The organism is Halobacteriovoraceae bacterium (assembly GCA_020635115.1).
Taxonomy (GTDB): Bacteria; Bdellovibrionota; Bacteriovoracia; order Bacteriovoracales; family Bacteriovoracaceae; genus JACKAK01.
Genome location: JACKAK010000002.1, coordinates 1 through 115,343 on the forward strand (window position 1 = coordinate 1; position 115,343 = coordinate 115,343).

Annotated in this window: 103 protein-coding genes (1 of these 103 running past the window's edge); 38 read left to right on the forward strand and 65 right to left on the reverse strand. The window is 32.6% G+C overall.

The window, feature by feature from the left end:
• Positions 1–197 precede the first annotated feature (197 nt).
• Both H6622_02330 and H6622_02335 read right to left on the reverse strand, forming a co-directional pair.
• Positions 198–497 carry a hypothetical protein gene (locus tag H6622_02330; protein ID MCB9060341.1) on the reverse strand — a complete coding sequence of 100 codons (300 nt, stop codon included), beginning with the start codon at positions 495–497 and terminating at the stop codon, positions 198–200.
• 10 nt (positions 498–507) lie between these two features.
• Positions 508–876, reverse strand: a complete 369-nt coding sequence (locus tag H6622_02335) for a hypothetical protein (GenBank protein MCB9060342.1) — start codon at positions 874–876, stop codon at positions 508–510.
• Between the two features lie 433 nt (positions 877–1,309).
• Between H6622_02335 and H6622_02340 the strand changes: the two genes are divergently transcribed.
• Positions 1,310–1,738 (forward strand): hypothetical protein, encoded by a 429-nt coding sequence (locus tag H6622_02340; protein ID MCB9060343.1) that lies wholly within the window; start codon positions 1,310–1,312, stop codon positions 1,736–1,738.
• Positions 1,739–2,168: 430 nt separating this feature from the next.
• A complete protein-coding gene (locus H6622_02345) occupies positions 2,169–3,479 on the forward strand; it encodes a hypothetical protein (GenBank protein MCB9060344.1) in 1,311 nt (436 codons plus the stop codon).
• A 72-nt stretch (positions 3,480–3,551) separates the two neighbouring features.
• Here H6622_02345 and H6622_02350 read toward each other — a convergent pair whose 3' ends face one another.
• Both H6622_02350 and H6622_02355 read right to left on the reverse strand, forming a co-directional pair.
• Positions 3,552–4,388, reverse strand: coding sequence for a flagellin FliC (locus tag H6622_02350; GenBank protein ID MCB9060345.1), 837 nt, complete (start codon positions 4,386–4,388; stop codon positions 3,552–3,554).
• Between the two features lie 200 nt (positions 4,389–4,588).
• Positions 4,589–5,437, reverse strand: a complete 849-nt coding sequence (locus H6622_02355; protein MCB9060346.1) for a flagellin FliC — start codon at positions 5,435–5,437, stop codon at positions 4,589–4,591.
• Between the two features lie 251 nt (positions 5,438–5,688).
• On the opposite strand from H6622_02355, the gene H6622_02360 reads away from it, so the two are divergent.
• A complete protein-coding gene (locus H6622_02360; GenBank protein MCB9060347.1) occupies positions 5,689–6,699 on the forward strand; it encodes a GNAT family N-acetyltransferase in 1,011 nt (336 codons plus the stop codon).
• On the opposite strand, the gene H6622_02365 is transcribed toward H6622_02360, so the two are convergent.
• Complete coding sequence (locus tag H6622_02365; protein ID MCB9060348.1) at positions 6,696–8,426, reverse strand: AarF/ABC1/UbiB kinase family protein; 1,731 nt, start codon at positions 8,424–8,426, stop codon at positions 6,696–6,698. The genes H6622_02360 and H6622_02365 overlap by 4 nt on opposite strands.
• A 64-nt stretch (positions 8,427–8,490) precedes the next feature.
• Here H6622_02365 and H6622_02370 point away from each other — a divergent pair, with 64 nt between their 5' ends.
• Genes H6622_02370 through H6622_02395 form a run of 6 tightly spaced genes read left to right on the forward strand, consistent with a single transcriptional unit; the run spans position 8,491 to position 13,222 of the window.
• Positions 8,491–8,997: a hypothetical protein gene (locus tag H6622_02370; GenBank protein ID MCB9060349.1), complete on the forward strand. Its 507-nt coding sequence runs from the start codon at positions 8,491–8,493 to the stop codon at positions 8,995–8,997.
• Positions 8,998–9,004: 7 nt separating this feature from the next.
• The gene (locus H6622_02375; protein ID MCB9060350.1) at positions 9,005–9,304 is read left to right on the forward strand and encodes a hypothetical protein; all 300 of its coding nucleotides are present in this window, start codon (positions 9,005–9,007) and stop codon (positions 9,302–9,304) included.
• Between the two features lie 16 nt (positions 9,305–9,320).
• Positions 9,321–9,794 (forward strand): transcription elongation factor GreA, encoded by a 474-nt coding sequence (gene greA, locus H6622_02380; protein MCB9060351.1) that lies wholly within the window; start codon positions 9,321–9,323, stop codon positions 9,792–9,794.
• Positions 9,727–11,871: an ATP-dependent DNA helicase RecG gene (locus H6622_02385; protein MCB9060352.1), complete on the forward strand. Its 2,145-nt coding sequence runs from the start codon at positions 9,727–9,729 to the stop codon at positions 11,869–11,871. The genes greA and H6622_02385 overlap by 68 nt, the downstream gene beginning before the upstream one ends.
• Positions 11,872–11,879: 8 nt before the next feature.
• The gene (locus tag H6622_02390; GenBank protein ID MCB9060353.1) at positions 11,880–12,335 is read left to right on the forward strand and encodes a hypothetical protein; all 456 of its coding nucleotides are present in this window, start codon (positions 11,880–11,882) and stop codon (positions 12,333–12,335) included.
• Positions 12,332–13,222, forward strand: coding sequence for an alpha/beta hydrolase (locus tag H6622_02395; protein ID MCB9060354.1), 891 nt, complete (start codon positions 12,332–12,334; stop codon positions 13,220–13,222). Before H6622_02390 ends, H6622_02395 begins: the two co-directional genes overlap by 4 nt.
• Here the strand turns inward: H6622_02395 and H6622_02400 are convergent.
• Entirely contained in the window at positions 13,219–14,451 is a 1,233-nt protein-coding gene (locus H6622_02400; GenBank protein MCB9060355.1) for a TIGR04552 family protein, read from the reverse strand. The two genes, H6622_02395 and H6622_02400, sit on opposite strands and share 4 nt — an antisense overlap.
• A gap of 84 nt (positions 14,452–14,535) precedes the next feature.
• On the opposite strand from H6622_02400, the gene H6622_02405 reads away from it, so the two are divergent.
• Positions 14,536–15,036 carry a phosphatidylglycerophosphatase A gene (locus H6622_02405; GenBank protein MCB9060356.1) on the forward strand — a complete coding sequence of 167 codons (501 nt, stop codon included), beginning with the start codon at positions 14,536–14,538 and terminating at the stop codon, positions 15,034–15,036.
• 5 nt (positions 15,037–15,041) lie between these two features.
• Here the strand turns inward: H6622_02405 and H6622_02410 are convergent, their stop codons facing one another.
• Entirely contained in the window at positions 15,042–15,725 is a 684-nt protein-coding gene (locus H6622_02410) for a hypothetical protein (GenBank protein ID MCB9060357.1), read from the reverse strand.
• Positions 15,726–15,973: 248 nt separating this feature from the next.
• Between H6622_02410 and recA the strand changes: the two genes are divergently transcribed.
• From recA to H6622_02435, 5 genes are all read left to right on the forward strand, one after another.
• The gene (gene recA / locus H6622_02415) at positions 15,974–17,095 is read left to right on the forward strand and encodes a recombinase RecA (protein MCB9060358.1); all 1,122 of its coding nucleotides are present in this window, start codon (positions 15,974–15,976) and stop codon (positions 17,093–17,095) included.
• Between the two features lie 58 nt (positions 17,096–17,153).
• Positions 17,154–17,612 (forward strand): regulatory protein RecX, encoded by a 459-nt coding sequence (locus H6622_02420; protein MCB9060359.1) that lies wholly within the window; start codon positions 17,154–17,156, stop codon positions 17,610–17,612.
• A 178-nt stretch (positions 17,613–17,790) separates the two neighbouring features.
• Positions 17,791–20,400 carry an alanine--tRNA ligase gene (alaS, locus tag H6622_02425; protein ID MCB9060360.1) on the forward strand — a complete coding sequence of 870 codons (2,610 nt, stop codon included), beginning with the start codon at positions 17,791–17,793 and terminating at the stop codon, positions 20,398–20,400.
• Positions 20,401–20,441: 41 nt separating this feature from the next.
• The gene (locus H6622_02430; protein MCB9060361.1) at positions 20,442–22,142 is read left to right on the forward strand and encodes a hypothetical protein; all 1,701 of its coding nucleotides are present in this window, start codon (positions 20,442–20,444) and stop codon (positions 22,140–22,142) included.
• Positions 22,143–22,297: 155 nt separating this feature from the next.
• Positions 22,298–22,699 (forward strand): hypothetical protein, encoded by a 402-nt coding sequence (locus tag H6622_02435; protein MCB9060362.1) that lies wholly within the window; start codon positions 22,298–22,300, stop codon positions 22,697–22,699.
• On the opposite strand, the gene H6622_02440 is transcribed toward H6622_02435, so the two are convergent.
• On the reverse strand, positions 22,700–22,930 hold the full coding sequence (locus H6622_02440; protein ID MCB9060363.1) for a hypothetical protein: 231 nt from the start codon (positions 22,928–22,930) through the stop codon (positions 22,700–22,702).
• Between the two features lie 538 nt (positions 22,931–23,468).
• Here H6622_02440 and H6622_02445 point away from each other — a divergent pair.
• Positions 23,469–23,642, forward strand: coding sequence for a hypothetical protein (locus H6622_02445; protein MCB9060364.1), 174 nt, complete (start codon positions 23,469–23,471; stop codon positions 23,640–23,642).
• Between the two features lie 13 nt (positions 23,643–23,655).
• On the opposite strand, the gene H6622_02450 is transcribed toward H6622_02445, so the two are convergent.
• Complete coding sequence (locus H6622_02450) at positions 23,656–23,817, reverse strand: hypothetical protein (GenBank protein ID MCB9060365.1); 162 nt, start codon at positions 23,815–23,817, stop codon at positions 23,656–23,658.
• Positions 23,810–24,031, reverse strand: coding sequence for a hypothetical protein (locus H6622_02455; protein MCB9060366.1), 222 nt, complete (start codon positions 24,029–24,031; stop codon positions 23,810–23,812). Before H6622_02455 ends, H6622_02450 begins: the two co-directional genes overlap by 8 nt.
• A 160-nt stretch (positions 24,032–24,191) precedes the next feature.
• Here H6622_02455 and H6622_02460 point away from each other — a divergent pair, with 160 nt between their 5' ends.
• Positions 24,192–26,015: a long-chain fatty acid--CoA ligase gene (locus tag H6622_02460; protein ID MCB9060367.1), complete on the forward strand. Its 1,824-nt coding sequence runs from the start codon at positions 24,192–24,194 to the stop codon at positions 26,013–26,015.
• 81 nt (positions 26,016–26,096) lie between these two features.
• Entirely contained in the window at positions 26,097–26,309 is a 213-nt protein-coding gene (locus H6622_02465) for a DNA-directed RNA polymerase subunit omega (protein ID MCB9060368.1), read from the forward strand.
• Between the two features lie 54 nt (positions 26,310–26,363).
• Here the strand turns inward: H6622_02465 and lon are convergent, their stop codons facing one another.
• From lon to H6622_02570, 21 genes are all read right to left on the reverse strand, one after another.
• Entirely contained in the window at positions 26,364–28,844 is a 2,481-nt protein-coding gene (lon, locus tag H6622_02470) for an endopeptidase La (protein MCB9060369.1), read from the reverse strand.
• 98 nt (positions 28,845–28,942) lie between these two features.
• The gene (locus H6622_02475; GenBank protein ID MCB9060370.1) at positions 28,943–29,413 is read right to left on the reverse strand and encodes a hypothetical protein; all 471 of its coding nucleotides are present in this window, start codon (positions 29,411–29,413) and stop codon (positions 28,943–28,945) included.
• A 65-nt stretch (positions 29,414–29,478) separates the two neighbouring features.
• Positions 29,479–31,299 carry a matrixin family metalloprotease gene (locus tag H6622_02480; GenBank protein MCB9060371.1) on the reverse strand — a complete coding sequence of 607 codons (1,821 nt, stop codon included), beginning with the start codon at positions 31,297–31,299 and terminating at the stop codon, positions 29,479–29,481.
• A gap of 9 nt (positions 31,300–31,308) precedes the next feature.
• Positions 31,309–32,040: a hypothetical protein gene (locus H6622_02485; GenBank protein ID MCB9060372.1), complete on the reverse strand. Its 732-nt coding sequence runs from the start codon at positions 32,038–32,040 to the stop codon at positions 31,309–31,311.
• Positions 32,041–32,140: 100 nt separating this feature from the next.
• Positions 32,141–34,735 (reverse strand): hypothetical protein, encoded by a 2,595-nt coding sequence (locus H6622_02490; GenBank protein ID MCB9060373.1) that lies wholly within the window; start codon positions 34,733–34,735, stop codon positions 32,141–32,143.
• 63 nt (positions 34,736–34,798) lie between these two features.
• Positions 34,799–35,209: a 30S ribosomal protein S9 gene (rpsI, locus tag H6622_02495; GenBank protein MCB9060374.1), complete on the reverse strand. Its 411-nt coding sequence runs from the start codon at positions 35,207–35,209 to the stop codon at positions 34,799–34,801.
• A gap of 17 nt (positions 35,210–35,226) precedes the next feature.
• Positions 35,227–35,664: a 50S ribosomal protein L13 gene (gene rplM, locus H6622_02500; protein ID MCB9060375.1), complete on the reverse strand. Its 438-nt coding sequence runs from the start codon at positions 35,662–35,664 to the stop codon at positions 35,227–35,229.
• Positions 35,665–35,790: 126 nt separating this feature from the next.
• Positions 35,791–38,625 (reverse strand): BamA/TamA family outer membrane protein, encoded by a 2,835-nt coding sequence (locus tag H6622_02505; protein MCB9060376.1) that lies wholly within the window; start codon positions 38,623–38,625, stop codon positions 35,791–35,793.
• Positions 38,622–42,536, reverse strand: coding sequence for a translocation/assembly module TamB domain-containing protein (locus H6622_02510; protein MCB9060377.1), 3,915 nt, complete (start codon positions 42,534–42,536; stop codon positions 38,622–38,624). The genes H6622_02505 and H6622_02510 overlap by 4 nt, the downstream gene beginning before the upstream one ends.
• 52 nt (positions 42,537–42,588) lie before the next feature.
• Positions 42,589–43,725 carry a hypothetical protein gene (locus H6622_02515; protein ID MCB9060378.1) on the reverse strand — a complete coding sequence of 379 codons (1,137 nt, stop codon included), beginning with the start codon at positions 43,723–43,725 and terminating at the stop codon, positions 42,589–42,591.
• 173 nt (positions 43,726–43,898) lie between these two features.
• Positions 43,899–44,468: an elongation factor P gene (gene efp, locus H6622_02520; GenBank protein ID MCB9060379.1), complete on the reverse strand. Its 570-nt coding sequence runs from the start codon at positions 44,466–44,468 to the stop codon at positions 43,899–43,901.
• Positions 44,469–44,918 (reverse strand): 3-dehydroquinate dehydratase, encoded by a 450-nt coding sequence (locus tag H6622_02525; protein MCB9060380.1) that lies wholly within the window; start codon positions 44,916–44,918, stop codon positions 44,469–44,471. It lies immediately after the preceding gene.
• A 50-nt stretch (positions 44,919–44,968) separates the two neighbouring features.
• Positions 44,969–45,970: a tetratricopeptide repeat protein gene (locus tag H6622_02530; protein ID MCB9060381.1), complete on the reverse strand. Its 1,002-nt coding sequence runs from the start codon at positions 45,968–45,970 to the stop codon at positions 44,969–44,971.
• 61 nt (positions 45,971–46,031) lie between these two features.
• Complete coding sequence (gene pilQ / locus H6622_02535) at positions 46,032–47,852, reverse strand: type IV pilus secretin PilQ (GenBank protein MCB9060382.1); 1,821 nt, start codon at positions 47,850–47,852, stop codon at positions 46,032–46,034.
• Between the two features lie 86 nt (positions 47,853–47,938).
• Entirely contained in the window at positions 47,939–48,406 is a 468-nt protein-coding gene (locus tag H6622_02540) for a hypothetical protein (protein MCB9060383.1), read from the reverse strand.
• Between the two features lie 19 nt (positions 48,407–48,425).
• A complete protein-coding gene (gene pilO, locus H6622_02545) occupies positions 48,426–49,046 on the reverse strand; it encodes a type 4a pilus biogenesis protein PilO (GenBank protein MCB9060384.1) in 621 nt (206 codons plus the stop codon).
• A gap of 2 nt (positions 49,047–49,048) precedes the next feature.
• The gene (locus H6622_02550) at positions 49,049–49,654 is read right to left on the reverse strand and encodes a PilN domain-containing protein (GenBank protein ID MCB9060385.1); all 606 of its coding nucleotides are present in this window, start codon (positions 49,652–49,654) and stop codon (positions 49,049–49,051) included.
• On the reverse strand, positions 49,647–50,756 hold the full coding sequence (pilM, locus tag H6622_02555) for a type IV pilus assembly protein PilM (GenBank protein ID MCB9060386.1): 1,110 nt from the start codon (positions 50,754–50,756) through the stop codon (positions 49,647–49,649). The genes H6622_02550 and pilM overlap by 8 nt, the downstream gene beginning before the upstream one ends.
• 108 nt (positions 50,757–50,864) lie before the next feature.
• Positions 50,865–51,641: a prepilin peptidase gene (locus H6622_02560; protein ID MCB9060387.1), complete on the reverse strand. Its 777-nt coding sequence runs from the start codon at positions 51,639–51,641 to the stop codon at positions 50,865–50,867.
• Positions 51,634–52,401: an ABC transporter permease subunit gene (locus H6622_02565; protein ID MCB9060388.1), complete on the reverse strand. Its 768-nt coding sequence runs from the start codon at positions 52,399–52,401 to the stop codon at positions 51,634–51,636. Before H6622_02565 ends, H6622_02560 begins: the two co-directional genes overlap by 8 nt.
• The gene (locus tag H6622_02570; protein MCB9060389.1) at positions 52,398–53,276 is read right to left on the reverse strand and encodes an ABC transporter ATP-binding protein; all 879 of its coding nucleotides are present in this window, start codon (positions 53,274–53,276) and stop codon (positions 52,398–52,400) included. Before H6622_02570 ends, H6622_02565 begins: the two co-directional genes overlap by 4 nt.
• A 36-nt stretch (positions 53,277–53,312) precedes the next feature.
• On the opposite strand from H6622_02570, the gene H6622_02575 reads away from it, so the two are divergent.
• On the forward strand, positions 53,313–54,110 hold the full coding sequence (locus H6622_02575) for a hypothetical protein (protein MCB9060390.1): 798 nt from the start codon (positions 53,313–53,315) through the stop codon (positions 54,108–54,110).
• Positions 54,111–54,112: 2 nt separating this feature from the next.
• Here the strand turns inward: H6622_02575 and H6622_02580 are convergent, their stop codons facing one another.
• The 15 genes from H6622_02580 to H6622_02650 form a co-directional block, all read right to left on the reverse strand.
• Positions 54,113–54,619, reverse strand: coding sequence for a prepilin-type N-terminal cleavage/methylation domain-containing protein (locus H6622_02580; protein MCB9060391.1), 507 nt, complete (start codon positions 54,617–54,619; stop codon positions 54,113–54,115).
• A gap of 197 nt (positions 54,620–54,816) precedes the next feature.
• Positions 54,817–56,040 (reverse strand): type II secretion system F family protein, encoded by a 1,224-nt coding sequence (locus H6622_02585; GenBank protein MCB9060392.1) that lies wholly within the window; start codon positions 56,038–56,040, stop codon positions 54,817–54,819.
• Positions 56,041–56,043: 3 nt separating this feature from the next.
• Positions 56,044–57,144, reverse strand: coding sequence for a type IV pilus twitching motility protein PilT (locus H6622_02590; protein ID MCB9060393.1), 1,101 nt, complete (start codon positions 57,142–57,144; stop codon positions 56,044–56,046).
• A gap of 130 nt (positions 57,145–57,274) precedes the next feature.
• The gene (gene tadA, locus H6622_02595; protein ID MCB9060394.1) at positions 57,275–58,945 is read right to left on the reverse strand and encodes a Flp pilus assembly complex ATPase component TadA; all 1,671 of its coding nucleotides are present in this window, start codon (positions 58,943–58,945) and stop codon (positions 57,275–57,277) included.
• A gap of 152 nt (positions 58,946–59,097) precedes the next feature.
• On the reverse strand, positions 59,098–59,787 hold the full coding sequence (locus H6622_02600) for a hypothetical protein (GenBank protein ID MCB9060395.1): 690 nt from the start codon (positions 59,785–59,787) through the stop codon (positions 59,098–59,100).
• The gene (locus H6622_02605) at positions 59,780–60,700 is read right to left on the reverse strand and encodes a bifunctional riboflavin kinase/FAD synthetase (GenBank protein MCB9060396.1); all 921 of its coding nucleotides are present in this window, start codon (positions 60,698–60,700) and stop codon (positions 59,780–59,782) included. The genes H6622_02600 and H6622_02605 overlap by 8 nt, the downstream gene beginning before the upstream one ends.
• Positions 60,636–62,390 carry a BatD family protein gene (locus H6622_02610; GenBank protein ID MCB9060397.1) on the reverse strand — a complete coding sequence of 585 codons (1,755 nt, stop codon included), beginning with the start codon at positions 62,388–62,390 and terminating at the stop codon, positions 60,636–60,638. Before H6622_02610 ends, H6622_02605 begins: the two co-directional genes overlap by 65 nt.
• Positions 62,368–64,233 (reverse strand): VWA domain-containing protein, encoded by a 1,866-nt coding sequence (locus H6622_02615; protein MCB9060398.1) that lies wholly within the window; start codon positions 64,231–64,233, stop codon positions 62,368–62,370. The genes H6622_02610 and H6622_02615 overlap by 23 nt, the downstream gene beginning before the upstream one ends.
• Entirely contained in the window at positions 64,230–65,207 is a 978-nt protein-coding gene (locus H6622_02620) for a VWA domain-containing protein (protein MCB9060399.1), read from the reverse strand. The genes H6622_02615 and H6622_02620 overlap by 4 nt, the downstream gene beginning before the upstream one ends.
• On the reverse strand, positions 65,194–65,982 hold the full coding sequence (locus H6622_02625) for a hypothetical protein (protein MCB9060400.1): 789 nt from the start codon (positions 65,980–65,982) through the stop codon (positions 65,194–65,196). Before H6622_02625 ends, H6622_02620 begins: the two co-directional genes overlap by 14 nt.
• Positions 65,983–66,825, reverse strand: coding sequence for a DUF58 domain-containing protein (locus H6622_02630; GenBank protein MCB9060401.1), 843 nt, complete (start codon positions 66,823–66,825; stop codon positions 65,983–65,985).
• Between the two features lie 2 nt (positions 66,826–66,827).
• Complete coding sequence (locus tag H6622_02635) at positions 66,828–67,778, reverse strand: AAA family ATPase (protein MCB9060402.1); 951 nt, start codon at positions 67,776–67,778, stop codon at positions 66,828–66,830.
• A 15-nt stretch (positions 67,779–67,793) separates the two neighbouring features.
• Positions 67,794–68,969 (reverse strand): class I SAM-dependent rRNA methyltransferase, encoded by a 1,176-nt coding sequence (locus H6622_02640; protein ID MCB9060403.1) that lies wholly within the window; start codon positions 68,967–68,969, stop codon positions 67,794–67,796.
• 67 nt (positions 68,970–69,036) lie between these two features.
• Positions 69,037–69,828, reverse strand: a complete 792-nt coding sequence (locus H6622_02645; protein MCB9060404.1) for a hypothetical protein — start codon at positions 69,826–69,828, stop codon at positions 69,037–69,039.
• A 56-nt stretch (positions 69,829–69,884) separates the two neighbouring features.
• Positions 69,885–71,243, reverse strand: a complete 1,359-nt coding sequence (locus H6622_02650; protein MCB9060405.1) for a DUF814 domain-containing protein — start codon at positions 71,241–71,243, stop codon at positions 69,885–69,887.
• Between the two features lie 139 nt (positions 71,244–71,382).
• On the opposite strand from H6622_02650, the gene H6622_02655 reads away from it, so the two are divergent.
• From H6622_02655 to H6622_02665, 3 genes are all read left to right on the forward strand, one after another.
• A complete protein-coding gene (locus H6622_02655) occupies positions 71,383–73,725 on the forward strand; it encodes a hypothetical protein (GenBank protein MCB9060406.1) in 2,343 nt (780 codons plus the stop codon).
• 322 nt (positions 73,726–74,047) lie between these two features.
• Positions 74,048–75,370 (forward strand): hypothetical protein, encoded by a 1,323-nt coding sequence (locus H6622_02660; GenBank protein ID MCB9060407.1) that lies wholly within the window; start codon positions 74,048–74,050, stop codon positions 75,368–75,370.
• 166 nt (positions 75,371–75,536) lie between these two features.
• Positions 75,537–76,226, forward strand: coding sequence for a hypothetical protein (locus tag H6622_02665; GenBank protein ID MCB9060408.1), 690 nt, complete (start codon positions 75,537–75,539; stop codon positions 76,224–76,226).
• Between the two features lie 4 nt (positions 76,227–76,230).
• Here H6622_02665 and H6622_02670 read toward each other — a convergent pair whose 3' ends face one another.
• The 5 genes from H6622_02670 to H6622_02690 are packed head-to-tail and all read right to left on the reverse strand — an operon-like array spanning position 76,231 to position 81,222.
• A complete protein-coding gene (locus H6622_02670) occupies positions 76,231–77,415 on the reverse strand; it encodes a hypothetical protein (protein MCB9060409.1) in 1,185 nt (394 codons plus the stop codon).
• Positions 77,416–77,422: 7 nt separating this feature from the next.
• Positions 77,423–78,013 (reverse strand): RlmE family RNA methyltransferase, encoded by a 591-nt coding sequence (locus H6622_02675; GenBank protein ID MCB9060410.1) that lies wholly within the window; start codon positions 78,011–78,013, stop codon positions 77,423–77,425.
• Positions 78,006–78,905 carry a sigma-54-dependent Fis family transcriptional regulator gene (locus tag H6622_02680; protein ID MCB9060411.1) on the reverse strand — a complete coding sequence of 300 codons (900 nt, stop codon included), beginning with the start codon at positions 78,903–78,905 and terminating at the stop codon, positions 78,006–78,008. The genes H6622_02675 and H6622_02680 overlap by 8 nt, the downstream gene beginning before the upstream one ends.
• A 60-nt stretch (positions 78,906–78,965) precedes the next feature.
• Positions 78,966–79,709, reverse strand: coding sequence for a hypothetical protein (locus H6622_02685; GenBank protein MCB9060412.1), 744 nt, complete (start codon positions 79,707–79,709; stop codon positions 78,966–78,968).
• A 13-nt stretch (positions 79,710–79,722) separates the two neighbouring features.
• The gene (locus tag H6622_02690; GenBank protein MCB9060413.1) at positions 79,723–81,222 is read right to left on the reverse strand and encodes a hypothetical protein; all 1,500 of its coding nucleotides are present in this window, start codon (positions 81,220–81,222) and stop codon (positions 79,723–79,725) included.
• A 220-nt stretch (positions 81,223–81,442) separates the two neighbouring features.
• Between H6622_02690 and fliD the strand changes: the two genes are divergently transcribed.
• The 12 genes from fliD to H6622_02750 all read left to right on the forward strand — a co-directional run bounded on the left by fliD (position 81,443) and on the right by H6622_02750 (position 92,739).
• On the forward strand, positions 81,443–82,834 hold the full coding sequence (gene fliD / locus H6622_02695) for a flagellar filament capping protein FliD (protein MCB9060414.1): 1,392 nt from the start codon (positions 81,443–81,445) through the stop codon (positions 82,832–82,834).
• Between the two features lie 16 nt (positions 82,835–82,850).
• A complete protein-coding gene (fliS, locus tag H6622_02700; GenBank protein MCB9060415.1) occupies positions 82,851–83,261 on the forward strand; it encodes a flagellar export chaperone FliS in 411 nt (136 codons plus the stop codon).
• Position 83,262: 1 nt separating this feature from the next.
• Complete coding sequence (locus H6622_02705) at positions 83,263–83,658, forward strand: hypothetical protein (GenBank protein MCB9060416.1); 396 nt, start codon at positions 83,263–83,265, stop codon at positions 83,656–83,658.
• Positions 83,659–83,772: 114 nt separating this feature from the next.
• Positions 83,773–84,480 (forward strand): hypothetical protein, encoded by a 708-nt coding sequence (locus tag H6622_02710; GenBank protein ID MCB9060417.1) that lies wholly within the window; start codon positions 83,773–83,775, stop codon positions 84,478–84,480.
• The gene (locus H6622_02715) at positions 84,473–86,107 is read left to right on the forward strand and encodes a glycosyltransferase family 9 protein (protein ID MCB9060418.1); all 1,635 of its coding nucleotides are present in this window, start codon (positions 84,473–84,475) and stop codon (positions 86,105–86,107) included. The genes H6622_02710 and H6622_02715 overlap by 8 nt, the downstream gene beginning before the upstream one ends.
• Positions 86,067–86,213, forward strand: a complete 147-nt coding sequence (locus tag H6622_02720; GenBank protein ID MCB9060419.1) for a hypothetical protein — start codon at positions 86,067–86,069, stop codon at positions 86,211–86,213. Before H6622_02715 ends, H6622_02720 begins: the two co-directional genes overlap by 41 nt.
• Positions 86,200–87,858, forward strand: coding sequence for a glycosyltransferase family 9 protein (locus tag H6622_02725; GenBank protein ID MCB9060420.1), 1,659 nt, complete (start codon positions 86,200–86,202; stop codon positions 87,856–87,858). The genes H6622_02720 and H6622_02725 overlap by 14 nt, the downstream gene beginning before the upstream one ends.
• Position 87,859: 1 nt before the next feature.
• The gene (locus H6622_02730) at positions 87,860–88,303 is read left to right on the forward strand and encodes a hypothetical protein (protein MCB9060421.1); all 444 of its coding nucleotides are present in this window, start codon (positions 87,860–87,862) and stop codon (positions 88,301–88,303) included.
• Positions 88,243–89,601, forward strand: a complete 1,359-nt coding sequence (locus H6622_02735) for a HAMP domain-containing histidine kinase (protein ID MCB9060422.1) — start codon at positions 88,243–88,245, stop codon at positions 89,599–89,601. The genes H6622_02730 and H6622_02735 overlap by 61 nt, the downstream gene beginning before the upstream one ends.
• A gap of 240 nt (positions 89,602–89,841) precedes the next feature.
• On the forward strand, positions 89,842–90,231 hold the full coding sequence (locus tag H6622_02740; protein ID MCB9060423.1) for a response regulator: 390 nt from the start codon (positions 89,842–89,844) through the stop codon (positions 90,229–90,231).
• Positions 90,209–91,120: an NAD(+)/NADH kinase gene (locus H6622_02745; GenBank protein MCB9060424.1), complete on the forward strand. Its 912-nt coding sequence runs from the start codon at positions 90,209–90,211 to the stop codon at positions 91,118–91,120. Before H6622_02740 ends, H6622_02745 begins: the two co-directional genes overlap by 23 nt.
• Complete coding sequence (locus H6622_02750) at positions 91,120–92,739, forward strand: AAA family ATPase (protein MCB9060425.1); 1,620 nt, start codon at positions 91,120–91,122, stop codon at positions 92,737–92,739. The genes H6622_02745 and H6622_02750 overlap by 1 nt, the downstream gene beginning before the upstream one ends.
• Positions 92,740–92,743: 4 nt before the next feature.
• Here H6622_02750 and H6622_02755 read toward each other — a convergent pair whose 3' ends face one another.
• From H6622_02755 to H6622_02765, 3 genes are all read right to left on the reverse strand, one after another.
• Positions 92,744–93,472 carry a metallophosphoesterase gene (locus H6622_02755; GenBank protein MCB9060426.1) on the reverse strand — a complete coding sequence of 243 codons (729 nt, stop codon included), beginning with the start codon at positions 93,470–93,472 and terminating at the stop codon, positions 92,744–92,746.
• A gap of 51 nt (positions 93,473–93,523) precedes the next feature.
• Positions 93,524–94,228 (reverse strand): PilZ domain-containing protein, encoded by a 705-nt coding sequence (locus H6622_02760; protein ID MCB9060427.1) that lies wholly within the window; start codon positions 94,226–94,228, stop codon positions 93,524–93,526.
• Between the two features lie 144 nt (positions 94,229–94,372).
• Positions 94,373–95,206, reverse strand: a complete 834-nt coding sequence (locus H6622_02765; GenBank protein MCB9060428.1) for a flagellin FliC — start codon at positions 95,204–95,206, stop codon at positions 94,373–94,375.
• Positions 95,207–95,728: 522 nt separating this feature from the next.
• On the opposite strand from H6622_02765, the gene H6622_02770 reads away from it, so the two are divergent.
• The gene (locus H6622_02770; GenBank protein MCB9060429.1) at positions 95,729–99,109 is read left to right on the forward strand and encodes a hypothetical protein; all 3,381 of its coding nucleotides are present in this window, start codon (positions 95,729–95,731) and stop codon (positions 99,107–99,109) included.
• A 136-nt stretch (positions 99,110–99,245) separates the two neighbouring features.
• Here H6622_02770 and H6622_02775 read toward each other — a convergent pair whose 3' ends face one another.
• The 5 genes from H6622_02775 to H6622_02795 all read right to left on the reverse strand — a co-directional run bounded on the left by H6622_02775 (position 99,246) and on the right by H6622_02795 (position 103,236).
• On the reverse strand, positions 99,246–100,079 hold the full coding sequence (locus H6622_02775) for a flagellin FliC (GenBank protein ID MCB9060430.1): 834 nt from the start codon (positions 100,077–100,079) through the stop codon (positions 99,246–99,248).
• Between the two features lie 251 nt (positions 100,080–100,330).
• The gene (rfaE2, locus tag H6622_02780) at positions 100,331–100,774 is read right to left on the reverse strand and encodes a D-glycero-beta-D-manno-heptose 1-phosphate adenylyltransferase (GenBank protein ID MCB9060431.1); all 444 of its coding nucleotides are present in this window, start codon (positions 100,772–100,774) and stop codon (positions 100,331–100,333) included.
• Positions 100,775–100,777: 3 nt separating this feature from the next.
• Positions 100,778–101,527, reverse strand: coding sequence for an RDD family protein (locus tag H6622_02785; protein ID MCB9060432.1), 750 nt, complete (start codon positions 101,525–101,527; stop codon positions 100,778–100,780).
• Positions 101,528–101,584: 57 nt separating this feature from the next.
• Positions 101,585–102,286, reverse strand: a complete 702-nt coding sequence (locus H6622_02790) for a 16S rRNA (uracil(1498)-N(3))-methyltransferase (protein ID MCB9060433.1) — start codon at positions 102,284–102,286, stop codon at positions 101,585–101,587.
• A complete protein-coding gene (locus tag H6622_02795; GenBank protein MCB9060434.1) occupies positions 102,283–103,236 on the reverse strand; it encodes a 50S ribosomal protein L11 methyltransferase in 954 nt (317 codons plus the stop codon). Before H6622_02795 ends, H6622_02790 begins: the two co-directional genes overlap by 4 nt.
• A gap of 80 nt (positions 103,237–103,316) precedes the next feature.
• Here H6622_02795 and H6622_02800 point away from each other — a divergent pair, with 80 nt between their 5' ends.
• From H6622_02800 to H6622_02810, 3 genes are all read left to right on the forward strand, one after another.
• On the forward strand, positions 103,317–104,942 hold the full coding sequence (locus H6622_02800) for a ribonuclease J (protein MCB9060435.1): 1,626 nt from the start codon (positions 103,317–103,319) through the stop codon (positions 104,940–104,942).
• Positions 104,943–105,047: 105 nt separating this feature from the next.
• Positions 105,048–108,893 (forward strand): hypothetical protein, encoded by a 3,846-nt coding sequence (locus H6622_02805; protein ID MCB9060436.1) that lies wholly within the window; start codon positions 105,048–105,050, stop codon positions 108,891–108,893.
• A gap of 5 nt (positions 108,894–108,898) precedes the next feature.
• Positions 108,899–109,309 carry a hypothetical protein gene (locus H6622_02810; GenBank protein ID MCB9060437.1) on the forward strand — a complete coding sequence of 137 codons (411 nt, stop codon included), beginning with the start codon at positions 108,899–108,901 and terminating at the stop codon, positions 109,307–109,309.
• A gap of 7 nt (positions 109,310–109,316) precedes the next feature.
• On the opposite strand, the gene H6622_02815 is transcribed toward H6622_02810, so the two are convergent.
• The 6 genes in view from H6622_02815 to ftsA are tightly spaced (at most 35 nt apart) and all read right to left on the reverse strand, a layout consistent with a single transcriptional unit that may run on beyond the window.
• The gene (locus tag H6622_02815; protein ID MCB9060438.1) at positions 109,317–111,206 is read right to left on the reverse strand and encodes a hypothetical protein; all 1,890 of its coding nucleotides are present in this window, start codon (positions 111,204–111,206) and stop codon (positions 109,317–109,319) included.
• Positions 111,193–111,336: a hypothetical protein gene (locus H6622_02820; GenBank protein MCB9060439.1), complete on the reverse strand. Its 144-nt coding sequence runs from the start codon at positions 111,334–111,336 to the stop codon at positions 111,193–111,195. Before H6622_02820 ends, H6622_02815 begins: the two co-directional genes overlap by 14 nt.
• The gene (locus H6622_02825) at positions 111,337–112,227 is read right to left on the reverse strand and encodes a hypothetical protein (protein ID MCB9060440.1); all 891 of its coding nucleotides are present in this window, start codon (positions 112,225–112,227) and stop codon (positions 111,337–111,339) included.
• Positions 112,228–112,243: 16 nt separating this feature from the next.
• The gene (locus tag H6622_02830) at positions 112,244–113,746 is read right to left on the reverse strand and encodes a hypothetical protein (GenBank protein ID MCB9060441.1); all 1,503 of its coding nucleotides are present in this window, start codon (positions 113,744–113,746) and stop codon (positions 112,244–112,246) included.
• Positions 113,747–113,748: 2 nt separating this feature from the next.
• Positions 113,749–115,188, reverse strand: a complete 1,440-nt coding sequence (gene ftsZ, locus H6622_02835) for a cell division protein FtsZ (protein MCB9060442.1) — start codon at positions 115,186–115,188, stop codon at positions 113,749–113,751.
• 35 nt (positions 115,189–115,223) lie between these two features.
• Positions 115,224–115,343 carry the end of a cell division protein FtsA gene (gene ftsA / locus H6622_02840; GenBank protein ID MCB9060443.1) on the reverse strand. Its footprint extends 1,119 nt past the window's final position, so the window shows 120 of its 1,239 coding nt (coding positions 1,120–1,239); the start codon falls outside the window, past its right edge — the gene reads right to left on this strand; the stop codon is at positions 115,224–115,226.

Here is a 115,343-nt window from a genome sequence, read left to right on the forward strand (position 1 = left end):
GTTTCTAACAATTACCCACAAGTTTTACATACTCAATTTGACACGATCAAATGTAAGAAATCTCACGTAAATGAATGTCAATTTTAATTGAAAATTCCCCATTTATTTCATTTGTGTGTTTTACAACGGTTTCCTCTAATTGATGCGCAAAGAGCAGGGTCTCTTCAATGGCAAAAAACTTGTTTGTAAATTCTTCTCTAGTCATTATTTATATCGTCGTAAATTCTCTCTATCGCACCAAAGAATACGTTAAGAGAAACGTTCTCGTGAGCAAACATTCTGTAAAGAGTTTGCCTGGTTGTTCCTATTGACTCTGCAAACTCGTCTTGATTCTCATACTTCGGACTATTTGATATATAGGCTGAAATTAAGTCTGTAGAAGCAGCAATATCCCCTTCTTTGGTTAATTCAGAAATTTGCTCAATGATAAAACGGGGGTCAGCAAAACGCTCTTTTAAGCTTGCTCGCCTTGATTTAATATTTCTTACAACACTCATAAGTGCTCTCCTATTTTTCGTTCTTATATCTAATATTTGTTTTAGATATTTTATCATTTTTCATTTCTTTAAAACATTTTGCTATGGCCTTATCTTGTTCTTTTCCTTTTCCACTACCTAGTACTAGTAATGTTTTATTTTCTTCATCATCTTCAATAATCGTAAAGTACAATCTGTCTCCAGAGTTCCACTTTTTTTCATAGAGCCCGTCACCTAGACTTTTCGCATTTGTTACCAGTCCTTGGTTTTCGATTTTTTCAATGGCAGCTTCTACTTTGGTAAGTTTTGTTCCATCTATTTTATTGGCCCATTTCGTGTAGGTTTCAGGCTCAACATCTTCCTTTGGAACAACTGCTGTAAAAGTATCTTTGCTGGCCATTGGCTTCTCCTTGAAATGTAACATATTTACAACTAATGTTATACATGTATTACAGCAACAAGGGCATTTATCCATAATATCAAGGTCTTAAATACAGGTAATTTCTACAATTTTAGAGGGGGAAAGACAGCTTCTATGTTACATTTTTCTCAAGATTTAATTCTGTTGAGAAAATGGTAACTTGGTAAGTAAACACCTTCTTTCGGATGCCTAGTTTCCTCCTAGGTCAAATAACTTTAATTATTTGACCTAAAAATGCGCAAGACATACACCCACTTTTTGCAAGACATTAGTCAGGGACTTTTTGGGGAGATTTCGAAAATGTTCCTATTGTACTTTTTTTTGTACAGCACTTGAACTTTTTACATCTACCCATTATTTTTAACCTTTCAAAGTTATAATGTTCTTAACTCATTTGTTTGCAGGAGAGATTGTGAGATTATTTTATATAAGTTTATCAATGACGATTAATTTTTGTTCATTTGCAAAATCTGATTGTCCACAATATGAGTTAAAAAATGTTGTTTGTACTTACTCTGATGGCGAGAAGTTAAATATAGGAGATGTTAAGTTTTCGGGAAACACAGAATCAAGTTATGATGGAGACTTGATAGAGACTTACCCTAATGTTGAGTTTGTTGACTCTCTCAAAATTAATTCTTATTGCAAAGATGGGAAGCTCTATACAGTTCAAAATTTAGGTTTGCAGCAAGCAATAACTGTAATAGAGTTTAAGGATGGTAAAATAAAAGAAGCAGGGCAGGTTTTTGATTATGAATGTTTAGACCTGTGGTGCTCAGAGGGGCGCCATACATCTAAAGTTATAGATTTCGAAGGTTTTTGCATTGGATCTCGTCCATAAATTTTCAGAAAAATATCTCGGTAAACGAATCGTTATAGAAATTGCTTTTTCTTCGTGTAGACAACCTGTACCTAGAACAGGTGTTTTTTTGCAAATTTGCACCGAGAAAAATCTAATTTACATGATTCTGTACATAACTCCAATTATGTACAGAACAAATCTGCTCATTTAGGTAGTACTTTAGGTGTTACCTAAAACGTCCTTTTCATTTTCACTCAAATTTTCTACTCACGAAATTACGGATTTTCGCCATCGATTAAGTGCAATCTCTTGAAAGAGATCCGTTTTAGCATATTTTTTCGTCAACTTTGTAGACAATTTTCAAACCGACCGTGTAAATGTGGGTAAAAGAAAGTAAATGTTTATTTAATTTACTATAATGTCTCATTAATGTTTCTTCCCGCAAGGGAGCTTATATACGGATTTGGTAATGAATAATACAAAATATATTTTAACTCTTTTTTTCCTGCTCCAAACTCATCTCTTTGCAATTGGTACTTTTAAAAGTCTTTCTAATGTTTCACAAAGACTTAAATCAAGTGAAAATTTTGATTTCGAGAGCTTATTACAATCTGTAAAAATTGCAAAATCAGAAGAAGCAACAGTCGGACAAAAGTTGAGAGGAAAAAATGCTTTTTCGATACTGACTCAGGCCTTTAGAAAAAACTATGGAATCAATAAGGGCAGCGATCTTGAACTACATTTAATAGAGTTAAATACAACTATTCACGGACAAATTGAAGAAGCAAATTCGAATATTTTCAATATGGGACTTAAAGATCAGAGATCGCAAGTTATTAAAAGTTTTTTTGATACAGCACAAAGACCTGCTCAAGAATATAATCTAAATGTTTATTCCTCATATAGAAAACAGGGTTCTATTCCTTCAAAAAGGTTGGGACTATTAAGTTCCAAATTTAAAACTCAAAGAGATATAGTCAAAGGGAATATTTCAAAAAATATTAAAGAATTAAATTCATTATTTTCATTTAATTTAAGACTTAAAGAAATAGTGTATGACGTCGACATTTACAAATATCACGAGCTCACTCCAGACAAATCATTTCAAAGTGAGACATACTTTAGGGCCGATTTGAATAAAAATATTCCCAGACAAAAATTAATAAAACCCTGGATTGACACTATGGCCATCAAACTTACTGAGTCTTTTGAACCTCTAGAGACTTATTTTACTTTTTTTAATGCTGTCCGAGAATATAAGGTTATATATCCTCATTCAATTTCTCAAAAATCATTAGAAATGATTAGAGAGTTATTTCTTTTGAGACTTAGAATGGATCCAAGTTCACTATCAACTCCAATGTTATCTAAATACCTTATAGAAATTATTGATGATGGCCAAGATTCTTATGAAAGCTATCTGAGACAAATCTTTATTGGTTTGTCTCATCATGACAACACCTACGAATTGGTTTTGTTTGAATTATTAGAAAATCCAACAAAATATAAAATGCCAAATTCTATAATAAGTGAGCTTTTAGAAAATTCAATTAATATGGCCTTTGGAGTTTCCAAAGATAATCCAGAGATTGCTTTTAATTTCTTAAATAAATTATTAAGTAAAAATTTACTTGAAGGAGCTTCTTTGGAATTGTTTTTTGCAAATATTAAAAAACTTGCTCATGAAGATCCTACTCTTTTAGATCATCCTAAAATTGAAGATATCTTTAAAAACAATATTCAGTTATCAACATGGCTTGATAAAGTTTCAGATTTCTAATCAACATAAAAAAAGAACCCCCGCTTCATTCGAAGCGAGGGGGTCCTCTTTAATTGAGTTCTTATCGGTTCATTATCCGTTAATCAATTTCAAAGCAACGTTTGGAAATTGATTAGCTTGAGAAAGAACTGCCGCACCAGATTGAACAAGTATATTGTTTCTGGCCATATCAGCAGTTTCTGAAGCGACATCAACATCTCTAATTCGCGATTTTGCTGAACTAAGGTTTTCATCACTGATACCCAAAGTATTAATTGCTGAACTAAGTCTGTTTTGAGTCGCTCCAAGTTCAGATCTAACGCCGTTGATCTGTACAAGTGAGTCGTCAAGTTTTTTAAGCGCTGACTGAGCACCTTGCTTAGTCGCCACACTCTCGGCAGTAAGCCCGAGTGAGGCAAGTGTTGCGTCGGCCTCTGTTCCATCGTAACGAATTCTATCCAACACTGGATCATTTTTCGTTCCGATTTGAAATTCAAGCTGACCTCCAGTTCCATCAAGTAGCTTGGTTCCGTTAAAAGATGCACTTCTAGAAATTCTATCGATTTCATCTTTAAGCTGTTGGAACTCGATGTCTGAAAATCCACGCTCTGTATCTCCAACTGTGTCCGAAGCTGACTGAACAGCAAGTTCTCTAAGTCTAATAACGATGTTAGAAACTTCATTCAACCCACCTTCCGCAGTTTGGATTAACGAGATTGCATCCCCTGCATTTCTCGTTGCCTGTCTCACACTTCTAATTTCTGCACGCAAGTTTTCACTAATAGCTAAACCAGCTGCATCGTCACCCGCTCTCGTAATACGCTCACCTGATGACATTTTTCTTAAGTTGTCGTTAAGTCTTCCAGTAGTTACTGAAAGTGATCTTTGTGCCGTTAACGACGGTACGTTTGTGTTAATTCTTAAACCCATGGTTAATCTCCTTTAAACATGTAAAACCTCCTGTTTTATGCCCGAACTTCCTGTCCGAGTAGTTATTGTTAATTGTTATGATAAGAACTCTTGTTATGTAATCCAAGACTCTCACATTTGCAGAGTGCGAGGGCCTTAGCATAATCAAGTGTTAAAATTTAAAACACCCAAATAAACCTTCATATCAAATCCTTTTATGCTTAACCTTGAGAGGCAGCATTAATAAGTTGAATAGCATTTTTAGTGTACGAATTCGCTTGTGAAAGTACCGAAGTTCCGGCCTGCACAAGTATGCTGTTCTTAGTAAGTTCAGCAGTTTCTTTTGCTACATCTGCATCCCTCACCCGAGAGTTCGCGGCCGATAGGTTTTCTACACTAACGTTAATATTGTTTATCGTAGACTGCAGTCTGTTCTGAAGAGCACCAAAATCTGCTCGAATACCAGATACAGAAATAATCGCTTGGTCGATTGCCGATAATGAATTCTGTGAAGAAATTTTATCAGCGACAGATGCCAAATTTAAACCTAATGCAGCGATATTAACATCAGCACTAGATGCATCAAATGTAAGTCTGTCAGTAATCGGATCATTTCTGGTTCCAATTTGAATGTCGAAGACTGCTCCTGTACCATTTAATAATGGTACTCGGTTGAATTCTGTCGAGTTTGCAATACGATCAACTTCAGAAGTAAGTTGTTCGAACTCAACATTCAGAAATTTTCTTTCTGTACCACCGATCGTATCAGATGCAGCTTGAACAGAGAGTTCTCTAAGTCTAATAAGGATGTTTGAGACCTCGGCGAGAGCTCCTTCAGCGATTTGAACTAATGAAATACCGTCCTCGGCGTTTCTACCAGCTTGTCCCAAACCACGTATTTGAGCTTTGAGGTTCTCAGAGATTGCTAAACCAGCAGCGTCATCCCCGGCCCTATTGATCCGTTGTCCTGAAGACAACTTCTCAAGTGTCTTGTCCATTGCCAGACGCGTATTTCCCAAGTTTCTTTGGGCATTCAGCGAGGCAACGTTCGTATTAATTCGAAGTCCCATTTCAATCCTCCTTGATTACGGGTCTGGTAAAACTCCTTTTCACCAGCGAACTTAAAAGTTATAAAAAACTTTTTGTTCCTTCTTATGCCTTGTCGATTCAGCAAATGATTTCTTTATGAATTTGTATATTTTTTTTAATGTAGGCAAAAAGTATCTCTAGCAGTAGATGTAATTTCTTAAAATATTGAAACTAGGAGTTATTTTTCTTCTACATATTGTCATTTTCTTTGATTTTAGGGAAAATATTACCTATGAGAGAAGTTAAAAGTTTAAATCAGCATCCAGAATATTATGATCATTTGCTTATTTCACTAGAAGAATCTTTTAAGTATTCCAAAGAAAATCAATTCAAAATTGATTTTTATCCTCTAATGAGAAAAGAAAACTGGTCTAATTGTTTTATACTTCTTGAAGATGGTAAATTTGCAGGACATATAGGTGTTTTAGAAAAAAAAATGCTTGGACAGACTGTGGCCTTACTTGGTGGAATATTTATTTCAAGTGAATTTCAAGGTAAAGGTTTATTTTCTGACTTTATATTAAATGTTATTGATAATTTTCAAGATGCAGCGCTTTTTATACTCCATAGTGATCTTAGTGAGCTTTATAAAAAATTTGGATTCTACCTCTGTGGAGGTCAACTTCAAACAGGGACTGATGATATCAATATCAAAGCTCCACATGACTTTTTGAAAACAAAATTAAATAAACTCAGTTCATTTGAAATTGATCAGCTTGCAAATATTTATGATCAATCTATTGCGAAAAATTTTTTGACACTCGAAAGATCAAGAGCTGATTGGGAATTGTTAAAAAATATCACAAGTTCAGACCTATTCATAAAAAAAGATAGCGACGTTATCAAATCTTATTTTTTTGCAAACAAGGGATTTGATCTTCCTTCGATTATTCATGAAATCGGTCATATTTCAGGAGATATTTTACATATATTAAAAGACATCCATCAATACAAAGTCTGGGTTCCAGAACACTATACAGAGTTCTCAAACTCACAAGATTTAATGTATCTAGGTCTAATTAAAATTGGTAATATCAATAGTTTGAATCATATTCTCAAACAATTAACCCATAACGAAATTGAAATTCTAGATATTAGTTTTAGTAAAATAACAATTCGTCATTTAGATGAAAATCACGAACTTCCTATAGAAACTTTACTTGGAGGTTTGTTTGGACCTAACAGATATGAAGATTTAAAAAAATATCCACCTCTATATATCTCAGGTTTAGACTCGGTTTAATTTTTTTTATTTCTTAATTTTAATCTTTCAAAAATAATATTCAGAAAAACAAAAATAAATATAACAAAAGTTAATACTGCACCTGAGGGCCATTGTCCTAAATTTGATAAGGGTATAGGACCTATTTGATAGAGTGTTGCAACCAAAAGACCAAGTGAAGTTAGACAGTAACCAACGATAAGTACACTTGTTGCAATATTTTGATAAGCTTGAATCTGTCCCTTAACTTCAATTGGAACAGAATAATTATTTTTTGAAATATCTTTTAAAAACCATTTTAAATGCCTCGGAAATATTCTGTAGATTGATGTCAGATCTCTTGCGGCCCAGATCGATTCTTCAATGACATCTTCCTTAGTAAAAGAATTCTTTATTAATACTTTTATATCTTTTTCTAGTGCTGAAAATATATCGAAATCAATCCCTAGTGATTTCCCTACCCCATCAAGTGTGATAAAGGCCCTAAAAACAACAAACCACTCCCGGGGTAGAAAGATTTCATGTTCACTCAATGTTTTGACAACGGCCCTTAAGGCCTGGGAAAAATTAGTTTGGGCGATTGTTAAACCTACAAAAGGAGAAAGTGCCTCTCTCACATCTCCAATCAGAACATCAACTTCGGGAGTCCTATCGTACTCTGCTACATCGAGAAATTCATAGACTAAATTTTCATAATTGTAAGAAATCAATGCAAAAATGATAGCGACAAAATTCAATCGATTCTTTTTGCTAAGATTTCCCATAAGTCCAAAATCAATAAGTGCTATTTTTCCATCTTTCTGGTAGAAGAAATTACCACCATGCAAATCTGCATGGAAAAATCCATCATTTAAAAATGTTCTTAGAAATAAATCTACACCCTTCTCTAATTTAGGAGTGATTTCTTCTATTAACGGAGAAATCTTCTGTTGATCACTAAATGGTATTCCATCAACATATTCCATAATTAAAACGTTTTCCCTACTAAGTTCCTTATATACTTTTGGAATATAGAAAACATTTTCAGTATCATGCTCGGCCAAATTATTTTTTAGCCTTGTCCCGTTTAAGGCCTCAATATGAAAATTAAGCTCATTTTGTATACTAAAAGAAAAATCTCTTATAATTCTAGTTACTCCCAAATATTTTATCTCAGGGCCAAGCTTTTCAAGTTGAGAGGCCAAAAAATGTAAAATTGCAATGTCGGTTTGAATAACTTTACTAATTCCTGGACGTCTAATTTTTATAACAACGTTTTCACCTGTTTTAAGTTTCCCCTTAAAAACGACACCTATAGAAGCTGTGCCAATTGCCTCTTCGTGAATAGATTCAAAAATATCATCCAGATTTCCAAACTCTTGAACTAAAAGAGGTTTTAAAGTAGAATAAGGAACTCCTTTGACTTTATCCCTAAGATCTTTCATCTCATTGATAAATCCTTGATCAAAAATGTCTTCTCGTGAACTTAGAATTTGTCCGAGTTTTATAAATGTTGGGCCTAATTCTTCAAAACAATCTTTTAAGCGCTTACCCACAATTTCAGGCCACTCTTTTTGGGACCTTTCTGCCAGTTCATCTCTTAATCCTCGTTTGGACTTTGGAATAACAAAGTCTGGTAACCCTGATTGAATACCAAGTCCAATAAACTCACTAAAGCCATGTTTTGCAAATACGGAAAGAATTTCTTTTAAACGGGTAACATTCTTAAAGGTCTTACTGATATCAATTCCTGTTTGAATAATTCCCATTTAAAAATCCTTTGGTTTATTGATTTTGATATTAAGATAATATCTCTTTTGATAAGTTATGGGTATGTTTCAGAAAATCCTCATTCTTTTATTATTTGTATCTTTGACACTTAAGGGATGGTGCGTTGAAATCTGTAGCCGTACAGCAGTTATCAATGGACAAAAAATATTAGTTGATCTCAATAGTGGCCAAAAAGGCGAAGGCCTACGCTTTTATATAGAAAAAGATGAAAAAGCTTTAAGCTATCTAAACCTCTATCAAAAAGAAAACCAAAAAAAATGGCCTTACATTACCCTTGGCAGCATCACTTTAGGTTCTTTTTTAGCACTGGCCGTCAATGATTTCGATCGATCTGAAAAAAATATTTTGATCGGGGCCGGAATACTATCACTTGTGTTTAATATTTCGCTCAATAGATTTTCTTCGCGTCAAAATGAAAAAAACCTGATTCGGGCCATTGAGGAATATAATCGCAGAAATCTTCCAAAAATAGACTTCAAATCAGACACAAATGTAGGTAGAGTCCACTCTCAGGGTGGATTCTCACTTGGAACGCAGTGGAGTTTTTAGAGGTTTTATGAGCGACAAAGTTAATTGTTATAAATGTGGAAATGAGTTAAGGGCATTTACACCGGGGATGCGGGTAAGTCGTTCAGATGAATGTGAACATTGTTATGCTTCATTGAGATGTTGTAAGATGTGTGAATTTTTTGACGAGTCGTCTTACAATGAGTGCAGAGAGCCTGTGGCCCAAAGAATTGTGGATAAGGAAAAGGTAAACTTTTGCGACTATTATAAATTCATTTCACAAAATAAGAGTGAAATGAAATCTAAAGAAGACATGTTCAGTGCAGCTGACGCGCTCTTTAAAAAATAATCAAATAGGAAAAATTATGAAAGAAAAACCAATCACAAAAGAAGGCAGAGATAGAATTCAGATAGAATTAAATCAACTTATAAAAGTCGATAGGGAAGAAATTAAAACTGCAATTGCCGAGGCCAGAGCACTTGGAGATCTGAAGGAAAATGCCGAATATCATTCTGCAAAAGAAAAACAATCCCTTATAGAAGGGAGAATTATGGAATTACAAAGTATTATCTCACAATCTAAAGTCATTGATGTTACAAGTATCGATAGTGATAAAATCATTTTTGGAGCAACAGTATCTCTATACGATCCGGAAAAAGAAAAATCTCTTACTTATAAAATTGTTGGAGAAGATGAAGCAGATATTTCACTTGGTCAGATCTCTTACAACTCTCCCTTAGGAAAAGCTCTCATCGGTAAGGAGGAAGGTGATGAAATCATCGTTAAGGCCCCAAAAGGAGACATTACCTACGAAATTGAGTCGTTTGAATATAAATAGTCCTGAGTGGAATTTACCTTTAACATTACTCACTAAAAACAAACCATCGGCCACGATAAAATCTTTAAATGAAGTCGGTTTAAACACACTTTATGATTTATTGTGGATCGTTCCTTTAAGAGTCGAACTACTACCAGAGGCCTGTGCATTCTCGATGGCCACGCCGGATCATTACTTTCAGGGGGAAGGTGAAATTCTCTCGATAAGAGTAAGTAAAAATTATCATCACAAAGGAAAAAAACAAACCTCTCTTCAAAATATAAATATCCTAGTAAAAGATTTAAATTCCTCAAAGATGTTAGAACTGAAGTGGTTTAACACTTATCCTTCAGTAGTCAAAAAATTAGAAAGTCTTAAGTCAATTCGATTTATGGGAAAGATTAGCTTGTATAACAACTCACTTCAGGTGATCAATCCTGAAGTTCTTGAATTAAAGGAAAAATTTAATACTGAAGAGCTGCAAGTCGTTTATCCGACAATAAATAAAATAAAACCGAGCTTACTAAAGAAGTTGATGGATAAAATTCCTATGCGTATGTGGAATGAAATCCCTGATTATCTTTCAAATGAAGAATTACTTGCAAGAGGATTTCTTTGTCTTTCTGAAAGTTTTAAAATTTTGCACGGCAAGATTAAAAGTAAAAACCAATATGATCTGGCCCAAAAACGAATCATTTATGAAGAGTTCTTCCAAGAACAATTAAAAGTGTATCTAAGAAAACAAAAAGTTATTGTGAAAAAATGTACACCTTGGGCCTTAAGTGATCATCACAAAAAGATTTTAATTGCATCTTTTCCGTATGATCTAACTTCAGATCAGCTACGTGCATTCGATGATATTATGAAAGATCTAGCTTCAGGGCATCCTATGATGAGACTTATTCAAGGGGATGTTGGTTGTGGAAAAACGACGGTTGCAATACTGGCCAGTGTTATTGCATTTCTAAATTCCAAACAGTCGGCCCTAATGTCGCCTACTGAGGCATTAGCACTCCAACACTTTAATACTTTAAATCAATATTTGGAAAATTCTCCTTTAGATATTCAAGTTTCATTACTATTAGGTTCAACTTCCCAAAAAGAAAAAAAAGAGATTTTGCATAAATTATATTCGGGAGATATTCACATTGTTGTTGGTACACATTCTTTGTTTCAAGATAGTGTTCTTTTTAAAGATCTGGGCCTAGCTATTATTGATGAACAACACAAGTTTGGCGTTGAGCAAAGAAACAAACTCGTGGGCAAGGGCCCTCTGGTTCATACCCTCATTATGACGGCAACCCCAATACCTAGGTCCCTTTGTCTGACGCAATATGGTGATTTAGATATTTCAGTGATTAAATCATTACCCTCAGGTAGAAAAGGGCATAAAACAAGAATAGTTCTCCCACATAATTATGAGAAGTTTTTGAGTTTTATTAAGACAAGAATTTCTCTAGGAGAACAGGCCTATGTTGTCACTCCGGCAATAGAAGACAATCCAGAGATGGATATGGTAGCACTTGAAGAAGTTTTTAAAAAGTTCAAGCAATTATTTAGTAATATTGAAATTAATATTCTCCATGGAAAGTTATCTTCTGAAGAAAAAAAAGTTGCAATAAATGATTTCGAAAAGGGAAAAACTCAAATATTAATTTCAACAAGTGTCGTTGAAGTTGGGATAGATGTTCCGAATGCAACGATTATGGCAATTATGAGTCCTGAACGTTTTGGATTAAGTTCTCTTCATCAGCTTAGAGGACGTGTTGGGAGAGGACATCTTCCAGGTTTTTGTTTTCTCGTTTGTGAAAAAAAAATATCAAACGAGTCAATATATCGCTTAAAAATTATTGAAAATAACACTGATGGCTTTTTAATAGCAGAAGAAGATCTAAGAATTCGTGGGCAGGGTGATTTATTTGGAACATCCCAATCAGGTCTCGTCACAAACAAAAGACTTGCAAATATTATTACAAATAGTGATATATTAAACACAGCAAAAAATGACTCTCAGGTATTTATTGATGAATTAAGACCAAATATTACTCAAATGCTGGCAAATATTAGTAGAGATAAGATGATTTATTCAACAATTTAAGGAAAAAGATGATTAAGTTCAAAATTTTAAAATCTCCAGACTTAGATCATTTGTATCGTGAATTTGTATCAACGAAAATGTTTTTTACTCTCGGAAAATCCTTAAAATGCGATTTAATAATTGATGACCCGGGGATTTTAAAAGAGCACCTTCATTTTTTTGATACTAAAAAAGGATTGGTTATTAAAAGCACTCAACAAAATGCCTATTTTTTGTCGAATGGGAAAAAAATGTCAGGAATAAAAACACATAAAGTAGATGACATTTTTCAAGTTGGAGAAACTTTAATTAAGATTATTCAATATGATTCAAGAGCAAAAAAAAATACTGATATCGCCCAAGAATTAAAAGTGAAATATGAAAATCTTGCAAATGAAGAAAACGATTCATATGAATTGATTCATACTCTCGAACAAGAAATGCTTAACCTTCAATCTATTTATAAAGAGGAAGAGTTATCATGATCGAAAATGGACATCCAAATTATTTTTTTACGCAAGATAGTACAAGGATTTTTTATAATACAAATTTTGATGTGGGCAAAATTAATACTGAAGAACGTATTTTAGTTTTTAATTACGGCCTACTTTGCAGTAATCACCACTGGATATATCAAATACCCTATTTCGAACAAAGGGGATTTAAAATATTACTTCATGACTACAGAGGGCATTTTAATTCTTCAGGTATTCATAATCTCGACAAAATAAATTTCGATCATATAGTAGAGGATTTAGAGCAACTCTTAAAACATATAGGTGCTAAAAATGTTATTCTCTTTGGCCATTCAATGGGAGTGAATGTTTCATTAGAATATGCTAAAAGATTTCCTCAGTTCGTAGATGGTTTGGTACTTATATCCGGAACAGTATTTCCTCCACATGACATAATGTTTGATAGTAATATAATAGATCTTGTTGCACCTTATGTAGAAAAGTTCATAGAAACTTATCCATCCCTAGTGAGCAAATTTTGGTCCTCAGGATATAAAAACCCTATTATTCAACATTTTATTAAACAAGGTGGTTTCAATTCAAAACAAGTCTCTATTGAATATGTTCAAACTTATCTCAAAAAAATGGGAGAACTTGACCACAGACTTTTCATTAAACTTATAAATCAAATGCGTGATCATGATATCATCAATCATCTCGAAGAAATTTCAGTCCCGACTCTCATTGTGGGTGGAGATAAAGATAAAGTGATTCCCAACTATCTCCAAAATATTTTGCATAAATATATCATTGACTCTGAACTCTACATTGTCAATGGAGGAAGTCACGTTCCTCAAGCAGATTTTCCAGATAGTATCAATGATAGAATTTACCATTTTTTAAAAAAATTTAATTAACTACGTTTGTGATATTCTAGCAACGATTTGAAAAGTCTATCGATTGCAGTTCGAGTTTGCATTTTTTTATACTCTTCATGTGAAGCTTCCCCTTTAGTGTTCACTTCATGTGATTTACTATCTACAATTTGAACCTCATAAGGGTAAAAGAAACGAATATCTCTCGCAATAAGAGAAATATCTAAATTTAAAATTTTACTTGCTAGCTCAGACTCCTGCTCTTTGGCAACTTTCCTTACCTTATTAAATTCCGATAAAAAAGGATTTCTAAACCTTATAAGTTGTCTACATGTAAATTGAACAGATTGATACTTTGAAGAAGTAAAGTCGTTCTTCTTATTATTTTTATCCCCTCTTCCCGTATCTATGAGATCTAGTAGTTTTTCTTTGAATTCTTGTTCACTCAACTGAAATCTAATGGCATCTTTGATCAATTTATAGTGTCCACTTTTTAAACTTTTAAGATTAAAAATCGTATTTATCGAACGACTTGGTTTTATATTATGTGGAATACAAATGTGATTTTCTAAAATAAAACGGACTACATTTAAAATATCAATTTTTTCTCTCACCACTATACGTACACCAACTCTATCAAACAACTCTTCTGCAACATGTTCAGCTTTATGAAGCAATTTAATGATAGTACTCTCCCTTGATTTTTTAGATTTTGTTTGAAAATCAATGACCTCAATTGAGTACTTATCCGCAGGTTTTCCTAAATAAAGTTTGTTCTCGCCATCTCTATGTAAATGCTTATAAAATTTATCAAAAATTTGCGTTTGAACAACGTTGAAATAATTTGATCTCAAATCCTTATCAATATGTATAACCGTGTGCATAACTTTTAGCACGATTTCGGCCCACAAACGCTCCTCTTTCGTGACATCCTTATTCGCTCCTGAAATCATTATAAATAAATCAGTAATTTCAGTAATGAGATAAAGATTATTTGGAATTTGTAAATTAAGTCCGTCTGAATTTCCTTCCTTTAAAAAATAACGCTTAATAAATTGCAACGATTCTTGAAAATATCCAAATAACTCCGCCTTACTTACGGGATCATTGGGATCCAGTCCATAACCTTTTAGAAAATTATTTGCCTTATCTTTACTGTCAACTGTTGTGATAAAATGTTTTGAATCAAGTGCTGATTTGCCACCAATGATCACATCAAACTGTTCCCAGTCGTAGAAGTAATGCTCTAAATATTCTGGACGTCTGGCCATAAAAACCTATTCTTATGTATTTAATCTCATTATTGTAAGGTAATAAAGTTCGCGCTACACTACAAGAAAAAAAGATGGTGACCTATGGCGCAAATTCAGTCTAAAATCTTATCCTTCTTGGAAAAATCATTTCTCTCCTTTCTTGGTGTTGGGCTTGCCCCGTTCGCACCAGGAACCTTTGGAACTCTGGCCATCTGCCCCTTTCTTTACTTCTTTGACAAGCTTCATATCCCCACATTTATTTTTTTACCCATACTTATTTTAGCAACTTTTCTATCTTGTATTCTTGCCGAAAGAAATCGGAAAAAAAATAATGAGCACGATCCATCCTGGATAGTCATCGATGAAGTTCTTGGTATGTCTTTGAGCTGGATTATAGTTGGTTCCACTAACCTCGTAGGACTCATTATTTTATTTATTCTCTTTCGCCTTTTCGATATTTTTAAAATAGGCCCTGCAAAATATTTTGACACAAAAGTTACCCATGGTTGTGGTGTTATTCTGGATGACCTTGTTAGTGGAGTTTATGCAAGTCTAATTTTTCTTATATTAAGATTTTTCTTATCAGATTCTTTAATCATCTGAATTCACTATTTCTCTTGATATGCTTTAAAGTACGTATTAAATCTGTCTCTAAGTTTTTTATCTTTAAATGATAAATATCTCCCCACTGTCTCAACTAAGAAGCTACACTCCACATCCATTGGATCTTGTCCTTGTGATCGATACAAATCCTTAAATACGCTAAACTCTGAAATTGCAAATTCAATTCTATCCTTTATAAGTAGGTGTGCTAGAGATCCTTGGTGCTCTACTTCTTGGTAATTTTCTATTTTTTGTAATTCTGGATAGATTTTTGAAGCACTCTGAAAACCTCCGACTTTGAATTTAACAAGATCGCTTATTTTTTTTATTTTAAGTCCCTTACTTTTCTTACTTATGGCGCAATTTTGAAAATTATCAACAGGAACACTTGGGTATAAATCTCCATGCTCTGAAAAAAAAGACACCGGAAGATTTAGTGATGCATGATATTTTTCTTTTTTGAACTCATAAAAAATCCTATCATTAGGCATTAACAAAAACTTGACTTGATGACTCATGTTGCTAAACACTGTCGTTAATATTTTAGCTTGAGTTCCTTTTACTTCTCCTTCTTCCTCATATATATAAGGCCGCAAAGAATTACTCGCTATAATTGTGATTGTTTCTTCTGCAAGTCCAATTTTTATAATATAAAAGCACAAGAGACATATGGCCGATATTTTTCCCACTCTCAACCTTCTTTTTAATTACGCAGAAAGACTTGCGCATTTGTTGCGTAATATTTAGAATTCAAGCAATAGCTAGTTGCTAACCTGTACTGATTATAAATTGAATATACCTCAATTGGGAAGTTTCGAATTACCAGTAGTTGAAAGAGGAGATCTTAACCACATTTGTTATGCACTAGGAATTGAATAAATACTAACGACAATGCTAGCGTCACTAAGACTACATTGACCAAACAGGAGATTAAAGTATGGCCATATCGACTACAGGTAGCACTGAAACAAACAAAGCAAAAGCACTGGATCTGGCCCTGGCCAATATTGAAAAGCAATTTGGTAAAGGCGCCATTATGAAACTTGGAACCGAAGGAGTGGAAAATAAAATACCCGCAATTTCAACAGGATGCCTGGGCCTAGATATTTGCCTTGGTATAGGAGGAATTCCTAAAGGAAGAATCGTTGAAATCTATGGGCCAGAATCATCAGGGAAAACGACCCTTACTCTACATATTGCAGCTGAATGCCAAAAAGCAGGTGGAACAGTGGCCTTCGTTGACGCTGAGCATGCCCTCGACACGGCCTATGCAAGTAAGCTTGGAGTTGATATCCCTAATACACTTATTTCACAACCTGATAGCGGGGAGCAAGCACTAGAGATTACAGATATGCTCGTGCGCTCAGGGGCCGTTGACCTTCTCATCGTTGACTCCGTTGCCGCACTTACACCACGGGCCGAGCTAGAAGGAGACATGGGAGATTCACACATGGGACTACAGGCCAGACTTATGTCTCAGGCCCTACGTAAACTTACCGGGTCTATTTCACGCTCCAACTGTACAGTTATCTTTATCAATCAGTTAAGAATGAAAATTGGAGTCATGTTTGGCAACCCTGAAACAACTACTGGTGGTAATGCCCTTAAATTTTATTCATCAGTTCGTATCGATATCCGCCGTATAAGCGGCATAAAGGGAAGTGACGGTGAGATCATCGGAAACCGAACAAAAGTAAAAATTGTAAAAAATAAGGTTGCTCCTCCCTTTAAACAGCATGAATTTGACATCATGTATGGGCAAGGGATTTCACAATCTGGTGATCTCATTGACCTGGCCGTAGAGAGAAAAATCGTCGATAAGGCCGGCGCATGGTTCTCTTATAATAACGAAAAAATTGGACAAGGACGTGAGAAGGCCAAGCTATTTCTAGAAGAAAATCCTGAAATAGCAGAAGAAGTTAGAGAAAAAATTCTTGTCAAAGCAGGGCTGATAGAAGACCAAAGTGTCGCAAATATGAATCTTGAAACTGGAGAAATCTTAGAAGAGATTGACGATAAAACGGTTAAAAAGACCAAAAAGAAAAAAACAATCCAATAGCCACCTCCTATAAATGAGGGCCTCCTTCTTAAGAATTTGAGAGGAGGTCTTTTTTTGAATGAACCAAGAAATAAACGCTAAAATTCATAAGCAAGCTAAAATTCCAACGGCATACGAATATGCCATTACTTTACTTTCTAAAAAAAACTATTCTGAATTAAAACTGAAACAAAAAATTGCGACAAAAAAATACTCTCTCGAAGAAATAGATCAGGCAATCGAAAAAATAAAAGAAAAAAACTTCTTACGCGAAGATTACTACATTGAAGGGAGGGCAAAAGGCCTATTGCGTAAAGGTTACTCCCCACAATATATAGCTTTAAAAATTCAAAATGAAGGACCTAACGTTTCCGCTGAAGATATTATCAACATCGCCAATGAAAACGGCATCGATCTCAATCTTATAAAACAAGAGTTAGTTAATAAAAAACTTAAAACTCTAGGGCCAGAAATGAGTGAGTTTGAAAAAAAATGCAAAATTAGAACATTTTTAAGCTCAAAAGGGCATTATTGCTAAAGAATAACTCTCAAATATCCGAAAAAATGGTATGGGAATAAAAATTTTTCTCTTAACATTCGTGTCTTTTTTCATATTATCTCATATTATCTTTTGATGAGGCTTCTCTACCAATTCATGGTGTGTTAAATCATAATCACAAAAAAGCGTTTTAGACTCAATGCGAGCAAGGTGAAATATGAAAGTACAAGAAATTCGCGAAAAATTTGTCCAATTTTTTGAAAGTAAAAATCATATTAAATATGAATCATCTCCCCTAATACCTCAGAACGATCCCACTTTGCTTTTTGCAAATGCAGGAATGAACCAATTTAAGGATTTTTTCACTGGAAAGGCAAACCCCAATCACAAAAGGGCCGTTACAATTCAAAAATGCGTTCGGGCCGGTGGAAAACATAATGATCTAGAAAATGTTGGCCTGACGGCCAGACATCACACTTTTTTTGAAATGCTTGGAAATTTTTCCTTCGGTGACTATTTTAAAGAAGAGGCCATCGTATTTGCTTGGGAGTTCTTGACCGATGTCCTGAAAATCCCCAAAGATAAACTCTTTATCACTGTCCACCACTCTGATGATGAGGCCCTTGAAATTTGGCATCAAAAAATTGGTATCCCTAAAAATAAAATCTTCAAAAAAGGCGACAAAGACAATTTTTGGGAAATGGGCGATACTGGCCCTTGTGGGCCCTGTACTGAAATTTTCTACGATCACGGCCCTGATCACTCCACACCAGGACTCGTTTTAAAAGAAGGACAAGACATCTTAGAAGATGAACTACGCTATGTTGAAATTTGGAATCTAGTCTTTATGCAATTTGAAAAATCCAAAGAAGGCATAAAACCACTTCCCAACCCTTCGATTGATACTGGTGCTGGACTAGAAAGAATTGCAGCTGTCTTACAAGGAAAATACTGGAATTATGATACAGATGCCTTTACCCCTATCATAAAAAAAATCGAAGATATTTCAGGGAAAAAATATACAGAAAAAGAATCTCAATCAAGCTTTCGTGTCGTAAGCGACCACATAAGATCAGCTACAATGCTTATTACTGATGGTGTAATACCTTCTAATGAAGGCAGAGGATACGTCTTAAGAAGAATAATCAGAAGGGCCGTTAGACACTTGCGCCTATTAAATGCACCAGATGGTAGTTTTTGTAAAATTGTCCCGGCCGTATTTGAAACTCTTGGAAAAGAGTACCCTCAAAATAAAACAAATTCTGCTCTTGCTGAAAAACTACTTCTCTTAGAGGAAAAAAAGTTCCTTGAAACTCTCGATTTAGGACTGAAGTATCTAAACGAAAGTTTGAAAAAAGATGTTCTTAATGGAGTGTTTAAGGGCGATGCCGCTTTCAAATTATACGATACATATGGTTTTCCACTCGATCTTACAGAGCTCATTCTTCAAGAACAGGGACTGAAGGTAGACACCAAGGCATTTGATAGTTCCATGCTCAAAAGAAAAGAAGATTCAAAAAAATCTTGGAAAGCAACAGGTCAAGTTGACAACAAAATATTCTTTGAAGCAAAAGAAAAGTGCGGAGAAACTCAATTTACTGGTTATCAAAAAACAAATGAATTTTCCAAACTCCTATATAAAATTGACTTAGGAGAAAATACTGCCCTCATTTTCGATAAAACTCCTTTTTATGGAGAATCAGGTGGGCAGGCCGGAGACAGTGGGAATATAAAATTAAATGGGAATTTAATAGCTCATATCTCTGATACTCAAAAACCCGTTGAAAATCTCTTTGTTCACATTTGTGACACCGATGCTTGCGAATTATTAGAAATAAGTGAAACATATGAACTGCAAATTGATATACAAAGAAGAGAATTAACAAAAAGAAATCACTCTGCGACTCACCTTCTCCAATCTGCTTTGATTGAGGTATTAGGTAAACATGTTAAACAGGCCGGATCCAGTGTTGATTTTGAAAAATTACGATTTGATTTCACCCATATGCAAGCTGTCAGTGCTGAAGAATTGCAACAAGTTGAGGAACTCGTAAATCAAAAAATTAATTCCGCACTTGAAGTTAATGCTAATATTATGACAAAAGATGAAGCAATTCATAAAGGAGCACTGGCCCTATTTGGAGAAAAATATGGTGATAATGTTCGAGTACTCACCATGGGAGATTTTTCCACTGAACTTTGCGGAGGAACCCACGTTGATAATACAAAGGAAATAAGTCTATTTGTCATTCTCAGTGAATCTTCTTTAAGTACTGGAGTGAGAAGAATTGAAGCAACAACATCAGACAATGCATTTCACTACCTGACCCGCAGATCACGTTTATTAGGAGAGATTGAACGACTCGCAAATGCAAAAGATACGGCCTCGATTGATAAGTTCAACTACTATATAGAAGAGGTCAAAAACAAATCTAAGGAAATTGCACAACTAAAAGATAAATTACAATCTAGTCAATCTGATGAGTTGTTTTCAAATCCTCAGAAAATTGGTGATTTTGTCTTTGTAAGTGCCATTGCTCCTGAAGGAGCTGATTCACGAAAAATTTCAGATATATTTATGGACAAAAACAATAACGGTATCTTGTTACTATTTGGCCAGAAAGGAGATAAGCAATCAATTCTGATTCGTAGACCAAAGGACTTAAAAACAATTCACTGTGGAAACATTTTGAAATCAGCTCTTGAATTAATTGGTGGTCGTGGAGGAGGTAAACCTGAACTTGCGCAAGGATCTGGAGAACTAGGCGGCATAGAGGTTGTAACAAGATTTGTTAAAAAAAGTATTGAAGAAGCTATCATAAAATAAGGGTCAGCACTTTGATGAAAATTATCCTCATACTCACTTTAATGTTTACTTTTTCTTGTCGTAAAAAAGTCGACACTATTAGTGAGGACAATATCATTAGAGCAGCACTCAATGGAAAGATTGACTCAATTGACCCTGGCGTGGCCTACGATTCTGTTTCCGGAACAATCATATCTCAAGTTTATGAAACACTATTTGAATATCATTATTTAAAACGTCCACTTGCAATGAGACCACTTTTATCAGATGGATTTCCCGTTTATAGTGAAGATAAAAAAACCATTACTTTTACAATCAAAGAAAATGTCCCTTATCATTATGACCCCTCATTCAAAGGTCAAAAAAGATTTGTTGAGGCCAAAGATTTCATAACAGCACTTAAAAGGGTTGCTTTCAAAGGAACTCAATCAAAAGGGTGGTGGCTTTTTCGAGATAAAATAATTGGATTAGATGAATTTAGAGATAAAGCAAAAACTGATATCAACAAATTAGTCACTTTAGACATTGAAGGATTAAAAGCATTAAGTAAAACGCAGTTTCAAATTAAATTAAAAAGATATGATCCACAGTTTCTCTTTGCTTTTACTATGCCTTTTACCTCTCCTATCCCGTTAGAAAGTGTTATCTATTATAATAATATGTTTGAACAAATTGAAGTTGGTACTGGCCCATTTAAGTTGACTTCTCTTAATAAAAACTCTGGCGCAAAACTTCAGCGATTTCCTAACTATAATGTTTCTAAATATCCCTCAGAAGGTGATCGTTATTCTCATGATTTTGAATTGTTAAAAGATGCTGGTAAGATTTTACCGCTATCTGATGGAATTCAATTTTTTGTACTAAACGAAGCTCAACCTAGATGGCTTAATTTTTTGAAAAAAAATTTGGATTTTATTTTGCTCGTTAAAGATAATTTCTCAATGGTTATTGACCAAGATGGAACTATTTCACAAAAACTAGAAAAAGAAGGAGTTCAACTCGTCGTTTCTCCAACCCTAACCTATTGGTGGATATCTTTTAATATGGAAAACGGACTCGTTGGAAAGAACCTCTTTTTACGCAAGGCAATTGCCCACGCTATCGATGTTGATAAATACATAGATCTCTTCACGAAGAATGTTGGTCTGAAGGCCTATTCTATTTATCCTCCGGGAATCCCGGGACATGACCCAAACCATCAAAGACCATATGAATATGACCTAGAAAAGGCAAAAAATTACCTTGAAAAAGCTGGTTATCCAGGAGGAAGGGGACTTCCCAGTATTGATATCAATATGAGAGGAAACAACACGACCTGGAGACAAAAGGGCGAGTTTTTTAAGTCGCAATTGGAAAAAATTGGAATTCATACAAATGTTGTTTTAAATCCCTATCCAACTTTCTTAGACAAAGAATCAAAAGGAAAACTAGTTTTATGGCCAGGAGGATGGGCCTTAGATTATCCAGATGCGGAAAATATTTTACAACTTTTGCATAGTGCAAATGTAACTCCCGGGCCGAATGCTGCTAATTACAACAATCCTAAAATTGATTCACTTATTGATAAATTGAAATTGATGGAAAATGGTGATGATAAATATAAAATAATGAAAGAAATCGAACATATTGTGGAAGAAGAACTTCCATGGATACTTCTTTACTATGACAGAAAATATTATATTAATCACTCTTATCTTCAAAACTACAGACATTCAGACATTATTCAAAATTTTTATAAATATCTAAAAATTGTGGGTAAATAACATTGACTCTTAAGTTATAGGGAAATATTTGCCGGTTTTCTGAACTCTTTTATCAAACATTGAAAATTTTTGCCTTTTTCCGATTAAATTTATGCCTCTAAGTAAGAAAGAGGCGGCCAAAACGCAATGGCCAGACCTGCAACTAAGGAAAAGTCATGTTTAAAAGTATGCGACTGACCCTAATTTCTATTTCGCTTATCCTGTTATTTAAAAGTGCTCTCGCAAAAGACTTTATAATCTACAGTATTGTACAGGATATTCCGATGGGAGAACCTAATGAAATTGTAAAAAAGAACTACTATGTGAATCTAGGTAAGGGCCAGGGAGTAAATCAGGGTACAGTCCTGAATGTTTACCGGCAAATTTCAAGAATTGACGCCTACGAAAGTAAACAACGTTTCAATTACAATATCAAAATAGGCGAGTTAAAAGTTATTCACTCTGAAGATTCTAGTTCAATAGGACTTATTCAAAATTTCAGAGATCAAAAAGATGACCCTCTTTTTGAAATCTCAGGGTTAATGATTGGAGACAAAGTAGATGTTAAAATTGAATAATCACTCAACTGGATGACTCTTCAAAACATCTCTACGATCTTTCACCATTTGAATCATTTTTTCTATGGCATTGATAGATTTTTCCATTCTCTTTAATAATTTTTCATCAACGTCTTCTTGTTTTTCAAGAGTTGAAAGAACAAAGCTCCCCATTCCCTGAGCGATTACGAGCTGATTGCTTATATCATGCAAAAATTGTCTTTCCGTTTGCTCTTCTCCATTTTCTGACATATCACCCTACTTTGAAAATTCTGTCTAGTTACTATTATAAACATTTATATTTAAAGTGGAAGTTTTAGATAGACAAAAATGAGAAATTAAAATCATCCAAATTCACGACATTTTCATTTTTTTTAGGAAATCCTTCATTACCTGTCATCAGCTTCTCTCTCTTGTTCAAAGTAATGATTTCTACTGATATTTCATTTTCCAATAATAAGATATGAATTGAGATGATGGTAGCATGCAAATTCACTCACAAAACTACATTATGCAGCATATCAATAGGAAACATTCTAAACTTCCCCATATTTCGTTAGATTTTTTATCTTTAACTTACTCGCATTATATTAGTATAAAAATTTTTTTAATTGCTACAACTTTTTCCTTATTCTCAGAAGAGATATTCACAAACAGAAATTGTAAAAGACTTTGAATTTTTAGAGCTTAGATAAAGTTCATCTTGGATACAAATTCTATGATATGCTCTTTGATTTTTGCACAAATTTTACCTTCACTAAAATTGTGGATTCAATCATAAGCTTCAATAATGGCCAAGTTTAGAGATGTTGAAAATGTTTATTTTGGTCGTCAAAGGGCCAACAGAACTCTGGCATTTGTGATGAGAGCACTTTTGCATTCAAATTCTTTTTTAATTAATTCAGGAGAGCTTCTGCAAATAGAAGAAGGAGCTGATGAATTCACTCTTCAAAATAAAAAATAGCGAATAATATTTTTTACATAACTTCACAAATCGGAGAAGAAACGTTTAAAGGTTGTAGTTCTATGGCCATTGTAAGTAAACTTTCAATATCAGAGATGTGTACTCTACAAGAAAGTAGGAGAATAAATGACAATACTCGCGAATAAACATTATTACAAACAAATGAATTATTCATTTATTTGTCCATACAAAACTCCATCGCTAATTTCTAAAATTTTCAGGTTGAATAAGTAAACCTTTCCGACCTCAAAATTTAAAGTCTTTGCTTTTATACATATTCTAAAAATTTTCTTTCCTTTAAAAGTTCCTTTGAAACAAAAATAATATGCGTAATTTATTTCTTGCTTAACTATCCCCTCACATTTGCCCATCACAATTAGACTTCTCAAAATGACCTCCTACTAGGAATGACAATTTCAAATATGGAAACTAATATTGACGACAAAAGTCTGATATTATTAAACTGTACCCGATTGTGTTGTCTCCTTTAATGGATTATGCTCAGATAGGACCCTTAAATTCAAAAAGTATGAGCAAATAGGATTAACCATGTCTAAAAATAAAAAAACTTTACCAAAACTTTTTAAATATAGAGTCTCAAAAAATCCTAAACTTAAGGCCATTGGCCAAGTAAAAAAAGGTTCTGTCTCTTATATCTCATACGAAGAATACTCAACTACGATTGAGCAACTTTCATTGTCACTTATCAAACACGATATGATGAAAGGCTCAAAAGTATCTATACTTTCTCTCACCAGAAAAGAATGGAATTATTTTGACTTGGCCATTATGCTGGCCGGAGGAATAACTATTCCGATTTACCCCAGTTACTTGCCTTCTGAAATCGAATATATTTTTAAACATTCTGAAAGTGAGATTTTAATTATTGAGGATAAATCTCAACTCTCAAAAATTATTCAAGTACAAAAAAATCTTCCTAATCTCAGAGTGATAGTATCAATTGAACGAATTAACGAAAACGAAAGAAATGGATTAAATGCAAATATTTCTTTTTATAATTACAAAGAATTCCTTCAACTTGGAAAACAGGAAAAAGAATTATATCCAGAAAGATTTCAAAACTATATGGATGATGTTGTTGGAGAAGATATAGCTTCAATAATTTATACGTCAGGGACAACAGGAGAGCCAAAAGGTGCCGTCATTACTCAACACGCTTTTTCTTCAATGCTCTACAATCTCAGAATAACCTTGAAGGGAAGTATTTCAAATGAAGATAAAAATCTTGTCTTTCTCCCACTTAGCCACGTTTTTGGACGTGTTGATTCTCTACTTTTTCTTCCACTTGGAATCATTACAACTTATGCTGAATGTATAGAAAAAATATTAGACAATCTTACGATTGTAAGGCCTACATTCATTCTGGCCGTTCCAAGAATCTTTGAAAAAGTTTATGCGAAAGTAATGGATCAGATTGAAAGCGGTTCGACTCTAAAACAAAAAATTTTTCAAAATGCATTAAGTGTTTCAAATAATTATTTTGAAAAAATTGAAAGTGATGTTTCTCCTACTCCTCTTGAAATTGCGGCAAGAGAAGTCGCTTATAATGTAGTATTTAAAAAAATCTATAACAAATTTGGAGGAGAGATACGCTTTTTTGCTTCAGGAGGAGCACCTTTAAGTGTAGATATTATTAAATTTTTACGAAACTGTAACCTTACCGTTCTTGAAGGATATGGGCTAACTGAAACAATTGCTCCTTGCTCTTTAAACCTTGTAGGGAAACAAATACCAGGAACAGTAGGTGTCCCCATGGGGGATGTTCAGTTTAAATTCGCTAGCGATGGTGAAATACTCATTAAAACAGAAGCTCTCTTTAGTGGTTACTATAAAAATGAAGTTGAAACTAAAAAAGCAATAGATGAAGACGGATGGTTTCACAGTGGAGATATTGGAGAATTTACTTCTGAAGGATACTTGAAAATTACAGACCGAAAAAAAGATATCATTATTACATCTGGCGGAAAAAACGTCGCTCCTCAAAAAATTGAAAATATGATGAAGTTACAAAAATATATCTCTCACTTTATGGTAATTGGGGATAAGAGAAAATATTTAACCGGAATCGTTGGAATAGAAAAAGAAGTATTTGCTGATAGATTAGACGAGTTTGGCCTCAATCAACACTCTACCATAGAAGATTATGCCAAAAACTCTCATATTCAACAGTTAATTCAGTCGAATATTGATCTCGTTAATAGTTCACTTCCCAGTTTTGAAACAATTAAATCTTTTTACATTGCCCCTAGCGAGTTCTCTGTCGAAGGAGGACAACTTACCCCGTCTCTTAAACTCAAGAAAAAAGTTTTACTAAAAGAGTATGAATCAGAAATTAACGCAATGTATCCTTGATTTCAAGAGATTCTTTGACATCTATACGCTTTTAAAATATAAGAGTCTCTTACCGGTATTTTGATAGAGAAGAGGTTAAAAATGGCCAGAATTACAATTGAAGATTGTCTAGAAAAGGTAGAAAACAGATACGAACTCGTTCATTTAACAGTTAAAAGAGTTAAACAACTACGTGATGGATCTGAACCTCTTGTGAGAAGTAGAAACAAGGACATTGTTACTGCTCTTCGTGAAATTGCTGCCGACAAGGTTAAACATGCTCCTGTCGATGAGTATGATTCAGATGAATTTTAATTAAAATCATTAAAAAAATTTAAAATAAAAAGAGCTCCGATTGGAGCTCTTTTTTTATTTTCTACTACGTGGAAAAGCAACTTTAAAAACATCCTGTAGTGTTTCCACAGGATAGAATTTAAGACCTTTTCGATGGCGTTCTGGGACTTCCTTCAAGTCTTTTTCGTTCTGTTTTGGTAGAATTATATCTTTAATTCCACTTCTTTTTGCAGCTAGAACTTTTTCTTTAATTCCACCTACAGGTAAAACCTTACCTGACAAATTCAACTCCCCTGTCATGGCCAGACCCGTTTTAACTTTTTTATTCGTGGCCAAGGAATACAATGCTGTGGCCATCGTTATGCCTGCCGATGGCCCATCTTTTGGGGTTGCCCCGGCCGGTAAGTGCAAGTGAATATCATGTTCGGCCAAAAAATCTTCCGAATTTTGGTCTTCATTTTCTTTTGTACCTTTCGTTTTCTTTTTAGCTGGCAGACCATCTAATTCATGTTGAAGAATACTTTTTACATAAGTATAAGCAATATTTGCTGACTCGCTCATGACATCACCGAGTTGTCCTGTAAGTTTGAGTCCGCCTTTACCTTCCAAAGCAAGAGTTTCAATAAAAAGAATATCCCCACCAAAAGCTGTCCAGGCCAAACCTGTAACGACTCCCGGATCCATAAGTTTTTTTGCCATTTCAGTTTGAAAGGAAGGAGTTCCTAAGAGGGATTCCAAATTCTTTTCTGTTGGGACAAATGACTTTCTAGAACGTGGAGATTGAACTTTGAAAAAAGCAGCTTTTCTACATAGTTTTGCTATCATTTGTTCCATGACCCGAACACCTGGTTCTCTTGCATAATCATGAATGACTTTTTTAATGATAGGAATAGACAGTGTTATATCCGATTTTTCTAAACCATGTTTTTTAATTTGTTTTGGAAGAACCCATTTTTGTGCAATTGAAACCTTTTCTTCTAAGGTATATCCACTGAGTTCAATAATCTCCATTCTATCTAATAAAGGTTCAGGAACTTCAGCGAGATAATTTGCTGTTGCAATAAAAAGAACTTTTGATAAATCAAATGAAATATCTAAATAATGATCTATAAAATCTTTATTCTGTTCAGGATCTAAAACCTCTAACAATGCTGAAGCAGGATCACCTTGATAAGATTGTCCAAGCTTATCTATTTCATCAAGCATAATCACAGGATTGTTTACACCTACTCTTTTAAGGGCCTGAATAATTCTCCCTGGCATTGCTCCAACATATGTTCGTCGATGGCCCTTTATCTCGGCCTCATCTCTCATGCCTCCAAGCGAAAATCTATAGAATTCACGCCCAAGAGATTTCGCAATACTTTTACCAAGTGAAGTTTTACCTACTCCAGGAGGGCCAGATAAACATAAAATTGTTCCATCATATCCAGGTTTTAATTTCCTAACGGCCAAAAACTCTAAAATTCTTTCCTTGGCCTTTTCTAGTCCATAATGATCTTTTTCAAGAATTCTTTGTGCTTTTTTTATATCAATATCTTCAATTGAAGATTTACTCCAAGGTAATTCCAACATCCAATTTAAATAAGTCCGAGTAAGATTATATTCAGGAGAACTCTCAGGAATGACTTCCAATCTTTCTACTTCTTCTATGGCCGTTTTGTAGGCCTGCTCAGGAAGGCCGGCCTCTTCTAATCCTTCTTTGATCTTCTTAACATCTCTGGACTTATCGTCTTCATCCATTCCAAGTTCAGAACGAATAACTTTTAGTTGCTCTCTTAAAAAATACTCTCTTTGGTATTTATTAACTTTATCATTCACTTCATCTGATATTTTTTTCTGTATATCCGCAACATCTTTTTCTCGCTTTAGATAGACAAGTAGTTTTGCAAACCTTTTCTTCACAAGTAGCGTTTCTAAAAAATCTTGGGCCTCAGGAATATCTAGAGAGATAGCAAAGGCCACTAAATCTGCAAGCGAGCCAGGTGAAGGAGAATTCAACATTGCTAATCTCATTTCTTCATTAAAATAAGGATTAATTTCTGAAAGTTTTTTAACCTGATTAATAACAGAACGAGTATAGGCATCTAATTCTTCATCGGCCTCGAGGATGTCATCAAAAACATCAATTTTTGCCATTACAAGAGGGTCTTCTTGCAAGAATTCACTGGCCCTATATCTTTTGATACCGTGAACGAGTACATTTACAGAACCGTCTGGTAGTTTAAGTTTTTTTACAACTTTACAAAGCACACCTACTTTATAAATATCAGATGATTTGACCTCAATATCATCTGAAAAATCATCTTCATCTCCAACCTTTTTTGATTTTTCTTCTCTGTACTTCACTAAATTAAGCGCAACGTATCCAGATTTCAAAATATGCTTGTCCAATTCTGGAGTAAACTTATCCTCGGAAAGAATGATTGGTGCAATCATCCCTGGAAAGATTGGGCTATTCATAATTGGAATTATAACAACTGAATCAGGATAATTTTTTTCTTCTACGTTTGAATCTTGTATGTGAACTGGATATTCATTTTCGATATCTGTCATATTACAAATGCCCCCTATATAAAAATTCAAGAACCCCCTAAAGAAGGATCATCTGACTATACCAGATAATCTACTAAAAGGGTGAATTATAATAATTCTTAAAGGGCCATAAAATCAAAAACTAATTTACTTGGGAGACGGAAGACTTCAGTTTTCACTTTTTTACTTAGAACAATTTCAACTGATACAGTGTCTTTTGACACAGGGAAAAAATCAACAGATTTTACAAATTCTTTTTTACCAAAAGCATTAATTCCTGATTTAACTTCTGTATACATCATGTCAAAAGTAATTTTGTGTCCATCAGAATCGATATGTCCGTAAATATTAGGTATTTCTTGTGTGGCAAAGTCAAAAACGATTCTCTCGTATCCTCTTTTTGCTGTAAAATTTTGTCTGATTTTTTTGAGTGTTGTTTTTTGTTTCTTGGCCCTATGATGAAAGATTCCTTCATTCACATAGACAGAAGTTTTTTTATCTTCGATATTTCTAATTTTAATATTATTTAAATTCTGAGAATAGGCATTAACAGAAATAATAAACATTAAGCTAATGATCATTTTGAGCATAAAAAAACCCCTCATTAATTTTGTTTATTATACATTATAGAGAACTCAACAGACAAGTCACTGTCTTATAATATGTTTTTTCTAGAGAATGACGTCTTCATTCGTAAAATCCAAGTCGTCATGAAAAAGCCAAGTATTAGAGCAAAAGGTGCATTTCCAGGGCCTTTAGGCCCTGAGTCGTTATTTACATCGTAGACCATACCACAACCACCACTTGATTGCCTTTTTACAACTGCAGTCGTTGTCTCTCCTCCCGATTCAATCCAAGGTGCAACACTTACACTTTTATTGGCCTCAATACAGGAATTATTGTTTGGATTTGCCCCTAAATATTCCTTCATTCCGTAGGGTTCATAAGTCCCATCAGTATTTCTCTCAAGTGTTAGAATTAACAGATAAAAATCATTGGGATGAATTGGACTTGGCCTATAATTATTATTTGATTCAAAGCGAAGTCCAGGAAAAAATAAATCACTTATGTCTACACCTGATGGTAAACTGTTTACATAGTCGATAAGAGAATCTTTATGGATTTCAATATTAAAGTAGTTACTTCCTGAATACCCTGAATTCAGGCCAATGAAATATTCATTCTCATAGGTATATAAATTTAATGATCCCCTTGATTCGAATGAGGGAGTCGAGGAATTTATATGCGAGTATTTCACTGTTCCATTATTAACTTGAATATTTGCTTTTGCTAATGAGTAAAGAGATTGTGAAATTAATTTAATTTTCATTCTGACATTTGTAGGTATATTAATATTCGAAAGGTCAATTGTGTAATCATTTGTTGTGTTACTTATAGATGAATCAAAAAAGCCAACAATTGTCTCTCCAGAAGTAATCGCAGTATTAGAATTATCAATAGTTGAAGAAGAGCTGACCTCTGCATTCAAAGCACACCTGATAGTAATATCTCCTAGTGAAACATTCTGTGAACCAGTTGTTAATTTAACCCCCCGGGGATGTCCTTGATTATTTGAGGATGTACATTGTTCATAGAAACTTCCGACATAGTTGGGATTGATCCCAACTCCACAGAAATCTGACCTGGCCGTAGAATAGTATGGTTCAATTGCACCATAAACATTCACCGGTGAAATATAAAGAAAATAATTATCATTCAAGGGAAGTCCGTGTATGCGATACGATCCATCTGGTTCAGTCAGTGCAGAGGCAACAACTTTTCCATTTTTATTTGAGATGGCCTCTATTTGTACTCCAAAAATTCCTACTTTGGAAGAATTCGAACCTCCAACAATTCTCCCACCAATACTTCCGTAAGATTGCGTACCTCCACCATATAAAAAATGAACCGCAGCTTTATCATCATCATGTAAGATATGTTGTCCATTAAAAACCGAATAATACATTGTTGCTCTATGAGTTTGACTGTGTGCTAATCCAAGAAAATGTCCCATCTCATGGGTGATAACATCTCCAAGATAATTATTTCCCATAGGCACCGTTGAAAATGTTTGTGAATCATTCACCACAATATCAGCTTCTTGAATAATATCGTTCGAATATTTCACAATGGTCACCGCCAATACAACTCCGCCAACTCCCCCCCCAAAAAGTGACTGATTACTTGAAAAATATAAATCATTCACTCCATTCTGATCATTCACACTACTTGAACCAATCAAACCAATGTTAACATTTGATTGTGGATTCCACTGATCTCTAGCATCTTGAGCAATACTAAAAACAGAGCTATTCATATTTACATTTACACTTGAACCTTGAGACACATATATAGACAGATTTGAAGTAGAACCACTCCATTTAAGATCCTCACCTTTTGGCCTTGTAATTACATAGGCCTGCAATTGCGAAATCAACCCAAATAACAAAATTAATTTTATCAGCTTGAATTTCAAACAAACCTCTTAATCATCTTTTTGCCTGGTGAACAAGATAAATATTGCCCCTAAAACAGCCAGGATCAGAGTTAACCAAAAAAAATTAAATCGACCGTGCCCTCTTTCTTCACTTGTATCTTCTAGTGATGCAGGATTTCTTTGTGAACTATCTTCTGTTGTTTTTGCTAAAGGCACATTTTTTTCTATTGGTTTTTTATAAACAAAACGTCTATCCTTCACACTCTTCAATGCTTCTCCAAATCGAGACTCTAGTTCCTTGTTGAAATCCTCTAGAGACATTTTGCCAAAACTTGGATGATCTCCAAAAACAGTAGATTTAACAAACTCCTTGTTTCCTTCCATAACAATTTTGTATTTTCCCATTCCAAGATTGTGCAAAACATGTCCATCACTCGTTTTCGTAAGTAACAAAATAACCTCTTCATCTTGTTTGAATTGTGGGCCTCCAGGAATATGGTGTTTAACACCACCCCATTCACCTCCAGGATGAATAACCTTAAATGCATCCGTATTTAATAATTCACTACTTCCAAGTCCAGATGAAGATACAACCTTAAAGCTTGACTCTGTGAGAATAAGTCCATCTGATGATTTTTTAAATTCACGTCCTTGATAACTCGCCCTAATGACGGCGTCTGAACTTTGAATCTGTGAGTCAATTGAAGTTGGTACATATTGAACCGCTAGTACACTTCCAACTGTCTGAATTAACGAAATAACTAAACATCTAATGAACAATTTCCACCTCGCAGGACCAGTTTATGGACCAATCGGTAAAAAACTTAATTTCTTGACTAATTATATACAGTATTAGGTTTTGATTTTCTAAAAAGTGGCCCTAGCTTAAGATAGACGTTGCTATTTCACCTTTTCTCTTTAATTTCATGACCTTATGAGATATACGCTGAAAAAATTTATTATGATCAATTACGACAATGGTATTCCCCCCTGCCAACAATCCGTGTAAAAGCACTTCAATGTTAAGAAGATCCTTTTGCGAAAGGCCGAAAGAAAGATTTTCAAAAAATAAAATTGAATTTCTAACTCCTTTAACCATTTCACTTAAAAGTTTTACCCTCTGTCTCTCTCCTCCTGACAAAGATGAAATAGGTCTATCCAAACTTAAATAATCTAAATTTAAAGTTTTAAGCAACTCTATCGTTCTTATAACCTTAGGTGTTTTTTTTATTTTTCTAAAAGCATCCTCAATTGGTGAATTCATGGCCTGATCAAAGGTGAAATTTCCATCTGTAATTTCACCATATATTTTTTTTACTTTCATCCCAAGACAGTCTTCACAGGTAAACACAATGTCCTCTAAAAAATTCATTTCAACGACTTTTTTCCCACTACCCTGACATGTTGAACACATTCCAAGCTCTGAATTAGGTGAAAAATGCCCATCTTTGAGTCCTAAAGATAATGAAACAGGCAATCTAGAAAAGTATTTTCTCATCACAGGTGTTAGACCAGTTAGAGTTCCTACTGTTGATCTTCCATGCCCTTTGGAATTAGAGTTTTCAAAAATCATAACTGATTCAAAAGAAGGCATATTTTCAAAAAAGACCTGTCCAAAATCCTCATAAAAATTTGTATGATATTTAGACCTATAAAGTGAGTTTGCAATACTTTTTAATATTAAAGCACTTTTACCAGTCCCAGAATCTCCTGCAATATTGGTAAGAGCATTTATCGGAAAAGAAATATTTTTCAGATTAACATCATAGTTTGCACATGAAATGACTTCAATACTTCTTTTACTTTTAGGCCGAAAGTTTTTTACAACAGAAGTGATAATATTTATTTCTTCCTTAGGGCTGTATTTTCCTACAAAAACAACATTTCCACCTTTTCCACCTGCTCCTGGGCCAATTTCAATAACTAAATCAGATTTCTTCTTCATGTATTCAGAATGCTCAACGAGAATAATTGAATTTCCCTGTTCTTTAAGAGTGTTTAATCCCTTAAAAAGATTTTTCTGAACATTGGGGTCTAATCCTAATGTCGGTTCATCTAAAATAAACATCGAACCAGAACCTTTAAAACTTAAATATTTGACCAGAAGCACTCTTTGATATTCACTTGTAGAAAGGGTTTTAACTTTACGAGAAAGCCCTAAGTGACCTATTCCTAGATCCTTTGCAATTTCAAGTATAAAAGCAATTCTTCTTAAAGTTGGGTCTTTGTTTTGTCCAAATCGAAGGACTGTACTTGCAAGTTCGTCAACTTTTAAATTAAGTGTATCTCTGTAAATTAGACCGTTTTTTTTAAGGCCCTGAATACTCCGATTTAGACGAGATCCGTTACATTCGTTGCATCTTCGTTCTGACTGAAGAGATCTTGTATAAATTCTCACATGCTGTTTATATTTTTTGCTTTCTAGATAATTAAAGTACTGCTTTAGCCCCCTAAAATTTCCCTTCCCGTTCCATATAATTTCTTTTTCAACATTAGTTAATTTTTTGTATGGTAGATTGATTCTGACAGATAGTTTTTTACATTTATCGTAAAATACACTTTTCTGCCCATTAAAACGTGAATAATCCAAAAATGTAATTGCCCCCTCCATTAGGGAAAGATCTTGTTTTTTTACAACTTTATCCTCGTCAAATTCTAAAATTTGTCCATGTCCATTACAATTCTTACAGGCAGCGTATGGTGAAGTACATGATAATTGATAAGGAGAAGTGGGAAGATTTTTTAATGTGAAATCACAACTCTTACAGGTTAAAAAAGATTTAAAAACTTTAACATCACTTTTTTTATTTTCGGCATCTACAAATAGAAATGGTGTGTGATAGAGATCTGCTCCAAAAATTTCCTTAAGCTTTTCCTCAATATTTTGAGATTTCGACTTTTTAAATTTCATTACCTCCCACCAAGAACTATGGGGGCCATTTTCAAACATTAAAATTTCATTCTTTTCTTCAGAATAAACTCTAACAGGAAATTGACCTTGCATAAATTTTTCAGAAGGTATGAAAATGTGAATGATTTCTCCCATGCCATCTATGATTTGCTCAATAAAGTCACTTATAGAAGACCTTGATAGTGGAGTGAGATGATTTGGGCAATTGTATTCACCATTTAAGTAAAAATAATTTGCAAGATGTTTATCTAATTCTAAAAGGTCAATAACTGCGGCCCTACTTCCTACAACTGGATTATGTTGTGGCAATCCCCATACAGGGAGTATTGGCCTGATATCTTCAACATCTACTTCGTGAGGAATGTCCCAAAAGAATTTTGTTTGTACAGGCAATGAATTTATAAACCGTCGCTTTGATTCAACAAATAAGGTGTGAAACGCTATCGATGACTTGCCTGATCCTGATGGCCCACAAAAACAAACAATTTTTCCAAGCGGGATATCCAAATCAATATTTTTTAAATTATTGGTTCTGGCCCCTCTAATTTTTAAATAATTTTCCACAGATTCTCTCAAAAAAAAGGCCCACTCTGAGGTGGGCCTTTATCTTTGATATATAGTAAAAAATTAACGTTTTGAGAATTGGAAAGATCTTCTGGCCCCTGCAAAACCGTACTTTTTCCTTTCAACTTTACGAGAGTCTCTTGTAAGAAATCCGGCCTTCTTTAACTCTGATCTCAAAGTGGGATCAGTCTTAATTAAAGCTCTTGCAACTCCTAAGCGAATCGCGCCAGACTGTCCTGTAGACCCACCACCAACAACATTCACTCTAACATCATACTTATTTGAAATCTTAAGAAGGTTCATAGGTTGATTGACAACATATCTGTCTGTCCCCTTAGGGAAATAATCTTGTACTTCTCTGTTATTAACAATCACTTTACCGTTGCCTTCGCAAATGTAAACTCTTGCAACAGACGACTTTCTTCTACCTACACCATGTGCTAAATAACTTGTACTCTTCTTCTCGCTCGACATGTGTTTTCCTCTTTATTTTATATATTGTAAACTTCAGGAGATTGCGCTTCGTGTGGATGTGCCTCTCCCTTATACACTTTCAATTTAGTTAATTGTTTTCTACCTAAGGTATTTTTTGGAAGCATACCTTTCACAGCATTCATAACTATTAGTTCAGGGTGTTTGTCTAATTGTTCTTGAGCTGTTCTTTGCTTCAATCCACCAATATGGTTAGTGTGCCAATAGTATTTCTTATCCTTAAGTTTCTTTCCTGTGAATCTTACTTTTTCAGCATTGATCACAACAACAAAGTCCCCACTATCAGTATGTGGCGTATACTTTGGATTATTTTTGCCTCTTAGGATGTCAGCAATCTCAGTGGCCAAACGACCTACAATCTTATCCTGAGCATCAATAATGAACCACTTTTTCTCAGCATCGGCCGGTTTTAAAACAAATGACTTCTGTACGTACATAATAAACCTTCTCACTTACAACTATAAAATAACGCAACAAAAAAAGAAAATCTTGAACCTTATATATAAAGAAAGCATGCCCCGTCAAGGCGATTTTCATATAATATGTTAATTTAGAAGTATATCCTAGAATGTTCCAATGGATAAGTGCCAACGAGCAAACTCAATTCGTCTGTCTGTTTTGTTTAATTTGACACCATAGTCTAAATCTAATGATCCAACGGGGGTCAAGTATTTAAAACTAATACCTGCTGTTGCTTTTTCTCCAAATAATTTTAATTTATCAAAGCTGAGACTTCCAGCATCATAAAAAAGGCCTATATTAATTGTATCAGAATAGAATATACGTGGTTCTATTTTCATGCTTGTCATGTATAAGGAATCCGTCACAAGAAGCTCTGTAATATCTTTAGAACTGTCGCCAATTTTTCTTTGATTTAAAAGTTCATCAGAATATCCTCTAACAAAGTCTAGTCCTGAAAGTCTAAAAATCTTTGTAGGGGGAATGCCATTACTATCGCTAATAATGTCTGATAGGTTTTTTTGTTTTCCTAAAGTATAAGAAATTGCAATTCCCCAATTTTTAGCAGACCAGTACATCTTATTCCTAAATATCAATTTATAAAATTTTACTTCATAGTCTTCTTTTTTCATCGAACCAAAATCAGGAGAAGAATATTCAAAAAATATACCTGAAAAAAAACCTTTTCTGGGGTTGGTTTTGTTATCTCGAAAGTCTAATAACATATTGGGTGAAATACTACCAATTCGGAAATACCTGTTCAGATTGACAACATTATTATTATCATCAAGTTTATCTAATGAATTAAATTGTTTAATGTCTTCTATTTCATATTGAAGGCCTAAAGAGAAAAATTTTGTAAAATATCGAGAAAACCGAATGTCAGCACTTAAAGTATCTGCATCGAATAAAACATATCTTTTTCTTTGAGTACTCAATGAATTTTCAAACTGAATTTTTGTACCGAAAAGATATGGCTCAATGTATTTTACCTTCGCCAAATATTCTAACTCACTTCCATAAAGAGCAAGTCGTTCGCTCTCGATGTTATTTTTATCTAACCTTTGGTTTAAAACTGTATCTAAAGAAAGTATTCTATTTAATCCATAAAGATTTATATATTTAAGACTTGTTGAAAGCTTTAGACCAATATCTGTTCTATATCCAGGTGCAACTTCAAAAATTCCAGGATTTCTTTCATTCACTTGTACTAAAATATTAACATTGTAGAATTCATCTGTTTGTATTTCACGATTTAAAGGCACAACGCTAACTCTTACAAATGAAAATACTTCTAAAGAAGAAAGATTGTCTTTGAATTGATGTATATCAACATCACTTAAGATATCACCTTTATTAGAAGGAAATTCTCTTAATATAACTTCAGGTCTCGTTTTCTTTAATCCAGAAATGATTATTCTGTTAAACTTGATTTTTTTCTGAATATCAAAAGCAAAATTCAACCTTGCAGTTTTATACCCATCTACATATTGAATTAATTGAGAAGGATCCTGTGAAAGTCTTGCAAAAAAGAAACCTTGATTCTTAAGATATTGAATAACCTTCGTAATTTGTGAATCAATGGCCAAATAATTTAGAGGTTCACCTTTTTTAAGTTCAATTAAATCTTTAACTTCTTTTTGCAAGTTTTTATCTTCTATTCCTTGAATGTTAACATCATCAATTATAGTTTGCTCGTCTTCATCTATACGATATAGTACATCATACTGCTTACTCTTATAAACGATTGGACCATCTATTTTAACAAATGGAAATCCATTTTTAAAGTACTCCTCTTTAATATGTTCTTTAAAATTTTGTAAGTATTCCAAATTGTAATGACCATTTTTAGATATCCCTGTTGCAAATTCATAAAACAAATTTTTTAATTTTGAATCGGTGACTGATTGATTACCATCAAAACTAATTGACTTAATTTTGATTTTCTTCCCTTCTTGAATATTTAAATAAACATTTGTAATTTCACCTGTTTTCGACAAATAATTTATAACATTGATATATGTTTTTGTTCCGAACACACCTAGTAATTCGTATCTACTATTTACAGCTTCTTTTAGTTTTGGAATATCTAGTCCCTGTTGAGACTCCCTAAGTGAAGCATATAATATATCTCTTAGTTCTTGTATTTCAAGATGCTTATTGCCTTCGATATATAAATTAAACTTTTGTCCAAGATCAATTTCCAAATCAATTTTTATACTTATCGTAGAATCTTCAACCTGAGGGATTACTTGTTTAATGTTGACAAAATAATAACCCATTTTTAATAACTCGTCTTTAAGCTCATTAATGACAATATTGAATTTGATTTTATCCCATTTCTTATTGGACAGTTTCTTAAATCTATTCTTTAAGCGCAGACTTTCAATATCTGAACTAGTAACAATATTTACCGACTTTAGAATAATGAAATCAGATTTTTCCATCTGAAATCTAACAAATAAACCATCCTCATTTTCTTCAAGTCTTAAATTATATTTAATATTTCTATGACCTTTGTTCTGAAGGTGTAATAAAATTGATTGTCTAAATTCCTCAACATCATCCTCTGTAATAAAGTCACCTGTTTTATATTTGTTGTTAAAATCTATCATCTCCTGCGCGAGTGAGTCATTCCCAATAAATTCGAATCCTTTAAAAACTTTTTTGAAGTTTACATTTATAATAATTTTTTTAATATTTTGGCCATTTCCTATCAGTTTAAATCCAGCGTTTTTAATATTATCACTTAAAAATAAAATCTTCAGGGCCGTTAAAGCTGATGTCTGATCAATCATTTCATCTGAAAAAAATTGTCTTGCCTGTTCTCTGAATGACATACAAAATTTATTATTTGGACAATTAACTTCTAATTCAATAGAATAAGCTCTTTGAAATATTACGATAAAATAGAATATGGCAGCTAGAATTCTTTTCATTCAAACGTCCATTTAAATTTCAAGTCCCCTCCTAGGGAGTTTATTGAACCGTCATTGGAATCTGTATCATTACTTTTTAGTTCGTAAATTCCTTGTAAAGAGATATTTTTGTTTAAATTATATTTTAATTTTACTTCTTGTTTTTCTTGTAAATTCCCTCCAACTGTAGAGCTAAAACTAAGTCCCAGTTTTTTATTAATCGGCTTATCTATTTGTATTTTTGTGGTAGTCTTAAGCTTATTGTCAGAGTTGTTTGTATTACTTGTTGTACTTACAAGGTTTGTTTCGTCAACAAATTCAGGTACAACACTTAATTTTATTCCAAAAGACTCATTTAATTGTTCATTTATCTTGAGTTGATCAACTAAAATACTCCCAATTCCCAATCTCGTAACAGAAGTCAATGCAGATTTATTTATTTTAGCAGACATTTCTGTGGTATATCCGAGAGTTAACAATGAAAGAATATCTTCTTGACCTAATGCAGGCTCGGAGAATAGTTCCAATTTTGTATCATTTACTGGACCTTTTAAGTTGGCAACGACTACATATTCTGAAACTTCGCTCGTAGAACTTAAATTTATTTCTGGAATCGATTTATCAATTTCATCTTTAAAAACTTCTCCCTTCGTTACAACAAAATCATATCCCTTAAATTTAATTTTACTGTTAGTTGGTACTATATTGAGTTTTGTTCTGTACATCATATCATGAATTCCACCCTCTAGTTTTAGCTCTCCAGTAATGAAAAAATCTAAAAAATTTGATTTCAATCTAATTGGAGAAGTAATATAGATGTTAGAATTCAGCTCAATAAGTTCATTTGTTCTTATATTTTTTTTATCAGGTAAATATCTGTTACTATCATTAATTTTTCCTCCACTAAAATTATTAAGATCATCCTGAAAAATTCCATAAGTAATATTTGTATCGCTCTTCACAAGATATGGTGGTTTTATTCCAGATAAACTTAAAGTACTATTAAATACAAATCTAGAACGTTCCAATATTTTAAGCGCAACGTTTTCTATATTAAAGTCTAAACTTAATGTCGGATAGGGAAACTTTAATGCAATATTTCCACTCCCATTTATTTCACCTCCTTCATAATCTGCTTTAATTGATTGTAAAAATATATCACCATTATTAAATAGAATATTAAAAGAGGTATTTTTAAATTCACCAAAAACAGAAGAAAGACTTATATTCATTTTTTTACTAATAATTTCGGCATTTATGTCAAATTTTTCCTGATTACCTAAGAAAACAAAATATCCAGAGATGTCTCCTTTAGAATATTTTATTTTTTTACTTAAAAGGTTTAAATATTTAGAATTAAAACTAAATAATGTTTTAAACTGAAAATCTTTATTAAGATCACCTTTACTAATTGATCTTAAATACTCTGTTCCGTCACTTACTGAAAAATTACTTTTTTTAACTTCGCCATTCTCAATTTTTGTCACTAACTCATTATTTAAACTAAAATAAGAATCCTCATATGCAAAAGAAAACTTATCTATGTGGAAACTAAAATTAGTATCCCTGAAATTTTTCAAATAGGAGCTTAACTTTATGGTTGATTTTAGATTTAGCTCTGGCCCATTGATTTCCATATTTCTTTCTGTAAATATTCCAAATAAATATTTGCCGTCGTCAACATTGAAATCAATTTCAATTTCAGATGGATGTCTTTTTTTGCCGAGAATCAACTCTGATAAATCTATATTCATTGAAACTCTAATATCTTTTCCAAAAATGCTCATCTCGGAATTTAATATATTCCTATCATAAAAAAACAGTATATTTGAGTCTGGAATTTTTTCACGAGCTATTTGGGTTTCTTCTAGTTTTAACTCTCCTCTTACAGAGTGATCCTTTAATAGTCCTGATCCATAGACAGACCCATTCATTTGTCCATCTATTCCAAAATCAAAATTCTTAAACAATTCCAAGTCTTGCAATTTGAACTTACTTATATCTGATTCATATTCACAATAAGTAGTTTTTAAGTTGTAAAGTATATTCGCTTTAAATTGTCCTTGTTCTTTTTGCAAAGTTATATTTTTCAATGAAATAATTTCTTTTTCTAATTCATAATTTAAGCTAAGTTGATCTATCTTATGATTTAATATATTACTTCTATCACTGTACATAAATCCTGAGATACTCATTTCTGATAGTTTATATCCTCCTGAAATTCTAAGATTTGTTTTAAATTCTGAATTTAAAATATTTCCTAGCCCCGTAAATTTATCTTTCATATTTTGAAATATATCTAAAGCATCTTCTAAATTACTTTTTTTAACGTTTATACCCAGATCCATCCTGGCATTTTTCCCAAATATAAGTTTACCTTTTCCTTCGTATTCAGAGATTTCTTTTTTTCCTTTATAATCTAGAATATTCAATTCATTTTTATCTAAATCATATTGCATATGTGTAATAGCATCTCCAAGGTTTAATCCTACTACTGAGAACTGATTTACAGTGAAATACATGTCTAGATAGTTCCTACTATCTAAAATCATTTTAAAATCTACTCCACCTCTCCCTTCAATATCAACTCCTGCTATTGGACCAAATTCTTTGAAATCGATAAGACCTTCTTTTATTGAAAATTCAGCGACTTTGTTGTTAATCATTCCTTTCAATAATAAATTTGTATATTCTCCCATTCTAATTTCATACTGCAAATCCAATTTATTTTGCCAATTCCAATTCAATATTCCACCTTGAACTTTTAACTCATTATTAATAATAATAGGTCTCTGAACATTTTTTCCAAGATAAAAATCTTTTATTATGCTTTCTTTCAAATCAATTTTGAAATCTTCTTCAAAATTGACAAATATGTTTCCTGACAGTTGACCGCTTATAAAATCAATAGAATCTCTAAATGAATAGATTAATGGTTTAAGATCCATATTATTTGCTTTTATAAAATATTTTTTATCTATAAATTTGTTTTGAGAGATATTAAAAAATTTGATTTTATCTTCCGTTTTGATCATCCCGTTTTCATTTTTTAAAATAAATGAATCCAGATAAACGATTTCATCTAAAATCCTAACAGATGTACTTAGACTATCTCCGTAAAACCAAGGTGTTCTGACATTTCTTAAATTCAGATCCGTTTTAATTTCTAACTCTCCTAAACGGCCCATGACATTCGCTTTAAAATCTAGTTCTCCATATATTTCTTTATCAATTTTAAATCTCTTAAGAAGACTATTTTCAATATTTACATCACCTTGAATCTCAAAGTTTACTTTATGTCCATTTTCTTCCTCAATTTCCCCTTTAGTTGAGACAAAATTTAAATCATCAGAGATATTAAGTTTTTTAATCCAAACTTTATTCTTATATGTTTGTGCTTTCAATTCAAAATAATCTATTTTGTGTTCATTAATATGAATATCTTCACTTTCAATTTCTAAAGTTGTGGTATGTTTTTTTAAGTTTAGACTAGCAAATTTCACAAAGGCATGTAGTTCATCTTTGTAGAGACCGATATCATTTAACTCAATCCCCATGATCTTTACATTTTTTCCATTGTAAAGTTTATTTCTAAACGCATCAAATTCACTAAGCATATTTTCATTAAATTCTATTTTTTTCTCGTGCAGTGAATTCAACATTAAAATTTGTCCATCACTCATCTTTATTTTTTTTATGGCCAAATCTGAATAAAACAAATCGAAAATATCAATTTCAATAGATAATTCATTAACTTGAAGAATCTTTTGATTTTGATATTCAAATCTAACATTTTCCAATATCGTAGCAGGAGGGAAAACATTGACACTTATTCTTTCAAACTCTAATTTAGCAGATGCAATTTTCTTTATTGCCCTTGTAATCTCACGGGAAAGGATGCTTGAAAAATACTCAGTCTGAGTGAATTTCATTGCACCAACAATCAAAATTGAAACAATTATAAAAAAAAGAATAAGTACTTTATTATATCTTCTTCTCAATCTCTTCTAACCTATACTTTGTTAGTCTGTAGCTACCTTTGAGTAAGTATACTCTCTTAAATAATTCTTTAGCTTCAACATAATCACCAATTAAAAAGTGTATCTCTGCAAGCTCATAAAACATGTTAATTTTTAATTCTCCTGAAAGATATTCATTTTCTATTAACGTTAATAAAATATCTCTTGCATTAACTAAATCATTTAACTCAATTCGAATACTTATTTCTAGCAAAAGGATTTCATTAACATAATATTCGAAATTAATTCTCTGTATTTCAGTAAAAAGAAAATTCAAAACTTCTAATAACCCCATTTGGTAGAATGCAATAATCAATTCTCTCAAAATATCTAATTCGAATTTTTTTTCTTTAATCGCAATAATTATTAAATTTTGATTAATATCTGAGTTATCCCAAGCAAAATGAAGCGGAACAATAGAAAGTTGATTTGAGAAAACTTTTGATTCTATTCTATCGTTTGCATATAATAAATCAAATTTCTGAATATCCTCTTTCTTGATTTTAATATTTTTTTGTTCAAGCTTAGGAAGTTTGAAAATTCTTGTCCCTACTCCTTCTGAAAAATCCTCCTCATTCAAAGCTGGAAATTTTCTACGATACATCTCAAAAGCATTTTTGATTCTAGGATCACTCTCTATAAGCTCTAAGTTTATTAAAAGTTGTATGAAACTGATTCTATCTTTTGCACAATCTAAACCATCTAACCATTTATCTAGAGAGTTCAAGATTTCATGAAAATTTTCTTTTAAAAATAAAAAATCATAATTTCCTAACTCGCTTTCTACCTGCGAGTTGAATTTTTCAAATTTAGCAAATTTTCTTTGAACTTTTAGTATTGATAAAATACTAGAATCTAATATTTCAATTTCAGACTCAATTTTTTTAATTTCAAGGTATTTGTAAAACTCTTCCAAATATTTTTTGCATTCTAGAATCTGACCCTTTTCGAAATTCATTACAATTCTCAAAAGATAAAAATATTTCTTTAACTCTTTTCGGCCAGACCCATATATTATTTTTTGATCATCAAAATTTATTAAATAATTAATAATTTCATCAACACTTTTTAAGCTTTTTAATTTTTCAGTAATCGTATGCATTAACTCCAAATAACCATCCTGGTTAAGGGCCAAGTAATTAAAAATATTACTCTTTTATTTTACTTAATGTGTCAAAATTTGAGAAGAATAGGTAGCAAATGCCTCAAAATAATATGAAATATTACCAAGAATAAACATTCAAAAACTATCTGTAAAAATGGCCAAGAATAGGATTATTTCGTTTTAACTCGCTCTACATAATCTCCTGTACGCGTGTCAATTTTTAGAACTTCTCCTTGCTTAATAAATAGCGGAACATTCACTTGTAAACCCGTATTCATAATGGCCTTTTTTGTACCACCACTTGCCGTATCTCCCTTAAGTCCAGGATCAGTTTCAGCTACCTCTAGTTCTATAAAATTAGGGAGTTCTACAGATATTGGTCGACTATTGTGGTAAAGTACAGAGACTTTAATTCCTTCTTGCAAATAATTTTTTGCATCACCGACTTGATCAAAAGTAAGATGAATCGTTTCGTAATTTGCTTGATCCATGAAATTATAACCATCTTGATCATCATACATATATTCCATTTCTTTATCAGAACAATCTGGCTTATCCACTGTATCCACACCGGCCTTAAAAGTTCTTTCTATAACTTGACCTGTTTCAAGGTTTTTTAATCTTGTTCTCACAAAGGCCGAACCTTTACCTGGATTGACATGATTTGATTCAACAATGACAAATATTTTTTTCTCTATTTCAATTTTCAAACCTTTTCTAAAATCAGTTGTCTGATACATCTAGTTCTCCCTATTTATCCAAAGTGCTAATACACCATTGATATATGCATTCTTTCCAAGACCCTCAAGTGCAAAATTTACTGATCTTGAAGTTATTCTTTCTTTTCTAAAATCTTCTCTTTGAAATGTATTTGATAAGTGGACTTCACACACTGGAACTTTCATGAGTTTTAACGCATCGTGAATTCCTACACTTGTATGTGTATATGCTGCAGGATTAATCACTAGTCCATTTAATTTATTGTTTGAAGAGGCCTTTTGAATTTCATTTATAATTTCCCCTTCAATATTGCTTTGAAACCATTCAATTTCTAGATGATCAATATATTCAGATAGTACTTTTTTAGTACTATCTTGAATCTCTTGCAGTGTATGCCCACCATAAATATCTTTTTCGCGTTTACCAAGCATATTAATGTTTGGCCCATTAATTATAAGAATTTTAAACATAACCTTTCCTAATGATGCGTCAAAATATCAACATTTCATAAAATAGTAAATTAAGATTTTTGTACGGAACTTTGTTTTTTTGCTCGTTGATGAATTCCAGATAAAAACTGGCTAAATTTCTTACCTAACTCCTTATTATCATGTTTTTGTTTCTTTTTTGACTCGGATTGACCTAACTTCTTATCAAGAATATTTGATAAAACATCATGGCCCTGTGCTTTTTCAATTGGGTTTTTTATCACTTTTCTAGATTCTTGAATTTCTTCAATTTCTGCAATTTTTTTACTGATAATTTCTGGCCCTACACCTTCAAATGACTTCAATATTTCTTTGGCCTTAGCATAGTAACCTTGCGAAACGTATAAATCTACAAGCGTTAAAGTTACAATATTATTAACATCACTCTTTTTAGGTTCTACACTTGTAGTTAATATTTTTTCATTATTAGGCTCGAACTCGCTTGGTCGATTATTGTTTTCTAACATAACTGGAGGAATTTCTTCTTTAGTAATTTCTTGAATATTTGTTGGACCTATAGTCCACTCATTTCCAATCTCTTCTTCTGCTTCTTGATTTACACCCTCCATAAAATCTACTTGTACCCAATCATCAAGGTCATCAAATGGGCCACTCGCGAGATTTTCTTCCTTCGAAAAGCTTTTTTCCTCTAAAAATTGAAAAGTCTCTCTATTCTCTAAATCTTTAACCTTACCTTGAATTTCATAGTCTTTAGGATTTAAAAACAATAAAAACTTATAGACTTCTAAGGCCTCTTCTTCGTGGTTGAGTTTTGTACAAACCTCTGCAAATAACTTTTGAAGACGAATATTATCACGATTTTTATTAATCAGTGGCCTTAGTATACCATAGGCCAGCTGGTCTTGTTCACAATCATGATAACATGCGGCCAAAGCAACATGGCCCATAATATAGTCAGGATTATTTTTAATACCTTCTTTTAAAACAACCAAGGCATCATCAATCCTACCAAGTTTCCTATAGACTTCTGCAAGAGGTGCAAAAACTCTTGAACGACGATTTTTCTCGTACATATTAAGATATTTTTGCAACAGAGGGTTATTTCCCATTATTAAACTCTCAACTGAGTACTTATCAAAGTTTGTTGGCCAGGCCAGCTTCTTCTTGGTTTATAATTCTCGGAGTTAAAAAGATAATAAGTTCACTCTTATCAGTTGAAGGGTTATATGATGTCCTAAACAACCAACCGATTAGTGGTATATCCTTTATAAAAGGTATCCCTGAATGTGATTGAGTTTTCTTAAATTTATAAAGGCCCCCAATAACTACAGTTGCTCCGTTTTCTACTAATACATTTGTTTTTATATTTTTGGAAGTTCTATCAGGAGGTGCATCCTCACCAATTTTACTATCACCAAATTCTTCTTTCTTCACTTCTACATCTAGAACAATTGAACCTTCATTGGTTACTTGGGGTGTAACTTTCAAATTCACAGAAGCGTCAGTTGAATTAAATGTAAAAGTATCAGTACCTGATGCATCTTGTTGTCTAATACGATAGCTTGTTGTATCCTTAGATTCTATAATTGCCTGTTTTTTATTCTGAGTAACAACTTTTGGCGTAGCTATAACTTTCAATTTCTTTTCTGCTTCTAAGAGTTCAAGATCAAAACCAAAATTGAATAACCTCTTAAAGGTACCAATTCCAAACGAAAATATCGAAGAAGTTGCTTCTGAAGTTGCTGAAGCAAATTGCATCCCTGGACCATATTCTCTCCCTCCGCCAATATCTGTAGTACCACCAGTACTTACCCTATCTGAAGGCATAGAACCAATAGGATCATAGCCAAAGGTAACTCCATTTCTTAGACCAATTTTCTTAGAATAACTTTCAACAACTTCAATAATCTTTGATTCTATTAGTACTTGAGGTGTTTGGGTATCTAAGTATTCTATGATTTTATTCACTTTTTCAATAACTGAAGTAGTGTCTTTTACAATAAGTGAATTGGTTCTTTCATCCTTGGTAATTTTCCCTCTTCCCTGTGTAATGTATTCTTTCACAATTGTTTCCATATCTGCCAAAGTCGAATAACTTATCGCAAATATTTTAGTGACAAGTGGTTCTTGAGTTTGAGTAACTTTTTTAGCTTCATTTTCGATTCTTTTTTCTTCAGTGGCCTTTGCTAAAGTCGTGATCATTAATATGATACCATTTTTTTGTGCAACTAATTTATTTAAACCGAGGATAGTGTCAAGAGCTTGATCCCAAGGAACATTTGTAAGAGTGAGGGTCAAAGGTTTAAGACCTTTTACTTCATCAGTTATAATAATATTGAAACCTGAAGCATCTGCGATCATTTTTAAAATTTCTTCAACGGCCAATTCTTTAACGTTTAAAGATATTTTTTTTCCAACATATTTCTTTCTTCCCGAAAGAGTAATATTTTCAAGAATATCTTCAATGGCCAGAGATTTTGGAATATGATACTTCCCACTTCCTTCCAAGTTTATTGCTTTTTCTTGTTTAATGATTGAATCTACTTTTTGATTAGAAAAAACTCCAAACCTATTTTCAACGCCAAGAATAATTTTATTTCCCTTTCTCTCTAGAGCAGATCTTACGTTATCTCTCAATTGTACTAAGATACGTAAATCTTTTGGACTCTGGGCCCTTTTGTAGGCCTTAACATAAGTTACAGCTCCGTTAAACTCAGAAGTATCAAATCCCCGCAAAACTGCTTCTGTTTCAGGATCGACGTCATTAAAATCAATTATAACTTGTTTATTTTCTTTAACATGATATTTCGTTGCATTAACGCTACCAATATCGAATTCAAAATCTAGATAACTAATTTCACCATATTGTCTGAACTTAATTGGCATCAACTTTGCGCTAGCGAAAGCAAAGTATGGAACAATCATAAAAATTAAGAGAAAAATTCCTTTTTTCATAAACCTCATCCTAAGGTTAAAGAAGCCCTTGGTTTCATTCTACAGTAACTAGTAGAATATTCTACTAAAAGTTACTTAGCATCGCGTTAGTCTGTTACAGGAATAATTGTTTCCAGATATTCATCTTCATCATACACATTTCTAATTTTTTCAACGAGAACGATCCCACCAGGTAGAATTGCCTTTAACTCAGCTTCATCAACGCCTAATTTCATACCTTCTTTAAGAATAAATGTTTGTTTACCTTTTCCTTCGATTTTAGCAAGCGCTCTACGTTCTTCACCTACAATAACTCCAACTATTTTAATCTGATTTATGGGAACGTTTTCGATAGAAGGAAGATTCGTAAAACTATTATTTCTTAACTTAGAATAAATTCTCTTTTTCTTTTTTTTTCCAAAAATCACTTTTTGTTTGAAAGGATCTCGTAGGTCAAAGGGATTTTCAATCTGGGTTTCTCTTTTTATAAACTGAGATCTTTTTTCATCAGATGTTTCAGCGATAGCTAAATTTAATAAATTCGATAAAACAATTCCATATATTACTAGCTTCATAAATCATCCTTGATAAAAGCTATTTCTTTTTAAGTTTTTCTAGTCCTTCTATTTGTGTATCTACTTTATGAGAAGGATTATAGCGATAGGCCTCTATAACTGCTTCTGCCTTTACAATCTGAAAACGACCTTTTTGCCTTCCTTCTGGAGAGACAAAATTTAGAGTACTTACGTTTAGTAATCTTTCACTTAATGCAATTTTTTCAAAGAAAATTAAAAATTGCAAAAAGGTTCCTTCGCCACTAAACGAATAATTTTTTATAAAATAAAATCCTTTAGGGATTTCTCCTGTCGGACGAATTGAAGATTTTCTAATATTGAGTTTTTCACTTATTCCTTTAATGATGGCCTGATTTTCAGTATCAAGAGTCCTTGAAGGTAGCTTTTTTTTCAAATTTTCAACTCTCTCAGCGACATCGTTAATTTTCTCTTTCCAATTTTCGATATCACTATTGTAATCTGTTATTTTTGCTTTTTCTTTAGTTAACCTTTGAATTATTTTCTCTTGACTTACAATTAGTTTTTGGATTTCTTCTTTTCTATTTTTTTGCCCTTCAAACATTTCAAGCACATTCATGACAATGAGAACAAGAACAACCAAGTGCAATTTTGAAATAATTTTATCTAAGATTCCTTCCATATTTATTCAAACCTATCGATTGTCCCTTCAATGACAAAAACTTCATATCTTTCAGGAACACCATCTCCGTTGATATCTTCTTCCTTAGAATCTGAACTAATTAAGTTTAAGGATTTATTAAAAAAGATAGAATTATTGGCATTCCCTACAAAATTTCCAAGACTCGTGAAATTAGTTGAGCGTCCATTAATTTTAATTTTTCTATCTTTAATAACAATTGAGTCAAACCACATATCTTCAGGAATTTGTTTCGCGATATGAAGTAAAATTTGAAGAGGACTTGTCTTTGTATCAATTATTTTTTGAACATTTTTCTCGAGTATATTTACTTCTTTAAATTTTTCTTCGTATGCTTGTAACTCTCTTTTAAGAATTTCATTGCCTTCAGTATCTTTTTTTAAATTATTTACTTCTTTTTTCTTAACAATCAATTCTTGATCTTTTGCTGCAAGCTCTTCTTTAAAATAGTCCGGGAGGACATATTCTGGAAGCTGCCAAAGAATCGCAACCATTATCCAGCCAAAAATATTTACTTTATTAAGATCGATTCCAATAACAACAGGAATTCGAAAGGGTTTTTTCTTTTCAATGAGGTTAATCTTAATCATCGCCAACTTCCCTCATTGCTAAACCTAATGCAACAGAACCTCTAAAAGCAATTTCATTAATAACTTCTTCACTAAATTTTTTTTGATCTATTGCAATTTTTTCAAATGGATTCATTAATTTTACATTCATATCAAGAAGTTGCTCTAATCCTTCTAATATACCAGGTATCGCTGCGGTTCCCCCTGTAACGTAACATGTACTCATAGACTCGTCTGATGAAGAAGTAATATAAAACTCAATTGTCTTATTGATTTCTTCAAAAAATACTTCCACGACATCATCTATAATTTCAATAATCTCTTCAGGTAAATTGCCGTTTGCATCTCCATTTGCTTTTAAGTCTTCTGCTTCGTCAAAAACAAGTCCCATCTGCCTTTGAATTTCTTCTGTAATCATAGAACCACCCATCGTAATTTCCTTGGAGAAAATTAGATTTCTATTTCTATAAATACACATTGAAATTTTTTGTGCACCTAAATCTAAAATAAGAGCAGACTGATTTTCCGGTAATTCATTTCCATAGAGTAGTTCAAAAAGATTCGTAACCGCAATAACATCTAAATCCACTACTTTTACATTAAAATTTAATTCTTCAACCATTCCTTTGAAACTATTAATCGTCTCCGTTTTAGCAGCTCCAACTAAAACATCAACTCCTCCACCGACATTTTCACCAGCAATATGAAAAGAAATCACACACTCATCAACATCGAATGGAAGATAAGTTTCAGCTTCCCAAGTAACCTGTTCTTCGATTTCTTCTCGCGAACCACCTGCAAGCTGTATTCTTTTGGCAATAGAATTTGGTCCAAATAACCCAATTGCACAATTTTGTAATTTAAGTCCAGCATCTTTAACCGCTGCTAGAACAGCATCTTGCAATTCCTCATACTTGAGAATTTCATCATCTACAACAGTACCCTCGCTAAGAGGGGCCATGCCAAATTTGACCAGTCGATATTTTTTATCACCAGTTTTTTGAAGATGGGCAACTTTAATACATGAAGCCCCAATGTTAAGCCCAAAGAGATCCCCTCCTCCCATACTTAGTTGGCCTAAAAATTTTCGTTTTATTAGTTTACCAATACCATCTAGTTTCAAATCTTATCTCATATGTTTAAACTATAACGTCCCAGTAAAATTATACATTTAGACGCATCTCGCAAGCAAGTAATTTGACTCTATATATAAATTGAAGTTCCTATTTCTTTAAATAAAGACCAATTTTTTTAATTGTCCGATAAAGGGAGTATACAATTGCAAAAAAGCAATCACTAGAATTGAAGGGCCAAATGGTATCTCTGTATCTCTACCTGCCTTACCCAAGGCCATAAGCGTAAGCCCTACAATTGATCCTAAAAAACAACTTAAAAAAATGTGCTCTAAAATACCAAAAGGACCCATCATTACACCTAATGCAGCATAAAGTTTTATGTCTCCACCACCAAGTCCCTCAACTTTTCTAACTAAATAAAAAATCCACGCTATTCCTAGAGGAAATAAAAAACCAACTGCAAGTCCAAGTCCACTATAAGTCCAGGATAAACCTTCAAAATAGAGGGCCTTAAATGCAAAAAGTATAAGTAAAGCAAGATTAAGAGAATCGGGAAGTATGTGATGTCGTATATCAATTAAAAAATGACATACAAAAATATAGAGAATAAAAACCGAGGTCATATAATTTAATAATTCATGTAGGTTTAATCTAACAGGAAAATAAATGACGGCCATCGCTCCAAATAAAATTTCAATTAATGGATATTGCCATGAAATTTTCATATTACAATTTGCACATCTCCCCTTAAGAAATAAAAAACTAAATATTGGAATATTTTGATACCATTTGATTTTTGTTTTACAGCTTGGACAATGAGAAGGTAGAAAAACAACATCTTCTTCTTTCGGAAGTCTCAAAATTAAAACATTCGCAAAGCTCCCAAAAAGGGAGCCAAAGAAAAACGAAGATATTAAAAATAAACTATTCAATTTCTGCCTTATTAAACACCACAATAGACAATACGAGACTAACAATTAAATAGAGCATCGTATAGACTATTCCTTTAGTGAAATAGCTGAAATCAATTCCCTGCCCATAAATGATATTAATTTTAATATTAAGATTTGAAAGATTAGGTGTAAAAAGTTTAATTCCCTTTAACAAATACTTAAGCGGTCCTAAGGTTAACAGTAGTCGCTCATTTGATAGATATTCAATTGAATTTCCAAAAAGAAATACACTCAGACCTACAAAAAAAGAAATATAAATATTTGAAAGCACTGAAGCAAGGATACAAACACTTAAAAGGATGGCCGATTCACAAAGAGTAAACATAAAAGCATAAAAATAGTCCAAAATGAAACTTTGTTCAAAAATTAAAAAAATTAGAAAATTTATCACACACAGACACAGTACATTTAAACCATTGAGAAGCATCACGCCCAACCATTTCCCAATAATGTACTGCCCTCTTGAAATATCTTTTGAGAGAACAACATAAATTGACTTAGATCCTTTTTCCCCATTGATGGCATAAGCCCCAAGAAAAATGGCAGCAAAACAAGAACTTAAAGAAGCAAGACCTAGAGCTATATCTAATGTTATCTTTGCTGGATCTCCATAAGAAAACTGAAAAGCGACAATACTTACAGGAATCAAAAGGGCCACAGAAACAATGATATATATAAAAACTTTTTCCCTAAAAAGAGAACGAAAAGTAACTACACCGATATCGAAAATTTTGTTCATTTTTTAACTCTTAAGTTGAGAATTATCTGTTCAAGATCTATGAGATGAGGTCTGAGTTGATTAAGTTCAATATTGTTATTTTGCATGTATTGCAGTATTTCATGTTTTTGCGTATTTTTGTATTTTACTTCTTCTCCTTTAATTTCTAAAGGAGCATATTCCTTTGTGACCATTGTATCAGCTTTAAGCCAAAATTCATCAGTCACATAACTTTTTTGTAATTGCTTAATACTTCCATCATAAACCTTCTCACTTGAGTTTATGATCAGTATATTTTGGCATATTTCTTCAACATCAGTAACAATATGCGAACTAAAAAAAACTGTAGATCCTGAATCGTTTAGATCTTTTATTTTATTTTTAAGTAATCTTCTCGAAAGCGGATCAAGTCCTGAAAGTGGTTCGTCCAGTATTAAGAGTTTAGGATGATTTACATAAGAGCTTAAAAATCCTACTTTTTGAACCATCCCTTTTGACATTTCTTTGATTTTTATATTTAAATCGAAATCTACTCCAAGTACAGTTATCTCCCTTTTTATAAATTCTTTTATTTCATGTTTTTGTAATCCATTAAGTGTTCCCATAAAACATATAAATTCATTTCCACTCATTTCAGGATAAAAGATAGGTCGCTCAGGCAAATACCCGACTTTTTTCATATCCTTATTTGGAATCCAAGAAACTTTACCTTTGTCAGCTTTTAAAAATCCAAAGAGAATTTTAATAAGAGTTGTCTTTCCTTGCCCGTTTAAACCTAAAAATCCTGTAATTTTTCCTTCTTCTAATCTGAAAGACAAATCAGTATATACCTGATGAGAAGACTTTAATAAATCACTCTTAAATTTTTTGGCAATATTTTGAACTTCAAATATCATAAGAGTATTGTATATTAAAATAACTATATATCAAAAATGAAATACTATAAGTCGCTCTACATATTACTTCCCATCCTCTTTATAGTCATTAATTTGTCTTTTGCTAGGTATTGGCAAAAAGCAATTCCCGAGGTTACTTCTCAAGATGTACAAATCAATATAGATAGCTCTATCTATAAAATTTCAGGATTTGGAAATCAAAAACTCATAAGCTCATTTATGTGGCTACTTACTCTTATTGACTCTGATTCTGAACACTATAAAAAAAGAGATCTCAATTCTTGGATTTTTTTACGTATTAAAAATATTATCGAACTTGACCCAACTTTCTATACTGCATACAAAATTGGGGCACAATATCTTTCAATCGTTAAAGATGATATTTTCGGAGCAAAATATCTGATTGATAAGGGGTTGGTTCATTTTTCCAATCGCGCAGACTTTATGTATATTGCCGTTTTTCACTATTTTAATGAATTAAAAAACAGAAATCTTGCCTTAAGACTTGCTAAGGAATGTTTAAAAAGCTGCGAACAAAAATATCAATTTTATTTCCAAAAAATAATTGAGAAACTTTCCTTAAAAAAAGATGATCTACAAACAAGCTATGAAATTCTACTCGGTCAATACGACTCATTAAATAAAAATGATCCCGTTCAATTAAAAATTTATACTAAACTCTATGCTTTAAAAGCAGAAAAAGACCTAGGGTGTTTGAATAACAAGACAAACAAAAAGTTAAAATGCAGTACTAAGGATTTTGATAATAGGCCCTATGAATTTAATAATGGATATTATAGGGCCGAAAAAAAATGGAAACTTTTTTCTAATTAAAATTACTTACCAACTGGACATGTAGCAGAGTCAACGGTCATCACCTTAAAGTTGGTCATACCCATATAACAATTACCCTGACCTGAAATATTTCCAATTGTACCAATTGTATATGTGTTCGATGATGCATCAACTCCTGATAGTGAATCAATTGAACCAGAAGCAGGTACTGCTGCGACAGCTCTACCAGGAATACCTGAATCCAATGTACTACTTAATCTTGTCATAAAATATCTACTACCGCTATTTGCTGGATCAAAGGCATCTAAAGACAATTGAGTTAATGTTGCCGTATTTAGTACATCATATCCTTCATCCACTAAAAACGATTCAGCGGCCATGTAAAATGATGAGAGAGCAACTCTACCCTCCGCTTGTCTTGCCTTTGCTTGTTGCTTATTAAATGCCGGCAAGGCAACTGATGCTAAAATTCCTATAATTGCGACAACAACCATTAGTTCAACAAGAGTAAAACCTCTTGATTCTAATGATTTTTTTATTTTCTTCATTTCTGCACTCCTTAAGTTTTTTCTTATATTCATTTTGCCATAAATTAGTAGGTTGATGGCCCTTTTAATGCGTAAATCTATTATAATACCATTTTTTCAATATATTCAAGATGTTATAAATATTCCCTTTTCAAATAAATCACATATGACCTAGCCAATAAATTGTGCTATTTCATATTTAACAAAAAATCCAGGCATTATACGCCTGCACCTCCGGCCATATCAAACATTGGAAGGTACATGGCCAGTAGAATGATTGCCACAAAACCACCTAAAAAAACAATAATAAAAGGTTCTATAAGTTTAGTCATATTGCTTACAAGGGAATTGACTTCCTCTTCAAAAACTTTGGCCACTTTTATAAGCATTTCATCAAGATTTCCTGTCTGCTCACCAATTCTTATCATTTGAGAAACCATGTCAGGAAAATATTTTATCCTTGATAATGGCTGGGCCAATGTTTTTCCCTCAACAACTTGTTTCTTGACCTTCAAAATATCTTTTTGAACAATTACATTATCTATAATATCAATTGTAATATCTAATGAATCAATTATAGAAACTCCAGAAGTGAGCATAATTGATAGTGTATTTGTAAATGCCTTTAAATTGGCCTTAATGACAACGTCTCCAAAAACAGGTAAATTCATAAAAACTTGATCTTTAATTTTTTTGCCTTTTGGAGTTTTTACAATCGAACTAATAAATACCCCTCCTCCAATGGCTCCAATAAGTAAAACCCAACTCCAGTTTTGGAAAAATTTTGAAATATCTATCACAAACTGGGTAATTGCTGGAACTTCTCCACCTGAATCTTTAACCATATCCATCATTTTGGGAACAACAAAAACCATCATCCCGTAAACAACACAACATCCAATAATCAAAACAATAATAGGATAAGTCATCGCACTTTTAATCTGCTTTTTTGTTCTTTCATGGTTTTCAAGATGCTCAGCAAGCTTAGCAAGTATTCCATCAAGAACACCTCCAGTTTCACCGGCCTTGATTAAGTTACAATATAACTTATCAAAACCCCTTTGCTTACTCATTGCCTCTGCAAGAGTCTTTCCCTCTTCAACATCTGTTGCAATAGATTTAATAGAACGCCTTAAAACAGGTTGCTTAGTTTGTTTATATAAAATTTCAAGAGACTGTAAAATGGGAACACCTGCGTTTACCATGATTGATAATTGTTTTGTAAATAAAGTTAAATCTCCTGCAGAAAAAGGTCTGGAAAAACCCTTTTCAACCATCATATCATTTATATCAACTTCAAAAATAGAAGGTGAACTAATTTTTCTAGGTCTAATACCTCTAATTCTCAATTTTTTCCTGGCATCTTTTACATTAATTGCATCAATTGAGCCCTTGAGCTTTTTACCTGTTTCATCAATTCCTTCCCATTTCCAATTGGCCATTTATTATCTCTTCTTTGCAAGACCTAACATGTTTGCAAGTTCTTCCTGATTATTAGAATACCCCATTGCTGTATCGACATCAATTACTCCGGTATCCAATAGTTTCTTTAAAGATTGGTTCATTGTAAACATACCCGTCTGTTCTTGTCCGACTTGCATTTGTGAGTAAATTTGATGGATTTTATCTTCTCTAACCAGGTTTCGGATCGCAGGAGTAGGAACCATCACTTCCATGGCCAGAGCTCGACCCGGAGTGAAACTTTTTGGGATCAGCTGTTGAGCAACTATTCCCTGCAAAACAAATGAAAGTAGAGTTCTGATTTGACCCTGATGTTCAGCAGGAAATACGTTTACGATCCTATTTACAGTTTGTACGGTTGAGTTTGTGTGCAATGTTCCAAACACAAGGTGCCCTGTCTCAGCTATTGTAAGGGCCGCTTCAATTGTCTCTGCATCCCGCAACTCTCCGATAAGTACGATATCTGGATCTTGTCTTAAAAGTGATTTAATCCCTCGTTTGAAACTGACAGTATCAGAACCAACTTCTCTTTGTGTAACAATGGAATTTTTGTGTGTATGAACAAATTCAATCGGATCTTCTAGAGTCACAATATGACTATGATGTATTAAATTGAGCATATCAACGAGAGCTGCCAGGGTTGTTGACTTACCTGAACCTGTAGGACCTGTCACCAGGACTAGTCCTGAAGCAACGTCACACATGGTGGTCAAAACTTTAGGTAAGTTTAGGGCTTCAAAATCTGGAATAATACTCGGAATCTGTCTAAATACTCCAGAAACATTGCCTCTAGAGATGAAAACATTCGCTCTAAAACGGGCCAGACCTTTGATACCAAAAGAGAAGTCTAATTCTGACTCTTCATCAAGCTCTTTTCGTTGATCCGGTGTTAAAACCTGGAAAATAAGTCTCTTTGTATCTTCAGGAACTAAAGAGTTTAATTTCACTTTTACTATGTCACCGTTAATTCTCATCGCAGGTGGTGCTCCAACACTGAGGTGTAAATCAGAAGCACCGTTTTCAACCATAACTTTGAAAAGTTGCTGTATCTGAATATCTTCTCCAATACCCTGATATCGCCCCATAGTATTTTTGGTTGTATGACTTAATCTAGTCCCTTGTTTTGTCGTATCGTCTAACTGTGGCAATGTCGGTGTCGTCACAGATGTTAGGGCCTCATCTTTCTCTTTTTTTTCTGCCGCCATATTTTCCTCTCTATTTATCAGAAGCAGAATTAATCAATGCTTCTTCTAATGTTGTCATACCCTGAGCAACTTTTGTTAAGGCAGACATCCTTAGTGATTTCATGCCTTCAGCAATCGCAGCTCTTTTAATATGATCAGCACTTTTATTTTGTAATATTAAATCTCTTATGAGTTGGGTAACTTTAAGGACTTCATATATCCCCACACGCCCCTTATAGCCAGTATTGCTACACCGCTCACAACCCTTACCCTTGTAGACAACTATTTTTTGAGCAGTATTCTCACCAAAACCTACTGCAATAAGTTTTTCTTTTGTTACATTTTTATCAACTTCTTTGCAATGAATACAAATTTTTCGAAGTAGTCTTTGAGCAACGACGACATTGAGAGACCCTGTTACTAAAAATGGCTCAACACCCATATTAAGCAACCTTACAATTGTTGAAGCAGCATCATTTGTGTGAAGAGTTGACAATACGAGATGTCCTGTTAATGCTGCCTCAACTGCAATTTCAGCAGTTTCATAATCTCTAATCTCCCCCACCATTATAATGTCCGGATCTTGACGTAGAAATGCTCTAAGAGCTGTAGAAAAATCAAAACCTATATCAGGTTTAACGTTAACCTGATTTATTCCTTCAAGGTTAAATTCAACTGGATCTTCCGCTGTTGAAATATTAGACGTTATCTTATTAAGTTCCGTAATTGCTGAATATAATGTTGTCGTTTTACCAGAACCTGTTGGGCCAGTAACTAGACACATCCCAAATGGTCTATAAATGCCATCCATCAAGACTTCTAATTGTTTGTTCTCAAGACCAAGTTTTTTCATATCGAGTTCAAGATTTGAATTATCTAATAATCGAAGAACCATTTTTTCACCAAAAAGGGTTGGCAAAGATGATACCCTGTAATCAATTGGTGATTCAGCAATTCTAAGCTTAATACGCCCATCCTGTGGTTTTCTTTTTTCTGAAATATCCATTTGGGCCATAATCTTAAGTCTTGAAATAATCGGAAGCATCAAACTCCGATTCGGTCTTTCTATTTCAACAAGCTTTCCATCAATTCTAAATCGCACTCTAAATATTTTTTCATAAGGCTCAATATGTATATCAGAAGCACCTTTTAAATAGGCGCTCGCTAGAATTCTATTCACATAATAAATGATGTCATCACCAATATCTTCTATCTGTACATCTGTTTGAGTGACATGATCAGTGGAAACTTCTTCAATTGAATTGAGAATTTCTTCAACACTCTCTTCAATTGAATCAAACAAACGCATCCAATCGCCAATACTTGCGATGACAAAATTCACTCCGTGTTGAACAACTTTTATAACGTCACCTTTAATATTGATAATACTTGGATCAAAAATGGCCATCGTTGTAACGTTTGCATCCCTTGCAATTGGAATACATCTGAATTTGACAATATCTTTTCGCCTCATTAGTTTTAATTTATCTGAGCGAATTTTAAGTTTATTTAACTCTATGAATTTCAACCCATAGTGCTCTGCAACTACTTTTGCAAATTTAATATCATCAAAAAAACCAAGTTCAAGAAGTTCGAATTCAGAAATTTCATTTTCTTTTGTATTTTGTAATAAAGGACGAATGTCTTTTAAGGGAACCATCCCTGTTTTGGATATGACTTCTGCAAATTCTTTTCTAAACATGAAACCCTCAACTATAAGAATATTATCGGTAAATATTGCTAGTTATTTAGAAAAAGAAGATAGAATACCAAACCTCTCAGATATTGATTTTTTTTATGAAGCACATCAAATAGCGAGTGGCCTAAGAGAAAACCGTTTTTACTTTAGAATTTTTAACTGATTCCCCAATAGACTAGTGCATGCTGGCCTTGTCTTTCTAAAAGTGACATGCCATCAGTATACTCAACTACAATACTCGGAATAGTTTGCAAGTGTGGTAGAAAATCATAGTTATAATCCCAAAAGTATGTTTCAGGTAAAAATTTTCCTTTATATTCGTACTCTCGAGCACAAGTGTTTATGACGAGAGTTTTTTTGGATTCAAGTTCTAATCTTGATAGGTCTAATTCAAAAAAGTTTGAAGTTTTTTTCCTGGAAAAGACAAGGTATTTCAAACCTTTTTGGTCTAATAATTTTTGAGTAATATATGACATTGGCCCATCACCTAAGATGACAACATTAAACTTTCCAAGCTTTAAAATATATTCATCAAGTATTGAGTCTACAGCAAGATAATCGGTATTCGTTCCATATATTTTTGAGTTATCAACATATAAACAGTTAATTGCATTTAAATCTCTAATCTCATCAACGACAGAAACCTCTGACAGAAAGTGTTTTTTATAAGGAGCTGTTATGCTTATTCCATCATATTTTTGAAACAAATCTTTAGCAGAAGGAATGAGTTCTTCTGACGAATAATCCAAAAGTGTATAATCTATTTTTCTTTTTAGAATATTTTCATAGATCTGCTGTGATTTTGAATGTGAAATATTTTTACCAATAAGAGCTAATTTAGTCATGACTTAAAAACTCTTTAGCAGATTGAATATCATTTTTAATTTGTAAAACAAGACTATCGATACTTGAAAATTTTATTTCCCCCCTTATCCGCTTACAAAATTCAATTTTTAGTTTCTCTCCATAAATATCTTCATCAAAATCAAATATATGAGTTTCTATATGAATGAGCTGTGAATCATTAAAGGTAGGGTTATACCCAACATTTGTCACAGAATAAAATGTTCTTGTTCCTAAAGTAGTTTTTGTGGCATAGACTCCGTTTTTAGGAGCTATTTTGTCGTGATCAAATTCTAAATTTGCCGTCGGAACTCCAATTTTTTTACCTCTACCATCACCCTTTTTAACAAGTCCAGCAATGAAGAAATTTCTCTCAAGTAAACTACCTGCAACATCTACCTCTCCATCAATAATTTTTTGCCTAATTAGAGTTGATGATACATTCATTTCACTAACACTATACTTTTGTTGGACTTCAAAAAAAATATTTCGATCATCACAATATTTTTCTATCAACTGATTTGTTCCACTTTTGTTTGGCCCAAAAGCAAAGTCATGGCCAAGATAAAGTCCTTTTATCTGATGATTGATAAAAACATATTTTTCAAGAAACACATGTGATTCTAGATTACTAAAATCTCGGTCAAACTCTATTTCTACGAGATAATCAATCCCTAGTTCCTCCAACATTTCTTCTTTTTCTTCGTATGTATTTATCAGAGAACATTCATGTGGACGCAATATTTTATAAGGATGTGGATAAAATGAAATCACTACACTAAACGCATTTTCTGCTTTAGATTTTGAAATCATTTTGTTTAAAAAATGACGATGTCCAAAATGTACTCCATCAAAATTGCCGATCGTCAGATAAAATGGCCCATCTACTTCTTCTATTCGTTTTACTTTTTTCATCAAATTCACTTTTAATTAGTTCAGCAACACTATCATAATGCTTTTTGTTAAATTCAATCCTCTTTTGGTCCCTTTCAAAGTTATAATCTTGTGCTTCTGCAAAATCAACGACTTCATAAAAATAAGTTTTTGAAGGTTCTGAAAGCTTACTATTTTCGATAATATCCTTCAAAGTAGGATAATTTTGTGAATTAAGCTCACTAAAAAGCCTATGTAATTTACTGAGTTTTGGGCCATTTTTTTGAATATCCTTAATTAATCGATTTATCTGCCCTGGCCCTAATCCTTTACGTAAAGAATTAAAGACGGATTCTCCTAAAAAAATAAAAATAATAAGTCCCAATATCCTTAAAATATAATCGATTGGTTCTAGTTTTAAATTTTCACTTTCGGTAAACAACGGGGCCAAAGGCCCTGTACTTATCATTCTGTTTACTATGGTTTCGTTGTTTTTTTCGACTTTTTGCTCAGCTAATTCATTTTTTAAATTCTCATAATTAATATCAGCAGTTCCTTCAATCGTAAGTTGAGGCACAACAAGATCAACTTCTTTATAAGTTTCATCGTCTGGATCAAAATAAGAAAATTTCTTAAGTGTCTGAGGTAATTTTACATTTCCGCGAGCGAGTAATGTGTATTGGAATGTTTTCTTCGCAGTTTGATTATTGATTTCTTCAAAAGAATTTTTAGTATCAAAATCTTCTATGGCGTCACTAGAATAAATTAAGGGTGCCCCAAATTTTTCTAAGGCACCAGGTCCTTCAACTTTTAGCGTAACTTCAACCGGCTCATTTACTAAAACCTTATCACGAGCAATTTTTAGGGAAAAATCATGTTTGCCGACAAGTCCTGTAAAATTTTTAGGAACATTCTCACCGGGAAGTGGTAGCACTTCGAGTTTTACTTTTTGACTTACAAGGGTTTTATATTTCATTCTTCCTACACTAAAACCAAATCCGAAACCACCAAGACCTGCGTTAGACTTGTCCTCGTAAAGAATTTTTATTTTCATTGGGTCAATATATAATGTTCCAATTTTATCAGGATACACTCGAGCAGAATACTTTAACTCCTTTCTATAGACTTCCCCATTTAAGTTTACGGTTTCGCCTTGAGTTTTCACTTCATGAAAACGCTTAATAAAGTTCTCTAACTTTGGGAATTCTAAAGGTTGCCATTCCCCAGTTCGAGTTCTAGAGTACAAATAATAGTCAACATCAATTCCTTCATTAAGGAAAACTTTTTGTTTTGAAATTTCTGCTACGAGAAAAATTTCTCGTCCCCTTTTAGGAGCAACCAAGGCGTCAACATTTACATTGTCAAATTTTAAATCTTTTCCATCAATATTTATGACAAGATCACTTAGGGTAATTCTTCCTGCTCGATTGGCCATCAACTCATATCTCACTTGCCTAGAGACTGCTCTTGATACTCGACCATTTATAATTGAAGTCCTAGAACTTACTCCTAAATCTGATTTTTCGAGGACTTCAGCTCCATTAGGGACAAAAGTAATATAAGGATCATCTTTAATATCTCCCTCTATAGTGAAAATTATACTAAATGTATCATCCTTGACTGGTTCTTTGGGCTCTACTTCATAAGTGATATTTAACGCTAGGGCCGATTTAAATAAGAACGTAAAGGCCATAAATGCAAATAATAGTTTACCAATCCTTCTTCTGATCATTTCTATCGTCCTTTTGGGTGGTATCCATATACATCTTTTGCAATTCACGATCTCTTCCCATTAATTGCTTGAGTATAGGTCCTACTTTTTTTCTTTTTTTCATTTCAATATCTTTCAAATACTTTTCTAACATTTTTTCTTTATTTAATTTTTTCATTTCTTTTTCTAAATCACTTTGCCCTTTTTCTTTTTGCTCACTTTTAGCATCCTTATAATTATCTTGCTCTTTCTTGAAATCTTTTTCTTCTTGTTTTTTTTCTTTATTCTTTTGATTATTTTTGTCATCTTGATTTTTCTGTTCGGTATTTTCTCCATCTTTTTTACCGTCTTTCTTCTCATTTTCTTTTGATTCTTTTTGCTTGTTTTCTTGTTCTTCTTTTTGTTGAGACTCTTTAGAATCATTGCCACTATCTTTTTTATCTTTTTGGTTTTTCTTGTCCTTGTTTTGTTGATTTTGTTGACTGCGTTTTGCTAAAGCAAACAGAATATTTTTTGAGACAATTTCTTTCAATTTTTCATCTAAGATATTTAAATTATATAGTTCGTTAAAGATCTCCAAACCTTCAGAATATTTTTTTTGGTTAAGTAGTAAGGTTGCATAATTTATTTTTTGAATGGTATTTTCGGTGTCGGTGGTATTAGTTAAAAATTCACGATAGAGGATTTCAGCATATTCTACCCTCTTTAACTTTCCAAGTTCCATGGCCAAATAAGGTATATTCTGTAAAAGTAATTCACCTCTTTTATGTTTCTCTAAAAGTCTTACTACTTCTTCAGTTAAAGGAGGTAGTTTTTCTTCTTCGGGTGCTTTCTCTTGGGATTTCAAACTACTTGTTTGAAAACTAAAAAAAAGCAGAAAAACTATACAAAATTTAAAGGAAGATTTTAACCCAATTAATTGAGATAAAAGAATTAAAATTATTCCAGAAATAATATAATTCATACCTTCGACTGGTCGAATTTTAACTTGGGCACTTCCAGAATTTGAATCAAATCCTCGTTTAAAAAACTCATTAATTGATTCTGTTGGCATGCTGTAGGAATTCGCAATCCAGTACTTATAGTTTTTAACATTTTTACCAAATCTTTTTAAAAACTCTTCATCCAGTTTCGAGACAACTTCCTTACCCTCATAGCGTTTATTCCCAATGAAATTTCCACCTTTTGTTCTTATAGGGATAGGGCCTCCTTTTGAAGTACCAACTCCAACGATAGCAATCCTTATTGAATCAGGAATTTCTCTAGATAAAAATTGTCCATTCTCTTCAGAATCAGTAAAAATTAATAAATTTCCAGATGGTAATTTATTTGAGCTTCCCTTCAAATAATTTACCGCCTCTAAAATGGCCTTCGTAATATTAGAGCCTCCATTGGTAATATCTAGTGACTGAAGTGCTGCAATTTTTGCATCTAGTAGATCTAAATCATCTGTGAATGGAACGACTTTTCTTTGTATATCTGAAAATAAAACGAGTGCGATTTGATGTCCAAATGCTTTTTTAACAAAATGCCTGGCCATCATGATTGCTTTGTTAAATCTATTTGGTCGCACATCTTCGACTAGCATACTACTTGAAGTATCTATTAGGATAACTGTTTTTTGTTCTCTTAGCTCAGTTTCGACATTTTCTCCCTCTCCTCGAAAATCAAGCAAACAAAAAATTAGGATCAAAAAGCCTAAAATATAAAAAAACTTTCCGATATAAAATGTATTTGATTTTTCAAAAAACCAATATTTTTTAATCCATTTTGTGAAAAGGATATCTTTGTAAAGAACTAAGCTTATGAAAAGTATGGCCAAAAATATTATCAAATAGAGATAGGATGAGTATGTTATTATCATGCTAAACCTTCTTTTAAGAAGACTCGTCTAGCGGTTTCTGCCCCCATCAACAATAATAGTCCATAGAGGAAAAATTCATAATAGTGTTCTTCAAAAACAATTTTAGAACTTGAATCAATTTCTGTTCTTTCAAGTTTTTCAATTTCTTCTAAGACTTCTTTCAGAGAACCTTCATTCTGTACAACGTAACTTTTCCCTCCTGTTGTATCAGCTATTTCTTTTAAGGTTTTAACATCATAGCTGCCACCAGGAATATTTCTGTAAATAATGTTTCCGAACAAATCCCTACCACTTGGCATTTTAGCGTCTTTGTTTCCACCAATTGCGATGGTGTATACTTTGATATTATTATCTTTGGCCATCTTCGCCGCCTGTAAAGGAGTTAGCGTTCCGACCTGTGAAACTCCGTCAGTAAGTAAAATGATGACTTTATTTTCTGTAACTGACTTTATTCCTCTGGCCACTGCGAGTCCGATAGCATCACCAATATTAGTTCCAGAACCAAGAACGCGTGTTTTTATTTCATCAACAACTTGGTCAACAAGTTCAAGATCTCTGGAAAGAGGCATTAAAGTAAATACTTCCTCACTAAATATGATAATTCCAATTCTGTCTTTTGGTCTAAGTTTAATAAATTCTCTAATTTTCTTTTTTGCGGCCTCTAGCCTATTGGGTTTAAAATCAATGGCCAGCATTGAAAGTGAGACGTCAACGACAAAGAATATATCATTAATCTTTAATTTATTTTTCTCATAATCAATAGATTTTCTCGGCTGCATGATCGCAAATGATAAACTGAGCCAGCCACATACTCCAATCAGAAATACTATAACTCGGGGAAAAAACATTTTCTTTTGTCTATTTTTTGGAAGATAAAGTATAGATTGCTTAAAAATTCCCCAATAAAGGAAGGTCCATGCAAAAAGTGCTCCCAGACCTATAATAAAATAATATGGTGTTTTATATTCGTACATCATTTCTACTAATTTTTTCTTTAATCACTATTAAAATATTCTTTAGTTCATCTTCATTCCAATTTTCTTGGTATTGAATTTTATCTAGCTCATCTTTTATTTCTTTAAAATCATTCTCTCCTAAAATGCTTAGTTTTATTAAATCCGTTTTAATGTTAACTATATCTTCTATTTCAGAACGTTCAGACAATGTATTCACTTTTTCAATTAATTCTTGACGCCTTTTCATTCTTTTCTTTTTTAAATATTTTTTGAAGTATAGATATGACCCCATGGCAACAATAAGGATAACAAATAAAATCAAGAGACTTAAATAGATTAACTTCTCGACTGAGGTATAAACTTTATTAAAAGTTTCATTTATATAGACAAAAGATTCAATCGGTTTATCAATTTGATTGATTGAAGATGATAGAACAAGTTTTACAGGAACCTTGATATTTTCGTAGTCAAAAAGCAAAGTCATATTATTTTCAACTGGTTGCAATAAAACTAAATCAAAATCTACTTCCAAGACATCATAATTATTTTGTGAAAAACCATATTTTAGAATTTTAGTTATATAGAGAGCATTATCGAAAACATACTTTCCCTCTAAACCATTGATCCAATAAGTAGATTTATCCTCCAACGGCCAAATGATCATTTTGCCTTTTACAATGTCTCCCAGATTAATTTTTTCATTTGGACTTTTAATTTCAAGCTTCCCTTCAATACTAGCAATTGTTGAAAAACTTAAAATAAAAAATGTAATGAAATACAATATCCTAATCAACTATAACATCTCCTTAACAAACTCTTCAAGATAGCGGTCTTTTACATTTATCTTCTTAATTCTTTTATTTATATCCTGAATGTTTTCATCTTTCCTTCGACGTCCATCTGTATAGGTAACTTTACCAATAGAATTAGATCTACTAAAGAAATGGAAAGGCATTTTTTTATTTTCATCAATTGGGGAAATAATTTGAAAACAATGCAGATTACTAGAGAAGAAAACCCTACTTAAATCCTCCAATGCGAGTGATTCTTGAAAGTCTGAAAGAGCAACAACCTCTTTTCTTCGTGACAAATGTTTTAAGAGATTATTAACTACTAATTTCCCATCTAGTTCTTCTGAATCAACTCTGGACAAATTAATTCTTCCCTTTTCATCTAAGACGTTTAGTTTTTCTAACGCACTTATAAGTAAAACGATACCAACATCTCCATTTTTATTTGGTAAAGTCGTCATTTTATCTGTCAAAATTATTGTATGAATAAAATCATTTGTTTCTTTTGCAATAAGATATAATAGACATGTAATCTCAATCGCCGCCTGAAGCTTACTAATACCATTATGTCCAATTAACATTGAAGGCGTTGCATCTAGTAAGACAACAATCTCAACGTTTCTCTCCTCTTCGAAAGTCTTAATATAAGGAGACTGAGTTTTTGCGAGCATTTTCCAATCAATAAAACGAACATCATCTCCATGGGTATAAACTCTATGTTCCTTAAACTGTAAACCTGAGCCCTTGAAATGTGATTTCAACATTCCAATTGAAAACGAATTTGAATTTCTAAAAAGGGCCGATTTTATTCCACCAACAACCCTTCTTACTCTTTTTAAATCCATCATCAGACTAATTTCTTTGCAATTTTTATAGCAATATCTCTGGAATTCATATTATCTATGGTAGCTTCATAAGTTAAAATCATTCTGTGCCCCAAAACATTTGGAACTATTTTTAAAATATGTTCAGGAGAAACAAAGTCCTTATTATCCATGAAGGCCAAGAACTTTGAAATTTTAAACAACCAAATACATGCACGAGGAGAAGCTCCTGCTAAAATTGCTCCATCAAACCTTTTATCAAACAACTTGCTCGAAGGTCTTGTAGAATGGACAATCTTAACAATTAAGTCTTTAATTTTCTCATCGACATAAATTTCATCTACAATACCCTGCATATCGAGAAGATCATCAGTTGATAAAATGGAATCAAGATTTTTAAGAGGATTACTCTTCATCCCAAGGATACTTTTCTCAGCATCAAATGAAGGATAATCCACAAATATTTTCATCATGAAACGATCAAGTTGCGCTTCTGGCAGAGGGTAAGTTCCTTCTTGATCAATTGGGTTTTGGGTGGCCAAAACAACAAAAGGACTACTTAACTTGTGAGTATTGTCTCCAATTGTGACTTGTTTTTCGGCCATGGCCTCCAAGAGTGCGGCCTGTACTTTAGCAGGAGATCGATTAATTTCATCGGCCAAGAGGAGTTGTGTAAAGATTGGACCGAACTTAGTACTAAATTCTTCTCTTTGTTGATTATAAATCATGGTTCCAATTAAATCCGAAGGAAGAAGATCCGGGGTAAACTGAACTCTTTTGAAATTGAGATCACAAAGTTTACTCATTGTAGAGATACTCATGGTTTTACCAAGCCCTGGCATCCCTTCTACAAGTAAGTGTCCCTCACAGACTAGGGCCGCAATTATTGAATCTAATAACTCATCTTGTCCAAAAATTACGTGCTTGGCCTCATCTAGTGTCTTTAAAACTTTTTCTCTTAATTCCGCACTCATAATAAAAACCCCTGGTCATTTTTTTTCTATATAATACAGGAGATATTTTATATAATGTTCTTTGTCTTGTAGAGAAGAAAAAGGATGATCATGGCCCTGAATTCCAAGGTCCAGTAATTGAAACTTAAAATCTCTTTCATATGCACTTGTTGCAAAACTTTGTTCTAACTCATAAAAGCCAACGCCATGCGTGCATGATGCCACTACAATGAGGCACTTATCATTTGCAATATCTAATATTTTTTGATGTAGCTTTTTATATCCCTTCAGGGCCATTTTTTGATTTGCCCTAGATTTACTAAATGCTGGCGGATCACTCACAATGACATCAAAAGTATCGCCCTGACTCAACGAGTCTTCTAGAAATTTAAAGACATCTGCCCGATAAAATTTTCCCCTGCCTTGCATACCATTTGTAACAAGATTTCCATCAATAATTTGCCCCAAATTGGCCTGATCAACAAAGGTCACATTTTCTACGCCGGCCTTAAGCAGGTGAAGCCCCCAGGCCCCAACGTATGAAAACAAATCCAGTCCCTTTTTAAAGCTAAAATTTAATGATTGTATCTTTTCAAATAGTTTTTTGCGGTTTTCTCTATGGTCGTAGTAAAATCCAATTTTCTGCATCATCTCAACAGGAATTTTATATTTTACTGAGTTTTCCACAATCTCTATAGATTCAGGGTAATTTGAATCTTTTGGATGAACAACTAGGCCTTCACGCAGGCGATATTTTTGATTATCAAGAAAAAAAACCTTTGCCTGTGTTTCATTTTCAATCAATATTTTAATTAAGTCCCTGTACTTATCTAAACCAGCAGTATTGATTTGTACAAAGCAAATATCATTATATTGATCGACAATTAAACCAGGGAGACTGTCTTTTTCTCCAAAAATCAGCCTTTGATAATTTCCATATTCTAAGAACAAAGATCTTCTAGCAATTGATTGCTTAACTAAATCAGATAATAGTTCTTCAGGATTTTTATTGGACCATTTACAAAGTACATAAAGTACAGGCCCTGAATCAACATTAAGATTTATAAATCCAATATATTTTTCATTTTTAGTTGCAACTTCAATCCACTCTCCTGGTAAGAAATATTTTGGAGATTCAACAAAATCTTTACTAAAAAATGATCTGTTTTTTTCAAGCTGTAAAAAATTAAATTTCAATTCAACACTTTTCATAACTTTAATTACCTCTTAAGCTAATATAAGACAAGTATTGTAAATATTGAATTTTGTGAAGTTGTATTTACTTTTTCAATTTAAAGTAGCTTTTTGCGATTCCTTTATTAATTCTGTAGGAAGAAAGTTTGAAAACAAATTCTTTTTTAGGATTTTTTTGATCATCAGAATTTAAAATTTGTTTAATCATAAAACTAATTTCTTCAGGAAAACCAATCCCATCAAATTTGTTATATTTAAAATTATATTTAGTAATAGTTTTTATTAGACCTACATAAGAAATTTTTTCAATCTCATCATAAAGCCATTTGTTTTGACTAAAAGGACGGGGTGACATTTTCAAATTAAATATTCTTGTACCTGCCGGAGAGTAATCAGTATAGTTGACGAGTTTTCCAGTTTTATCAAATTTTAGTGTAATTTTATTAACTTCTTCTTTACCGGTTTTATCTTCGGCATCTACAACGATAAAATTTCCTCGATTAGATTGGTTGAAATCATACGCCTCAAGTTTATCTAACATCTTTTTTGGAAATACAAAGTCTAATCTATTTGTAATGAATTTTTTTAGGGCCGTTTTCTTTTCACTAAATCCTTTGGGCATGCCTAAAATTTCGACATCAATACCATTATCAAATGTCCAGTACACTCTCGCAAAAACATCTACAATCTGCGGCAAAGATTTTGTCTCTCCAAGCATACTTTCTAAATTCTCAATTCTAATGTCAAATGAGAGATCTTTCAGTCCAAAATTAACTGGATAATAATATCTCAAATCATAAGTATGAATGGTTTCTTGTTTTTTTGGGGCCGCAAACATTGAAGAGATGCACAGTAGAGAAATGATTAGAAATTTCATTAAATCATCCTTGATAAAAACTTTCACTTTTCATTCTAACTAACTATTCCAAAGAGTTAAACTCTTGAAATCTTTTCCTTCCATTTAAGATCACAATCAACAGTGATATATTTCACTTTTTTTGGAATTAAGGCCCCTTTTCGTCCTTTTATCCCTTTAAGCGCAGTGACAAGTGTATACATAAGTGAAGCTTGTGTGTAATTAAAACCTGAGTATTCTACTAAGGCAGCAGCTAGTATCTGAAATAGTTCCCGAGAAATATTGTCAATCTTGTCAGTTTTAATAATCAGATGTGCACCCTTATCACCCTCTAGATGAAACCATAAATCATTTTTGGACGCCCATTTAATTCTTAGATAGTCATTTTCTGAAGCGTTTTTACCAATGCCAAATTTAAGGGATTCATATTCAAAATAACTTCCTAATTTATCAGGATGTTGTGGAGCAAGGGGTAATTTTTGAATATTACTCTCCCACTTTGGTTGAATTACTTTAATTTCTGAAAGGTCAAAAACAGAATAACTACTTAATGATTCTAATTCATCTTTAGTATCTTGTAATCGTTCTTGAATAATGAATTTAGATTTTTTTAATTTTTTTATACGCTCAAAAATGACATCTCGCCTATCATAGATATGTTTACAGCGAGTGAAATCAAATTTTATTCCACATAATTTTGTTTTTACTTCTAATTTTGATAGTTGTTCAACATCACTAGCATAATTTGATAAGGTGTCAATCATTTCAACGTTTTTAAGATCATCGCGAATATTTTGAAGTTTCTTTTGTAATTTTTTTTCTTTTTTATGTAAAATTTTTTTACTTTTGGCCTTCTCTTTCAATTGTATGAAAATTTTTTCTATTTCTTCATTATGATTGATTTCAACACTTGTACTATCTGATATAAATTTTTTGTTTCTCCCCCATTCATCAAATATAGAAAAGCTAATTTCAGAAAATTCATTTTCAGATTTTTCAAATCGACCAGTTTTAGAGTGAATAAATTTGAGTTTATTATTTTCAAGGGTGAAATAAAAAAATAATAGTTCTCTTCCTTTATAGAATAAAAATAATTTTGAAATCTCGTTTTGACTTTGAAAATTTAAACAAACGATACGATCATTGGAATCAATTTCAACACTGAGAATTTTTTTGTTTTGAACGTGTTTTCTTAGAAATTCTAAAAACTTGGTTTTAATTCTTAGCTCAGATTCAGGTTTTATATCACCTAATAGAACTTCCTCATGTCCACTTCCCATACCTAAGTAGAGAAATTTTGTTGAACCAGGAGATCGAACTTGCATGACTGTATGCCAAGGGGTTGCAAACAATCTCTGGATCTGTATACGACTTTGCGCAAAATTAAGCTGTGAGTTAATTAAAAATACTTCGGATTTCAAACTCTGATAGTTCACATTCATATTTTAATACCTAAAATTATACTTTTTTCTTATCTAAACATATGACACAATGTTGAAAGTTTTTTATATAACGAAATAATAATCAAATTGTAAAAAAAATTACAAAATACTTCCCCTAGGAAATCTTTTTACCATGAGCTTAAATCTACTTCAAACGAAAGACCCCTCTTTTTTAGAATTCCTCGATTGGAATGAAATCATCCAGGAAATATTTATAGATGCGCATTTTGAATCGACGAAAAACTTTTTCAGGCCACCTCTTCACGTTTACTCTGAAATTGCAGAAGTAGAAGATAGTTTAAATCAAATAGAAAGTTTTATAAATAATGACTATACAAATGATGTAAATCTACAACGAGACCTTTATCAAGTTGCAAACATTTGTGAAGATTTTTCTTTTTATTCATTATTAAAAAAAGGAACTCAACTCGCTTTTAGAGATCTTAATTTTTTTGCTCTTCTTTTAGAGTTTTACATTCATCATCGTAGAATGCTCATAAAACTAGAACTTTTCGAAGAAAATATTGATCCTTATCTCCAAAGACTAAGATCCAAATTTTTGAATGATTTTAGAAAAATCTGTACAGCAGAAGGAGAAGTTGACTATCTCAAACATCCACTTCTAAAAGAATGTTATCAGGAAATTCTAAACATTGAAAAAAGTGCTCGTAAATCACTTCAAAGACTCACCCAATCTGAACTATATCAAGATACAATTCAGTATATTGATGTAGACATTATTAATGATCATTATGTCCTCGCCGTTAGAAGTGATAGGTACAATGCAAAACTTGGCAAAATCATAGCTCGTTCTGACAAAGGAAATACTCTCTATATTGTCCCTAGCGAACTAGATGAAATTTCTCTCAAACGGTTGGAGCTTTACAATGAGCTTGATCAAAAAATTTATGAAATAACTAGTCAATTTAATAGTGTCATTCTTGAAAATTTTTACTTCTTTGATACTGCAAAAAATACTATTGAAACTTGTGATTTATTGAATTGTAAATCTCAATACATTATAAAAAAACAATTAAACAGGCCCACATTCAATCAAGAGTGCAAAATTGAAATTCATTCTTTAGTGCATCCTTTGATAGTCAATCCTGTTACGAATGATGTTGAAATTGATTATGGACATAAAGTTTTTTTAATTTCTGGCCCAAACACAGGTGGAAAAACAGTTTATCTCAAATCATTATCCCTAACTTATCTATTCGTTCATTTAGGATTATTTGTACCGGCCAGTAGAGCTCATATTCATTTGTTTCAAAAGATTTTTTTTCTAGGTCACGATTTTCAAAACCTCTTAGAGGGACATAGTTCCTTTGCGGCAGAATCATTAAATTATCTTGAATTATTAAAAGAGGCCGATGAAAATTCTCTCATTTTTATCGATGAAATATTCAATACAACTTCATCTACTGAAGCATCGGCACTGGCGATTTCAATTTTTGAACTTTTATCGACACGACCATTTATTAAAATTTTTGCTTCTACTCACCACCAGGTTCTCAAAGCATATATTCACCAGACTGATGAATACATTTCTGCTCATGTTGGGCATGATTCTAAAACTAATTCTCCTACCTATAAAATACATTTTGGGGCACCTGGCAGCTCTATGGCCATCAATATTTTTTCTAAAATTGCCAAGAACTCTGGTCTTGAATTTTTAGCACATAGAGCACTATCGTTGATTGATGAAAATTATCTGAACTATGAGGAGCTGCTCGAGCGTCTCAATAATTCGATTGGAATATTTCAAAAGAAATATAATGAGCTGGCCAGCTGGGAACAACAACTCGAACAGAAACAAAAAAGTGTAGATGGTCTACTCCTTTTAAAAAGTAGAGAATTGGAAGATTCCCTGAATTCAAAGCTTGAAAAGAAAATAATTGGATTAGAAAAAATTGCAGAAGATTTAAAAAAAGGGAATCTATCACCTAAGAAAATGCATCAACAAATTGCTAAAGTTCATCAGAAAAATATACTTTTAAATCAAAATGATAAACAGTCCATCAATATGTTTCCTATTGATATAAATCATTACGATAAAAACAAATCTTACTTCTGTTCAATAGTAAAAGGAGAAGTAAAAATTCTCTCACTCTCTGGAAATACTGCACTCGTAACTTATAGAGGAAAAAAAATTCAATGTCCACTTTCGACATTATTTGAGTTACCAAATTCCAATGGACATAAGCAGAAAATCAATATCAATGTTCATGTTCAAAGTGAAAATAAAATCAGTTTCGATTGTAGAGGAATGAAACTAGAAGAATTTCAACTCACAGTTGAAAGAGAGGCCCAAGCACTCCTTTCGAACGGTCTACCATATTTAGATATTATTCATGGTCATGGGGATGGAATTTTGAAGAAATGGCTCAGGAATGAATTTCTTAGACATAATCATGAATTCATCTGGGATATTCCTGATGGAAATGATGGGATGACTAGAATTCAAAAAAAATAATGTGACACACTTTTTGACTTCAAATTTATTAGTTTAAAAAAATTTTTAAAATATTAGATTTCTAAATATTTGGCCTGATTATGATCATTTTTGAGATACTTCCTGTTTTGTCCAAAAAACAGATGAGTACTTTCTATCTTGAAAAATTTTAGTAAGTTCAGTGATAAAAACATAACCTATTTTGACTCAACGAATGGTCGTATTATCAATGACTTAAAATTATTTTTTTTTGACATTATTGATAAAAATTACAAGGCACCTTCAAAAAAAAATGCTCAAAGAATACACTAGTATAGCGGGTTCCCCATAAGGATAGAGTAATATGTTACGTAAATTTAAGGCATTACTTATATTGATTTTTTTTACATTAGCAATGCCTATCTTTGCTCAATTTCACTCATGTCCAAAGGAAAAAGACGAAGAAGAAAGAAAGTCCTATGCTCAATCTGAAATAACCGAGTTTTCTGAGCATGTTATTAAAAATATTAGGCTTGACTTGCGTCTAGCAAAACACGTTACGAATAGATATCTCGCGTGTTTGAAAAATGACAAAGAATGGATTGAAAATAATAAAATTGATTACCGGGATAATTTTCCTTGTGAAGCAAGAATTGAGGGGCTTAGAAATAGAGTAAAATCAACATTTCCACGGATGAGACTTCTACTTTCTCTTTCAATGCCTAGATATACTTCAAGTAATCCTTATTACAATGGTTATTTAAATCCAGATGAGCTGACTGAAGAAAACCGGTATCAATTCGAACAGTTTATTACAACTGATATTGAACATTATTTTTCTGACTTAGCTGAACTTAAGCCGCTTACGCTTGAAGAAATAAAAAATTCATTTAGATTTCTTCACTCTGAAGAAGAAAAAAGAACAATCATTTGTGGGGAAGAAGATCCCAATATGGCCAAAAGTATACACAATACATACAACTCTCCTTATAGAAAAGCATGTTACGCTAGACAATATAAAGCACTTCTTTTTGGAGATGATGAATTGGGGATTAGAGGGTTTCCTCTGATTGCCTTCCTGAATAATGATAATCCTACTGACCAGGAACTTATAGATGCCATGAATCTAGTTTTAAAACATATAAACGTACAGATTGAAAAAGTTGAGGGTGATTTTTATGATCAAAACAAGCAATTTGTAAAAGCTGATTTTGAAGAGATTACTCCTTATATACATTATAAAAAATCAATTGATCGCTATTTATCAAACAATTTAGACTTTTGTGATCTTGCTGACAATGCTCAAGATGAGCTTGATTCGCAGACATGGACTAGAATCGGTCTAGAAATGGGTGTCATCTTAGGTGGAACTTTTATATGCAGCAGAGTCTTCAAAGCAGCACCATTTTCAAAAGGTTTATGCCAACTGCCATTTGGGCTTGGAGCAAATATTTATTTCATTTGGTATGAGACAACACATTATAACCACGCATTAGAATCAATACTTATCGAACCTGATGGAAATAGAAATCTTGTGACACTCGACCAATTAGATGATCAAGAGCTCGCGAAATTTCTCTCAATTATCATGCTTCCTGTTGGAACAGGTCTACCTGAACTGATTCCAAAATTAAAAGAAGGTATCAAACCTTTAAAAAGATTTTTAGGAGTTCCGTTCTTGTTCTAGATCTTAATTGAGCCTATTATCTACAATATTAAAATGTTTGAATTCTAAACAATTTTTGAAAAACTGCTTACTTTTTATATAGGTCATTTTTCATAACCTACTCAATTCACGTGATATCTTTGGCATAAGTTATGCATAAATAACATCATCTTATAGGGGAGATGTTATGAAAAAACTTTTTTTGTCTATCAATATTGCCGTACTTTCAATTCTATCAATATCCACAACCTTGCATGCCGATGATGTTTTCGAATATCGATCTTTTAATAAAAAAGGACAGGTAAAGTCTAAAAGAAAATATAAGAAAAAGCACAGAATTAAAGAAAAAGTTTCAACCGAAAAAAAATTTGAAGTCTCTGCTGCCTATATGCAAGCAGATATTTCATTTGAAAATATTGAAATGTACGACGCGAAAGGTATAGGATTAAGTGCTGGAAGAATCTTTTACCTAGGAAATGGATTTAAAACAACTTCATCTCTTATTATTGACTATGCGTCTGCAAAATTTTCAAATAGCACAATAAATAATTTTCTTGAGAGATCAAACATCGACCTAACTCTTGCTGAAATTGGACTTTCCCAAAAATTTGGATATGAAATTGGTATTCATTCATTTAAAATCGTCCCTTTTATCTCTCCTAATCTTTTTTATGGAAGCATTTCTGCTCAAGATCTTTTTGGAAATACTTCAAGTGAAAATTTCTATCGATACGGTGCTAACCTTGGTATAAATTTTGATTTCAGCAACAATATCTCTCCATTTGCGAGTTATAATTTTTCAAAAATTAAACTCGATTCAATGAGTGATACCGCTGACTACAAATCACTCGTAATTGGTATCGCCTTTCGCTTTTAAGAAATTATTTATACAAATACTCAATGATTTTCTTAGCAAGAAATGTTGTCTTATAATGCCATTTATTGACATTTACATTCATTATCGAAATTGAAAAACCTCTGTCTTCACTATCCTGAGGGCGAACAAATAAAGTCAGCCAATCCCTCTTACCATATGGTATTCCACCCGTCATAGCTCCTGTTTTTGCTCCAATAATCAATTTATCTCTTATTTTCTTATTTAAACTCCTATAAAGCCTCTTCGCAGTGCCCTTTTTTACGGCCATCACCATCATCGATTCCAACTGCTTACTTTTTTCTTTGTGAATAACTTCTTCTTGCATATCCTTTTTCTGCCACACAACCTCTTTTCGATGTCTATCTAGTATTTTTTTTACAAGTGATGGGTAAAGCATAGTTCCATCATTGGCAACAATTGAAGAAAGTATAGCAGCATGGACAGGAGTAATCATCGTATCAGAATTTAATCCACTGGCCAGTTCTGCTCTATTATAATCGTCCTTAGGCAACTGAAATGAAGAACTCGTAGTATCTAAAAATTGAGTTAGTTTTTTATTAAAACCAAAATCATTTGCAGATTCTAATAAGTCTTCATTTGAGAGATATTTCAGTGCTCCCTTTGCAAAAATAACATTATTGCTCGTAGCAAACGCTCTTTCTAGAGATTGTTCCCTCGTCCACTTCGTTTTTTTATCTTTTAATTGATATTTATACAAAGTAGTACTTCTTCCAGAGTAAGCTAGTTTTTCATCTGGCCCTAGATTCTTTTTTTCTAATAAACTTGCAGCTGTCACAATTTTAATTAAACTAGCAGATGGATTGGTACTACTAAAAGGGAGTGCATAATTGAGAGAATTATGACTTTTTTCAAATCCAGAAAAACCTATGATCTCACCATTATTATTATCAATTACAACGACTGCGCTAAAGTCCGATTTGTATTTTAATAATAAACTGTTGAGGTATTTCATAAGGTCTTCATCGACCGTATATTCAACTCTAACTTGATTATTAAGATCACTTTCCAAAAGATTTTTTTCAAAAATACTTCTTGATATACTTTGCTTTGTACTTAAGAGTAATAGCTTTTGTTTTTTCAGTTCATTTTTTTTAATGACATGAAAAACAGACCCAATTGAAATAGTTGCAATGGTAAGAATTGAAAATATTTTAATTTTTTTTGCCATGATCTGATTATGACAGAAAACCCTTTCCTATGACAAAAAATTCTTTGCTAATACTTCTGGTTGATTTTGGTCGCAAATGTTTAAATTCTTTAAAACGGCATTTCATACTTTTTAAAAAGACTTGCGCTTCGTGTCCATCAAAAACTTTTATAACAAAATTTCCTCCAGGTAACAAATAGACTGGCAAAATCTCAAAAACTTTTTCAACAAGAAGCAAACTCCTGTCTTGATCAACTGATCGAATTCCTGTTGTATTAGGGGCCATATCAGATAAAACGACATTGAACTTTTCATGACAATCAAGTGAAGCTAGATCAGATACGTCAAATATATCTTTTTGAAATAATTTGATATTCTTTTGGTTTGTTAATTTTTCTTGTAATGGTCTTATATCAATTCCATGAACACTACCCTTTTCCCCAACTTTTTTTGCCGCATACTGAGTCCAAGATCCTGGATGGTAACCAAAATCGACTACGTGGTCCCCTTTTTTTAATATTTTGTATTTGAGATCAATTTCTTCAAGTTTAAAAACACTTCTGGCCAGAAAATTTTGTTTTTTCGCTTTTTTAAAGTAATGATCTTGTACTTCAAACATCCAATGCCCTCAGATATTTATATTTTTTAAATTTGTCATTTGACGCAGATTGTATATCATATTTTTTAATTTTTGCAATTAAAGTACCCTTGCTTAACTTGATTTCAGTGGATGTTTGGTTAATTTTCCCATTATATTTATTTAGTTTTTTCCGCAAATATGTCTTTTCAAAACCGGCCAAAGCATCATGATAATGTTGATAACTCAAAAATTCATACTGATCGTCATGTTTAAGTTTCCATTCATTAAATAAACCCTCTGTCACAATTTCAGGGTGAAGTATATTACAGTAATTATTAAATCGTATCAATTCTCTAAAGTTTCCGGGCCACGAATAGTTACAAAGAATATTGAGGAGTCCTGGTGCTAAATTTTTATTTGCAGAGAGTATCTGTCTTAATTTTGTTGGGTTAAAACTAACACTTTGAAGCGTGTAAGTTAAACCCTTAATTTGATGAAATAAATCTTCTCTAAACTTTCCTAATAGTACTTCATTTTCAAGGTATTTATTTGTCGAAAAAACAATTGTCCCTGTAAACTTCTTTTTCTTTAAACAACCTATGCTATGATAAGACTTTTCTTCCAGCACTTGCAAAATCTTGGCCTGTAAATGTAAATCTAACTCGCAAATTTCATCGAGAAAAAGTACTTTGTTATGAGCGGATTCGAGTAGGCCTTTTTTATTCGATCTAGAATCAACGTGTCCAAATAATTCATCTTCAAAGTGTTCTGGTCTAATTGAAGCAAGATTAACATGGATGCAATATTCTTCATCTCTATATATGTCATAGATCAATTTTTTAACAAAAGTTGTTTTCCCTGTACCTGGAGCTCCTAAGACGAGAATTGGAATTTTATTTTCAATAGCTTTTTTTAACATATTTTCAGACATTTTTTCTCCTTATGCATAAACTGCTTATCTACTTGAGAAAAATTTGTCTAAGAAAAATTATTAAAAATTCACATTTGAAACTATATCTAGTATTTTTTGATTTCCCCAAAAAAGTGGACCTTTCATGAGCTTTTGATTTAAGTATTTAATCTCTTTCGTATCATCTCTCAAAATAATATTTCTACGGTGGCACAGGATTGTGCCAGCAGCAATATCCCAAATCATTTTTTTTCTTTTCGTAACAACAAAATTACATCCTCCGGCGGCAAGAAGTGCTAATTTTAAAGCAATGCTACCTTTCGGGGTCAAGATAAAATCTGGAAATTTTAGTATTGGAAACATTCCTTTTGAAAATTCACTTCTAGAAATAAGGCCACAATAGAAACCATCGATAATATTTGGAGGTTGAATAAATTCATCTGCTGTATTTAAGCATAATCCACTAAAGGGGTTATAAAGAAAAGCATGATTCTCACGGTCTGCTATTTCAGCACTATTCATAATTGCAATACTTACAGAACATTCATCTAACCCTTTTGTTAACCCCTTGGTTCCATCAATTGGGTCGACAATTATTGCCGGGAACAATAAGCTTTGATGTTTTTCTTCAGAATAGTAATTATAGTGAGCAAATTTAGGTATCTTTGAGAAAAAATTTTCTATGAGATCAGACAACCCTAGATCGATACATGTAACTTCAGAGCCATCATCTTTTAAATTGGTATGAGACTTCTTTTCTCCTGTGTAATAAGGACGAATATAATTTATAATTTCAATTTTTAGTTTTTCAAAGATTTCATTCATTACTCTTCCAAATTTAAGATAGTAATTTAAATAATATTTTTATTCGCCCTTCAAGATGAGAATCTAGAAGACAAATCAAAATGTAAACAAGATAAATCATATTTCTCCTCGATCTTAACCTTGAAATCGCTTGGAAGATCAGTTCTAGTGGAACGAGTGAGAATAAAGCAAGGTACCACATAAGAGAAAGTCTTCCAAAAATTCGATAATCAAACATTAGAGAAGACAGAATTAACACCGTCGTTACAATTAACATTTCTTTTAGTCTATCAACCCGAATATTTAATCTTCTTAAATAAAATAAATCAGAATTAAATATTTTCAAAAATGTTAAAGGAACACCGATAAGGTGCAAATAAAAGAATGCCTTTCGTCCAAGTACGTCTAAATATATGTTTACGAAATCTAGTCCTGCAGCATCTTTCAGAGAAATATTGTCATAAGATAATAATACATATCCTACAATCGAGGCAAGGCCAAACGAAGAATATTTTAGAACTCTTTTTTTAAACCATTGTGTTTTTTCACTTAAGAGGATGTTATAAATTATTAAAAATAACGCTGGTACGTAGAGGGAAACTTCAATATTTAAAATCACTCCATAGAGAAAAACAATTCCTAAAAAAAGTCCTGTCCTATAACTTGAACTTTTTACGACCCATAAAACAGTCCATATCATTAGCAAAGAATGACTCATTGTGAGTAAATGACTAAGATCAAAAGAGAGAACTTTTGAAAATGACCATGATGAAATAGTTGCAAAGACCCCCAGGATCGCCAACCTTCTCGAGACAAAAAATCTAAAAAAAGCATAAAGTGTAATAAAAAATAACCCACCACCAACAACATAAAAATGAAGTCCCCATGCCAGTCGCATAAGTTCAGAATATTTAAAAAAGGGATAATAGTTTACGGTCATAAAATTCCAGTAAACGTTTGATAAGGCCTGCGAATGGTCATAAAAAAGTTTAAGTGCTCCAATCGAATTTAAAGTAGACATAAGAGGAGTCGAGATAGCAAAGACCAATGCAATCAATGTAAGAAGTGTTTTTTCGAAAGAGTCCAGATATCTATATTCATTAAAATTTGAAGAAACAGACTCTTGAATTATTTTTCCTCTTGTTGGCCATGAATAGAAAAGTCCTAGAAAAACCCATGTACTCCAAAATATGTTATTAACCCATTTTGGAGGAAGGAAATTTACAACGTTAAAAAATAATATAAAAAAGATCATCCCTGTTGTTATTCTGTAAACAACTCTATCAATTGACGAGTTCACACGGTAATAGATCTTTAAGCGGTGATCTAATTCTTTTCCGAATAAAAACCACTGTCCAATCATAAAAGCTATATAGAGAAGCATTAAGACACATTGGGCGACCATGCTTAAAGACGTGGCCTTTTGGAGCCAAACAGGAATTAAGAGGAATGAAAAATATGTAAGTGCCCGATATAAAAAGAATTTTGACTTTATTAGTAATATTCCAGACTTTTTAGCTAAAGTAATTTCCATAATACCCGATTATTTTAATAGGGGATGCAAGATCCCTCAAATTTTTCCTTGAATGATAGGCCAGTCCCCAGCTGGCCTAATTTCATTATAGCATTAATGTAATAACTTATCAGCAATACTTGCCGGGAGAATTTGGCCTGCGGTTAATGACCCGGCGTGCTAACATAAGTATGTTAGTGCTATGGTATACATAGCTTAGTCAGATCATGGAGGAGATGACTTGAGTATTTCATTTGGCTCAATTAATACAGGACTACCAAAAGACATCGTCCAACAGATTATTAAGGCCGAACAGATCCCTATTGAGAGAATGGAAGCTCGTAAGTCAAAAATTTCTGATAGGCAGACACTTGTCAATCAACTAGGCCAACTAGTTGAAGGTATAAGAGGAGATGTCTTTGCAAACTCAGACGACAGATCTTTTAGAGAATTTTTAATAAACACACGTGACGATATAATTGATGTGTCATTTGATAAAAGTAGAGTTCAACCAGGCTCTTATCAGTTAGAGGTTGTCCAAATGGCCAGAAAGTCTTCGGCCATGACCTCAGGCTTTGAGGATCCTGAAAATTCATATGTGGGAGTGGGATATATTCAGTATAGGCTACCAAATGGTGATTGGAAGGATGTATATATTGATTCTTCAAACTCTTCCTTGAATGATATAGCAAAATTAATAAATCGAGATACTTCTAATGGAATGAGGGCGAATGTTATTAATGACGGAAGTGGAGGTAAATCTCCGTGGAGGTTGTTACTTAGTTTGGAAGAAACTGGTGATCAAAACCTAGCGGACTTCCCTTATTTTTATTTTGTGGATGGTGAACAAGATTTTTATCTTGAAAAAGAAAGACATGCCCAAGATGCAATTGTTAAAATTGATGGCTTTGAAGTTGAATTTCCGACAAATACGATTACAGATGTCATTCCAGGTGTGACATTTGATCTTAAAAAAGCAGCACCAGGAGAAGAATTTTCTCTTAAGATCGGAGAAGACTCGAGCAAGATAACTGAAAAAATAAGTGCAATGGTTGATAAAATCAATGAAGTACTGCAGTTTATCAAACAGCAAAATACTCTTGATGAAAATTCTGATACAGGAAAAACTCTGGGCGGAGATATTTTACTTCAAACTATAGAGGGGAAAATACGATCTAGTGTATTTATGCCTGTTGAAACAGAATTTGGAATGCGAAGAGTATCCGATTTTGGTGTTCAATTTCAAAAATCTGGACTTCTTGAACTTGACGATAAAAAATTTGAAGAAGCATTAAAGAGCAATTACAAAATGATATCCCAAGTAATGGTTGGAAAATATGACATTGAAGAGGGAAAAGTTAATGGTTTTATAAATAACCTGGCAGATGCAGTAAATAGCATTTTAAGATTTCCTGATGGAAGTATTCAACTAAGAAAACAAAGTTTGAGATCAAATATTGAACAAATTGACAGACAGATAGAGCAAAAACAGAGAAATATTGCGAAAAAGGAAGAACAGCTAAAAGATAAGTTTGCGCGTCTTGAAGGTACAATTTCAAAAATTAAAAACCAGGGTGCTGGACTAGCAGGTCTTGGATCAGGAACAGATAACTTTGTAACACAACTAGGATAATCAATACGGAGGGAAAATGAGTTATGGATTAGGGGCATACAAAAAAACTTCAATCCACACGGCCAGTAAGGATCAAATTTTACTCATGCTTTATCAAGCTGCAATTAAAAATTGCAAGAAGGCCATGGAAGCAATTGACAATCATGAACTTGCTAAAAAAGGTGAGCATATTGGTAAGCTTCAAGACATTGTGATGGAATTAAGTAATAGTTTAGATTTTGAAGTTGGTGGAGAAGTCTCACAAGAATTGGCCTCACTATATGACTTTATACTTCATGCAAGTACACAGGCCAATATAAAAATTGACAAAACTCCTCTTATTGGCTGCCTTAATGTTCTCAATACTCTCTATGCAGCTTGGGTAGAGGCCATAAAAACTCTTACGCCAGAAGATAAAGCTAAATTACAAAAAAAATATGCGGAATGATATGGAAAATCAAATATTTAAATACTTGTGCCTTCTAGAATACCTTTTAAACAAAACAAAATTTTGCCTTGATCATTTTGATCAATTAACAGAAAAACAAATTGAGTATGAAATTGATAATAGATCCAGGATTATTAATCAGCTCCATATGGTGTCGGGTGAAATTCAAAATATCATAAATTCACAAAGTTCAAAAATCTCAGAGGATCAATTCACTAGGAATTTATTAATTGCTTTTCAAAATGACAGTGAATTACTCTACCATGATATTGATTATCTCGATCGCTGTTTAATTGAACGTTTAGAAAATCAAGCAGACCTAACAAAAAATGAAATAAAGCAAACATTTATCTCTAGTAACCGACTAAAAGGTTACAATCTAAATCAGACTAGATAGAGCTAGTTTTCAAAAAGATGATTGACTTTAATTCGCAGACATGAGGAAATAGTAGGAGTAAAGATCAATGATTGATCTTTTCTTTATTCAATATTCTTTCAGGAAGAAAGTAATATGGAAAGCAATAAAAAACATCCCATCGATCTAGAGGTTTCAATGAAATCAACTCATCAAAATGACTATTTGATTAAATTTTCAAAAACAGAACATGAAATTCCTGTCTTGGCCGGAGTCCACCTACACTCCATTTACAATCCAATAAAAGAGGCCCAAAAGTTTATACAAACGAATTTAGAAATCATAAAGAAAAATCATAAATTTCTAATCTTAGGTTCTGGATTTGGTTACCATGTAAGAGAGTTGATCAAAGTTGCTTCTGAAATTCACCAAACCTATCAAATTGTTGTGGTTGAACCAGAAAGAAGAGTACTTGCAGACTGCTTAAGAATTTATCCAAATAGAGATCGAAATGTAGCTTATTTCTGTGAAGAAAAATTTGAAATTCTTTTCAATGATCCAATATTTATCGAATTTCTAACCTCTCACCCTTCAGTAATTCCACATCCTGCTTCATTTAATTTACATTCAGAATATTTCAAAAATTTTTTATCGTTTGAAGCAAAAAACGACGTTGAATCTATCTCATGCAAGCTTAAAGATTCATTTCTGATTGAATATTTAAATACTTTAGAAAAAGATGTTGAATTAATTGAGGCCATTGATCAGCATTTTAATTCAAATCAGAAATTAAAGTCCCAAGATTTCTTTTTTCAAGCATTTTCAAAGTTTGTTCAAAACGAAGGAAGGTATATCAATGAGTAGAATACTAGTTATCAACCTCAGAAGAAATGGCGATATTTTTCAAATGTCTCATTTTCTTAGCTCACTAAAGAATCGATATCCAAAAAGTGAAATACACCTTCTCATTTATTCTGAATTCAAAAGTGCAACCAGTATATTAAATAACATAAATCATATACATAAAATAGATCGCAAGAAAATTTTAACTTATTACAAAAACAAACTCTTTTCAAACGCTTTTACATTAAGAGAATTCAATGAGGATCTCAAAAAAATAAGAATCACCAATTGGGATAGAGTGATAAATTACTCAAATGACCATATATCAACACTTCTAGTTTCTTCATTAAATGCAAATTTTAAAGATGGAATCTATATTGATGAAAACCACACTATAAAATATTCTAGTGAATGGTCAATATATTTGAATGATATTATTCCTTCTTACAAATACTCCCCTATCTCTCTAGTTCAGACTCATCTTGGAGTATTGGATCTTGAGATGGAATATTTTTCTGAAAAAATAAAACTTAATCCAGAGTATAACCAAATTGCATTTTCAAACTTTACTAAAATAAGAAAGAAACATAATATTCCTCCAGAATGTAAATTTATTGGTATTCAACTTCTATCTTCTTCAAGAGAAAAAGATATTCCACCAAATACCTTGGTAGATTTTATACAGCTTATTTACAGATCAACTAAATTTTTCCCAATTCTCTTAATTGCACCCTACGAAAATGAAAGGGCCTATGCTAACTCAATTGCTAAAGAATTGGAAAACGATCCAATAATTGTAGAGGCGACCTTCGAGGCCCTCCCTTCAGTTATCATGAATTTAGACTGCATTGTTACTCCAGATACTTCTGTTAAACATCTTGCCGATTTGACAGATTCAATGATCATTGAAGTGTCTACTTCCAAATATACACCAGTAATGTACGGGCCAACTAGACCAGGTTCACTCATGCTCTCTCACCAAGAAAGCATGGAAAAAATAAAGGCAATGGACATTTTTTATGTTTTAAATGATGTCTTTTCTGATGATAAGCTAGACTATCACTTCTCAGCAGGAATTACACTTTATCAGATGTTAGCTGATGAGCTTGGCCCATTTTATAAAATTCTTAATGGACAGTTTAACTCACAAACTGCTTTGTCTATACTCTTATCCAGAGAATTCTTTAGAGTCTATTATCTCACTCATGATAGCACATATATTTCGGAGAAAAACTTATCCATTATACATCCTAAAGTTATAAAGTCATGGTGTAATCATCAAAAAAACGTTTCTCATGAGTGTTTAAAAACGTTGTTGTCATGTCTAAGAGTGACCAGGCAAATGTCAAAATCAAATATTTTGAGTCCAAATGAATTTATAACAAAACTATCTGAGCTATTAGACTATGCAGAAAGTAATATGCTTATTGCAATTCCTGTTATTAGTTTCAGAGCAAAAGTCGATTCATTAGATAATAATGAAAGAACTAATCTAAAGAGAGTTGAAACACTGCTCTTTACATTAAAAGCTGATATCCAAATTATCCTAAACATAATCGAAAGAACTCTAAGGGTAATAGATGTTCATAAAAACTTGGAGATTGTTAATGAAAATAGAAGAAATAGAGAGACTCAACAAGAAAACTGAGCAAATTGCAATTAAATTAGATAAACATGAATCATTAACAGAAAAAGATCATAAGCTTCTATTTGCAGCTCTGATAATGAGAGAAGAAGAAAATGAACGTAAATAATTCAAAAATTGCTTTTATTCAACTTGCTCGTTTTGGTGACATTGTTCAATTAATTAATGCAGTTCAAGGACTAAAACAGTCCAATCAAAATCTTGAGCTGATATTAATTTGCAGGACACAATTTTATAAACCACTTAAGAGCATAGTTGATCAATATTTTGATAAAGTTTTTGACATAGCCACTCATGAATTTTTACTCGAAGAAAATTTAGAGGGAATAGAAGAAACAATTGATACTTTTTTGAATACACTTAACAAAGAACAAATTGATGTATTAATTAATTGCACTTACTCTGAAGCTTCAAATTACCTCACTGCTTTGATACATTGTAACCACAAACTTGGGCCCTATTATAATCAATCAAATCAACTCATTATAAAAGATCACTGGTCAAGATTTATTTACTCAAACGTCCTTGAAACTAAACTAAACCCCTTTAATATAGTGGATATTTTTAAAAATATTATTGGCCATAGAAATAAAAACTTCAACACAACAAAAACATTCACAGATTTAAAAAAAATTACAGTGGCCATACACCCGCATGCGAGTCACACAAGAAAGATCTGGCCGTCACACAAATGGACAGAAGTTATCTATCAACTTTGCAAAAACTCAAATGTAGAAAAAGTACTTTTACTTGGTTCAGATAAAGATATTTCAAGAACTCATGAAATTTTATCATCGCAATTGGTAGATAACTATAAGTCTAAAATTATAAATCACACTGGCAAAATAAGCGTTGTAGACACACATCATCTTTTTCAAGAAATAGATTTATTTATTGGGCATGACTCAATGGTGTCTCATATTGCCGCACTTAATAAGGTTCAAACCCTTACGATTCCTCTTGGCACAGTGAGACCAATTGAGACAGCGCCATATCTTAATGGTGCCGTTGTCGTTTCCCCAAAAACGGAGTGCTTTCCTTGTTTTGCAAGTCAAGCTTGTGAATTTCCGGCCTGCCATAATGATGTTTCGCCCCAAGCAGTTTCGATCATTGCTAAAAATATTATTGATCATGGACAATTAGATTTTGATGCATTATCAAAAGATTTATCAATATTTCACTCTTCAAGTATTGATGTAAACGTCGTTCATTTCGACGTTTTTGGTCTCATGTATTTTAAAAGATCTAAGGAATATGAATACGATTCGGTTGAAATTCTTCGTTCTTTTTATAAAATGGCCTGGTATTTCATTTTCAATGATATTGAATCAAACATTCCGTTTCCACACATAAGTTCAACTGTTTACCAAAAACTTTTCTCAACAGTTGATGGACTCAAATATCTATATGAACTTTGTGAGTTCGGGAAAAAATATTCAAAATTTATTTTAGAAGAACTTACTTTGGATGATTCAAATTTAGAGAAGATCAATGAATATTCAAAGAAAATTGAAGAAATAGATCTAATGCAAATGGCCGTTTCAAATCAGTACCCACTGCTCAGTCCTATTTCTAATTACTACCATGTCTCAAAGGGTCAATTGCCAGGCTCTACTGTTGTAGAACTGTCACAATCAAGCTTTTATTTATTCCAAGAATATGCATCCGTTGTTTCTGTGATGTATGACCTTATTGAAAAAACACTTCAGAACTATAAAATTAAAATCAATAATTCTCGACCGAAGGAAAGATAAAATGCAAGAAGTAACTATAGACAACTCAACTAATTTTGCAAATAGTATATTTATTGAAGCAATAGAAGTATTGGATAAATCTATTCACAAATTTTTAAATGATATTGAACTATTTAACCAATTCGTCAACGAAAATAAAATACAAAATGCACAAAGTACTTTTCACAATATGATTTTAGAATTAGAAAATTTTCTTCCACTTTTAGTCTTATTAAAATCAAATCTAAAAGAATATAAATCTCTTACGGCCCTGATAAAAGAATTCAATGCTTTCGAAATAAATGTGCTTGAAAATCTAAAAAAAATATTAGTTGCTAGAGAAAATAACGATCTTATTTTGCTTTGTGACTTGTTACAGTATGAAATGAAAGATAGTTTTGATTCATGGCAAAAGGAAACCCTACAGAAACTTTACCATCATACTCTCGATATCAACGAGAAATAAATTCCAATACTAAACATTTTTTTCAATCTCTTGATGATTTTTTTAAGTCTGATACAAATTTCAAAAATTCGGCGTTAGAAAAAATATTAAAGAATCCAGATTTATCAGTTCAAAAATTTCTTAACAAGATTCTATGCTCTAATGAACTTAGAAGTTATCAGACTATACAAATTCTCGTTCATAAAAAAGGGGAAAGAACTTGTAAAAATTTTTCCTACTCTAGAAATGGAGAATTTACCTCTAATTTAAAAGAAGTCTCTCAATTTTCTTCATTATTTAGTACTTTAAAAAAAAGTAAAAACAAAATATTTGATCAAACATCATTAAATAATTTACTCATCTCTTCTATCGGGACATTTCTAGCAAAAACTGCAAATTTTTCTGATCAATCTATTATTCTTGCACTATCAAGAAATGATTTTTTAAGACCAACTCCAGAAGAAATAAATTCTTTTAATCAATTCAGCTATCTTATCTGCTTTCACCTTTCTTCAATTTTTAGAAGCTTTAATTTTCTCAACTCTCTGGAGCTCTTTACAATTCTAAAAAAAGAATTAGACTCTGGGCCAAATGGCATTTTTTCTGAAATTAAAACATTTGCACCAGAACTCTACCATTTTGAAAGATTACAAGTTCTTGGTGAATTGTTAAATACTCTTAAGCATGAGCTATCAAATCCATTGTTTGGAATAAATCTCACTCTTGAATTGCTTCAACATGAATTTAGTGAAGAAACTGAAAATGATATCTTATCACTCATGGATAATTGTCAGAGATGTGAAAAGATTATTGAGGACTACTCAAAAATTTATTCAAACTCTTCTATCCACATAAAAACTTACTTAAATGAAATAATTAGAAACACAATTACGTTAACGAAAAGTTTTACAAAACCCAGTTCAATTGCTGTTATCTATCAAACTGATATTTTAGATGAATTTACAATTAACACTAATCCTACATGGCTCTCTCAAGTTTTTTTCAATCTTATTATTAATGCGGCCCAATCTTTTGAAAGTATTGAAAACAATAAAAATAAAAGTATCTATATAAAATCCAAATTTTCATCAGTAAAAAATCAAATTGAGATCATTTTTGATGATAATGGCCCTGGGATTCCTGATGAAATTATCGATAAAATATTTCAACAATTTTTTACAACTAAGCCAAATGGTACTGGTTTAGGCCTATCTGTGTGCAAAAATCTGATTAATAAGCTAGATGGTGATATTTTACTAGAAAAAACGTCATGTTTAGGTACTATATTCAAAATTACTTTACCAACGAATTTACAATAAATTGCTTTATGGATGTCCTATTATCTAAACATTTTTGTAATGAAACTATTCCAATTCTTAAATTTATAGATTTTATTAGACTTTTCCTAACAGCAAGTCACCTTCGATTTAACCTCACTTGCTGGATAGATAAATTCATTTTTAACACTACGCGGATGCTTTTCAGAATACAGGTACATCTCTATCTGTTTTCAGCAATAAGTATCTCCCTTCCCAAGAAGAAATCACGGAGATAAAAGGATGAAAGATTTCTTAATCATTGAAGATGAGTTACTTATTTTGCGTTCTTTAGAACGACTACTCAAAAAGTCAAATCATTCAGTTGACACTACAACCAAAGGTTTTGAGGCCATTAACTTAATTAAAAAAAACGATTATGATTGTATTGTTTGTGATCTTATGCTCAAGGATACAACTGGTTTTGATGTCATTGAGGATGTAATTTCATTTAAAGGAAGAAACTATATTCAAAATCGATTTATCATTATGACGGCCTATATTTCAGAGAAAGTTCTTGAAAAAGCGCACTCATATGGATGTGAAGTTCTATCTAAGCCATTCAAAGATCTCAACTCTGCACTTGAAATTATGAAAAAAGGTATAAAAAATGAAAAAGAACTCCAAGAGTAAAATCAACTCAGTAGGCATCATTTTAAAGCCAAGCTATGTTGATCTCTATAATACAGTTATTCCAAATTTAATTAATTGGTTAATGAGAAGAAAAGTCACCATTTTATTTTCAAAAAATGAGCGGCCTAGATTAGAGAAAATTCTCAGAAAAAATATCAAAAACGTAAATTTAGTAAGTGATTTAGATTTATTTCAGTCCACAGACCTTATTATCACCCTAGGAGGAGATGGCACACTCATAGGAGCTTGTCGTAATATAAACAAAAACTCTCCACCCATCTTTGGAATAAATATGGGTACACTTGGGTTTATTACTGAATTTTCTAAATCTGACTTCCATGATGATTTAAACAAAACTTTGAATGGGAAATATACAATTCATAAACATTCTCTGTATCAAGCAAAAGTCATAAAAAGAAATAAAACTATTTATAAATCAATTTTTGTAAATGATGCCGTACTTAATAAACATGAAATTTCAAGAATGTTTACCGTTAACGTAGAGATTAATGACGAACATATTTATAATCTAGCAGGAGATGGAATTATAGTAAGCTCCCCCATTGGTTCTACCGCGTACTCTCTGGCCGCTGGAGGGCCTATTATTAGTCCAAGTGTAAATTCATTGGTTCTAACACCAATTTGTGCCCACTCGTTGACGCATAGACCACTTGTCATAAATGACAAAGGGGTCGTCTCTTTGAGACTCATTTCAAAAGAAGATAAAGTTTCGCTAACTCTTGATGGACAGAACACTTTTAATATAGATTCACTAATGGTCGTTGAAATTTCTAAGATCAAAGGAAGAGCAATTAATTTAATACAAAATCCAGATCGAAGTTATTTCCAAATTTTACGTGAAAAATTCACCTTAGGAATGAGAAACTGATGAAAGATGATGGACTTTTTATAGATCAACTCTATCTGCAAAACTTTGCAACTTTTGAGTCTGAGCGAATTTTTTTCGGCAAAGGAATGAATGTCATTGTTGGAGAGACAGGTTCAGGAAAAAGTTTAATTTTGGATGCATTGAGCATTTTATTTGGAGGACGAGCTGAAAAGAGCATGATTAGAAAATCAGCTGAGTTTTCTGTTCTTGAAGTAAACTTTCATGTAACTGATCTTTCTGTATGCGATTATTTAACCCGCATTGGACATCCTGTACTTGATAATCAAATTATCATTAAAAGAATTATTCATAAAAAAACGGGTACAAAAACTTTTTTAAACCATCAGGTTTGTACATCGGAAAATCTAAAAAAATTTTCTCGCCGTTTTGTAGATCTCGTCGGACAATTTGAAAATCAAAAACTCCTCTCACCTAATTATCTCCTTAATCTTGTGGATAAGTTTTCTAAAAACGAAATTTCATTAAAAAAATACCAACATCTTTTCTATGAGCTACAAGAAGAAACGAAAAGATTTAATTCTTTAAACGCTGACTATCTTAACGTTGAGACAGAAAAAGATTTTCTCTTATTTCAAAAGAAAGAAATTGAACTTGTTTCTCCTGAAATAGATGAAGATATTCTTCTTGCAAAGAAAAAAGAAGAACTATTGCAACAAAGGAGCAATACTCAATCAATTGAAGAGGCCATAGATTTTCTTTCAGGAGATAATGATTATAATATTTTAAATCAACTGAATTCTTTAAACTCAATATTTTCAAAGTTAGATGACTTAGGAAGCTTTAAAAACAAACTGATCGAAATACAAGCAGCTCTTGAAGATCTCTCTTATGAATTAGCAAAGAATCTTAGAGAATCAGATCATGATGAACAAGAATATATTCACATAATAGATCGATTGGATTCAATTCAAAAAATCAAAAGAAAATATGGCCCAAAACTTTGCAACGTGCATGAAAAACTCATTTTAATTGCCTCGCGCTTAAAATATTTAGAAGATTTAGAACATTCTATTAAAACGTCACAAAAAAAGATTTTAGATCTTAAAAAAGAAGCTTTTGAAATCGCGGAAAGTTTACATCATTCAAGGCTTCTTGCCGCTGAAAAACTCTCAAAACTTCTCACAAAGGCAATACAGAGTTTAAATATGTCTGGAGCTACACTAAGGTTTGAAATTTTAAAAAAAGAAGAATTGAATATTTCAGGTTTCAGTGAATTGGATTTTTTTGCTGAAACAAATCCTGGAGAAGGAGAATTTAAAGTAAGAAAAACTGCTTCAGGAGGAGAACTCTCAAGAATTCTCCTGGCCCTAAGACAAATTTTATCTTCAAAAGATTCTGTCTCAATTTTTCTTTTTGATGAAATTGACTCTGGAATTGGAGGAAAAACAGCAATTTGTATAGGAAGTTCACTCCATACTGTTTCAACTCATTCTCAAGTTCTTGCGATCACTCATTTGCCACAAATTATTAAGTTTGCCGGGCATATTATCAATGTAGAAAAAACAAGTATTGGAAAAAAGGATAATCAAAGAACTATTTCCAAAATAGACATCGTCAAGGATAAGAATCAATTTATCAATACTATTACAGAGCATTAAAACTCTATTTGTATGAAATGCTCCCATCATCGTAAAAGATCACTACTTTTTCACGTGGGAATAGACCATTATTGAGATAAAAGCTGTTATTATATTCAAAATTTTCTTTTATATGCGAATGTCCTGCAAAAAGATAATCAATTCCATTTTCTTTTGCAAAGTCCATCAGTTTTGTTCTGTATTTTTCCTGAACTTTGTGGTCAATACGATCACTATATCGATCTTTATTTCTATTTCTTGAGTTTTGGGACATTCTGCCCCCAATTCTTTCAACATCTTTGAACACAAAAAAGATTTCCAGCATATATTTCATAAATCGACTCGACAAAAAACGCCTCCATGAAACATACAAAAGATCATTTTCTACAATAAGATCTCCATGACAAAAAAATAAAATTTTATTCTTATCCTTAATCCAAAAAGAATCTTTACGTAGAATAATCTGATTTGAAGAACTCATTTTTTTTAACAGGCCTTCAAAATGAACGTCATGATTTCCTTCAATGAAAACAATTTGAGTTCTAGCACTAAGTGTACTGATTAATTCGAAAAATTCTGAAAATATTTTCAAATATTCATCATAACTTCCAATTAATAAATCAAAGACATCTCCTAAGAAAATTAAAAAATCAAGTTCTAAGGTTAGTCCTTCGGTAAGCTTTGTCATTAATAAATTATAGGTATCTCCTTTTTCATAGGAGATATGGCAATCTGATATGGTCATTATTTTCATATAATCTTTATATGAGAATACAGATGTTTAAGCAAGTGTGATCATTTGAGATTAGTAATTGGAAATGAAATTAATTTCTTCTTCATAAGACTTGAGAAAGATTTCAATTTTTTCTTTTTGCACAGGTGTTAAATCGACAAATTGAAAGCTTACTCTGCTACCAGCGTAAGGGACACGATCAATCATATAAGGTTTAAGTATTAAAATACTTGTTACTTTGCAATTTACTTCTAATAATTCATCATTAAAACGAATTTCAATATTATCAATTATTTTTCCCCTATCCAGTACTTGTCCTTCAGATTTTGCAAAAACAATTGAAAACCCTCCAAGACCTAGATCTAAGCAGTTTTTTCTTACTTGATTCCCTAAGTATTTAAAATTAACAAGAACCGAAGAATTAGGCTCAATCCTCTCTTCCCTACGTCTTTCACTAAAAGAATACTTCTCTGGAAGAGAAAGAAGAAGTTTTCCTTCATCATTCATCCATTTGATCTTTGAAGTAAAGACAAGTGACGATTTTGGTAAACAAACGTTTAGATACTCTTGGCCAGCAATCATTTCTTGCAAATATGCTATTGATCCTGGAAGTGGTCTGATTACTACTTCATTGCGGTCTTTTCTAATCGTCTCAACAACTAATTCAGCTTTTATAATATTGCTGTGAAAAGCATACCAAGAATAGCCCTCTTCCTTATTTTTCACTGCTTCTGCTATTGCTTTTAATGGATCTTTTTTTAAAAATTCGCTACTCATATTTAATTCCCCATAATACCCTTCTGGCCTATTAAAGACAAACCAGAAGGGATGGGTTTAATATACAAGGAAAGAATTCTCCCCCTTGCGACACCAATATCTGGTTTCAATTAAAATTAAGGGGGGAAGCCTATGCTTCCCCGGTTATCCAATCAGCCTTAAGGCAGAATTTGGAAGATTGTTAGCTTGTGCTAATGTAGCGATACCCGATTGTTTTAAAACGTTTCCTGAAGCAAGGTCTGAAACGGCTTCAGCAACATCAACGTCTTGTATAACTGACTTCGCATTACTTTGGTTTATAACTTGAACACTTAAGTTATTAACAGTAGATTGAAGTCTTGATTGAACAGAACCTAAAATGGCCCGTTGGGATGATATAGTTGTTAATGCCTCATCAACACTCTCAATTGCATCTAGTGCATCATCTTTGGTCTCAACAGTAAGTCCTCCTATCCCTAAGTGATCATTTGTAGCATTAGCTGTATCTGAATCAAATTGAATAGTGTTTACTTTATCTGCATCTGCTCCGACGTGAATATCTAATGTACCAGCGCCATCACCTGCGAGAATTTTGAAACCGTTGAATTTAGTTGAATTTGCAATTCGATCAACTTCTTCAGTTAATTGTTTATACTCTTCATTTAGAAGACTTCTTTCGTGATCACCAACTGTATCTGAACCAGCTTGAATTGAGAGTTCTCTAAGTCTAGTCATAATGTTTGTGATCTCATTCAAACCTCCTTCGGCAACTTGCACCATGGCAATACCGTCGTTGGCGTTTCTTCTAGCTTGCTTCAAACCACCGATAGTTGCTCCTAAGTTTGTCGCGATCGCTAGACCAGCAGCATCATCTGCTGACTTGTTAATACGTTTACCGCTTGATAGCTTGGTAAGCTGATCATCGGCAGTCCTTGACACTCTAGAAAGATTCGCTCGAACCTGTTCTGAGGCCACATTAGTCGCAATTCTTAAACCCATTTTCTTGCTCCTGTTTAGGTTAATAACTAACCGACTTAATTTGTCGGTCATATACTTAATCGGAGCAGTTGGGCAATACTTGAGCCAATTCGTTTGATATAGGAAAAATAATTTGAATATCCCCAAATTCTATATATTTACCTCATGCTTTTTTTCAAAAAGTTTTTGAAACAAAAACCATTTTTCATCACTGAAGAAGTGCTTATTAAATAATGTGAACATTTTTTTTAAATTTTGAAATGCAATCTAAAAAATATATTTACACACCAAGTGTCTAAATATTAGACATTTTTTTTGCAGTCTTAAATTTCTTTTTTTTTATGAAATCATACACCCACAAAAAAACTGTTTAAATTTTGTACATATCCTTATAAATTTTTTCCAATCCGACAGATTGAATTGAGAACAATCCGCTTTTCGTTTATTTTCTAAACACTAGTGATGAATTTTTTTGAGCGAATAGAACGTATCAAAACTATATATCTGTATTAACGACAACCATGAGAATGGTAGGAGATCATTATGAAATTGCCAAATTTTAAACAAACGCAGGCCCTAGTGATTGCTTCATTACTTACACTTGCTTCGTGTAATAATGGAAAAGGGCAATCAGGTTCACAACCAGGTCCAACTGAAACTTTGACTAAAAAGTCAACTGTACTAAACACCTCAGTGGCACAGAGTCTTGAAGAGTTAGAAGAATTCAATTCAGCTGATATTATTGATGCTGTTTCATTATCATTTAATGAAATTGATTTCACAAAATCTAACGCTCTTTTGCTAGAAAATGAAGTTTTACCATTAATTTTACTTGCAAAATCTATGATTGAAGAAAGAGGAACTGATGTTTCGGATTTAGATGAAATGCAACTGAAAATTGAAACTTTTCTTTCTCTAACGAAACAAATTAGCAATCTTAAAAATGGATACTATGGAAAATATATTGATGTATTCGTAAATAATTTCGGTAGTGAGATCAAAAGATCAGGAGTTATAGACACTCTTGATTATGATTCATTTCAAGGTTTCAGTGCTGAAGAAATTAGTGAAGAACAAAAAGAAGAAATTACTAATTCATTCAGAAATATTTTAACTCAAGACCTAGAAGCTGTAGCATCTTCTCTTGAGAACAGAAAAGAAGAGATTAAAAGTTCTAAAGAAGAAATCATCTCAAGCATAAATGGAAAGATAGAAGAGTTAAATACCATTTTAAACTCTTATAGAACATCTGAAAATGAAGAAGAAAGAGCTGACTTATATCATCAGTACTTAACTCTACATTCACAGTTAATTGAAAGTAACCAAAAAGGACTAGATTTTATTCTTATTGCTGATAAAACAAATATTGGTGATATTATTCTTGAAAATGATGTTGAAGGAATTATTTCCCTAACAGATGACAATGTAGATTTAATTGATGAAGATATTTTTAATTCTTCTGTCGAGGCAGCATCTGCTAAAATTAGAAACGCTGCAAATAATCTTCAAGACTATGATGCTGATGATCTAAGTGGTGAAATGATTTCATTCCCATCAAGCTTAGCTCATTATATGACAAACAACCCTGATCAAGTAGGAAATACTATTTCAATCTTAGGTCAAACAATTATCAAAAATGGTGATGATAGAATCAAATGGGACACAGCTGTTCAGGTTTTAGATTATGCTTCATTCGCAGTTGGTATCACTGGTATTGGTGCCCTTGCTAGACTTGCAGTTAAAACAATTGCAAAGAAAGCTGCTGCTGAATTTGGTGAGAAAGCAGCTCTAAGTATGCTTAGAACGAAGAAATTTGCTTCCTATGCATTAGGTACATCTACTGCATCTATGGCAATTTCTACAGGATTAAGATTTAATACTGTTTATCCACAACGCAAAGAAATTCAATCTTTGAGAAATGCTCTTTTTACAGGACTTAGTAAAAAAGGTGCAGAAGAGATGAATGTTTTATATAACGACTACATCTCTAATAGAAATGCTCTTGCATTAAACGTTGGCTTTCTAGCACTTGGTGGTGGATCTTACGGCGGCCTTAAAGTATTAGCTTCAAAATCAAAGATTTTAAAAGAAGCTGAAGAAATACAAGCAATGAAGGAAGCTGAAAAAACTTCTCAATTTTGGAGTAAACTAACAAATTCAGCGACCTCAAAAATTAAATCTGTAAAAGATAAAGTTGCACAGAGTAAAATGTTGAAAAGTACAACTGAATCGATCAAGAGTCTTTCTCAATCTATAAGGAATATTACTTCAAAAAAACAAAAAGGAGTAAAATCTTTATCTCAGAAAGATCTAATTGACGCAATTCACAAAATTGACAACACAGCAAAACCAGAATTAACTGCTGCGAAACCTCTTTCTCAGGAAGATGTGATTGATGCCATCTATAAATTAGAAAATTCTAAAGAGTCTGTAAAAGAATCTTTAGGTACACGAATTTTAAATGGCTCTAAAGAAATTAAGGAAAAGATTGTTAGTAAATCAAAAACCTTAAAATATAAAATTATGAAAGGTTTCGATAGCTTAAAATCTAAGTTTAAAAAACCAGAAACGCCTGTAGCAGAGACACAAGTAATTGAAACCCCTGTAATTGAAACCCCTGTTTTAGAAGAAGTAGCACCACTGTCGAATCAAACAGTTAGAAAATTTAAAAGAAATCTAGAAAAACGTCCTATTTTGACAGCAAAAAGTAGACTTGGAAATGATCTAACAACTTCTTTTAAAAATTCTGAAAAACAAATAAATGAAACTCTTGTGGAAAGCTCAGTAAATGAAGGACTTGTTGAAAACGCTGTAAACGAAGGACTAGAAAACGCAACAGTCATTTTAAACCCTAAAGAATCTTTAACCACGAAACTTTCAAATGGAACAAAAACCATAAAAAATAAAATCGTTAACGGTGCAAAGATCATAAAAGATAAAATTGCCCAAGGTTTTAAAAATTTAAAGTCAAAATTCAAAAAACCAGTAAGAATGACTTACGGTGAAGAAGTTCAAGTTGAAGAAATGTTTAAAGATGCCTACAAACTTAAACCTGAAAATCCATTTTCTTTAAAGAACAGAACTGCTGAAAGAATTGAAGAAATTAGTGAAAATGTTTCTACTTCATTAAAGAATGCTAAAGACGCAACAGTACAGGCCACTAAAGCAACAAAAAATAAAATCGTAGAAGGATCTAAAGTAATAAAAGATAAAACCGTAGAAGGATCTAAAAAAGTAGCTTCAAAATTCAAAAAACCAGTAAGAATGACTTACGGTGAAGAAGTTCAAGTTGAAGAAATGTTTAAAGATGCCTACAAACTTAAACCTGAAAATCCATTTTCTTTAAAGAACAGAACTGCTGAAAGAATTGAAGAAATTAGTGAAAATGTTTCTACTTCATTAAAGAATGCTAAAGACGCAACAGTACAGGCCACTAAAGCAACAAAAGATAAAATCGTAGAAGGATCTAAAGTAATAAAAGATAAAATCGTAGAAGGATCTAAAAAAGTAGCTTCAAAATTTAAAAAGCCTGAACCTGAAGTAAAACCAAAACAAACTGCAAAAGATTTGAGAGAGAAATTTAAAAAACGACCAATTAAACCAGTACGAACTAAATCTAAAAAAGGAAATAAAAATTCTCAGCCTGCAAAAGTAGAGACTGCAACAAATGAAGAAAGTATTGTTGAAGTTGTAAAGGAAGAGATCACAACTCCATCTAAACCTTTAAATATTTCGGCAAAACAGATTAATGAGGCCCTCAAGATAAAAAAACAAAATGAGGAACTTAGAAATGCTTCAAACATTGCTAATTCTAAAAAAGGTCGTTCAAAAGCTTATGGGCCAGGAAATCAAAAATCTGACCTAAACAACTCAACTGTTACAAACACTAAAAAGTCTGACCAAAAAAGCCAAAGACACAATTAAGAAAATTAAGGGGAAGCATTCTAGCTTCCCCTCCTTTTTCAAAATCTCAGAATTCAAGTCAAATTAAAATAAAAAGGGGAAGCATTCGCTTCCCCTCCAAACAACAATTTGTGAAATCCTTTTATAAATCTAATTGTTATCCAATAAGTTTTAGTGCAGCAGATTGAGAAGTATTCGCTTGAGCTAAAACTGATGTAGACGCTCCCATTAAAATATTCGACTTAGTTAAATCTGAAGTTGCTTGTGCGACATCAGTATCTCTAATTCGAGAATTTGCAGCACTTAAGTTTTCATTTCCAACTTCTAAGTTACTAATAGTTGATACCAGTCTATTTTGTAATGCACCTAAATTTGCTCTATTACCGTTAACTTGTGTAATCGCGTTATCAATTGTTTCCAAATTCACTTGAGCATCTTCTTTAAGACCTACAGATGTACCTAAAATTCCTAAGGCATCAGCAGTTGCATTTGACTCAGATGGAGTGAAAGTAATTCTATCTTGTCCATCAACGTTCTTAATACCGATTTGAATATCTCTATCTTCGCCTTCACCATTTATAAGTGATGTACCGTTAAAAGTAGTAGACTGTGCGATTCTATCTACTTCTTTCACTAAACTTTGATACTCTTTATCAGAAAAAGATCTTTCAACATCTCCAATCGTATCTGAAGCCGACTGGATAGATAGTTCTCTAAGTCTGATAAGAATACTTGAAACTTCATTCAATCCACCTTCAGCAGTCTGTATGAAAGAGATACCATCTGCAGCGTTTCTCTTGGCCTGTTGAGTAGATCTAATTTCTGACTTCAATCTTTCAGAAATCGCCAAGCCTGCAGCATCATCTCCGGCCTTATTAATTCTTGAACCAGATGATAGTTTTGTTAAATTTCTCTCTTGATCTCTTTTAGTAATGTTTAAATTTCTTTGAGCGGCAAGAGACGTGACGTTTGTGTTAATTCTTAAGCCCATTTGAATACTCCTCGAATGATTAAGTTAAACCGTCCTTAGAGAATCTAATGGAAATAACACCCTTGTTCTTTCCGCAATTGACTTGACACTCCCACAGTGCCAACACCAGACTATTCGTAACCGGAAAATTTTTCTTTAGTTTTTTTTATAAAAAAGTTCTTTTTTTTCAAAGACTTATACTTGACTACTTTGGTTTAAAATACAAATCCTTAGAAAATAAGGACTTTGTAATCTCTTAAGAATAATTTTTTTTAAGACTGTTTTGACTTTTCTATTATGTTTGTAGTGGAATATCCTTCTTCAAAGCAAAGCCCCATCACTATTCCACCTTTTGACTGAACAACATCATGCCCGACGATATCTTCAACCTTCCAATCGCCACCCTTTACAAGCACATCAGGCAATACATTTTTTATAAGTTCATAGGGAGTATCTTCATCAAATATCTGCACAAAATCAACTGACCTTAAATTTTCAAGAATATACTTTCTATCAAGCTCATTGTTAATTGGCCTACTATTGCCTTTTAATCTTTTTACTGAAGCATCTGAATTTAATCCCAATATTAGAACATCTCCCAACTTCTTGGCCTCATTTAAGTATTTTACATGGCCCTTATGAAGAATATCAAAACAACCATTCGTGAAAACTATTTTTTTTTCTCTATTTAATTTAACAAAGTTCTCTAAATTCACTTTCTACCTTTTAATGACAGATGTTTTTGATACCGCCCCATGAATATTTAAAACGTTTGGAAGACCTAATAATATAAACGATACCAAGCTTAATGATGTTCTCACAAATAATGATTTCATTCTGACAGTTTTTCCAGATTCATCAACAACTTTAAGTCCTAAAGTGTTTTTACCTGGAGTTCCACTAACATCCAAGACCGTAAAATATAAGAAATAGTAAAATATAAAAAGCAAACCACCAAACAGGTAAATTTCTTGTTTATTGATCAACGACTCTATTAAATCTAGATCTATCCCAGATCCAAGTATCAAAAAAATCCCTGTCACTGCTAAAAAGAATAGAACAATCACAAGATCGATTAACCAAGCAACAAAAATTTCAAATTTTGAAGCTTTAATCGATAGATCAACATTTTTGACAGAAATTTCTTTATCTGTTGATGTAACCTTTTTTTCTTCATTCAAAAGAAATTCTTTTTTATCGTAAATAGGATCTGTCCCATTTTTATAAGTTCCAAGACTAACTTTAGAATTCGTTCTTGCTTCAAGCCTGCTACGTTTTTGATTTTCTAATGTATTTGAATTTACGATTACTTTTCTTTTAACAGGGCCAACTCTGTCTTTATTTGTATTTTGATGAAAACCTAGTCCTTTATTGATAGGCCTAAATTCCAAATGATCTAAATCAAAATCACTATTGATATTAATTGAACTCTTTGTATTTTTCTCTTTCTGTTGTTGCAAATTATCCATTACTTCCCCTTAGTAGCTTTAGAATGACACAAAAGAAACAAAGCAGCAATATTTTGTCTAATTGATTCTCTCCAAAGCGAGCATGTAACCTGACGCAACACAAACAGCCGTAGGTGATCTTAAAATATTTGTAGGTAAAAGAATTGATTGAATTTTTAATGAATTGAACTTCTCTTCTTCTTCAATTGAAAAGCCTCCTTCTGGCCCAATTAGCAAATACTTTTTACACTGTCTTATTTCAAGTTTATCTGAAGTCTGCCTAGTGCAAAAATAGAAAATGCTTTCAATTGGAACAGTTTTAATAACATCTTCAAAAGTCTTTTCAAATTTTAGCTCTAATTTATGTGTACCATTTGATTGAATAAGGGCACTTTCAACAATTTTTTCAAGTCTTGGAAGATTAAACTGAGAACGTATGGAAAATTCAGAATCAAAAATGATGATCTCTTTAATACCTATTTCCATAGATTTCTTTATGATTTCCTCAAAAGCTTCTTTTTTAGGAGGAGCTAAAATTAACGACAAAGTCCGGTTGTCTGGTATTTCTTGAATATCAAATACTCTTAAATTTAGATCCCTTTTAGAAATTTCTTGAACTTCACAATGAACTTTTAGCCCTCTCCCATTTAGAACTAAAATTTTCTCTCCTGATCTGATTCGAACTGATTGTATGAGATGTTTTGCATTTTCTCCATCAACAAAAATGACTCCATCTTTACCTATATCCGGTTCAATATTTTCTAAATATATTGCTCTCATATTTTTTTAAATAACAGTGCTGACCAGTTGCCCTTTGAAACATTCTCTACAGATTTTAGACCAAGTTTAATGTACTTGTCTTTGAGACTTTCCACTTGTTCATTTAAAAGTCCAGAAACAATCAGGTAACCATCAGTATTCAATAAACTGTAAATAAGGTCTTTTTCAAGATCGAGAATATTTTCTAAAATATTAGCAAAAATTAAATCGTATTTTTTATTAACTTCTAATCTTTCACGAAGTACAACAGAAGACCCTGATAAATCATGCCCCTCAAAGTTTAATTCAATATTTTGTACAGTATTGTCGAGCGCATTGGGGTCTATATCACAAAAAACAACCCCCATAGATTGCCATTTCAGGGCCGCAATTCCTAAAATGCCAGAGCCACACCCAAAATCCAAACATTTAAATCCAGGTTTCAGCATATTATTGTTAAGTAGACTATCAAAAAGTTTTAAACACAAAAATGTTGTCTCATGTCCTCCTGTACCAAAACCCTGCCCAGGATAAATATAGATTTCATTAGATTTGTTTTGAGTTTTTTCCCAAGATGGTACTATTTCGATTCTTTTTGATATTGAAATCCTCTCATAGTGCTTCTTCCAGATTGAATTCCAATCCTCAAAATTCTTTTGATCAATCGTGACATTAGAAATGTTTTCACTTAGTAAATATTTTTTAAAATTTTCAACATTGGAGTTCTCAAAATAAAAAAACATTTCATTTGGCCCTTGAGAGAGATCAATCTCATCATAAAGCTCAAGAGGTATATCTCCACCCGAGTAGGCCCTTTCTCCTAAAATTTCATCAACTTTTTGCTCATCAATAGAATATTCTTCTACTCCACTGCAATGAAAATCATGCATGGCCTTAATTTTTAGTAACTCAATTTCTTGGATTTCTAAACCATCCAGGGAACATTTTAAAATATTATAAACTTTATTCATGAATCCCTTTTGCCAGTAGACAAATAGAATTGTAAAGTTAACAAATAGGTTTTGAATTATTTTCTCATTGAGTAATGAATATGAATGACTTTAAAATTAAATTTCATCCGCTTGGGGGGTTAGGACAAATTGGTTCCAATATGATGCAAGTATTAACCCCAAAATCAAACTTGATCATAGATGCTGGAATTCTCTTTCCAAATGATGATTTTTTCGACATAGATTATTTAATTCCTGATTATCGGGCGATTATAGGTATCCCCACAGATATCATTATAACCCACGGACATGAAGATCATATTGGCGCAATCTCACATTTTTGTATGGCATTTCCAAATGCCAATTTATGGGCCTCTTCTTTCACTGCAGAGTTGATTAACGCAAAATTGTCCTATGCCAAAATTTACAAAGCTATTAGCATATTTGAGGAAAAATCCGTAATTGAATTCAAGGATATTGAAATCCATCCTATTCATGTCAACCACTCTATTCCACAAACATTCGGACTTCTATTAAAAGATAAAAAAAACGATTTTGGGGCCTTTTATGTTTCAGATTTTAAAGTGGATAAAAAAACTAAATATGAAGCTTTTTTTAATTTTAAAAAACTCAATTCCCTTTCAAAAAAATTAAAACACAGAATTTTATTGCCTGATAGTACAAACATAACCTCTAAACGACGGAGAACTCTTTCTGAATCTGATTTGATCGATGATTTGAAAAAAGTGATCTCTGCAAAAAAAAATAGAATATTTATTACTACATTTTCATCAAACCTTCATCGGATTCAAACAATTATCAACATTGCAACTAAAGAAAAAAGGTGGCTCATACCCTATGGAAGATCCATGGTAAATTATATCGAGGCCGGACTCAAGTGCCAGATAATTAAAGATCCTAAAAATATAATTAAGCAATCTGACGATAATTCAATAAATAAGGATAGTGCAATTATATTACTTTCAGGTTGTCAGGGTGATTTTTATGGTACTTTTCGAAGAGTTTCTTATGGGCACGATAAACTTTTTGTACCAGATAAAAAAGATACTTTTATCATTAGTTCAAAAGCTATTCCTGGTAATGAAAAAAATGTAAACAATGTACTTAATCAACTCGCTGAAATTGGTGTAGAAATCTATACCAGTGACCTTGGGAAATTTCATGCATCTGGACATGCAGGAATTGATGACTTACAAGAACTTTATGATCAATATGAACCACATGATATTATACCAATTCATGGCGAGACTATTTTTATAAGAAGACATATAAAAAATATTAAAAAGAAGACAAAATCAAATTATCATTTTCTTCTAAATTACCATCAATTAATATTCAAAAATGACTATACAACAATGAATATTCCACCAAAGGAAGAATTCAAACCTCTTTTCATTAATCAAAAAAGTGGAGTTATAGAAAAAGAAACTATAAATGAAAGAAGAAAATTGGCCACACAAGGTACAGTCCTTCTTAGCTCAACATTTCAATCTCCTTCTAGTGTATTTAAAATGCAAATGTTTGGACTCCCTAAATTTTTAAATGACGAAGAAAGTGAGATTGATTATCAAATTGCTGAAATTATTGCCAAGCATAAAAAAACTTCTCGAACCAGCGATCTAGAGGAAAAGATTCGTGTAGACCTTAGGCGATTCTTTGTAAATAAATACTCAATTAAACCAATTGTATTTATTCACTTTTTATAGATTAAAACAAATTAAATAATTATTACATTGATGCATCAAAAACAGTGAATATCTCTGTCAAAATTGTTATCTATTTTCGCTTACGATCTAATGAAGGGGAAATCTATGCTCAATAAATTCTATTTCATGTTAACGCTCCTATTGTTTTCCAAAATCACTCTATCCAATTACCCTGAATGTGAAATTAGACTAATTGAAAAACATTCTAAACCAAATAACAGCAATCAAATTTTCAATTTAGAGTATATTGATGATTTGGGAACAGAATTGTACCCTCTCTCGAGTACAATTGGACCAAGAGGGATGATTGGCCCAAAAATACAGGCCAGAGACACGAAAGCTATACCTGACCCTGATAAATATCTTGCAGAAAAATTTGGAGGCTTCTACTGGGATCAACGTATCTATATAGTCGAATCATTAGAACAAATTCCTGTTCATGATGGAAAAGTTTATGATCTACTCACCAAAGGTTTCTACGTTGTCGGAGATCAAGCTAGGCTAAGAGATATTCTCATAAAAAATGAATCAAGAATTGCCCCTTTCAGAAAAAATATTGAAATATCTAAAACAGAAAAAGAAAAAATAGATGCAAAAAAACAATTCGATAAAATCCAAAAAGCAATTGGAAATGAAACAAAAGAACTTGTTCAATCTCTGATTAAAGAAAATGGACTTTGGACAGTAGATCTTTCTGGAAAAAAACATCAAATTTCTGAATTGTTTCTAAATTGGATTACAGAAGACATAAATATGTTCAATGCTGGAAAAGTAAAAAATGATACTCCAGAAGTTGCAATGGCCCTAAAAGAACTAAACAAAGAATTCTCTATTCTTAATCGTGAAAAAGATGAAGAACTAGCTCAATCGATTAGAGAACTTCAAACTAATCTGAACGCAAGTATTTCTAAAAATTATGAAATAATTATTGATGAACTGAAAAAAAGCATTAAAGAAAACCCAACTCAAAAGAAACTTTTATTGGAAACTTACCAAAAAAGAGACAAAGAAATTGCCAAAGCAATAGAAGAATCTGAATTGAAAACCACAACCCTTATTAATAGTAAATATGAACAACAGCTAGAGGAAATAAAACAAAAGATTAAAGAACAAGTTGAAAAAAGAGTTTTTCCTCTTGGCGTAGCTTTTAGGCAACCAGGGTATGTTATTCCAAAAATTAAAGGACTAATAAATCACTCTGATTTAAGTGACTCTCAAACTATTGAAAAGCTTAGAAGTCTCTTCAAAACTTACATTAAAAAAGGTTGGAAAATAACTTTTAACAAAGCTGACCCTGAATTTTTAGTTGAAAGGGCCGCAAAACAAAAACATGGTGAGGGAGCAGTAGAATCTCGTTTTGCTTCTAGCAAGAAAAATAGAGATATGATGATAGAAGCATTGAAATCCGGAAACGCAATGAGTGTCGAATTTTGGGATCCTAATGGAGTTCTCGTTGCTTCTACTTTTGGATCTCTCCATGGTGCAGCTTACGAGCCAGAAACTGTAAGTTATGATGCTGACCCAGCTCTAGTGAGAGATTATTTAGAAAGAAAAGAAAAGGGTCTACTTAAAGAAGGTGAAGTTGAGCCAGCTGCAAACATAGATTTTGCGAAGTTTCTTATTATCGCTGCTTCAGATAGGTTTTATGAGGCCGGAGTGAAATATCTAAATGCAGGAATGGTTACACCATTCACAAGAGCTCTAAAAGGAAGGTATCATGATGGGCAAGAGGCGGCCGCAATATTGAATGAACAAAAATTTTCACGCTATCTTGATATAAAGCTCCCCTACTATCCTGAAACAACACCTTTAATTACTGAAATTGAAATAAGAGATTTACAAGGAAACCCCGGGCATAGAGGCAATGAAGGGCCGATCAACCAGCCAAGTGGTATGTTTGAACCCACTGTTGGCCAAATGCAAGGACTTTATAAGGCCTATAGTTTCATTTGGAAAGTTAGATATTTCTACAAAGATAACTTTGAAGAAATGATATCTCATAAAAAACTTGAAGAAGATATTGGCTCTGGATTCTATTTCAAAGGTAATCCATTGAACACAAAGGCCTTAGGGAATTTTCTTGAAAAAGTAATGAAGTTAGAATTGCCTTACAATTTAGAAAGCGTTGAAGATCTTCAAGGATTTTATAATCAATTCCTAGCTGAAAAACTATATTCCAAACCCTTGATGAAATTAAATGAATTACAAAGAAATGAAATCTTAGAAACTACTCAGAATGAAATCAATTCAAATTTTAACGACATTAATTCATTTACTAGAGATGTAATTGGCTTTAATGCTCCAACAACTTTAAAATCGATAGCAGATCTTAAAGAATTCTTAGCTGAAGCTCTTTCTTATAAAAGAAAAAAATTAACCTTCTCTGAACTCTCTGAAGGAGAAAAAGCAGAAATCGAAAAAGTTGTGAGCTCTAAAGTTCAAAAGTTTTTAGAAAATGCAACAAAAGAACTTACTAAAGATGATGGTATTTTTTATGTTGAATCTACTCCTTATAAAGAATTAGTGGAAAAGGTTGCCAACTATGAAGAAATGGCAGATTTAGATAAAAAGTTTGAAGAATCAATTTCTCAAAGAAAATTTGAAATGTCCTTTAGTGAACTAAAAATCAGACTAGAATTGGCCCAGGAAAGTCTCAAGTATTGGCAGCAAAAACTTGATAGAAAAATCCTAAAAGACTCTCCTTACTCTTCAGTTCAAAAAGTGAAAGATGGGATTCGAAAAATATACCAAAAACCAATTCTTTCAATTGTTAATCACTATAAAGAAAAAGTTCAACAAATTCAGTCTTCGATATCTTATATACATATTCAGGCGAAGAAAAAAGCATATGAATATTACGAGAAAACTTTGCAAAAAGAACTCTCTGAAAAAGGTGCCGTCTATTTTGGAGATCTTGTTGTCTACAAATATGGTGAATCATTTACGAATAGAGTAGATTTCAGAAATTTTTATGTTGAATACCCTGTTTCTCTAGGCAAAAATCATAAAGACGAGAATGGAAACCCTAGACCGCTAGGAGAGACATTGTTCCATTATTCTTTTGTGAAGCCACAACAACGTGGACTAGTCTTTGTATCAGACCAAATCAATTCAGGTTTGATTAATGAAATGAGAAAACTTACTAAAAAACTCTCTCGAGCTGGATGGAGAATCGAATATAATTTTGACATAGATAAAATTATTGAATTAGCAAAAAAGACAAAGAGAAAAGGTCAAAGCGACCTACTTAATCGATACCTTAACCCAGATGAAGTTAGATTTTTTAAAGAAATGTATCAGGATGGACATGCTTTCACGATAAGTATTGTTGACCCTAATAATGAACCTAAGGGCGCAACTCTTGGTATGAAAACAAGAAATAAAATAAATGGAGATTCGGTTGCTTATGTTGATACAGAAATTGTAACCGAACTTAAAACCGAAGACGATTTTATTAAAGTTGTAAAGGTTAATAAAAGCTACCTAACAGTTCCTTTTATTCCAGGCGAGCTCTCTCATTTAAAAGATAAAGTAGATGAGTTAATCATCATTGGACAGACCCGTTACGGGAAAAAATTCAAAGTTGATTTGACTAAAGAAGGTGGAAACAGAAGAATATTTGAACAAGACGGAAAGCTTTATCTAGGAGAGAGGATAGATGGAATACAACTTGCGAAACTCACTTCAGTTTTTTCCAGCATTGTTCCGTACTCCCAAGATGCTAGATTTAATGTTATAGATACAGAAATGGTCAGTTCTTTTAGTCATAGCATAAAAGCAAAATACTATCCGATAGAAGAAGCAGTCGCGGCATTTGATTCTCTTCCAACTGATAGAGATATTGATTTCACTCATCTCACAACAGATGGAGGAATAACCTATAAAGAAATGAACTTAGAAGATTTTGATTCATACATTCGAGTGATAAAAGACCGAGATTCAAAAGAATAAAATTAATGAGTCATTTTCTTTATTCATTACTCTTTTTTTCAATTTTTATTATAAGTGCCTATTTTTTTCGAAATAAATTAAGAGGGATGAAAAATCCCTCTCTTTATTGCCCGAATCACCCAAGAAGTATTCCTACAAATATCTGTCAAGTGTGTGATGTTGCTTTTTGTGATAAGTGTAGTTCTGTAATGGATGGACTCACTTTCTGTTGTGTGCATTTAGAAAAATATAAATCAAAGCGATTTAAACTGTATAAAACTGCTACCTCTAGTTCAAAACTCCCAGACGAAGGGGTTGAACTTTACGAGTATCGAGAGGAATTAAAAAAACAGGGAAAACTAAGCTATCTTAAGATTTCATATCATGAAGATGAAAATCAAATCTATACTCAGACTCAGCTCTATATAATGGATTAAATTTTATTCATTTTTTCTTTGGTAGACACTGATATGTATTCGTGTTCCCTATATTCCCTGTACAAGCATCTGCTCTACATTTATCATCAACCCCTTCTTGACAACTGTTTCCCTCGGCACAATTGCCAAGATGAGGATATGCGCTGGTCGTAACGTTTACACATGGACTATTTCCATTATATTTCCAAATCATGTCATAAGGACAAGTACTAGAAACTTTCGTCAAAGTCCCATTATTACACTTCACTACATAAGTACCTAATCTACTACTACCAATATCATCATCTCTGTAAGAATAGGTTTCATCATGTTGTATTTGTGTTCCTGGTGACATTGAAGAGCATAAAATACTCATACCTAATCCGTCATCGCTTCCATACCATTGCTGTGCCACTAAATTACATGGATTCTGAGCTGTACCTCCTTTAGTAAGTTTTGTGAGTAGTTTTTCAAAACTTCTTGGATCTGACTGAGGGTTATCTGTCCCACTAGGACATATAATAGGATAAAGGTCTTTTGCATCAAATTCACATAATGCACCACCTGTCATTTCCAATATATCTAAACTTCCAAAAGGAGTTGTTGATAGCCAGATTTTGTCATCAAAGATATTCGGATTACCACTAATATTTTTGCTCGTGTCTTTCTGTCCATTACCATCTAAATATGTCCATTTTATTCCATCAGGATAATTTTGGGTTTTCCCAAAAAATCCTTTGGTCAACTGACTAGGTTCTTCGGGTGTAGTTTTGAACCCGAAATAACATCTATGTACTATAGACATTGAATCTAATAGTTTCATCCTTAGATCAGCTGCTGCTTTATAAGTATTGGGTGCTTGTCCAATCAAAGCTGGACTGCCACTATCATAGTTAATTGTAATTTGATTTTTTAATATATTTTCTACATAAGCATCAACTTGCCCTTGAAAATCACAAGTATTACTACAGTTATTATTAGTATCACAAGCTACTTGTGTGATTTGAGGTTGTTGACCAGTACAAATAATAGTTTTATCTCTTAGCATAGTGCTGCAGTTACAAGGCCCATAAGTAGGCGAATTGCACGATTGTCCTAATGATCCACAAACAATTTCACCTCTTGTATTAATTCCTTTTAAAAATTGACCTCCAGGGCAACTTTCATTTTGAAATATTTCTCTACACTCACCAGAGTTTGTGTTGGCGCATACTTTTTTGTCATCTATGTTTCGGGCAAAAATATGTCCATTTAAATCAATTGTTTTGCATTTTTCATTGCTTAACTCAATAGATCCATTTTGATTAATCATCTCACAAATTAACTCAGAAAGACGTTTACGAAAATTATCTGAAAGATTAGATAGTGTACAAGCAGGATCAGCTACTCCTGATGCCATTAAACAAAATTTTTCAATAGCACTATTATTAATCAAGTCTTTGTCATAACTCAAACATGAAACTTTATTATCCGTCGAATTTTTACTTACTTGAAATGCAATTTGTTTTGTCCATTTTTTTTGTAACCCTTTATTAAATTCAAGATCAACTTTAACGACTGATCTCCCTACATCTCCAGAGAAGTTCGCTTGTATTTTATCTAACGATATATTGTCTGCAATATTCATCCCTTCTTTATAGTGATGTGCCTTTTCTGTTAGATTCTCAAAATTTAAACTCGATGGATCAAGTGTACCATCTGAATTTGTAATAATGATATCGCACTTTTCTTTACTATATAGAAGTTGTTGCATGATTCTTACTGTATAATCAACTTTAAAATCCTCTGAATCTTTTTTTGTATTTTTTTGTACGATGGCCATATAATCTAAAATTATAAATCCAAAAGCTCCCATTAGACCCAAACTGATCATTATCTCAGCAAGTGAAAATCCTCTTTTTTTCTTAAAGAATTTCATGAAAAAGGCCTTTAATAAGTTGAATCGTTTTCCCAATATCATTTAACATGACACAATAGTGAACATTTCCCCCTACATTTGAAAAATCAACCCATATTGTTTTTGATTTATGGAAAGAATAAATATTCATTTAAATTCCCTGCCCAAGTGGTGCACAAGATGAGTCACTTCCTGGATTTGAACAAAATTGATACTGCAAACATTTTGGCACCCCAGAGGCACTAAAGCCTTTAACAAACATATCTTGCTGATTTGGACATTCCATATTAAAACGTTCTCTCCAGTGATCATCTTTCAATCTAACTTTATTTTCTTTTAAGTTGACACTTTCAGCAGGCCCATTGGTTATTTCAATTTTATTACAAAGTCCACTCAGTTCATCATAAGTACCCATATAAATTTTTTCACAAACTTCTTTTAGAATGACTTTTGGGAACCGGTCTGTCTTTGTCATTTCACTAAAATCACAGGTAGGATTTTCTATATCTGTTGGTTCAAACCGAGCACCTAAATTTTCACAAGAGATTTTTATTAAACTCGCAATTGATATCGTTTCATAATCAACACATTCGATAAAGACTTGATTCTTAAATAATCCGTGAAAGGTAAGCTTTCTTCTTGCTTTTGATTTTATACCTCTACTTTCTCTTTCAAACTCCATAAGCACATTAATAGGCAATATTTGGGCATCATCCGTAGTGACAGTTGGCATATCAATTATATCATTATTCGTTTTAAGTAGACCTGATTTCTCATAGTCTAAGGCCAAATTTTGAGGATTCCAATTAATTATTAACTGTCCACTTCCATCTAGAGATACCATTTCATTGCAGCTATCTCTAACTGACAAATTTTTTTTAAGATGGATAATATAATTTGTGAGTTCAGTATTTTGGTCTGTCATTATCTTTTGCTGTCCAGAAAATTTTTGAACCCCAATGTATCCAAGAATTACTCCGCTAAGTAAACCAACACCAACAATGGTTTCAATTAATGACATACCTTTTTGAACCAATCTCAAATTAACTCCAAATAAATCAATTACAAATTTCTGAACCGCTTACACTATACCATTGCGGATTTCCCCAAGTATCAGGAGGATTTCTACATTCTACTTTTAATGATCCTGTTCCAGGATATCCTCCCGACGAACTATTGTCGTAAATTTGTTTACTATCTCCAGGATTACCAGACTCAGATAGAGCTTTACACTCAATAGAGTTACCGGCCATATTCCAAATCATCAAACGCCCAAGACAACAACGACATTCCTGACTTGTTACTATATCTGGTTGACCAGTACAACTCGTTGTTACGGTTTGTGATCCACGTGAATTGACAATATTTGCACAATCACAGCTTCCATATGTAACTACAGGAGTACAACCAGCACCTCCACCTCCACCACAATTATTGTTAGCATCACATGGAACATTTGAAACTTGAGCATTTTGTCCTGGACATTGTGACCTTTGTTCTCTTTGCATTGTACTACAGTTACATGCACCAAATGTTACAACCGGTTCACAAGGACAATCTTTTTTTCCATGAATTAGACAAGTTGTATTGGTTCCACATCCATCATCGACTTGATAATCATCACAAGAATTGTAATCATTTCCACCACAAGAAATACCCCCTGAAGGTCTATCCCTGATGCATTTACACTTAAAGGCAGTAGATGACTCAACTATTTTCCAAGTGGAAACCGCTCCAGGCATTGGATTACATGGTAACGGCATGCAGTCCAAAACTTTACTATCAGGACTAATTCCAGTTGGTACTTCCCCTGGTGTGCTACAATAAGAATCTAGAAAATCTGTACGTTGAGTTCCATTTAAGGTAATCGAATCTTTTTTTAAATTTATCGTTTGAATCAAACCATCTATGTTTATTTTATTGCACTTTCCATTAACAATAACACCACCAATAGAATCACAGGCCAGTTTGTAAATTCTCGTCTTGAAAGGAGTATCTAAAAGTTCAGTATATTTACATTTACCAGTATTTTCCTCTATTTCACTCGCTGTCAGTTCACAGAAAGTACTTATTGATTCTTCCTGCCCATCTGTTTCAAAGCTAGTACATACTTCTTTTCCACTATTGTTTGCTTCATCTTCAATAGTTAAATCTAAAACCTTCACTGATTTTTTGATAGCTAAGGGAGCTGATTTCTTATCAATGTATTTTTCAAATGTTAAATCGAGTAAATACTCCCTGGGACCTGGAGCATCTGGGTCGGGGATTTTTTCGATTTTTGTCAAAGAAATTCTCGCCTCATCATTTTCCGAGAGTACTTTAGGGATGGAATCAAATCCTGGCAAAGATTGAAAGGAATTATCTCTTGCAACGGCACACTTCTCAACATCCGCAAGGATTTGATGAATTTCCTTAATAGTATCATCGATTATCTTTGCTTGGTTCAATTTTATATCTTGATTGACACGAGCTTTATTTCTATAGTTATTGTATAAAGCGGCACCATTTACAAGTGCCATTAATACAATAACTTGAAGTAAAGTACTTCCTTTATTGTTCATTTTTAATGTTCAAGCGAGTTTTGACCTTCATCCTCTTTTCTCATAAAAGAAGGAGTATCAAATTCATCTTCATCAAAATTAATAAATCCAAGTTTTTCTGCAATTGATTTTGCACGAGATGAATTTTGAACTGCTGGTTCAGAGCTTCTAGTATGTTCTTCTCGCATAGGTCTTCTAGAAGGAATTGAACTCTGTACCTCTTCTCTAGCAACACTTCCATATCTTTCAGCTGCATTTTGAATTGAGTTCATTAAATTAGAACTTTTAGAAGCTTTAATTTCTTCAAGCATTTCCTGAGATGTAGAAGGAACCTTATTGAAATCATCGCTAAAACTAGCGTTATCAAGCTCTAGATCAACCATAGGAGAACTTTGCACAGGTACTGACCTTTGAGGATTTATATTTTTTTCTTCAGCTTTTGTACGAATAACTTCTTGCGGTCTCATCGATCTCATATTTGCAACACTTACTCTCTCTTTTCCTCCAAGGCCAGTCGCAACAACTGTTACCTTTACTTCATCTTGCATATTCTCATCAATAACAGTACCAAAAATTATCTCAGCATCCTCATCAGCGGCCTCCATAATCAGTGTAGTGGCCTCATTCGCTTCATGCATAGTTAAAGATGAGCTACCTGTAATATTAATTATAATTCCTGTGGCCCCATCAATTGTTATATCTTCTAAAAGAGGAGAGCTAATGGCTTCTGTAGCGGCCTTGATTGCTCTATCTTGACCTGAGCATACGCCTGTCCCCATGAGAGATAGACCTTTACCGGCCATTACTGTACAGACATCTGCAAAGTCAGCATTGATATGACCAGTGTTATTTATTAAATCTGAAATTCCCCTTACAGCATTTAATAAGACCTCATCGGCCGTTTTAAAAGTATCAATGAGAGACAGACTCTCACCAGCAATTTGCAACAATCTTTGGTTTGGAATAGTAATTAAAGAATCAACGTTTTCTTCTAGTGTGATAATTCCATCATCAGCAACTCTTCTTCTTTTTTTACCTTCAAACTGAAATGGTCTTGTCACAACTCCAACTGTAAGGGCACCCATTTCTTTTGCCAGTTTGGCAACAACTGGAGCGGCCCCAGTTCCAGTTCCACCGCCCATACCAGCAGTGATAAATACCATATCTGAACCTTCTAATACTTCAGAAAGTTTTTCATATTCATCTAAAGCTGATTTTCTGCCGATTTCAGGATTTGCTCCAGCACCTAGACCTTTGGTAATTTCAGCGCCAAGTTGAATTTTTGTAGGGGCCAGATTGGCGTTTAATGCTTGAGCATCAGTATTAGCAACAATGTACTCAACACCTGTTAGACCGGCCCGAATCATTGTATTAACAGCGTTGCATCCGCCTCCACCAATACCTATCACTCTAATTTTAGCACCTAGATCAATTCTTTTTTCTTCATTAGAAATTTCAAACATATATCCCCCTTAAAATTATTCCTTCAACATTAGGGTTAAAATATTTCTCTAAAGACATTTTTCAGAGAGTCACTCAACTTCCCTATCAAATCACCCTGCTTGGAATAGTGTCGCTCTTTTTCTTCAACATGTCGATTGCTTTTGTCTGACTCAAT

What these genes read in the sequence shown, in the direction of transcription:
- efp (MCB9060379.1), bottom strand. Translation starts at nt 44,468, where the DNA reads ATGTATCAGACAACTGATTTTAGAAAAGGTTTGAAAATTGAAATAGAG.
- H6622_02610 (MCB9060397.1), bottom strand. Translation starts at nt 62,390, where the DNA reads ATGATCAGAAGAAGGATTGGTAAACTATTATTTGCATTTATGGCCTTT.
- H6622_02540 (MCB9060383.1), bottom strand. Translation starts at nt 48,406, where the DNA reads ATGAAGCTAGTAATATATGGAATTGTTTTATCGAATTTATTAAATTTA.
- fliS (MCB9060415.1), top strand. Translation starts at nt 82,851, where the DNA reads ATGAGTTATGGATTAGGGGCATACAAAAAAACTTCAATCCACACGGCC.
- H6622_02570 (MCB9060389.1), bottom strand. Translation starts at nt 53,276, where the DNA reads ATGATATTTGAAGTTCAAAATATTGCCAAAAAATTTAAGAGTGATTTA.
- alaS (MCB9060360.1), top strand. Translation starts at nt 17,791, where the DNA reads ATGAAAGTACAAGAAATTCGCGAAAAATTTGTCCAATTTTTTGAAAGT.
- H6622_02335 (MCB9060342.1), bottom strand. Translation starts at nt 876, where the DNA reads ATGGCCAGCAAAGATACTTTTACAGCAGTTGTTCCAAAGGAAGATGTT.
- H6622_02605 (MCB9060396.1), bottom strand. Translation starts at nt 60,700, where the DNA reads ATGAAAAAAGTAAAACGAATAGAAGAAGTAGATGGGCCATTTTATCTG.
- H6622_02525 (MCB9060380.1), bottom strand. Translation starts at nt 44,918, where the DNA reads ATGTTTAAAATTCTTATAATTAATGGGCCAAACATTAATATGCTTGGT.
- H6622_02690 (MCB9060413.1), bottom strand. Translation starts at nt 81,222, where the DNA reads ATGGAAATTACTTTAGCTAAAAAGTCTGGAATATTACTAATAAAGTCA.
- H6622_02725 (MCB9060420.1), top strand. Translation starts at nt 86,200, where the DNA reads ATGAACGTAAATAATTCAAAAATTGCTTTTATTCAACTTGCTCGTTTT.
- H6622_02510 (MCB9060377.1), bottom strand. Translation starts at nt 42,536, where the DNA reads ATGAAATTCACTCAGACTGAGTATTTTTCAAGCATCCTTTCCCGTGAG.
- H6622_02705 (MCB9060416.1), top strand. Translation starts at nt 83,263, where the DNA reads ATGGAAAATCAAATATTTAAATACTTGTGCCTTCTAGAATACCTTTTA.
- greA (MCB9060351.1), top strand. Translation starts at nt 9,321, where the DNA reads ATGAAAGAAAAACCAATCACAAAAGAAGGCAGAGATAGAATTCAGATA.
- tadA (MCB9060394.1), bottom strand. Translation starts at nt 58,945, where the DNA reads ATGTTTAGAAAAGAATTTGCAGAAGTCATATCCAAAACAGGGATGGTT.
- H6622_02615 (MCB9060398.1), bottom strand. Translation starts at nt 64,233, where the DNA reads ATGATAATAACATACTCATCCTATCTCTATTTGATAATATTTTTGGCC.
- H6622_02550 (MCB9060385.1), bottom strand. Translation starts at nt 49,654, where the DNA reads ATGATTAAGATTAACCTCATTGAAAAGAAAAAACCCTTTCGAATTCCT.
- H6622_02565 (MCB9060388.1), bottom strand. Translation starts at nt 52,401, where the DNA reads ATGAACAAAATTTTCGATATCGGTGTAGTTACTTTTCGTTCTCTTTTT.
- H6622_02680 (MCB9060411.1), bottom strand. Translation starts at nt 78,905, where the DNA reads ATGTCTGAAAATATGTTAAAAAAAGCTATTGAAAATAAAATTCCAATT.
- H6622_02575 (MCB9060390.1), top strand. Translation starts at nt 53,313, where the DNA reads ATGAAATACTATAAGTCGCTCTACATATTACTTCCCATCCTCTTTATA.
- H6622_02585 (MCB9060392.1), bottom strand. Translation starts at nt 56,040, where the DNA reads ATGGCCAATTGGAAATGGGAAGGAATTGATGAAACAGGTAAAAAGCTC.
- H6622_02820 (MCB9060439.1), bottom strand. Translation starts at nt 111,336, where the DNA reads ATGAATATTTATTCTTTCCATAAATCAAAAACAATATGGGTTGATTTT.
- H6622_02675 (MCB9060410.1), bottom strand. Translation starts at nt 78,013, where the DNA reads ATGTTTGAAGTACAAGATCATTACTTTAAAAAAGCGAAAAAACAAAAT.
- H6622_02750 (MCB9060425.1), top strand. Translation starts at nt 91,120, where the DNA reads ATGAAAGATGATGGACTTTTTATAGATCAACTCTATCTGCAAAACTTT.
- H6622_02730 (MCB9060421.1), top strand. Translation starts at nt 87,860, where the DNA reads ATGCAAGAAGTAACTATAGACAACTCAACTAATTTTGCAAATAGTATA.
- H6622_02375 (MCB9060350.1), top strand. Translation starts at nt 9,005, where the DNA reads ATGAGCGACAAAGTTAATTGTTATAAATGTGGAAATGAGTTAAGGGCA.
- H6622_02745 (MCB9060424.1), top strand. Translation starts at nt 90,209, where the DNA reads ATGAAAAAGAACTCCAAGAGTAAAATCAACTCAGTAGGCATCATTTTA.
- H6622_02645 (MCB9060404.1), bottom strand. Translation starts at nt 69,828, where the DNA reads ATGAAATTTCTAATCATTTCTCTACTGTGCATCTCTTCAATGTTTGCG.
- pilO (MCB9060384.1), bottom strand. Translation starts at nt 49,046, where the DNA reads ATGGAAGGAATCTTAGATAAAATTATTTCAAAATTGCACTTGGTTGTT.
- H6622_02435 (MCB9060362.1), top strand. Translation starts at nt 22,298, where the DNA reads ATGTTTAAAAGTATGCGACTGACCCTAATTTCTATTTCGCTTATCCTG.
- H6622_02600 (MCB9060395.1), bottom strand. Translation starts at nt 59,787, where the DNA reads ATGACTAAATTAGCTCTTATTGGTAAAAATATTTCACATTCAAAATCA.
- H6622_02815 (MCB9060438.1), bottom strand. Translation starts at nt 111,206, where the DNA reads ATGAAATTCTTTAAGAAAAAAAGAGGATTTTCACTTGCTGAGATAATG.
- H6622_02580 (MCB9060391.1), bottom strand. Translation starts at nt 54,619, where the DNA reads ATGAAGAAAATAAAAAAATCATTAGAATCAAGAGGTTTTACTCTTGTT.
- H6622_02460 (MCB9060367.1), top strand. Translation starts at nt 24,192, where the DNA reads ATGTCTAAAAATAAAAAAACTTTACCAAAACTTTTTAAATATAGAGTC.
- H6622_02735 (MCB9060422.1), top strand. Translation starts at nt 88,243, where the DNA reads ATGGCAAAAGGAAACCCTACAGAAACTTTACCATCATACTCTCGATAT.
- H6622_02530 (MCB9060381.1), bottom strand. Translation starts at nt 45,970, where the DNA reads ATGTACGAGAAAAATCGTCGTTCAAGAGTTTTTGCACCTCTTGCAGAA.
- H6622_02755 (MCB9060426.1), bottom strand. Translation starts at nt 93,472, where the DNA reads ATGAAAATAATGACCATATCAGATTGCCATATCTCCTATGAAAAAGGA.
- H6622_02390 (MCB9060353.1), top strand. Translation starts at nt 11,880, where the DNA reads ATGATTAAGTTCAAAATTTTAAAATCTCCAGACTTAGATCATTTGTAT.
- H6622_02360 (MCB9060347.1), top strand. Translation starts at nt 5,689, where the DNA reads ATGAGAGAAGTTAAAAGTTTAAATCAGCATCCAGAATATTATGATCAT.
- H6622_02350 (MCB9060345.1), bottom strand. Translation starts at nt 4,388, where the DNA reads ATGGGTTTAAGAATTAACACAAACGTACCGTCGTTAACGGCACAAAGA.
- H6622_02400 (MCB9060355.1), bottom strand. Translation starts at nt 14,451, where the DNA reads ATGGCCAGACGTCCAGAATATTTAGAGCATTACTTCTACGACTGGGAA.
- H6622_02760 (MCB9060427.1), bottom strand. Translation starts at nt 94,228, where the DNA reads ATGAGTAGCGAATTTTTAAAAAAAGATCCATTAAAAGCAATAGCAGAA.
- H6622_02640 (MCB9060403.1), bottom strand. Translation starts at nt 68,969, where the DNA reads ATGAAAAGTGTTGAATTGAAATTTAATTTTTTACAGCTTGAAAAAAAC.
- H6622_02365 (MCB9060348.1), bottom strand. Translation starts at nt 8,426, where the DNA reads ATGGGAATTATTCAAACAGGAATTGATATCAGTAAGACCTTTAAGAAT.
- H6622_02785 (MCB9060432.1), bottom strand. Translation starts at nt 101,527, where the DNA reads ATGGATAATTTGCAACAACAGAAAGAGAAAAATACAAAGAGTTCAATT.
- H6622_02395 (MCB9060354.1), top strand. Translation starts at nt 12,332, where the DNA reads ATGATCGAAAATGGACATCCAAATTATTTTTTTACGCAAGATAGTACA.
- H6622_02670 (MCB9060409.1), bottom strand. Translation starts at nt 77,415, where the DNA reads ATGGCAAAAAAAATTAAAATATTTTCAATTCTTACCATTGCAACTATT.
- H6622_02770 (MCB9060429.1), top strand. Translation starts at nt 95,729, where the DNA reads ATGAAATTGCCAAATTTTAAACAAACGCAGGCCCTAGTGATTGCTTCA.
- rpsI (MCB9060374.1), bottom strand. Translation starts at nt 35,209, where the DNA reads ATGTCGAGCGAGAAGAAGAGTACAAGTTATTTAGCACATGGTGTAGGT.
- H6622_02450 (MCB9060365.1), bottom strand. Translation starts at nt 23,817, where the DNA reads ATGAATAATTCATTTGTTTGTAATAATGTTTATTCGCGAGTATTGTCA.
- H6622_02800 (MCB9060435.1), top strand. Translation starts at nt 103,317, where the DNA reads ATGAATGACTTTAAAATTAAATTTCATCCGCTTGGGGGGTTAGGACAA.
- H6622_02810 (MCB9060437.1), top strand. Translation starts at nt 108,899, where the DNA reads ATGAGTCATTTTCTTTATTCATTACTCTTTTTTTCAATTTTTATTATA.
- H6622_02330 (MCB9060341.1), bottom strand. Translation starts at nt 497, where the DNA reads ATGAGTGTTGTAAGAAATATTAAATCAAGGCGAGCAAGCTTAAAAGAG.
- H6622_02465 (MCB9060368.1), top strand. Translation starts at nt 26,097, where the DNA reads ATGGCCAGAATTACAATTGAAGATTGTCTAGAAAAGGTAGAAAACAGA.
- H6622_02830 (MCB9060441.1), bottom strand. Translation starts at nt 113,746, where the DNA reads ATGAACAATAAAGGAAGTACTTTACTTCAAGTTATTGTATTAATGGCA.
- H6622_02420 (MCB9060359.1), top strand. Translation starts at nt 17,154, where the DNA reads ATGAACCAAGAAATAAACGCTAAAATTCATAAGCAAGCTAAAATTCCA.
- H6622_02805 (MCB9060436.1), top strand. Translation starts at nt 105,048, where the DNA reads ATGCTCAATAAATTCTATTTCATGTTAACGCTCCTATTGTTTTCCAAA.
- H6622_02620 (MCB9060399.1), bottom strand. Translation starts at nt 65,207, where the DNA reads ATGTACGAATATAAAACACCATATTATTTTATTATAGGTCTGGGAGCA.
- H6622_02660 (MCB9060407.1), top strand. Translation starts at nt 74,048, where the DNA reads ATGTTACGTAAATTTAAGGCATTACTTATATTGATTTTTTTTACATTA.
- H6622_02590 (MCB9060393.1), bottom strand. Translation starts at nt 57,144, where the DNA reads ATGGGGCGATATCAGGGTATTGGAGAAGATATTCAGATACAGCAACTT.
- H6622_02475 (MCB9060370.1), bottom strand. Translation starts at nt 29,413, where the DNA reads ATGCTCAAAATGATCATTAGCTTAATGTTTATTATTTCTGTTAATGCC.
- H6622_02370 (MCB9060349.1), top strand. Translation starts at nt 8,491, where the DNA reads ATGTTTCAGAAAATCCTCATTCTTTTATTATTTGTATCTTTGACACTT.
- rplM (MCB9060375.1), bottom strand. Translation starts at nt 35,664, where the DNA reads ATGTACGTACAGAAGTCATTTGTTTTAAAACCGGCCGATGCTGAGAAA.
- H6622_02345 (MCB9060344.1), top strand. Translation starts at nt 2,169, where the DNA reads ATGAATAATACAAAATATATTTTAACTCTTTTTTTCCTGCTCCAAACT.
- H6622_02765 (MCB9060428.1), bottom strand. Translation starts at nt 95,206, where the DNA reads ATGGGTTTAAGAATTGCGACTAATGTGGCCTCAGAACAGGTTCGAGCG.
- H6622_02635 (MCB9060402.1), bottom strand. Translation starts at nt 67,778, where the DNA reads ATGAGTGCGGAATTAAGAGAAAAAGTTTTAAAGACACTAGATGAGGCC.
- H6622_02710 (MCB9060417.1), top strand. Translation starts at nt 83,773, where the DNA reads ATGGAAAGCAATAAAAAACATCCCATCGATCTAGAGGTTTCAATGAAA.
- ftsZ (MCB9060442.1), bottom strand. Translation starts at nt 115,188, where the DNA reads ATGTTTGAAATTTCTAATGAAGAAAAAAGAATTGATCTAGGTGCTAAA.
- lon (MCB9060369.1), bottom strand. Translation starts at nt 28,844, where the DNA reads ATGACAGATATCGAAAATGAATATCCAGTTCACATACAAGATTCAAAC.
- H6622_02715 (MCB9060418.1), top strand. Translation starts at nt 84,473, where the DNA reads ATGAGTAGAATACTAGTTATCAACCTCAGAAGAAATGGCGATATTTTT.
- H6622_02665 (MCB9060408.1), top strand. Translation starts at nt 75,537, where the DNA reads ATGAAAAAACTTTTTTTGTCTATCAATATTGCCGTACTTTCAATTCTA.
- pilQ (MCB9060382.1), bottom strand. Translation starts at nt 47,852, where the DNA reads ATGAAAAAAGGAATTTTTCTCTTAATTTTTATGATTGTTCCATACTTT.
- H6622_02505 (MCB9060376.1), bottom strand. Translation starts at nt 38,625, where the DNA reads ATGAAAAGAATTCTAGCTGCCATATTCTATTTTATCGTAATATTTCAA.
- H6622_02355 (MCB9060346.1), bottom strand. Translation starts at nt 5,437, where the DNA reads ATGGGACTTCGAATTAATACGAACGTTGCCTCGCTGAATGCCCAAAGA.
- H6622_02440 (MCB9060363.1), bottom strand. Translation starts at nt 22,930, where the DNA reads ATGTCAGAAAATGGAGAAGAGCAAACGGAAAGACAATTTTTGCATGAT.
- H6622_02775 (MCB9060430.1), bottom strand. Translation starts at nt 100,079, where the DNA reads ATGGGCTTAAGAATTAACACAAACGTCACGTCTCTTGCCGCTCAAAGA.
- H6622_02795 (MCB9060434.1), bottom strand. Translation starts at nt 103,236, where the DNA reads ATGAATAAAGTTTATAATATTTTAAAATGTTCCCTGGATGGTTTAGAA.
- H6622_02685 (MCB9060412.1), bottom strand. Translation starts at nt 79,709, where the DNA reads ATGAATGAAATCTTTGAAAAACTAAAAATTGAAATTATAAATTATATT.
- recA (MCB9060358.1), top strand. Translation starts at nt 15,974, where the DNA reads ATGGCCATATCGACTACAGGTAGCACTGAAACAAACAAAGCAAAAGCA.
- H6622_02445 (MCB9060364.1), top strand. Translation starts at nt 23,469, where the DNA reads ATGGCCAAGTTTAGAGATGTTGAAAATGTTTATTTTGGTCGTCAAAGG.
- H6622_02515 (MCB9060378.1), bottom strand. Translation starts at nt 43,725, where the DNA reads ATGCATACGATTACTGAAAAATTAAAAAGCTTAAAAAGTGTTGATGAA.
- H6622_02385 (MCB9060352.1), top strand. Translation starts at nt 9,727, where the DNA reads ATGAAATCATCGTTAAGGCCCCAAAAGGAGACATTACCTACGAAATTG.
- H6622_02630 (MCB9060401.1), bottom strand. Translation starts at nt 66,825, where the DNA reads ATGGATTTAAAAAGAGTAAGAAGGGTTGTTGGTGGAATAAAATCGGCC.
- H6622_02655 (MCB9060406.1), top strand. Translation starts at nt 71,383, where the DNA reads ATGAGCTTAAATCTACTTCAAACGAAAGACCCCTCTTTTTTAGAATTC.
- H6622_02405 (MCB9060356.1), top strand. Translation starts at nt 14,536, where the DNA reads ATGGCGCAAATTCAGTCTAAAATCTTATCCTTCTTGGAAAAATCATTT.
- H6622_02740 (MCB9060423.1), top strand. Translation starts at nt 89,842, where the DNA reads ATGAAAGATTTCTTAATCATTGAAGATGAGTTACTTATTTTGCGTTCT.
- H6622_02720 (MCB9060419.1), top strand. Translation starts at nt 86,067, where the DNA reads ATGAAAATAGAAGAAATAGAGAGACTCAACAAGAAAACTGAGCAAATT.
- H6622_02430 (MCB9060361.1), top strand. Translation starts at nt 20,442, where the DNA reads ATGTTTACTTTTTCTTGTCGTAAAAAAGTCGACACTATTAGTGAGGAC.
- H6622_02790 (MCB9060433.1), bottom strand. Translation starts at nt 102,286, where the DNA reads ATGAGAGCAATATATTTAGAAAATATTGAACCGGATATAGGTAAAGAT.